The organism is Ralstonia sp. PBBBR1, assembly GCF_002256165.1.
Lineage (GTDB): Bacteria > Pseudomonadota > Gammaproteobacteria > Burkholderiales > Burkholderiaceae > Ralstonia > Ralstonia thomasii.
This window is the reverse complement of sequence record NZ_NKIL01000002.1, coordinates 396812-512154: the sequence shown is the minus strand read 5'-3', so window position 1 is coordinate 512154 and position 115343 is coordinate 396812. Positions and strand designations below refer to the sequence as shown.

Genomic DNA, 115343 nt, shown 5'->3' with positions numbered 1-115343 from the left:
TTCATGTGCCAGCGGAACGATTTCTCGTCAGCCGGCAGGCGCACGATATTGGCCGCGTTGGCGTTGTCCGGAGACAGCTTGCGCTCGACCGGCGCGTCGGACTGCTGCAGTTGGGCGAGCAGATCCGGGCTGATGGTCAGGAGGTCGCAGCCAGCCAGTTCGACGATCTGCGAGATATTGCGGAAGCTCGCGCCCATCACTTCGGTCGGGTAGTCGAACTTCTTGTAGTAGTTGTAGATGCGCAGAACGGACTGCACGCCGGGGTCGTTCGGGCCGCCTTGGGCGATCGGGTCCCAGTTGGCGCCGGCATCCTTTTTGTACCAGTCGTAGATGCGGCCGACGAAGGGCGAGATGAGCTGCACGCCCGCTTCCGCGCACGCCACGGCCTGGGCCAGCGAGAACAGCAGCGTCATGTTGCAGCGGATGCCTTCGGCACGAAGCTGATCTGCTGCGCGGATGCCTTCCCACGTCGACGCAATCTTGATCAGCACGCGCTCGCGCGCCACGCCGCGCGCTTCGTACAGCGCAATCAGATGCTTCGCCTTGGCGACTGTCGCCTCGGTGTCAAACGACAGGCGAGCATCGACTTCGGTGGACACTCGGCCCGGGATGATCGACAGGATCTCGCAGCCGAATGCCACGAGCACGGCATCGATGATGTCTTCCACGCTGTCGCTGCGAGCGTCGCGCACGGCCTGTTCGAGCAGCGGGCGGTATTCGGCTTTCTGCACAGCCTTGAGGATCAGCGACGGATTGGTCGTTGCATCGTGCGGCGCGTAGGCGCGCATGGCCTGGAAATCGCCCGTGTCGGCGACGACGGTGGTGAACTGCTTGAGTTGATCGAGCTGAGTCATGAAGCGAGTCCGAAGTACGTTCCTGCGTTGCGCTGGAGGTGGAAGGATGAATCGATTGTACTCCGCAGGTCTCGCTCCGCCAGACGGCCGAGAGCTGTCGTGTTGATCCGGTACACTAGCGGGCTTTCCGATCCGACCGAGTGTTTGCGATGACGCAGGATGAACTGAAGGCGCTGGTGGCACAAGCCGCCGCAGACTACGTATTGGCCAACGTGCCCGAGGGCGCCGTGCTGGGTGTCGGCACCGGCTCGACGGCCAACCTGTTCATCGACGCGATGGCGCCGCACAAGGCACGCTTCGCCGGCGCGGTGTCCAGCTCCGAGGCTTCGACGCGCCGCCTACAGGGCCACGGCTTTACGGTGCTCGATCTGAACGAAGTCGACGCCATCCCCGTCTACGTGGACGGCGCTGACGAGATCGACGCCTCGGGCGCCATGATCAAGGGCGGCGGCGGTGCGCTCACGCGCGAAAAGATCGTTGCCTCGGTCGCCAGCGTGTTTGTCTGCATCGCCGATGGAAGCAAGCTTGTCGAGACGATGGGTGCCTTCCCGCTGCCGGTGGAAGTGGTGCCCATGGCACGTGCGGCCGTGGCGCGCCAACTGGCTGCGCTGGGCGGTCAGCCGCGCCTGCGCATGACCAAGGAAGGCCAGATCTACAAGACCGATAACGGCAACGTGATCATCGATGTGGTGGGCCTGCGCATTGCCGATCCGAAGGGCCTGGAATCGGTGGTCAACGAGATTCCGGGCGTGGTGACGGTCGGCCTGTTTGCCAAGCGCGGCGCCAATGTGCTGCTGCTGGGGACCGAAGCGGGCGTGCAGCGTCGCGATTTCTGATCGCTGTTTGCGCATTGTCGAAAAGCTGCTCATGCAAATGGGCAGTTTTTTTTGCGCCCGTTGCGGCACGTTCAATGGCGTTGCCCAAACAAAAAGCCGTTCAGTTTGCGCTGAACGGCTTTGTTGTTGATGGCGGCAGATCAGGCCGAGGGCGGCGGCACGTAGCCGGCGGCTTCATCTGCACCATCGCCAAAGAAGTACTTCTCGGTCTGCTTGAGCAGGTACTGGCGTGCGCGCGAATCGGCCATGTTCAGGCGGTTTTCGTTGATCAGCATGGTCTGGTGCTTGAGCCAGCCGGCCCATGCTTCCTTCGAGACGCTTTGCCAGAGTTTCTTGCCCAGTTCGCCGGGCAGGGGCGGGAAGTCGAGACCTTCGGCTTCCTTGTTGAGCTTGACGCAGTGGACCATGCGGGCCATGGGGGTTCCTCTTGTGTGGCGGAAGCGCCGCTCAAGCGCGACGCAGGTGCCGCTATTGTAAAGGTCGCGCGCCGCCGGGCTTGGATTCCACGACGCACGCCAAGGGTTTAGAGCTTCTTCATCAGCACCATCGAGCGCCGCTGCCAGTTGTACAGCTTGCGGCGGTCTTCCGGCAGATCGTCCACGCTGGCACGTACGAAGCCGCGCTTGAGGAACCAGTGTTCCGTCCGCGTGGTGAGCACAAACAGGCGCTTGAGGCCCAGCGCTCGGGCGCGCACTTCGGTGTGCTTGAGCAGGCGTTCGCCGTCGCCGGTGCCTTGGCTGTCGGGGGAGACGATCAGGCAAGCCATTTCGGCCATGCCGTCCTTCGGGTACGGATACAGCGCCACGCAGCCAAAGATGATGCCGTCGTGCTCGATGACCGAGAAGTTGGCGATGTCGCGCTCCAGCAGCCGGCGTTCGCGCGGCACCAGCGTGCCGTCAGCTTCGAGCGGTTCGATGAGCGAGACGATGCCGCCCACGTCATCCAGCGTGGCATCGCGCAGGTATTCCAGATCGGTGTGCGACACCATGGTGCCCACGCCGTCGTGCAGGAACAGCTCCAGCAGGATGCTGCCGTCCAGCGCGAACGGAATGACATGTGCACGGCGCACGCCACCACGCATCGCCTTGACGATGTGCTGCAGGTAGTACGCCGTGTCGTGCGACAGGCTGCCGTCGCGCAGGCGTTCGATGGCCGTTTCCATCGACAGATCCTGTTGCAGCTTGCCCACGCGGTCCATGATGCCGGGCAGCTCCGTGATGAAGATGAGCTTGTCGGCCTTGAGCGCCGTGGCGGTGTTGGCGGCCACGTCTTCCATCGAAAGGTTGAACGCTTGGCCCGTGGGCGAGAAGCCCAGCGGCGAGAGCAGCACGATCTTGCGGTTGGACAGTGAGTGCTGGATCGATTCCGCGTCGATCTTGCGCACCAGCCCCGTGTGCTGGAAGTCCACGCCGTTGACGATGCCCACCGGCCGCGCCGTTACGAAGTTGCCGGATACGACCGACATGCGCGCGCCTGCCATCGGCGTGTTGGGCAGGCCCTGGCTGAAGGCGGCTTCGATATCCAGGCGCAGTTCGCCGGAGGCTTCCTTGGCGGATTCCAGCGCAGCGCCGTCCGTCACGCGTACGCCATCCACGAACGTGGTTTTCACGTTGCGCAGGGCGAGCTGTTCTTCCACCTGCGGGCGCGAGCCATGCACCAGCACGATGCGCATGCCCATGGCGTGCAACAGGGCGACATCGTTGACGAGCGCGCCCAGCATGCCGGCCTGGACCAATTCGCCGCCAAAGCCGATCACGAAGGTTTTGTCGCGGAAGGAATGGATGTACGGCGCCACCTCGCGCAGCCAGTCCACGAACTGCTGCTGTTCGGGCGTGGGCGGGATCGGAGCGATATCGACGGGGGCGGGCGTGTGCGCCACCAGGGAAACGCCGGGGGCAGGGGCGGAGGAACGAGCGGTCACGGGCGGAGGAGGAAAAGCGGCACGGGGCGCGGGCCGGCGCGGGAAAGATGCGCGGATTATAATCCCGCCCGATGTCAGATTCCCACGCCCAGCCGCCCCGGCCACGCCCGCCGGCGCCCTCTCAGAAACCGCCGAAAGACACGCCGCCGCCCGAGCGCAAGCCCGGCGGCAATGCGCGTCCGCAGCGCCGCCAAAAGCCCACGCCAGAAGAACTCGCCGCGGCGCTCGAGGCGCGCCGCGCACGTGCGAACCGCGTCCCGCCGATCACGTTTCCCGAAGCGCTGCCTGTGTCGGCCAGGCGCGACGAGATCGCCCAGGCCATTGCCGCGAACCAGGTGGTGATCGTCTCGGGCGAGACCGGCTCGGGCAAGACCACGCAGTTGCCGAAGATCTGCTTGTCGATCGGGCGAGGCATCGGCGCGGGCGGTACCGGGCTGATCGGTCATACGCAGCCGCGCCGGATTGCCGCGACGTCTACCGCCAAGCGCATCGCGCAGGAAATCGGCACGCCGGTGGGCGAGCACGTGGGCTTCCAGGTGCGCTTCAATGATACGCTGTCGGCGGGCGCGTCGGTCAAGCTGATGACCGACGGCATCTTGCTGGCCGAGACGCAGAACGATTCGTTGCTGCGCGCCTACGACACGATCATCATTGACGAGGCGCACGAACGCAGCCTCAACATCGACTTCCTGATCGGCTATCTCAAGCAGCTTCTGCCGCGCCGCCCGGATCTGAAGCTGATCATCACCTCCGCAACCATCGACGCACAGCGGTTTGCCGAGCACTTTGCCGGCCCAAAGGGGCCGGCGCCGGTCATCGAAGTCAGCGGGCGGTTGTATCCGGTCGAGGTGCGCTACCGCCCGATCCAGCGCGACGAGAAAGACAAGGAGCGCGATCTTTACGAAGCGCTCGTCGATGCGGTCGATGAACTCGCCCGCGAAGGCCCGGGCGACGTGCTCATCTTCCTGCCCGGCGAGCGCGAGATTCGCGAGGCGGCCGAGGCGCTGCGCAAGCACCATCCGGCGCATACCGAGATCCTGCCGCTCTTTGCGCGCTTGTCCGTGCAGGAGCAGGAACGTGTGTTCCGGCCGTCCAACGCACGCCGCATCGTGCTGGCGACCAACGTGGCCGAGACCTCGCTCACGGTGCCGGGTATTCGCTACGTGGTCGATACGGGGCTGGCGCGCGTCAAGCGCTATTCCTATCGCAACAAGGTCGAGCAACTGCAGATCGAGCCGGTGTCGCAGGCTGCGGCCAACCAGCGTGCCGGTCGTTGCGGCCGGGTGGCCGATGGCGTCTGCATTCGCCTGTATGACGAGGCGGATTTCATTGCGCGGCCGCGTTTCACCGATCCGGAAATTTTGCGGTCGTCGCTGGCGGCAGTCATCCTGCGCATGAAGGCACTGCGGCTGACGGACGTCGAGCAGTTCCCCTTCATCGAGCCGCCGCTGGGCCGTGCGATTGCCGATGGCTATCAGCTCTTGCAAGAACTCGGTGCCGTCGACGATGAGAATGCGCTGACCCCGCTGGGCAAGCAGGTCGCTCGCTTGCCGCTGGACCCACGCGTGGCGCGGATGATTCTGGCCGGCCGCGACCACCAGTGCCTGCGTGAGATGCTGATCATCGCAAGCGCCTTGTCCGTGCAAGACCCACGGGAGCGCCCGCAAGAACTGCAGCAGCAGGCGGATCAAGCGCACCGCCAGTTTGCCGACGAGAAATCGGAGTTTCTCGGCTGGGTGAAGCTCTGGAAGTGGTTTGAAGAGGCCGTCGCGCACAAGAAGTCGAACAAGCAGCTGCAGGAGCAGTGCCGTTCGCACTTCCTGTCGCATGTGCGGCTGCGGGAATGGCGCGACGTGCATTCGCAGTTGCACACCACGGTGGCGGAGCAGGGCTGGAAGCTCAACGAATCCGATCCGACGTATGAACAGTTGCATCTGGCGCTGCTGACGGGCCTCCTTGGCAACATCGGTGTGCGCATCGAGGAGGCGGATGGGAAAGGCCGTGAATACCTCGGCGCGCGCGGCATCAAGTTCTTCCTGTGGCCGGGGTCGGTCATTGCGCGCAAGGCGGGCAAGTGGGTCGTAGGCGGCGAACTGATCGAGACCAGCCGCCTGTTCGGTCGCACGCTGGCACGCATCGAGCCGGAATGGGTAGAGAAGGTCGGCGCGCATCTGCTGAAGGTGTCGTGGAGCGATCCGCATTGGGAAAAGAAGGCCGGCCAGGTGATGGCCTTCGAGCGCGGCACGCTGTACGGCCTGCCGATCTATCAACAGCGCCGCGTGCACTTTGGGCCGATGCAGCCGAAGGAAGCGCGCGAGATGTTCATCCGCCGCGCGCTGGTCGATGGCGAGTTCGAGACGCGCCTGCCGTTCTTCACGCACAACCAGCGCCTGGTGCGCGAGATCGAAAACCTCGAACACAAGTCACGCCGGCAAGACGTGCTGGTGGACGACGAGTTGATCTACGCGTTCTACGACAGCCAGATTCCGGCGGACATCTACAACACCGTGTCGTTCGAGCGCTGGTATGCCGAGGCCGCCAGCGCGGGCGGCAAAAGCGGCCAGAAGCTGCTGTACCTGAATCGCGATGACCTCATGCGGCATGAGGCGGCCGGCATCACGACCGACCTGTTCCCGAAGGTGCTGCCGATTGCCGGTATCGACATGGGCCTGACGTACCACTTCGAGCCCGGCAGCCCGCGCGATGGCGTGACCCTCACCGTGCCGCTGTATGCGCTTAACCAGGTCCCTGCGCAGCGCACCGAATGGCTGGTCCCGGGCATGCTCAAGGAGAAGGTGCATCTGCTGCTGAAGAGTCTGCCGCAGAAGCTGCGCCGCCATTGCGTGCCGTTGCCGGACTACGCCGCCGGCTTCGTGTCGCGCGTGCGGCTGGGGGATGGCGATCTGCTCGACCGCTTGATCGCCGACGTGCGCGAGCAGACCGGCATCGCGCTCAAGCGCGCCGACTTTAAGCTCGAGACGCTGCCCGCGCATCACTTCATGAACTTCAAGGTGATCGACGAGCACGGCCGGCAGCTCGACATGGGCCGCAATCTGGCCCAGTTGCGCGCGGAACTGGGCGGACGCGCGCAGCAGACCTTTCAGTCGATCGCCGCGCAGGATGCTGCCGTGGCTGGCACCCCGAGCGAGGGCACCAAGGCAGGCCAAGCCGGCAAGAGTGGCAAGGCGGAAGCCCCGGCCAACGCCGCGCTGTACTCGGGGCTGACCACCTGGAATTTCGGCGAGTTGCCGGAACTGCTGGAAGTCCGCAAAGGCAGCCAGACGCTGTTCGGCTATCCGGCACTCGTCGATGCCGGCGATCACTGCGACGTGGAAGTTTTCGACGACCCGGCGCAAGCCACGCGCATCCATCGCCTGGGCTTGCGCCGGTTGTTTGCGATCCAGCTGCGCGAGCCGTTGAAGTACCTGGAAAAGAACATCCCGGGCCTGTCGCAGATGGCGATCAAGTTCATGAACCTGGGCACGCAGGACGATCTGCGTGACCAGATCCTGGATGCCACGCTGGAGCGTGCCTGCCTGCAAGACCCGCTGCCCATCGATGACGCCAGTTTCGGTGCCCGCAAGGACGAAAGCCGCGCGCGCCTGACGTTGCTGGCGCAGGAAATTGCACGGCTGGTCGGCGCCATCCTGGCCGAATATGCGCAACTGCCGCGCAAGCTGCAGATCGCCAAGCCGTTTGCTGCAGCCACCGCCGACATCGACGCACAGCTCAAGACGCTGATGCACAAGCGTTTTATCGAGGCGACGCCGTATGCGCAGTTGACGCACTTTCCGCGTTATCTGAAGGGCATCGCGCTGCGCATCGATAAACTCAAGGCGGACCCGGCCCGCGATACGCAACGCATGCAGGAGATGGCGCCGCTCATCCAGCAATACCAACGCGCGGAAAAGGCGCTGCGCGTGCAAGGGCAGGGCGGCAACGACCCGCGCATGGAGGAATTCCGCTGGATGCTTGAGGAGCTGCGTATCGCTCTGTTTGCACAGGAATTACGCACGCCGGTGCCGATGTCGGTCAAGCGGCTGCAGAAGGTGTGGGAATCGATGCAGCGATAGCTGCACGATGCTTTCTTGCTGGCGGGGAAAGTTCCCCTTTTCTTTTTTTGATTTGTGTCAGCGGCGGCATAAATCCCAGCGTTAAAATGGTTAGCTAAGTTGCTGAATCTTCTCGTTATGTCTGCCTTGCGCGCCTCGTTTGCCTCCCGTTGGTTCTCCACGCTAGTCCTGTCGGCCGCTACTCTGATGGCCGCGCATGCGGCGCGTGCTGAAGTCGTCACCGTGCTCAATTCGGGCGACGCAAGCGTCTCTTTGATCGACAAGGACACCCGCAAGGTGCTCGAGACGTTCCCGATCGGCAAAGAGCCGCATCACCTGATCGCCACGCCCGACGAAAAGTCGTTGATCGTCGCGAACGCCGTCGGCAACGATCTGGTGTTCCTCGACCCTGTCACGGGCAAGATCCAGCAGCGCGTGCCGCACATTGACGATCCGTATCAGATTGGCTTTTCGCCTGACCAGAAGTGGTTTCTGACCACGGGCAACCGTCTAGACCGCATCGATATTTATCGCTGGGACGGCCACGCCCTGACCATCGCCAAACAGATTCCGGCGGCCAAGACGCCCAGCCACATTGCGTTTACCGCCGACAGCAAGATCGCGTTCGTCACCGTGCAGGATTCCAACGAGGTGATGGCCATCGACCTGCCCACGCAGAACGTGATGTGGCGCATGACCATTGGCTCCGCGCCGGCCGGCGTGTGGGTGACGACTGACCAGAAATACCTGTTGGTGGGCATGACCGGCGCCGATTACGTCGAAGTGATCGACTGGCACAACCGCACCAGCGTCAAGCGCATCCCGACTGGCAAGGGCGCGCACAACTTCCGCGCGCTGGGCGACAAGCGCCACCTGTTCCTCTCGAACCGCGTGTCAGGCACCATCAGCATCATCGATCAGCAAACGCTGACCAAGGTGGGCGACATCACAGGCCTGCCGCCCGGCCCCGACGACATGGAACTGACCGCCGACGGCAAGCAACTCTGGGTGACCTGCCGCTGGGCCAAGCGCGTGGCGATCGTCGACGTTGCAAGCCGCAAGGTCGTGGAAGAGATCAAGGTCGGGCGCTCGCCGCACGGCATTTACTTCCGCACGCGCGCTCCACTGAATTGAGCGTCACGACCATGAAGCCCGGCCTGTCGATGTTGCGCACGGCCGCTGCTGCCACAGCGGCGCTGGGCCTGTGCGCGTTGGCCGCGGCTGCACCCGGTGGTGTGAACGCCGGTGCATGCAAAGGCACCGTTTACCTCACTTTCGACACCGGCAGCATGAGCCAGGCGCAGTTGATTGCCGATACGCTGCGTCGCCATCGCATCCACGCCACGTTCTTTCTCGCCAACGAAAAGACCATCCACGGCGACAGCACGCTGGATGACGGCTGGGCCCCGTATTGGAAATCGCTAGCCGCCGACGGCCACGCCTTCGGTACGCACACCTTCGATCACGTCTACTACAAGGGCGAGGCAGGTGCGGGCAAGGTCCGCTTCCGCCCGCAGTTTGGCGAGGAGGGTGGCCGCAATGTCGTGTGGAGTGAGCCCGAATTCTGTGCGGAGCTCAAACGCAGCGCCGAGCGCTTCAAGGCCATGACCGGTCAGCCGATGGACCCGCTGTGGCGTGCGCCGGGTGGTCACCTTTCGGCGACGACAGAGGCTTGGGCGAAGCAATGCGGGTTCGCCCACGTGGCCTGGGCGCCCGCCGGTTTCCTGGGCGACGAGTTGCCGTCCGAGCGTTATCCGAACGACGCGTTGCTGCAGAAGGCGCTGTCCAGCCTGCGCGATGGCGACATCGCCATGGCGCACCTGGGCATCTGGTCGCGTAGGGATCCGTGGGCGCCGGCTGACCTTGAGCCGCTGATCACCGGCCTGGAACGCAAGGGTTTCTGCTTCGCCACGCTGCGCGATCATCCGCAGTACCAAGCCTGGTTGGGTGCCCACCCGGCTCACACTGCGGCCCGCTGACATGTTTGACTGGATCGCCGACACCTTCACGCAAGCGCAGGATGTGCTCTTCCAGCACGTCGTGATGCCGATCACCTATGCCATCGGCCTAGGTGGTTACGTTGAAGATGCCTACCCCGGCACGGAATGGCTGCTGATGGGGCTGGTGCAGATCGCGGTGCTGCTGCTGATCTTCCGCCCGCTGGAGCGCTGGCGCCCGGTAGAACCGGTGCAAGATCGCAAGGCCGTGCGTGCCGACATCTTCTACACGCTGTTCCACCGTCTGGGTTTCTTTCCGCTGTTGCTGTTCTTCACGCTGCACCCGCTGATCGACGCTCTCGACGGCAGGTTGCGCTTCTGGGGCTGGGCGCATCTGAACGTGGAAGATTGGTGGCCGGGCGTGACGTCGGTTGCCATCGTCAGCTTTCTGATCTATCTGGTGTTGTTCGACTTGCTCGACTACTGGTATCACCGTCTGTCGCACAAATTCCATTGGTGGTGGAACCTGCATTCGCTGCATCACAGTCAGCAGCAGATGACGCTGTGGTCTGATGACCGCAACCACATCCTCGACGATGTGCTGCGTGGTGCGGTGTTTGCCACTGCGGCGCTGGTTGTTGGGGTGGAACCCTCGCAGTACGTGCTGCTGGTGGCCATTTCGCAGTTGCTGCAAAGCTTGCAGCACGCCAACGTGCGGCTGCATTTCGGCTGGCTGGGCGATCGGCTGCTGATCTCGCCGCGCTTCCATCGGCTGCATCACGCCATTGGACTGGGGCATGAGGTGCCGGGCAAGCCTGGTGTGCTCGGCGGCTGCAATTTTGGCGTGCTGTTCCCATGGTGGGACATGCTGTTCGGCACCGCCATCTTCTCGCCCGAGTACCACGCTACCGGTATCCGCGATCAACTTCCCTCCCCGCAAGGGCGCTCGCGCGACTACGGGCGCGGCGTGCTGCGTCAGCAGTGGCTTGGCCTCAAGCGCCTGTTCGGCCGCGCGTAAAGCCCGGGCGGGACGGCGCGCGCGTGATTTCTGCACGCTATGCTAGGCTGTTCGCTCTCTGATTCCCCCATTTCTGCATGAACGACCTGATTCGCTCATTTGGCCGCGCGCTGCTTTCGCAACTGCATCCGCGCATGCTGTTCCTGACGGTACTGCCTTTCGCCGTGGCCGTGGTGGTCTGGGGCGGGGTACTGTATTTCGGCTGGGACGCCATGAACGGCATGGCCCGCAACGCCGTGGAAGGCTGGGCCTTCATGGGCTGGATCAAGAGCGGCCTGAACGCGATTGGTATGGCGGGGTTGTGGTCCGCGATCGCGCCGCTGTTGGTGATCACTTTGCTCGTGCCGGTGATTGTCGTGTCGATCCTCGTGCTGGTGAGCGTGGCGTCGGTGCCGGTGGTCATGCGCTATCTTGATCGCAGCTATCCGCAGCTTGAGCGTCGCAAGGGTGGCTCGGTGCTGGGCAGCCTGACGCATGCGCTGCTATGCACGTTGGTGGTCATTCTCGTGGCCATCGTCACGCTGCCGTTGTGGCTTATTCCTCCGTTTTTCGCGCTGATTCCGCCGCTGCTGTGGGGTTGGCTCACGTACCGCTTGATGACGTACGATGCGCTGGCTGATCACGCGACTGCAGAAGAGCGCCGCGCGATCATGCAGCGCTACCGGGTACCGCTGCTAGGCATCGGCGTCGCCGTTGGCATGCTGGGCTCGGCGCCGACGCTGCTGTGGGTGTCGTCGGTGGTGACGATTGTGCTGTTCCCGATCATCGCCATCGCCGTGATCTGGCTGTATGTGCTGATCTTTATTTTCTCGGCGCTGTGGTTTGGCCACTTCTGCTTGCGTGCGCTCACGCGTCTGCGTGCTGAAGCGCCGCCTGCGCGCATGGTCGAGGCCAGCGTGATAGAAGTTACTACCATTGAACTGCCTCGCGAATAATCAGAAACCATCGGAACTGACATGGCTTTCGGCATGATCATCATCGGCGACGAGATCCTCTCCGGCCGCCGCGAAGACAAACACCTGCGCAAGCTGATCGAAGTGCTCGGCGAGCGCGGCCTGACATTGGAGTGGGCCGAGTACGTCGGCGACCAGCCCGCGCGCATTACAAACGTACTCAAGCGTACGTTCGCCAGCGAGGACGTGGTGTTCTGCACTGGCGGCATTGGCGCCACGCCCGATGATCACACGCGCCAATGCGCGGCCGCTGCGCTGGGCGTACCGTTGGAGCTGCATCCGGAAGCGCGCGAGCAGATCACGCTGCGCATCGCCGAGTCGGCCAACGGTGACCCGGTCAAGGCGGATGTCTCAACGCCCGAAAACCAGCACCGCTTCAAGATGGGTGAGTTTCCCCAGGGCGCGCGCATCATCCCGAATAGCTATAACCGCATCCCCGGGTTCTCGGTGGCGCATCACCATTTCATGCCGGGTTTTCCGGTGATGGCATGGCCGATGATGGAGTGGGTGCTCGACACCTATTACGCTGATCAATTCCACCGCGCGCCGCGCGAGGAGCGCTCGTTCCTGGTGTTTGGCCTGCCGGAGTCGCGGCTTACACCGCTGATGGAGCGCATCGAAGCGGAGTTCGATGGCGTGAAGGTCTTCAGTCTGCCCAGCGTGGGGGATGCAGCGCGCGGTGAGCGCTATGCCCGCTCGCACATCGACCTGGGCGTCAAGGGCTCACCGGAAGCCGTGGCGCGCGCCTATGCGATGCTGCGAGAGGGTGCGGTGGCGCTGGGTGGTGAGATTTTCGAGGCGGACGCCAGCGCGGCGTCCTGACGCTCACCGGCGCGCCTCAGGCACCGTGCCAGGGCAGGCCTCGGAAACACCAGCCCTCCACGGTCTTGCGGTGGCCTTCGGTGTCTTTTGCACCCTCAAAACCTTCCAGCACATCCATTGCTGCCGCGTAACCGGCCTGTGCGGCGGCCGTTGCTGCATGCTTGGAGCGCGCTGCGCTGCGGCACAGGAACAGCACTGGCGCATCTTTTGGCACGGCAGCCTCGAGCGCGCTCAGGAAGTTGGCGTTGCGCGCGCCGCCCGGATACTGATTCCACTCCACGTGGACAAACTGGCCCGGCGAAATGTCGGGCGTGCCAACCCAGTCGAGTTCAGCGCGCGTGCGCACGTCCACCAGCCGCGCCTGCGGGTCGGCGGCCAACAACGCGGCAGCCTCTTGCGGCGACAGCGCGCCGAAGTACGGCAGTTGGTCTGCCTCACGGCGGGCGGCGGCAGCCTCTAGGAGGGACTCGCGGGTAAGCGTGGTGGCAGTCATGGTGATCAGGGGCGGGTGAAAGAGGAAGCAGCCATTCTAGCGCCGCCGTCACATAGCGCGGGTAAAAATCCCCGCGATGGTGCGTGCTCGATCTACTTGCACAAAAGAGGTGCTTATAGCATTTTCATGCACCGTTTATGTGCGTTGGCTATGCTGCTTGAACAGCCTTAGCCCTATCAGCGGGAATTCGGCGGGAGGCGGTTCGGCCGGATTGCAGGGCGTGCGCACCGTGTCAGGCATGGGCTGGCGCAGTGCTGCACTGTTTGCGGGAGAGCTTGCCTGTTGTTGGGCCGGAATTGGCATAGTTTCTGCTAAGATTCCCGCGGTCTTTTTCAGGGGCGTCCGTCCGTGTCGGACGACCTTGCTGGAAAGAAGATGTTTCGGAGTGAGGGCGGGTTGCGGCCGATTGCGCAGCGATCCGTCACACAACCGGCTCACAATACTTGCGTTATTGCGCTACCAGGAGAATGGCATGTCCCAAAGCATTGCAGACGTGATGAAGCTCGTGAAGGAAAACGACGTCAAATTCGTCGATTTCCGCTTCACCGATACCAAGGGTAAGGAGCAGCACGTCTCGGTCCCCGTTTCGCATTTCGACGAAGACAAGTTCGAAAGCGGTCACGCATTCGACGGCTCGTCGATCGCCGGCTGGAAAGGCATCGAAGCGTCGGACATGCTGCTGGTGCCGGATGCAAATACCGCGCACATCGACCCGTTTTACGAAGAGCCGACCCTGGTCCTGACCTGCGACGTGGTCGAGCCGTCGGACGGCAAGGGCTACGACCGCGACCCGCGCTCGATCGCCAAGCGCGCTGAAGCCTACCTGAAGAGCACCGGCCTGGGCGACACCGCCTACTTTGGTCCGGAACCCGAATTCTTCATCTTCGACGGCGTGACCTGGAACATCGACATGCAGGGTTGCTTCGTGAAGATCAATTCCGAAGAAGCTCCGTGGTCGTCGGGCAAGGAGTTCGAACACGGCAACTCGGGCCACCGTCCGGGCAAGAAGGGCGGCTACTTCCCGGTTGCCCCGATCGACACGTTCCAAGACATGCGCTCGGAAATGTGCCTGATTCTGGAATCGCTGGGTATTCCCGTTGAAGTGCACCACCACGAAGTGGCAGGCCAAGGTCAGAACGAAATCGGCACGAAGTTCAGCACGCTGGTGCAACGCGCCGACTGGACCCAGCTGCAAAAGTACGTGATCCAGAACGTCGCGCACACCTATGGCAAGACGGCGACGTTCATGCCGAAGCCGGTCGTGGGCGACAACGGTTCGGGCATGCATGTTCACCAATCGGTGTGGAAAGATGGCCAGAACTTGTTCGCAGGCAATGGTTACGCTGGCCTGTCGGAATTCGCGCTGTATTACATCGGCGGCATCATCAAGCACGCCCGCGCGCTGAATGCCCTCACCAACCCGGGTACGAACTCGTACAAGCGTCTGGTGCCGGGCTTCGAGGCTCCGGTCAAGCTGGCTTACTCGGCACGTAACCGTTCGGCTTCGATCCGCATTCCGTACGTTGCGAACCCGAAGGGCCGTCGTATCGAGACCCGCTTCCCGGATCCGCTGATGAACCCGTACCTGGGCTTCTCGGCGCTGCTGATGGCCGGTCTGGATGGCGTGCAGAACAAGATCCACCCGGGCGAAGCTGCCGACAAGAACCTGTACGACCTGCCGCCGGAAGAAGACGCAAAGATCCCGACCGTGTGCTCGAGCCTGGATCAGGCCCTCGAGTACCTGGACAAGGACCGCGAATTCCTGACCCGCGGTGGTGTGTTCTCCAACGCCATGCTCGACGCCTACATCGAGTTGAAGATGGAAGAAGTCACGCGCTTCCGCATGACGACGCACCCGCTCGAGTTCGAGATGTACTACTCGCTGTAATGTGCGAGCGCTCCGACCGATGTGTCGGGGCGAAGAGACGGTTGTGAGAGGAGGGGCGGCGCAGGTCGCCCTTCCTTTTTATGAAGCGGAGTTTTGTGGCTAGAATGAGCGTCCGCCGGACTCCGGCGCCCGATCGACGTATCCGCCAGGTTCCATTCATGTTCCGTCCTTCCCCACGCATCGCATCCGGGCTGCTTGCCGCCGCTGCGGCGGTGTTTGCCACGCTGTCCGTGCAGGCTCCCGCGTACGCCGATGACGTCTATCTGTGCACCGGTCCGAACGGCGTGCCGGAGTACCGCAACAGCGGCAACGTGAAGGGCTGCAAGAAGTTGACGCTGCCCGATGTGGTGACCGTGCCCGGCACGCGAAGCCCGCGCAGTGCGGGTGCTGCACCCGCACCGGCGCAAAACAATGCAGGCGGTGGCTTCCCCCGCGTGGACAACGCCACGCAGAAGGCGCGTGACGGCGAACGCCGCCAGGTGCTGGAAGCCGAGCTGGCAGACGAGGAGCGCAAGCTCCAGGCGTTGAAGACCGAATACAACAACGGTCAGCCCGAGCGCCAGGGCAACGAACGTAACTATCAAAAGTATCTGGACCGCACCGCGCAGTTGAAGGGCGACATCGAGCGCAGCCAGGCCAATGTCGATTCCATCCGCCGGGAGCTGGGCAATCTCAAGGACTAGATGAACCATGCGTCGACTGATCCGCAAAGCGGCACGCCGCGATGAACAGGAACAGACGACGCCATCCGCGCCGTCACCCTCCGCCGCCGGTGTGGAGGTCTCCGTAGGCGAGCCCATCGACGGGCCGCCGCCGATTCCGTTTTCACATGGTGCACCGCCATCATTCCCTGGGCTCGACGCGGTGCCCAATCCCATCCTCTTCGTCCGCCATCCAGCGCTGACGGTCTTCTACGCCAACCCCGCCGCGGAAGCCGCGTTGGCCGTGTCTCGCCGCCAGCTGGTGGAGATGTCGCTGTACGAGCTGTTTGCCGACCCGTCGGAGCTGGGCGAGATGATCGCCACCGTGGCGGCTCGCCAGTTCGATGCCAAGCGGCGCGACGTGTCACTTGAGCGCGTCGGCCATGAGCCGCTGCACGCGCACGCCGTCGTGGGCGCGCTCGACTTTGTGCCCGGATCGGTGCTGCTTGAGCTGCTGCCCAACGAGCAGAAGATCCGTAGCGAGCGCGAGGAGCGTCTGCTCGACCTGACTTCCGCCAACAAAGAGCTGATCCGCAACCTTGCGCACGAGATCAAGAATCCGTTGGGCGGTATTCGCGGCGCGGCGCAGTTGCTGGAGTTCGAACTGCCGGAGCGCTCGCTGCGCGAGTACACGCAGGTCATCATCAAGGAATCCGACCGGCTGCAGACGCTGGTCGACCGCCTGCTGGAACCGCACCGGCATCCACATATCGTTGGCGATGTGAACATCCACGAGGTGCTGGAGCGTGTGCGCTCGGTGGTGCTGGCGGAGTTTCCGCAGGGCTTGCGGATCGTGCGTGACTACGACGCGAGCCTGCCGGAGTTTCGCGGCGACAAGGAGCAGCTCATCCAGGCCGTGCTCAACATCGTTCACAACGCAGCGCATGCGCTGGGCCCTCGCATTGCGCAGGGCGATGGCGAGATCATTCTGCGCACACGCGTCGCACGCAAAGTTACGATTGCAAAACGTCTTTACAAGCTGGCATTGGACTTGCATGTAGTGGACAACGGTCCTGGTATCCCGGACGACATCCGCGAGCGAATCTTCTTCCCGCTGGTGTCCGGCAGGGAGGGGGGAAGTGGGCTGGGCCTGACACTCGCGCAGACGTTCGTGCAGCAGCACGATGGTCTGATCGAATGCGAGAGCAGGCCAGGCCAGACGGATTTCCGCATTCTCGTGCCGCTGCACTGAAGCGCCTCAGCTTCAATAACGCAGCGCGAGGCGGCCCAGGCGAGACGAAGTCAAGCAGACGAACCAACACATGAAGCCAATCTGGATAGTCGACGACGATCAATCCATCCGCTGGGTCCTTGAGAAGGCGCTGGCGCGTGAGAGCCTGCTCTCGCGCAGCTTTACCAACGTGCGCGATGCGCTCAACGCGCTCGACGAAGAAACACCGCAAGTTCTGATCTCGGACGTCCGTATGCCGGGCGGCTCGGGGCTGGATCTGCTGCAGGCCATCAAGGCCAAACACCCCGGACTGCCGGTCATCATCATGACCGCATATTCGGACCTGGACAGCGCCGTGGCGGCGTTCCAGGGCGGCGCGTTTGAATACCTGGCCAAGCCGTTCGACGTGGATCGTGCGGTCGAACTGATCCGCCGCGCGCTGGAAGAGAGCCTGCGCGAGGAGGAAATCGACGATCGCCTGAGCGATGCGCCTGAGATTCTCGGGCAGGCGCCGGCCATGCAGGACGTGTTCCGCGCGATCGGGCGGCTGTCGCAGTCCAACGTGACAGTGCTGATCACCGGCGAATCCGGCACGGGTAAGGAGCTGGTGGCACGGGCGCTGCATAAGCACAGCCCGCGTGCGAGCGGCCCCTTTATCGCACTGAACACCGCGGCGATTCCGAAAGACTTGCTGGAATCCGAGCTGTTTGGCCATGAGCGCGGCGCCTTTACTGGCGCGCAGACCATGCGCCGCGGCCGCTTTGAGCAAGCCGAGGGCGGCACGCTGTTCCTCGATGAAATCGGCGACATGCCGTTCGATCTGCAGACGCGCTTACTGCGCGTGCTGTCGGACGGCCACTTCTATCGCGTGGGCGGCCACAACCCGCTCAAGGCCAACGTGCGCGTCATCGCGGCCACGCACCAGAATCTTGAAACCCGCGTCAAGGACGGTCTGTTCCGCGAGGACTTGTTTCACCGCCTGAACGTGATCCGTCTGCGCTTGCCGGCGCTGCGCGAACGCCCGGAAGACATCACGCTGCTGGCGCGCCATTTCTTGCAGAAGAGTGCCAAGGAGCTGGGCGTGGAGCCCAAGCGCATGTCGGACGATGCGCTGGCGCATATCGCCACGCTGCCGTTCCCCGGCAACGTGCGGCAACTGGAAAACCTCTGCAACTGGCTCACTGTGATGGCGCCGGCGCAGACCATTGAAAGCAAGGATCTGCCCGCCGACCTGGTGCGAGGCAACGCGCAGATGCTACCGGTCATGGGCGAGGCCGCGGCTCGCCCAGCCTTCATCGGCGAGCCGTCGCATGGTGGCGAACCGTATGGTGTTACGCCGTCGGTCGATACGTTGCTCTCAAGCTCTGCAGCGGGGGCATCCATCGCAGCAGGTTGGGAGCGCGCGCTCGCGGGCGAGGCCAAGGCCATGCTCGAAGCGGGCCAGCCCGACGTCATGGACGCACTTACGCGACGCTTCGAGAAGGCGATTCTTGAGGCTGCGCTGGGTGTCACGCGCGGGCGCCGTGTTGAAGCGGCAACGCGTCTGGGCATCGGCCGCAACACCATCACGCGCAAATTGCAGGAGCTTGGCTTCGACTGACGTGCCGTCAGCGGGGCCAGTCCACTGGATATCGTCGAGCTTGGCGATTGGGATTGGGCGGATTTCCGATAAGGGAATCCGCCCTTTTTTTGGCGGCCGAGAATGCGTGCTGCGCTTAGTGCAGCTTGTGCTTGAGCTGCGACAGCTCTTCATGCGCGCGCATCACGGCAGATTCCACGGAATGGTCCACCTTGCCGCTGGCGTTCTGGCAGGCCATTTTTGCGCGGTCGGAACAGGCTTCGAGCTTGTCGATGGCTTCTACGAAAGTCAGCTGGTCTTCAGCGCCTTCCAGGCGCGAGTGGCATTGGCGGGCTTGGTCGTCCAGTTGCTGGATCGATTGCTTCAGCGCGTCAGGCACGTCCTTGTGCGAGGCGCAGGTCCGGGCCAGTTCGGCGATGGTGCTTTCCGCATGTTCAAAACGCTGGCGCAGTTTCTCTGGTTGCATGGGGGGCTCCTGTCGGTTGCGTTAAAAAGGCGTTGGCGCCGCATGCACCGTTATGAGGCCGTCACATGGTGCAAAGCGGTGCAACGCCCAATTTCGGCGCAAGCGGCATGCCGCGTGCGGCAAGCGACGCTGGGTCTCCAGCGCGTGTTGCGGTGCAGGAATGCCGTGTCAGTCGCGCGGCGCGGGGAGGGCTAGGGAACGCGCTTCCAGGATGCGCTCGGCGACTTCGGCAAAACCGCCGCCGCCTTCGGCCTCGGTGAGGTACGCGGGGGGCACGGGCAGCGTATCGATCACGTCCAGCACATTGGCCACACCCACCGAGAGCGGGAAGAACTCGAACATTGCCGCATCGTTGGCGGAGTCTCCCACGAACACCCAGCGTTCGCGCTCGGCATGCAGGTCGAGACCGAATGCGCGGCGCGCGAGCGACACGCTGGCGCTCAGCTTGTCGTGCTTGCCGAACCAGCCGTTGACGTGAATCGAACTGACGGTGGCGTGCATCCCGTGCGTACGCATGATGTCGACGATGTGCCGCACGGCGTGCTGCGGCAGCGGCGGGACTTGTTCGGCATGGTCGACGGCCAGATCCGCCGCGTGCCAGGCTTGATCCGTCGCCAGCGCTGAACCCGGCACGGCACGCCGGATCTCTGCACCCACTTCACGGATGCGCTCGAGGTTGCGTGCGCGCGTTTGCGCGTCGTCCACGAAATCGGTGGCCAGATGCCCGCGCGAATCGACGCGCATGGCAAACGCGCCGTTCTCGCCGATCACCGCATCGACGGGCCACAACCGCGCAATGACTTCGCACCAGGCAATCGACCGGCCGGTGACGGGCACGACCTTGATGCCGGCGCGATGCAAGCGCTCCAGCGCCGAGTACGTGTGCGCGGGCAGCTTGCCCTTCGTCGTGAGGGTTCCATCCACGTCGGTGAAGATGCCGGTGATATTGCGCAGTGCATCATCCGAGAGCTGATGCAGGGCCAGCGGAACACGCCGGTCGGCAACGAGGGGCGCGGTTCCAGGCGAGTCTGGAGCGGCAGGAGTGGTGGGTGGAGCGAGCATGCTGCGAGTGCAATAGAGAGTGTTTTCAGCCCATTCTAACGGCCGTTGCAAGCCAAACCTTGGAGGGATTTCCCGATTTCTTTGTGACAGAAAGCCAAGTAACATCCCGCTGTCATAAAAATGACCGACCGTGCATATACAGTCGGCGCGCCGTGGACGGTGCGAGGGAGCCCGCCGGGTCGAAACAAGGAGAAATGATGTCGATCAAGAAGATTGCGGGTGCGGCGGCAGTACTGGCCGCGTGTACGTTTGCGCAGGGCGCGTACGCAGTGACGGAAATCCAATGGTGGCATTCGATGGAAGGCGCCTTGAACGACAAGGTGAACGAGATCGCCACCAAGTTCAATGCCAGCCAGTCCGATTACAAGATCGTGCCGGTCTACAAGGGCCAATACGATGAATCGCTGGCTGCGGGCATTGCGGCGTTCCGCGCCGGCAATGCACCGGCCATCCTGCAAGTGTTCGAGGTTGGTACCGCAACGATGATGAACGCCAAGGGCGCCATTGTGCCGGTGGCCAAGATCATGAAGGACGCCGGCGAGAAGTTCGACCCGAAGGCCTATGTGCCGGCCGTGGCGGGCTACTACACGTCGAACAAGGGCGAGATGCTGTCGTTCCCGTTCAACAGTTCGACGACGATCATGTATTACAACAAGGACGCCTTCAAGAAGGCTGGCCTTGACCCGAACAAGCCGCCCGCAACGTGGCAGGAAGTGGCTGTCGATGCGGCCAAGCTGAAGTCAGCTGGTGTGCCCTGCGGTTACACGACCGACTGGCAGTCATGGGTGCATCTGGAGAGCTTCTCGGCGTGGCACAACGTGTCGTTCGCGACCGAGAACAACGGCTTTGGTGGCGCCAAGGCCCGCTTGAACTTCAACGGTCCGGTGCAGATCAAGCACATCGAGAACCTGCTCGACATGCAGAAGAAGGGCTACTTCACCTACGCCGGCCGCAAGGACGAGCCGAAGGCGAAGTTCATCGCGGGTGAGTGCGCCATGCACACGGGTTCGTCGGCAGCGCTGGCGAACATCCGCAAGAACGCCAAGTTCAACTTCAGCCCGGCACCGCTGCCGTATGAAGCCGGCGTGCCGGGTGCCCCGCAGAACACGATCATCGGCGGCGCTTCGCTGTGGGTGATGGGCGGCCACAAGGCTGAAGAGTACAAGGGCGTGGCGAAGTTCTTCACGTTCCTGTCGCGTCCGGAAATGCAGGCCGACTGGCACCAGTCGACGGGTTATCTGCCCGTGACGCTGGAAGCGTATGAGCTGACAAAGAAGTCCGGCTTCTATGAGAAGAACCCGGGCGCCGACGTGGCCGTCAAGCAGATGATCGTCAAGACGACCGACAAGTCGCGCGGCATTCGTCTGGGCAACTTCCCGCAGATCCGTCAGGTGATCGACGAAGAGCTGGAATCCGTCTGGGCGGGCAAGAAGACGCCGAAGGAAGCGCTGGACACGGCAGTGTCACGCGGCAACGAGCTGCTCGTCCGCTTCGAGAAGACCGTCAAGGAATAAGCGCCGATTCGGCGCTCGTCTAAACCGCCGGCCTCGTGCGCTCGCACCGGCCGGCGGTGCGTTTTTGGAATGTCGCATGGAAAAACGCGTCGTTTTCCGATCGCGCTGGCTGCCGTATGTGCTGGTCGCCCCGCAGATCGTCGTCACTCTGGTGTTCTTCTTCTGGCCCGCGGGGCAGGCGCTGTATCAGTCGCTGCTGCGCCAGGATGCCTTCGGCATCAACCTCGAATTCGTGGGGCTGGAGAACTTTCACGACCTGTTTGCCGATCCGACCTATCTCGGTTCGTTCAAGACCACGGCCGTATTCGCCATTGGCGTCGCGCTGGTCGGTCTCGGCACCTCGCTGGCGCTCGCGTACTTTGCTGATCGCGCGTTGCGTGGCGCCACGTTCTACAAGACCCTGCTGATCTGGCCGTATGCGATTGCACCGGCTGTGGCGGGTGTGCTGTGGAGCTTCCTCTTCAACCCGTCACTGGGCATCGTGTCGTTCATGATCCGCAGGATGGGCGTGGACTGGAACTTCGTGCTCAACGGCGGGCAGGCACTGACGCTGGTGGTCATCATCGCGGCGTGGAAGCAGATCAGCTACAACTTCCTCTTCTTCCTCGCGGGGCTGCAGAGCATTCCGAAGTCGCTGATCGAAGCGGCCGCCATTGACGGTGCCGGGCCGTGGAGGCGCTTCTGGTCGATCGTCTTTCCGCTGCTGTCGCCCACCACGTTCTTCCTGATGGTGGTGAACGTTGTGTATGCGTTCTTCGACACCTTCGCCATCATCGATTCGGTCACGCAGGGCGGCCCGTTCAAGGCGACGGAGACGCTGGTGTTCAAGGTCTACCAAGACGGCGTGCGCGGTCTGGATATCGGTGGATCGGCTGCACAGTCGGTGATCCTCATGGGCCTGGTGATCGTGCTGACGATCGTCCAGTTCCGTTACGTTGAACGCAAAGTCCAATACTGAAAGGAGGGCAGACGCACCATGATTGAACGCCGTCCGTTCCTGGACTTCCTCACCCACGTCGTGCTGATTCTCGGTGTGATCGTCGTGGCGTTTCCGGTGTACGTCGTATTCGTCGCGTCGTCGTTGACGGCCGAAGACGTGCTGCAGGCGCCCATGACGCTGATCCCCGGTCCGCATCTCATCGAAAACTACCGCACGGTGCTCACGTCGGGCATGGGCAACTCGGCCACGCCGGTCGGCACCATGCTCATGAACAGCCTGATCATGGCGTTGGGCATCTCGCTCGGGAAGATCGCGATCTCGATCATCTCGGCGTTTGCGATCGTCTATTTCAAGTTCCCGCTGCGCAAGACGTTCTTCTGGCTCATCTTCGTCACGCTGATGCTTCCGGTGGAAGTGCGGATCCTGCCCACGTACAAGGTGGTGTCGGATCTCGGCATGCTGAACAGCTACGCGGGCCTGACGATCCCGATCATCGCGTCGGCCACCGCCACGTTCCTGTTCCGGCAGTTCTTCCTGACGATTCCCGATGAATTGGCGGAAGCTGCGCGCATCGATGGCGCCGGCCCGCTCAAGTTCTTCTGGGATGTGGTGCTGCCGCTTTCGCGTACCAGCATCGCGGCACTGTTCGTGATCCAGTTCATCTACGGCTGGAACCAGTACCTGTGGCCGCTCCTGATCACGACGGAAAAGAGCATGACCCCCATCGTGCTGGGCGTGACGCAAATGATCTCCCGCTCCGGCGATTCCGCCACCGACTGGAACCTGCTGATGGCCACCGTGATGCTGGCCATGTTGCCGCCCGCGGCAATCGTGATCGGCATGCAGCGGTGGTTCGTGAAGGGCCTCGTCGAAACCGAAAAGTAAAAGAAGCAAGATGGCAAAACTTTCGCTACGCAACGTCCAGAAGCACTATGCCAACCTCCAGGTCGTGCACGGCATCGACATGGAAATCGGCGACGGGGAGTTCATCGTCATCGTCGGGCCCTCGGGCTGCGGCAAATCCACGCTGCTGCGCATGGTGGCGGGCCTGGAGCCCATCACCGGCGGCGAGGTATGGATTGGCGACCGCGTCGTCAACGAACTCGAGCCGGCCGAGCGCGATATCGCGATGGTGTTCCAGAACTACGCGCTGTATCCGCACATGAGCGTGTTCGACAACATGGCCTACGGGCTGAAGATCCGCGGCTTGCCCAAGAGCGATATCCAGGCGCGCGTGGAGCAGGCGGCGGGCATTCTTGAACTCGGCAAGCTCTTGGATCGAAAGCCGCGCCAGCTCTCGGGCGGCCAACGCCAGCGTGTGGCCATGGGCCGCGCGATCGTGCGTGAGCCGGCAGTGTTCCTGTTCGACGAGCCGCTCTCCAACCTGGACGCCAAGCTGCGCGTGCAGATGCGCCTGGAGCTGAAAGATCTGCATCGCCGCTTGCGCACGACGAGTCTGTACGTCACGCACGATCAGGTTGAGGCGATGACGCTGGCCGATCGAATGATGGTGCTCAACGGTGGCCGGGTCGAACAGATCGGCACACCGCTGGAGGTGTACTCGCGTCCGGCCAGCACGTTCGTGGCGGGCTTCATCGGCTCTCCGCCGATGAACCTCGTGCCCGTGTCGCGCAATGCGGGTGGTGGCACGCAGATTCGGGTGGACGGAGCGAAGGAGATCGATGCCGCCGCCACGCTCGGCCACTTGCCGATGGGCCTTCATCTGCCCGAGCGCGCGCTCATGGGTTTGCGTCCCGAACATATCGAGCCGTGCTCGGCTGACGAGGCCATCGCCTTCATCGACGTGCGCGTGGTGGAGGCCCTCGGCGCGGATGCATTCGCGTACGGCGCCCTGGCCGGCCATCCGGTCGTGGTCCGCCTTGAGCCGCACGCCAGCGTAAAGGCGGGCGACAAGCTACCCATCACCGCGTCGGCCGAGCATCTGCATTGGTTCGACCCCCAAACCACGCGCCGCATCGAGGCCCTGGCATGACCGGCGCGCGCGCATTGCCGGCGTGGCCGTATCCGCGTGCCATTGCTCACCGTGGGGCAGGGAAGCTGGCGCCGGAGAACACGCTGGCGGCCTTCCGCCACGGCGCCTCGTTCGGCTACCGCATGTTCGAATTCGACGTGAAGCTCTCTGGCGACAGCGCATCGGTCCTGTTGCATGACGCCACGCTGGATCGGACCACGAACGGCGCCGGCCGCCTCGATGCGCTCACGCTCGGGCAGATCGCGCAACTGGATGCGGGCAGCTGGCACAGCCCAGCCTACGCTGGCGAGCCAGTGCCCACGCTGGCCGCCATCGCGCGCTACCTGCGCGCCAACGGATTCCTCGCCAATATCGAGATTAAGCCGGTGCCGGGCGTCGAGTGGCGCACGGGCGCTGCTGTCGCGCTCGACGCCCGCACGTTGTGGGCCGGCGCCGAGGTGCCGCCGCTGCTGTCGTCGTTTTCCGAAGATGCGCTGGCTGCGGCGCGCGAAGCTGTGCCGGAATTGCCTCGCGCTTTGCTGCTCGACAAGCTCCCGGCCGATTGGCTCGATCGCCTGCGCGCATTGGATTGTGTTGCGCTCGACGCCAACCATCGCGAACTGACGCCCGAGATCATTGACCAGGCACACGCCGCAGGCTTTCGCGTCTGCTGCTATACCGTCAACGACCTGGATCGCGCGCACCTGCTTTGGAGCGCGGGGCTGGACGGTTTGATCACCGATTGGGTAGATCGTATTTCGCCCGCCTGAATGTGACGGAAGCATGGTTTTGATGTGGCATAACAAGGATCGTTTGTCACGTCAAAGAATCAGAATATTGCTTATAAACATGCTATGCTTCTGCCTCGTGAAGACTTAGGTCCTTCCCGCACAACTTGTCTGTAAAAGCTGTCTCGGTACCCCCTTTCTGCCATGCGCGATCCGGTCCGACCAGGTGATTTCAGGCGATTTAGTTTGCGATCCGCTAACCGGTCAAGCCGTGTCGCGGAAGGTTGATGAACCCGCTGAACTCCGGCAGACCCGGAGAAAAGTGAGCGCCCCATGACAGAGCTGTATAAGCAGTACCTGGACACTTCGTACCTGTCCGGCGGTAACGCCGCCTACGTTGAAGATCAGTACGAAGCGTACCTTCAAGATCCCACGTCCGTTAGCGAGGCACTGCGCGCGTACTTCGATGCGCTGCAGAACGTCCCCGCCGTCGACGGTTCCAACGCCCGGGATATCCCCCACGCCCCCATCGTCACATCGTTCGCAGAGCGCGCCAAGCATGGCCCGATCCGCACGATTGTCGCGTCTGCCGATTCCGATATGGGTCGCAAGCGCGTGGCGGCGACGCAGCTGGTGGCTGCCTACCGCAATGTGGGCCTGCGTTGGGCCGATCTTGACCCGCTCAAGCGTCAGGAGCGCCCCCCGGTTCCGGATCTGGACCCGGCTTTCTACGGTTTCACCGAAGCCGACCAGGACATCGTTTTCAACGCCAGCAATACGTATTTCGGCAAGGAATCGATGAGCCTGCGCGAGCTGGTCAACAACCTGCGCGAAACGTACTGCGGCTCGATCGGCGCTGAGTTCATGTACATCAGCGACCAGGCGCAAAAGCGCTGGTGGCAGGAGCGTCTGGAAACCATCCGCTCCAAGCCGACGTTCTCGGCTGAAAAGAAGAAGCACATCCTGGAACGCCTGACGGCCGCTGAAGGCCTCGAGCGTTTCCTGCATACGAAGTACGTCGGTCAGAAGCGCTTCTCGCTGGAAGGCGGCGAGAGCTTTATCGCGGCGATGGACGAACTGATCCAGCATTCCGGCGCCAAGGGCGTCCAGGAAATCGTGATCGGCATGGCCCACCGCGGCCGTCTGAACGTGCTGGTCAACACGCTGGGCAAGATGCCGGCCGACCTGTTTGCCGAATTCGAAGGCAAGCACGTGGACGACCTGCCGGCCGGTGACGTGAAGTACCACAAGGGCTTCTCGAGCGACGTGACCACCCCTGGCGGCCCCGTCCACCTGTCGCTGGCGTTCAACCCGTCGCACCTGGAAATCGTCAACCCGGTCGTGGAAGGGTCGGTCAAGGCGCGCCAGGAGCGCCGCGACGACAAGCACGGCGCGCAAGTGCTGGCTGTGCAAGTGCACGGTGACGCGGCCTTCGCCGGCCAGGGCGTTGTGATGGAAACGCTGAACCTTGCGCAAACGCGTGGTTACGGCACGGGCGGCACGATCCACATCGTCATCAACAACCAGATCGGTTTCACGACGTCGGACCCGCGCGACTCGCGCTCGACGCTGTACTGTACCGATGTGGTCAAGATGATTGAAGCGCCGGTGCTGCACGTCAACGGCGACGATCCGGAAGCGGTCGTGCTGGCCATGCAACTGGCCGTGGACTTCCGTACGGAGTTCCAGAAGGACATCGCGGTCGACATCATCTGCTTCCGCAAGCTCGGCCACAACGAGCAAGACACGCCGGCAATGACGCAGCCGCTGATGTACAAGAAGATCGGCACGCACCCTGGCACGCGCAAGCTCTACGCAGACAAGCTTGTCACGCAGAACACGCTGAAGGCAGAAGAGCCGGACGCCCTGGTGCAGGAATTCCGCGCCGCCATGGACGCGGGCAAGCACACGGTTGATCCGGTGCTGTCGAACTTCAAGAACAAGTTCGCAGTGGATTGGCTGCCGTTCCTGAACCGCAAGTGGACGGATGCAGCCGATACCGCCGTGCCGATGGCCGAACTCAAGCGTCTGGCCGAGCGCATCACCGCCATCCCCGATCACTTCAAGCTGCACCCGCTGGTTGAGAACGTCGTCAACAACCGCGCCAAGATGGGCAAGGGCGAGCAGGCGCTGGACTGGGGCATGGGCGAGCACCTGGCTTTCGCATCCCTGGTGGCGTCGGGCTACCCCGTGCGCATCACTGGTCAGGACGCTGGTCGCGGTACGTTCACGCACCGCCACGCCGTGCTGCACGATCAGAACCGCGAGCGTTGGGACGCCGGCAGCTACATCCCGCTGCAGAACGTGTCGGAAAGTCAGGCTCCCTTCACGGTGATCGACTCGGTGCTGTCGGAAGAGGCGGTGATGGGCTTCGAGTACGGCTATTCGTCGGCTGAGCCGAACACCCTGGTGATCTGGGAAGCCCAGTTCGGTGACTTCGCCAACGGCGCACAGGTGGTGATCGACCAGTTCATCTCGTCGGGTGAAGTGAAGTGGGGCCGCGCCTCGGGTCTGACGCTGATGCTGCCGCACGGCTACGAAGGCCAAGGTCCGGAGCACAGCTCGGCACGCCTGGAGCGCTACCTGCAGCTCTGCGCAGACCACAACATGCAAGTGGTGCAGCCGACCACGCCGGCGCAGATCTTCCACCTGCTGCGTCGCCAGATGATCCGGATGTTCCGCAAGCCGCTGATCATCCTGACGCCGAAGTCGCTGCTGCGCAGCAAGGACGCTGTGTCGCCGTTGTCCGACCTGGCCAAGGGCCATTTCGAGACGGTGATCGCCGATACGGCCGAAGATCTGAACGCCGCCAAGGTCAAGCGCGTCGTGGCCTGCTCGGGCAAGGTCTACTACGACTTGGTCAACGCCCGTAAGGAACGCGGTCTGACCGACACGGCCATCATCCGCGTGGAACAGCTCTATCCGTTCCCGCACAAGGCGTTCGCAGCCGAGCTGAAGAAGTATCCGAACCTCGCTGAAGTGGTGTGGTGCCAGGACGAGCCGCAGAACCAGGGCGCCTGGTTCTTCGTGCAGCACTACATCCTCGAGAACATGACCGAGGGTCAGAAGCTGGGCTACGCAGGCCGCCCGGCATCGGCATCGCCGGCCGTGGGCTACTACGCCAAACACAACGAGCAGCAAAAGGCGCTGATCGATGCCGCGTTTGGCAAGCTCAAGGGCTTCGTGCTGAACAAGTAAGCGACATCTGCACCAAGGCGGCAGCTTCGGCTGTCGCCTTGACGCATCTTCGCTCCCGAATTCCACCGTCTATCGAATTAGCGCGGCTCCCGAACGAGAGGAGCACGTGCACATGAATCCAAGGAAGCACCGAAATGGCTATCGTTGAAGTCAAGGTCCCGCAGTTTTCCGAGTCCGTTGAAGAAGGCACGCTGATCTCCTGGAAGAAGAAGCCGGGCGAAGCCGTGGCCCAGGATGAAATCCTGATCGAAGTCGAGACCGACAAGGTCGTGCTGGAAGTGCCGGCCCCGTCGGCCGGCGTGCTGGCTGAAGTGCTGGTGGCGGACGGCGCAACCGTGACGTCGGAGCAGCTGCTGGCCAAGATCGACACCGAAGGCAAGGCAGGCGCTGCTGCTCCGGCTCCCGCAGCCGCTGCACCGGCACCGGCACCGGCTGCCGCTCCGGCCGCTGCCGCTGCGGGTGGCGTGGCCATGCCGTCGGCTGCCAAGCTGATGGCTGAGAACAACCTGTCGGCTGGCCAGGTGGCCGGCACGGGCCGCGATGGCCGCATCACCAAGGGCGACGTGCTGGGTGCCGTAGCCGGTGGCGCCAAGCCGGCTGCTGCTGCCGCTCCGCAGGCTGCACGTCCGGCGCTGCAGCAAGTGGCTGCACCGGTGGACTTCGCCGCCCTGGGCGACCGTCCGGAAGAGCGCGTGCCGATGAGCCGCCTGCGTGCCCGTATTGCCGAGCGCCTGGTGCAGTCGCAATCGACCAACGCCATCCTCACCACCTTCAACGAAGTCAACATGAAGCCGGTGATGGACTTGCGCGCCAAGTTCAAGGACCAGTTCGAGAAGACTCACGGCGTGAAGCTGGGCTTCATGTCGTTCTTCGTGAAGGCGGCTGTCCACGCGCTGAAGAAGTACCCCGTGATCAACGCATCGGTTGACGGCAACGACATCGTCTACCACGGCTACTTCGACATCGGTATCGCTGTTGGCTCGCCGCGCGGCCTGGTGGTGCCCATCCTGCGCAATGCCGACCAGATGAGCCTGGCCGATATCGAGAAGAAGATCGCTGAATTCGGCCAGAAGGCCAAGGACGGCAAGCTGACGCTGGACGACCTGACCGGCGGTACGTTCTCGATCTCGAACGGCGGCACGTTCGGCTCGATGCTGTCGACCCCGATCATCAACCCGCCGCAATCGGCCATCCTGGGCGTACACGCCACCAAGGACCGTGCCGTGGTGGAGAACGGCCAGGTCGTGGTTCGCCCGATGAACTACCTGGCCATGTCCTACGACCACCGCATCATCGACGGCCGCGAAGCCGTTCTGGGCCTGGTGGCGATGAAGGAAGCGCTGGAAGACCCGGCCCGCCTGCTGCTGGATCTCTAATCGACCGCGTTGATGACACGAGACGCCGCCCACGCTGTGCGGCGGCGTCCGAATCGAGGATTTCTCCATGAGCAAAGAATTTGACGTGCTGGTGATCGGCGCCGGCCCCGGCGGTTACATCGCCGCCATCCGCGCTGGCCAGCTGGGCCTGAACGTGGCCTGCTGCGAAGACAACCCCTACGACGATCCGAAGGGCGAGCCGCGCCTGGGTGGTACCTGCCTGAACGTCGGCTGCATTCCTTCGAAGGCGCTGCTGGCCTCGTCCGAAGAGTTCGAGAACGTGAACCACCACCTGGCCGACCACGGCATCACGGTGGATGGCGTCAAGGTCGACGTGGCCAAGATGCTCAAGCGCAAGGACGACATCGTCGGCAAGATGACGAAGGGCATCGAGTTCCTGTTCCGCAAGAACAAGGTGACGCTGCTCAAGGGCCATGGCAAGTTCGTCGGCAAGACTGACGCCGGCTATCAGGTCGAAATCGCAGGCAAGGCCGGCACGGAAGTCGTGACCGCCAAGCACGTGATCATCGCCACGGGCTCGAAGGCTCGCCATCTGCCGGGCGTGAAGGTCGACAACGTGACCATTGCCGACAACGAAGGCGCACTGAAGTTTGGCGAAGTGCCGAAGAAGCTGGGCGTGATTGGCGCTGGCGTGATCGGCCTGGAACTGGGCTCGGTGTGGCGCCGTCTGGGTGCCGAAGTGACGATTCTCGAAGCGCTGCCGAGCTTCCTCGGTGCGGCGGACGAATCCGTTGCCAAGGAAGCCAACAAGCTGCTGACCAAGCAGGGCCTGAAGATCAACGTCGGCGTGAAGGTTGGCGAGATCGAATCTTCGGCCAAGGGCGTGAAGGTCAACTACACCGACGCTGCCGGCGCTGCGCAAGTGCTGGAGTGCGACAAGCTGATCGTGTCGATCGGCCGCGTGCCGAACACCGACAACCTGGGCCTGGAAGCGATCGGCTTGGCGGCGGATCAGCGTGGCTTTATCGAAGTGGACGACCACTGCGCGACCAAGCTGCCGAACCTGTGGGCGATCGGCGACGTGGTGCGTGGCCCGATGCTGGCGCACAAGGCAGAAGACGAAGGCGTGGCTGTGGCCGAGCGCATCGTCGGCCAAAAACCGCACATCGACTACAACTGCATTCCGTGGGTCATCTACACGTACCCGGAAATTGCATGGGTGGGCAAGACGGAGCAGCAGCTCAAGGCCGAAGGCCGTGAGACCAAGGCCGGCCAGTTCCCGTTCATGGCGAATGGCCGTGCGCTGGGCATGGGCGCATCCGACGGTTTCGTGAAGGTCATCGCCGATGCGAAGACCGATGAAATCCTGGGCGTGCACATCGTCGCAGCCAACGCCTCGGACCTGGTTGCCGAAGCCGTGGTAGCGATGGAGTTCAAGGCTGCGGCCGAAGACATCGGCCGTATCTGCCATCCGCACCCGTCGATGTCGGAAGTGATGCGCGAAGCTGCGCTGGCTGTCGACAAGCGTCAGCTCAATATGTAAATCGCAAGCCGCAAGGCAAGCACGATGCCCGGTGAATCCACAAGATTGCCGGGCATCGGTCCATTTGGGCCCGCAAATGGTGCCCCAAGCAGATTAAGCAGATGAACGTCCAGGAAACCTACCTACAGGAACTGAAGGCGCGCGGCTATCGACCAGATGAAGCGCAACAACGCGCCGTCGACCGCCTGCAGCGGTGTTACGACGAATGGGTTGCCTACAAGGCCCGTCGTTCGAATGCGCTGCGCAAGATGCTCGTGCGGCCCGATTTGCCGCGTGGCGTCTACATGTGGGGCGGGGTGGGGCGCGGCAAGTCGTTCTTGATGGATGCGTTCTATAGCTGCGTGCCGTTGGTGCGCAAGACGCGACTGCACTTTCACGAGTTCATGCGCGAAGTGCATCGCCAACTGGAAGAGCTGCGCGGTCGCGCCGATCCCCTGGACGAACTGGCCCGCCGCATCGCCAAGCGCTACCGCCTGATCTGCTTTGACGAATTCCACGTCAGCGACGTTGCCGACGCAATGATCCTGCATCGCTTGCTGGATCAGCTGTTTGCCAACGGCGTGCAGTTTGTGATGACGTCCAACTATCGGCCCGACTTGCTGTATCCGGACGGCCTGCATCGCGACCGCGTGCTGCCGGCCATTGCGCTGCTGCAGGAGAAGCTCGACGTCCTCAACGTCGACGCAGGCGTCGACTACCGCAAGCGGGCGATGGAGCAGGTGCAGGCGTACTACACGCCATTGGGCGCCAAGGCCAACTCGGCGTTGCGCGATGCGTTTGCGGCGGTGGCGGGAGTGCCGGACGAGTCGCCGGTGCTGCGCATCGAGCATCGTGAGATTCGCGCGGCACGCAAGGCCGGCGGCGTGGTGTGGTTCGATTTCGCCACGCTGTGCGGTGGTCCGCGCTCGCAAAACGATTACCTGGAAATCGCCTCGCGCTTTCACACCGTCATCCTGGCCGATGTGCCCAAGATGACGCCGCGCATGGCCTCCGAGGCGCGCCGTTTCACGTGGCTGATTGATGTCTTTTATGACCACAAGGTCAAGCTGCTGATGTCGGCGGAGGTGCCGGCAGACGAGCTGTACACCGAAGGCCAGATGGCCAACGAATTCCAGCGTACCGTGTCGCGCATCGTCGAGATGCAGTCGCGCGAATACCTCGAGGCACCTCGCCGCGAGGTGGACACGTCACTGACCTGATTTCGCCTGGTGCCGAGCCCCAGAGGCTTAGTGTGTCGTCGGCGGCGGGTTGCGGTGCGACGGCGGGGCCTGCGAGGGCCGCAGGCTTGCGCCAAAGAAGTCCTGCGGCAGGCGCTCGGTCTTGCGGTTGACGTTGCGGAACGCGCCTTCCACCAGCATGGGGGCGACGTTGCTCACATCGGTTTGCGAGGCCATGGTCACGTCTTCGGTAAAGCCGCGTTCGCACAGCTCGCGGCCCGATACCGAATCAAGCAGCCACGCTTTCATCATGCCGGTCTGCGACGCCTCGCGATAGATCGCGCGGGCCGCGAGCGCTTCCGGCGACAGCGCTTGCGGCAGGAACCCCGCCACCGTTTCCGACAGGTGGTGCACGATCGCACCGGCGGCCAGCCAGTCTTCCAGGGCTGGGCGCAGGCTGCCGTCGGCCCAGCGCTCTCCTGATGCCACCACGGCCACGCGTCGGCCCAGCCGCGAGGCCGCTTCAGCTACCGCACGCGCGTTGCGCAGGCAGCCAGCAAACGTCGGCGTCGATCCGGTGGCGAGTGCCAGCGTTGCCCCATTAGGCGAGGGCAGGACGAGGCTGCTGCCCATTGGCAATTCACGCAGCGACGCTGGCGAGAGCGTATAGCCCGCCTGGCTTCGGTTGTAGCCCGCCAGCATGGCACCTGCGCGGCGCGCGAAGGTTTCAGCGCTGGCGTCGCGCCATGGGTACGGATAGATCCGTGCCCCGCGCGCCACGGCCACGTCCACACAGGTGCAGAAGGACAGCACGTCCACGACGATGACGGCGTCGCAATGTGGCGCCAGCGCGGATGCTCCGTGCTCGCCCCATTCACAGTGGATGTTGTACAGGCTGAATTCGGTTGCCATGTCGCGCCCTCCTGTTTGCCTGGTTCAGCTATCCACTATAGGCGGCGATAATTTTTATGGGAAGGTAGGGTGGTTGGAGTGCCTTGAGAATCGCATTTTTCGCTGATTGTTATTGCGCCGTGCTTGATGCGCATCAAGGGCGTGCCGGGGGAAGCTGGCTAGCATCGTCCTCATAATGACGTCGACATTCGCCCCCATCCATCCAACCGCGCCGGTTGACGGCAAAGGCTCGCCTATTGGCCCGAGCAGGGCAGGCGCGTCGCACATCACCTGCTATCACTGCGCGTCGCCTCTGGAGGGCGCCACCGCTCTCCATGCCGACATCGGCGGCAAGTCCCGGGAATTTTGCTGTGCCGGCTGCCAGGCTGTCGCGCAAACGCTGCACGCCGCGGGCATGGGCCACGTCTATGACGGCCCGATCGCCTTCGCCAAGCCCATCGAAGGGGACCGCCGCACAGAAGCCGAAGCGGTTTGGGCGACCTACGATCTGCCGATCATGCGTGAGCGCTTCGTGCGCACACGCGCTGACGGTGCGGAAGAACTTTCCCTCGCCATCAGCGGCATGCGTTGCGCCGCATGCGTCTGGCTGATCGAGCGCGCGCTCTCGCGAGTGACAGGGGTGCGCGAGGTCACCGTCAATTACGCCACGGAACGTGCACGCATCGTCGGAGAAGCAGGGGTGATGCGGTTGTCCGCGGTGTTTGCCGCCATTGCCGACGTCGGATATGAAGCGTGGCCCGACCGGCCATCCGCCCGCCGCACTGCCGAGGCGCGTGAACGCCGCAGCCTGCTGATCCGGTTGGGGTTGGCAATGCTCGGCATGATGCAAGTCATGATGTACGCGTGGCCGGTGTACCTGCATGGCGGCGACATCCCCGTGAACCAGACCCGCCTGATGCAGTGGGCCAGCCTGGTGCTGACGGTGCCAGTGGTGTTGATTTCTGCGCGGCCCATTTTCATCAACGCGTGGCGGCAAGTGAGGCACGCGCACGTCGGCATGGACGCGCCCGTGGCGCTGGGGATCGGTGCCGCCTTCATTGCCAGCGTATTCGCCACGTTGCGCGGCCATGGCGAAACGTATTTCGATTCGGTGACGATGTTCGTCGCTTTCCTGTTGGCCGCGCGTTATCTCGAACTGCGTGCGCGGCAGAGCGCAGCTTCGGGCGCCGAGGCATTGGTCCGTCAGTTGCCGGCTACCTGCCGGCGCTTCAACGCCGTAAGCGGCGCCCTCGAAACGATCCCCGTTGCTACCTTGCAGCAAGGCGACTGCGTGGAAGTGCGCGCCGGCGAGGTCCTACCCGCAGACGGAACCATTGAACACGGCACCACCGAGATCGACGAATCGCTTCTCTCGGGTGAAAGCGTGCCGCGTCCGCGCGACGTGGGCGCGACCGTGCTGGCAGGCAGCTACAACGTGGTCAGCGCCATTCGCGTGCGTGTGAACCGCGTGGGCACCCAGACGCGCCTTGCCGCCATCGTCGATCTGCTTGAACGCGCCTTGACCGACAAGCCCCGCATGACTGAACTCGCCGATCGTGTCGCCGGGCGCTTTGTGGCAGTGCTGCTCGGCTGGGCGCTGCTCACCGCGATCGCGTGGTGGTGGATCGATCCGACACGCGTGTTTGCGGTCACTGTGGCGGTGCTGGTGGTGAGCTGCCCATGCGCGCTGTCGCTCGCCACGCCGTCTGCGCTGGCGGCGGCCAGCGGTGCGCTGGCACGGCGGGGTGTGCTGGTCACGCGGGGCCACGCCATCGAGAGCCTGGCAGCCGTGACGGATGTGCTGCTCGACAAGACCGGAACGCTCACCGAGGGGCGTTTGCGCTTGCTGAGCATCGAGACCTTCGCCGATGTGGATGCCGAGCACTGTCTTGCATTGGCATGCGCGATGGAGCAATCCGAGAACCATCCGATCGCCCAGTCGTTACGCGCCGGCACCTCGAATGCAATGCCGCTGCCCACGTTGGGGCGCGTGACAAACGTGCCGGGGCAGGGCGTGTATGCCATGGCGGAGAACCGCTTGATGCGTCTGGGCACGCAGTCGTTTGCGGCCACGCACTACGCAAACCAGCCGGTTGCCACCATCCGTTACGGCGCGGAAGCACCAATGGAGGAGGTGCCGCCGGCGGCCGCATGCACGTCGGTCTGGCTCGGCCGCGATGGCCAACCGCTCGCGCGCTTCACGCTGGCCGATACGCCACGCGCCGACGCGCCTGCATGCCTGGGCGCGTTGCGTGCACAAGGATTGCGCTTGCATCTCGTTTCCGGCGATGCGCCTGAAACCGTGCACTGGTGGGCCAACCGCCTGGGCATCGACCACGCCGTGGGCGGGTCCAGCCCCGAAGACAAGCGCGCCTACGTGCATAAGCTGCAGGCAGACGGCGCCCGCGTGCTGGCCGTCGGCGATGGCATCAACGATGCGCCGTTGCTCGCACAGGCGCAGGTCTCCATCGCCATTGGATCAGGTGCGCCGTTGGCTCAGGCCGGTGCCGATGCCATCCTGACCGAACCGCGTCTGATTGCCATCAGCGAGGCCGTGTCGATTGGCCGCCGCACGTTGCGCGTGGTGCGCCAGAACCTCGGCTGGGCCTTTGCCTACAACGCGATCAGCATTCCGATGGCCACGCTCGGGTGGCTCTCGCCGCTGGCCGCTGGCATCGGCATGTCGGTGTCATCGCTGCTGGTGGCGCTCAATGCGTGGCGCCTGTCGCGCGCGGTCTAGGAGGGCTGCCATGGAAACCCTGTTCCTGCTGATTCCGTTGTCGCTGATGCTCGTCGTGGCGATCGTCGGTGCGCTTTGGTGGGCCGTCGGCTCAGGGCAGTACGACGATCTGAGAGCGCCTGCTGAATCGATTCTGCTGGACCCCGATACCCCTGCACGCGACGCAGTGTCGCGGGACGGAACTGCCTGACCACATTGCCGGGGTTGCCTTGATGCACGTCAAGACTCTTTGGCGGCCCGGTTCTTAACATGACCACATCACACCAATTATCGTGGGGAGCAAGCATGGAATCGTCCAGCGCGTTGCAGCACACCCAGACCTTCAACTATCGCGTGGTACGCCAGTTCTCGATCATGACGATCGTCTGGGGCATCGTCGGTATGGCGGTCGGTGCGCTGATCGCGGCCCAGTTGATCTGGCCGCAACTGAATTTCGGGGTGCCCTGGCTGTCCTACGGCCGGCTGCGTCCTCTGCACACGAATGCCGTCATCTTTGCGTTTGGCGGCAGCGCGCTGTTTGCAACGTCCTACTACATCGTGCAGCGTACCTGCCAGGTGCGCCTGCTTTCCGACAAGCTTGCCGCCTTCACGTTCTGGGGCTGGCAGGCAGTGATCGTGGCTGCCGCCATCACCCTGCCGCTGGGCTACACAAGCTCGAAGGAATACGCTGAGCTGGAATGGCCGATCGACATCCTGATCACCGTGGTGTGGGTGGTCTACGCGATCGTCTTCTTCGGCACCATCATCAAGCGCAAGACCCGGCACATCTACGTGGCCAACTGGTTCTTCGGCGCTTACATCATCACGATCGCGCTGCTGCATATCGTCAACAACGCTGAGTTGCCCGTGTCGATGTGGAAGTCATACTCGGCTTATGCCGGCGTGCAGGATGCGATGGTGCAATGGTGGTATGGCCACAATGCAGTGGGCTTCTTCCTGACCACCAGCTTCCTGGGCATGATGTATTACTTCGTGCCGAAGCAGGCCGAGCGCCCGATCTATTCGTATCGCCTGTCGATCGTGCACTTCTGGGCGCTGAACTTCACCTACATGTGGGCGGGTCCGCACCACCTGCAGTACACGGCGCTGCCCGACTGGGCCCAGTCGCTCGGCATGGTGTTTTCGCTGATCCTGCTGGCGCCGTCGTGGGGCGGCATGATCAACGGGATCATGACCCTGTCGGGTGCCTGGCACAAGCTGCGCACCGATCCGATCCTGAAGTTCCTGGTCGTGGCGCTGTCGTTCTATGGCATGGCGACGTTCGAGGGCTCGATGATGTCCATCAAGACCGTGAATGCGCTGTCGCACTACACCGACTGGACAATCGGCCACGTGCACTCCGGCGCCCTGGGCTGGGTGGCGATGATCACTATCGGTTCGATGTACTACATGATCCCGCGCCTGTTCGGCCAGCAGAAGATGTACAGCACGCGACTGATCGAGGTGCACTTCTGGGTGGCGACCATCGGCGTTGTCCTCTATATCGCCGCCATGTGGGTCGCCGGCGTGATGCAGGGCCTGATGTGGCGCGCCACCGAGGCTGACGGCACGCTGACCTACAGCTTTGTCGAGGCGGTCAAGGCAACGTACCCGTTCTACCTGATTCGCTTGGCTGGTGGCCTGTGCTTCCTGGGCGGCATGCTGCTGATGGCATTCAACGTGTTCAAGACCATCCAGGGCAGCAAGGCGATCGATGCACAGATTCCTCAATCGGCCCAGACCCCGATGGTCGCGGCTCAGTGAGGAGGGGAACATGAGCAACCAATCCAACAAGTTTTTCTCGCACGAGACGCTGGAAAAGAACATCGGCTTGCTGATTGTGATGACGCTCGTCGTCGTCAGCATTGCGGGCCTGGTGCAGATTTTGCCGCTCTTCTTCCAGCATTCGACCACTGAACCGGTCAAGGGCGTCGCCCCGTATTCGCCGCTGCGGCTGGCGGGGCGCGACATCTACATTCGCGAAGGCTGTGTCGGCTGCCACTCGCAGCAAGTGCGTACGCTGCGCGCCGAGACCGAGCGCTATGGCCACTACTCGCTGGCCGGCGAGTCGGTGTTCGATCACCCGTTCCTGTGGGGTTCCAAGCGTACGGGCCCGGATCTGGCGCGCGTGGGACAACGCTACTCCGATGACTGGCATCGCATCCACTTGCGCGATCCGCGTGAGGTGGTGCCCGAGTCGAACATGCCGTCGTATGCGTGGCTCTCGAAGACGCCGCTGGACAACAGCGACATCGAAAAGAAGATGCACGTCCTGCGTCAGCTGGGTGTGCCTTACACGGATGCCCAGATCGCTGGTGCGCGCGAGCAACTCGCAGGCAAAACGGAAGAAGACGCCGTGGTCGCTTATCTGCAAGGCCTTGGCGTTGAGTTGCGTAACGTCCGGGACGTGGCTGTCGCTCCGCCTGCTCCGCCTGCTCCGCCTGCTGCGCCTGCCACTGTTGCTGCCAAGGAGTAAGCCATGGCCATGCTGAGTGCAATTGCGACTGCCGTCTTTCTCGTGCTGTTCGTCTGCATTACCTGGTGGGCATTCTCCGCGCATCGCCGCGCTGCAAATACGGAATCGGCCATGCTGCCGTTCCTGCTGCCCGATGAGGCCGAGGTCGCCGGTGCGCGCGCAGACGCGTCGCGCCCGCATCAATAAGGACACAGAATCATGAGCGACTTCATTTCGGAGTTCTGGGGGTATTACATCGCTGCGATCGCCCTTGTCGGCATCGTGTGGTGTGTCTGGTTGCTGTTTTCGCAGCGGCGCATTCAGATTGCGCCCGGTCATAGCGCGGGCGAGGACACCGGCCATGTGTGGGACGGCGACCTGCGCGAACTGAACAACCCGCTGCCACGCTGGTGGATGTGGATGTTCCTGCTGTCGTGCATCTTTGCGTTGGGGTACCTGATCCTCTACCCCGGGTTGGGTTCATACGGTGGCGTGCTCGGTTTCTCGACACGCGGCGAATTGGCCTCGCAGCGTGCTGCGGCCGATGCACAGGTTCGCCCGGTCTATGAACGCTATGCCGGCATGGATATCAAGCAAATCGCCGCAGATCCTCAGGCCCATGAGATCGGCCAGCGCCTGTTCCTGAACAACTGCGCGCAGTGCCACGGCTCTGACGCGGGCGGCTCAAAGGGCTTCCCGAACCTGACCGACAACGACTGGCTGTACGGCGGCGAGCCTGAGACGATCCTGACCACGATCACCAAGGGGCGTCACGGAGTCATGCCATCGCTGGTAGCGGTGGTGGACGGCAATCAGGCTGTCAACGTGGCCAACTACGTGCGCTCGCTGTCGGGCCTGGCTTACGACCCGATCAAGGCAGCGCGCGGTGAACCGACGTTCAAGTCGGTTTGCGCGGCCTGCCACATGGCAACCGGCAAGGGCAATCAGGCGCTCGGCGCCCCCAACCTGACCGACCGCGTCTGGCTGTACGGCAGTTCGGAAGCGACCATCGTCGAGACCATCCTCAAAGGCCGTGACAACACGATGCCGGCACACGAGAACCTGCTCTCGCCGGAGAAAATCCGCATGCTGGCGGCCTATGTCTGGGGTCTGTCGAACAGCAACACGAGTCACGCGCAATGAGCGACAAAGAACCAGCCTGGCGCCCGATGACGCCCGCCACTGCGGCGGCGGGCGCCGAGGACGCACCGACCGAGCAGATGCTCTATGAGGTCCGGCGCAAGATCTATCCGCGCGCCGTAACAGGCGCCTTTGCGCGTTGGCGCGTCTGGCTGGTGTTGGCCACGCAAGCCATCTTTTATGGCTTGCCGTGGTTTCAGTGGAATGGTCGCCAAGCAGTGCTGTTCGACCTGGGCGCTCGCAAGTTCTACCTCTTTGGCCTCGTGTTGTGGCCGCAGGATGTCATCTATCTGGCAGTGCTGCTGGTGCTATCGGCGCTGGCGCTGTTCCTGTTCACGGCGGTGGCGGGCCGGCTCTTTTGCGGCTATGCCTGCCCGCAGACGGTCTACACCGAAATCTTCATGTGGATCGAGCGCCATGTCGAAGGCGACCGCTTTGCCCGCATCCGGCTCGACGGTGAGCGTTGGAGCCTGCGCAAGCTGCGTCTCAAGGTCACCAAGCATTCGGCCTGGGTGCTGATCGCGTTGTGGACGGGCTTCACCTTCGTGGGCTTCTTCACGCCGATCCGCGATCTGGGCATGGAGACCTGGACGCTGTCGCTCGGCCCTTGGCAGACTTTCTGGATGCTCTTCTACGCATTCGCGACATGGGGCAACGCTGGTTTCATGCGCGAGCAGGTGTGCCGCTACATGTGTCCCTACGCTCGTTTCCAGAGCGTGATGGTCGATCCCGATACCTACGTCGTGACTTATGACACCCTGCGCGGCGAGCCGCGCGGCAGTCGTTCGCGCAACGCCGATTTCGAAGCGCAAGGTCTGGGTTCCTGCGTCGACTGCAGCATCTGTGTACAGGTGTGCCCGACCGGCATCGACATCCGCCAAGGGCTGCAATACGAATGCATTGGTTGCGGCGCCTGCATTGATGCCTGCGATCAGGTCATGGACAAGATGCGCTACCCGCGCGGTCTGATCCGCTATACGTCCGAACGCGCAATGCGCGATCGGCTCAGCCCGAAGGACGCCCGGCGACATCTGCTGCGTCCGCGCGTGCTGATCTATACCGGGATCATGCTTGTGCTCATCACCGGCTTCATCGTGGCATTGGCCATGCGTCAGCCGCTCAAGGTTGACGTGATTCGTGATCGTGGTGCACTGGCGCGTGAAGTGGACGGGGGCAAGATCGAGAACGTTTACCGCCTGCAGTTGATGAACGCGTCCGAGCTCCCCATGCGCGTGACCATCACAGCAGAGGGCATGCCGGAACTGGATGTGCAGGGCGGTCGTGGCGAGTCGACCACACTGGAGCTGCCACCGGCGGCCAACCGACTGCTGCCAGTGCGCGTACGCCGGCCGGCCGATGATGCCGCCCCCGGCTCGCACAAAATCCGTTTCGTCATCCACGCAGACAGCGGTAGCGCCAGCCTCGTACTGCGCGAACCGTCGAGCTTCATCGTGCCGCGCTGATGCGGCATCCCCAACAGGAGGCAACGATGCACGCAACGCAATCTTCCGCGCAGGCCCGTCCCTGGTGGCGCGAGCCTTGGCCGTGGCTCCTGATGGCTGGGCCGTTTGTTGCCATGATCGGCTGCGGCGTCACCATCTGGCTGGCGATGACGCATCCCGACGCCGTTATTCACGACAACGTCGTGCGCCACGGTTTGGTCGTTGAAAAGACGGCCGTCGCGCCGGCACATGGTATTCACGCGGAGGCCCGATGAAGCGTCGACTGCTGATGTGGATTCTGTGGCCGGCATTTCTGTCGGCCGCGTTGGCTGAACTGGTGGTCTTTGCAGTGGTGGACCCCGCCGACCTGCGTTTCTTCGGCGAACAGATCACCGTGTCGGCCCAGGCGGTCTACACGGTATCGTTCTTTGTGTTCTGGTTGCTGTGCGGATTGTCGAGCGCGCTGACGCTCTACGTGTCCCCGGGCATCGGCAAACTGGAAGCGCATGAACACCCGCTCGTGTGAGCGGGCGCCATGGAAGGAGCCTCAAGCGGCTTGACCGCTCATGACCTGGCGCAGGCCGGCCAGGTCGATTAGTTTGACGTGGCGTTGGCGGATCTGGATGAGACCCGCTTCGGCAAAGCGCGAGAACAGGCGGCTGACGGTTTCGAGCTTGAGGCCCAGATAGCTGCCGAGTTCTTCGCGGCTCATGCGCAGCACAAATTCGGTTGACGAATAACCCCGCTGGGCTGAACGCTTCGAGAGGTTGAGCAGGAACGCTGCCAGACGCTCCTCCGCACGCATGGAACCGAGCGTGAGCAGCATCAGATGATCCTGCGAGATCTCCTTGCTCATGATGCGCAGGAACTGATGCTGCAGCGAAGGCAGCCGACGCGAAAGGTGTTGCAACTCGTCGTAGCGCACCACGCAGACTTCGGTATCTTCGAGCGCGGTGGCATCCGACACATGGCGCATATCGCCAATGCCATCGAGCCCGACGATTTCGCCTGGCAGGTGAAACCCCGTGATCTGGTGCCGGCCGTCTTCGAGCGTCAGATGGGTTTTGAGCGTACCGAAACGAATGCCGTAAACCGCTTCCAGCGGCTCCCCGAGCGAATAGAGCGATTGCCCCTTCTTAATGCGGATGCGCTCGCCGACCAAATCGTCCATCTTGCGCACGTCGTCCGAGTTCATTCCCACCGGCAGGCAGATTTGCCCGAGTACACAGGTGGAGCAACGCGAGGCTTGGTCGGTAAGTGCGATTCGAGTGAGCACGGGCGGGGGCGAGTTTCGGGAAAGTGAAATGAGTAATTCTTGTGGTGCAGCTCAGCTTATTATAACGGCGACCTTCTTGTCCTCGGACATTTCCGATGCGGCAAAACGCGTCAATTACGCTTAGTTCGCAACAGTAAAACAAAAACCTTGGTCCATATCAAAAGAGCGTCAGAAAGATGAGTGCTGCAGCGCTTCTGAGCGTTTTCCTCATCGCATTGCTCGGCGGTGTGCATTGTCTGGCGATGTGCAGCGGGATCGCACTTGCAGCCGAACGTGGAACTGTGGCGGTACGGGTCGTGTCGCGTCGCCGACTATGGTTCGAGCAGGTCGTCATGCATGCCGGCCGGCTGACCACCTACGCGCTGCTTGGCGCAATCATGGGTGCGATGGGCGCGACCTTCTGGCGCCAGCAATGGCTGCCGATTCAACGCGGCTTGTTTGCCTTCGCCAGTGTATTGCTACTCACCTATGGGATTTTGCTGCTCGTGCGCTCCGCCGGAGATGCGTGGCGCAGTGTGTGGCTTGAGCGCTTGCTCGGCCGCGTCGCTGGCCGCCTGTCTCGGGGGGCTGCCACACTGGGCGGCACGCTGCAACGTCAGCCGCCGTTGCTACGCCGCTATATCACGGGTATGGCCTGGGGACTGGTGCCGTGCGGCATGGTCTACGGCGCATTGGCTGTGGCGTTGCTGGCAGGCAACGCTGCCTCCGGGGCTGTGGTCATGCTCGCCTTTGGTGCGGGTACGCTGCCCAACCTGTTGATGATGTCTGGCTTCGCTGGGTGGCTGCGCGGCTTGTCGCGCCGCCGGTGGGTGCGTGGCGCGGCCGGCATCGCCATTGCGGGGTTCGGGATATGGGGGCTGGTGCACGCGATCTGGCTGCCAGAGATGCTCAACGCACACGGATTCTGTCTGGTGCTGTAGGCGTTTAAAGCACGCGTAAATCGCCATCCGGCCTTGGATGGGAGGCTAGATCATCTTCCCGGTTGCGGCGCCGCTGGAAATTGCCCTACAATCGATAGCAATTCGATTCGCCACCCGCGTAAATCAACAATCCCAAGCGCGGCGCCAAGCGATGCCTTCCAGCGGTAGTGTCACCCTGGACAGTCGATTCGGGCGGACTGCCGTTCTTCTTGGTAGTCGTCCGGTGCAGTATCCGTCCACATGGCGGCGGAAGAAATTGCCCTTGTGGTGCCTGACCGGCACCGGATCAACTCGCTCCTCCGGCCCTTACTTTGCGGGCATAGCCACTGCGTTTCGGTGCAGGGCCCAATTGAATCAATTGGCCTTCGCGCGCCGGGCCCGGGCGGGCAATAGCAATCAGAAATGCCGCGAGCGTCGCGGCGGGACGACAAACCTCAAGCGTGACGGCGACTGGCCGCGCGCGAGCAATGACGAGCCGCTCAACCCGATGAATACCCAAGAGGCGAAGATCGTCCTCGAAACCGCGCTGATCTGCGCGCAGGACCCGTTGCGAGTCAATGACTTGCGCAAGCTGTTCGACGAAGATGTTTCCGCAGACACCATTCGTGTGCTGCTCGAAGAGCTGCGCCAGGACTGGCTGAATCGCGGTGTCGAACTGGTTGCACTGGCCTCCGGCTGGCGCCTGCAGAGCCGCCCCGAGATGCGTGTGTATCTCGACCGCCTGCACCCGGAAAAACCACCCAAGTACTCGCGCGCGGTGATGGAGACACTTGCGATCATCGCTTACCGCCAGCCGGTCACGCGCGGCGATATCGAAGACATTCGCGGTGTTACGGTCAACACGCAGGTCATCAAGCAGATTGAAGACCGCGGCTGGATCGAAGTCATCGGTCATCGCGACGTGCCTGGTCGCCCTGCGCTGTATGCGACGACCAAGCAGTTTCTCGATGACCTTGGCTTGCGCTCGCTGGACGAGCTGCCGCCGCTCGAGGATGCCCGCGCCCAGGCGCAGGCGAGCCTGCTGGAGCAGGGCGCCATTGAGTTCGAGGGCGGCGCAATTGCGGTGGAAGAGCTGACAGCGTTGGTCAACGACGCGCCGGAGGGCGCGGAAAGCGCAGCGGCTTCGGTGGAGGAACCGGCCGGATCGCCGGTTGCCGAGGCTTCCGTTGTGGTCGCCGGTGAAACGCCGGCGCAGCCTGAGATCGCGCCGCGCGAGGAACCGGCCCTGGAAACCGAGGCGCAAGCGGTGAGTGCGACCGAGGTTGCGTCAGGGCCTGAACACAAAACACCGGTCGAGTTGCCAGCAGCTCCCGCCAATGAACATTCGTAACGCCATGCCCGCCGTGCAGTCGGCGGATGGCTTGAACCCCTAGATTTGAAAGACGTTGTGAGCACCCAGCCAGATTCCATGGATACACGTATGCCGGCCGACGCCGACGCTCAGCCGCCGCGACAAGACGGCGGTGATGGGACTGAGGCCACCCCTCGCCGCAAGGGTTTGCGCCGAGGCTTGCGCAACCTCGTGGCTTCGCGCCGCCAGCAGCAGGATGGTCGCCCTGAGGGCGAAGCCGCAGATGCGGGTGGTGCAGACGCCGGCCAGCCTGCGCAACCGCGCAAGACCCGCGCGCCACGGGCGCGCAAGCCGAAAGAGGCGGCTGGTGAGCCGGTGGTAGTTGCTGCAGAAGGTGCTGCGACGGCCGAACAGGCGCCAGCAGAAAACCAGGGCGAGAGACGTGGCCCGCGCGGCCGTTTCGGCAAGAACCGCCGCCGTCAAGGCGAAGGTCAGCCGCTGGAGCGCGCCGAGCGCAACGACCGTGTGGAAGGTGCTGGCGGTAAGAACACCGGGGGTCGTGGCAAGTCGCAGAACCGCAACGGCAAACCGCAAGGCAAGGCAGGCGGCGCGAACCAGAATCGCGGGGGCAAGGGGCTGAAGGGAGGCAAGGGCTCTGAAGACGTCTTCCAATACGTGATTTCCGGGGCGTACGACTCCGAGGCTGACACCGGCGGTGCATCGCAGCCTCCCAAGGCGCGCGAACTGACCTCCGAAGACGACGCTCCCAAACTGCACAAAATCCTGGCTGATGCCGGGCTTGGCTCTCGCCGCGACATGGAAGACCTGATCCTGCAAGGGCGCGTCTCCGTGAATGGCCTGCCGGCTCATATCGGTCAACGCATTCTCGCGACCGACCAGGTGCGCGTGAACGGCAAGCTGATCCAGCGCAAGTTGCCGAACAAGCCGCCGCGCGTGCTGCTGTATCACAAGCCGTCGGGTGAAATCGTCAGCCAGTCCGATCCGGAAGGTCGTCCGACGGTGTTCGACGCGTTGCCGCGCATGAAGACCGGCAAGTGGGTCGCCGTCGGCCGCCTCGACTTCAATACCGAGGGCCTGCTGATTTTCACGACCTCCGGCGATATCGCCAACCGGTTCATGCACCCGCGCTATGGTGTTGAGCGTGAATACGCGGTGCGTACGCTGGGCGAGCTGGCCGAAACTGACCGTCAGAAGCTGTTGCACGGTATCTCGCTCCAGGACGGCGAAGCCAACTTCCTGCGCTGCGTCGATGGCGGCGGCGAAGGTGTCAACCACTGGTACCACGTCGCCCTGACCGAGGGGCGGAACCGCGAAGTGCGGCGCATGTTTGAGGCGGTCAACCTGACCGTGTCGCGGCTGATCCGGACGCGCTATGGCAGCTTCGTACTGCCGCGCGGCCTTAAGCGGGGCCGTTGGCAGGAGGTGTCGGCCGAGGATGTGCGTACGCTGATGGGCACGCTGGGCATGAAGGTGCCGACGGCGAGTTCTGGCGGTGGGCAAGACCGCCAGGGCAATCGTCGCCGTGGTCCGGCGCCGGTGCTGATGGGGCCGATGTCCTCTGGTTTTGCGGGGGAAGCCAACTTCCAGTCACGTGGTATGGGCGTTGAAAACGGTAATCGCGCGCAACCCGCGCAGCGCCGTCCGTCCAGCCCGCGTCAGCCGGATCCGATGCAGACGTCCATGGGCTACATCAATGTGGGAGGCCCGACCACGCTCACAGCGCGAACTCGTATGGGCGATCGTGCGAACGGCCGTGGCGGTGCGGGGGCGGGTGGTGGCGTGCGTGATGGCAATCGCGCACCCGGCAACAAGCGCCCCGGAAAGAGCGCTGGCGGCATGCCGAACGGCAACAAGGCGCCACGCGGTGGTGGCAAACGCGGCGGTAAGCGTTAAAAATGCGGGCGTTGTGTGCGGCATTCGTCGCAACGCCCCATTTTGTGGCGGCTTCGGGGCAATTTTTGCCTTTTGCCTCGAAGCGTATTACAATGTGAGTCTAATCAAAAGTCATCCTGCAGAAGATGGGCGAATGATATGGGCGTTGCGCCCATTTTTTTTTGCTTCAGCAGGTTGGCCATACCGGGAAATTCTTCAGGAAAAACGTGCATCTGACTGATCTGATTGAGAAAACCCTCACCGCCATGGGGTACGAGCTGGTGGAAGTGGAGCGCGCGCCTGCCGGGCTGCTGCGCGTGTATATCGATCAGGCAGAGAACGGCGTCGTCATTGAAGATTGCGAAAAAGTGAGTCATCAACTCACGCGCGTGTTCGAAGTTGAAAACGTCAACTACGAACGGCTGGAAGTGTCGTCGCCTGGGCTGGACCGCCCGCTACGCACGCTGGCCGACTTCACGCGCTTCGCCGGCCTTGAGGCCAAGGTGACGCTGCGCTTGCCGGTGGATGGACAGAAGAATTTCACGGGAATCATTCAGGCTCCGACGGGCGAGCCAGGCCAGGAACGGATCGGCCTTGAGTTTGAGGGCAAGGAAGGCCCTGCGCTGCTGGGATTCACGCTGTCGGAACTCGACCGCGCCCGGCTGGTGCCCGTGCTGGACTTCAAAGGAAATCGAAACAAAGGGAACAAGCAATGAGCCGCGAAGTTCTGTTGCTCGTCGATGCGCTTGCGCGCGAAAAAAACGTCGACAAGGATGTGGTGTTCGGGGCGCTGGAGGCCGCATTGGCTTCGGCGACCAAGAAGCGCTTTGAAGAAGACGTGGATGTGCGCGTGGCGATCGACCGTGAGTCGGGCGAACACGAAACCTTCCGTCGCTGGCTCGTCGTTCCCGACGATGCAGGCCTGCAGGAGCCGGACAAGCAGATTCTGCTGTTTGAAGCCAAGGAGCAGGACGCTGACATCGAGGTCGACGATTTCGTCGAAGAGCAGATCGAATCGGTCGAGTTTGGCCGCATCGGCGCGCAGGCTGCCAAGCAGGTGATCCTGCAGCGCATCCGCGATGCCGAGCGCGAGCAGATCCTGAACGACTACCTGGATCGTGGCGAGAAGGTCATGACCGGCACGATCAAGCGCGCCGACAAGAAGGGCCTGATCGTAGAAACCGGTCGCGTCGAGGCGCTGCTGGCCCGCGACCAGATGATCCCGAAGGAAAATCTGCGCACGGGCGACCGTGTCCGCGCGTACATCCTGAATGTCGACCGTACCGCACGTGGCCCGCAGATCGAGCTTTCGCGCACCTGCCCCGAGTTCCTGATCAAGCTCTTCGAAAACGAAGTGCCGGAAATGGAACAGGGCCTGCTGGAGATCAAGGCCGCCGCGCGCGATCCGGGCGTGCGTGCGAAAATCGCGGTCGTTGCACATGACAAGCGCATCGACCCGATTGGCACTTGCGTCGGCGTGCGCGGCACCCGTGTGACCGCCGTGCGTAACGAAGTTGGTGGCGAAGCTGTAGACATCGTGCTGTGGTCGGAAGACCCGGCGCAGTTTGTGATTGGTGCGCTGGCGCCGGCACAAGTGCAGTCCATCGTCGTGGACGAGGAAAAGCACAGCATGGACGTGGTGGTCGACGAGGAAAATCTCGCCGTGGCCATCGGCCGTAGCGGCCAGAACGTTCGCCTGGCGTCGGAATTGACCGGCTGGCAGATCAACATCATGACGCCGGCAGAGTCTGCGCAAAAGCAGGCGGAAGAAAGCTCCGTCGTTCGCCAGTTGTTCATGGCGAAGCTGGACGTGGACGAAGAGGTTGCCGACATCCTGATCGAGGAGGGCTTCAGCTCGCTCGAGGAAGTGGCCTACGTGCCGCTGCAGGAAATGCTGGAAATCGAAGCGTTCGACGAAGACACCGTCAATGAGCTGCGTAACCGCGCTCGAGACGTGTTGTTGACGATGGAGCTGGCGAAGGAAGAAAGGGTCGAGAAGGTGTCGCAAGACCTGCGCGACCTCGAGGGGCTGACCCCGGAGCTGATCGGCAAGCTGGCCGAGGGGAACATCCAGACGCGCGACGACTTGGCCGAGCTGGCCGTGGACGAATTGGTCGAGATGACCGGCGTCGACGAAGAACAAGCCAAGGCGCTGATCATGAAGGCGCGTGAACACTGGTTTTCGTGAGTCGCATAAACGTTGATCGTTTATCGCAATCCTCACTGAAACCAAGCATCGAAAGGGTTTGAATGGCAAGCACAACAGTTGCCCAGCTCGCTGGCGAATTGAACCGTAGTGCATCAGCACTGCTGGAACAATTGCAGGCCGCGGGCGTGCAAAAGGCGACGCCGGAAGACGTCATCACCGAATCGGACAAGACCCGTTTGCTCGACTATCTCAAGCGAGCACACGGCAGCGCCGAGGATGGCGCGCGCAAGAAGATCACGATCACCAAGCGCGAAACCAGCGAAATCCGCCAGGCGGATGCCACGGGTAAGACGCGTACCGTGCAAGTGGAAGTCAAGAAGAAGCGCGTGCTGGTCAAGCGTGATGAGCCGAACGCGGCACTGGCTGAATCGGAAGCGGCTGAGGCTGCGCCGGTGGTCGATGCCGAGGAAGTCGCGCGTCGCGAGGAAGAACATCGTCGCCAGGCCGAATTGCTGGCCCATCAGGAAGCCGAGCTCAAGGCGCGCCAGGAGGCGATGGAGCGCGAGGAAGCTGAGAGGCGCGCCCGTCAGGAGGCCGCCGAGGCCGAGCAGAAGCGTCAGGCTGAACTCGCTGCCAAGAAGGCGGAAGAGGAGGCCGTTGCTGCCCGCGCTGCTGCTGAAGCGTCGGACGAAGCCCCGCGCCGCAAGGCCGAGGAAGACGCCGCGCGTCTGGCAACCGAGCGCGAAGCGGCGCAGAAGGCTGCCGACGAGGCGCGCGTCGCTGCCGACAAGATCAAGGCTGAGGAAGACGCCGCGCGTAAGCGCCGCGAAGCTGCCGAAGCAGAAGCCCGCGCGATCCGCGAGATGATGAGCGCCCCGGCTCGCGTGCTGAAGACGCCCGCCGAGCGCAAGGCTGAAGAGGTCAAGAAGGCCGAGCAATCGGGCACGCTGCACAAGCCGGTCAAGCCGGCTGGCGAAGCACGTCCGGCAGCAGCCAAGAAGCCGGCAGCTCCGGCACCGGCTGCTGCACCGGCACCGGGCTCGCCGGCTGGTGACAAGAAGGGCGGCCGTGGCAAGTCAGGCTGGCAGGACGACAACCGTGGTGGCAAGCGTGGTGGTCTGAAGACTCGCGGCGATACCGGCGGTGGCGCAGACGGCTGGCGCTCCGGCTCCAAGGGCGGCCGCAACCGTCATGGCGACGATAACCGCAATGCCTTCCAGGCACCGACCGAGCCGGTCGTGCGTGAAGTGCACGTGCCGGAAACGATCTCCGTTGCCGATCTGGCACACAAGATGTCGGTCAAGGCCGCCGAAGTCATCAAGCAGATGATGAAGCTCGGCCAGATGGTTACGATCAACCAGGTGCTGGACCAAGAGACCGCGATGATCGTGGTCGAAGAAATGGGTCACCAGGCGGTCGCAGCCAAGCTGGACGATCCGGAAGCGATGCTGGTTGGGGACGTGCAGGAGCAAACCAACGCGGAAGCCGAAACCCGTCCGCCGGTCGTGACCGTGATGGGCCACGTCGACCACGGCAAGACCTCGCTGCTGGACTACATCCGTCGCGCCAAGGTTGCGGCGGGCGAAGCCGGCGGCATTACGCAGCATATCGGCGCGTATCACGTCGAGACCGATCGCGGCGTTATTACGTTCCTGGACACCCCGGGTCACGAGGCCTTTACGGCCATGCGTGCACGCGGCGCCAAGGCGACCGACATCGTGATTCTGGTAGTGGCGGCCGACGATGGCGTCATGCCGCAGACGAAGGAAGCCATCGCGCACGCGAAGGCCGCCGGCGTGCCCATCGTGGTGGCGATCACCAAGGTCGACAAGCCCGAAGCCAACCCCGACCGCGTCAAGCAGGAGCTGGTGGCTGAGAGCGTGATTCCGGAAGAGTACGGCGGCGATGTGCCGTTCGTGCCGGTGTCCGCCAAGACTGGCGAAGGTATCGACAGCCTGCTGGAAAACGTGCTGCTGCAAGCCGAAGTGCTGGAACTGAAGGCGCCGGTCAACGCGCCGGCCAAGGGTCTGGTGGTGGAAGCGCAGTTGGACAAGGGCAAGGGTCCGATCGCTACGGTGCTGGTGCAGAGCGGTACGCTCAAGCGCGGCGACGTGGTGCTCGCGGGCACGGCCTATGGCCGCGTGCGCGCCATGCTGGACGAAAACGGCAAGCCGGCCAAGGATGCTGGTCCGTCGATCCCGGTGGAAATCCAGGGTCTGTCGGAAGTGCCGGGTGCCGGTGAAGAAGTGCTGGTGCTGCCGGACGAGCGCAAGGCACGCGAAATCGCGCTGTTCCGCCAAGGCAAGTTCCGCGATGTGAAGCTGGCACGCCAGCAGGCTGCCAAGCTGGAAAACATGCTGGAACAGATGAGCGAAGGCGACGTGAAGTCGCTGCCGCTGATTATCAAGGCCGACGTGCAGGGCTCGCAGGAAGCGCTGGTGCATTCGCTCAAGAAGCTGTCGACAGACGAAGTGCGTGTGCAGATTGTGCACGCCGCAGTGGGCGGTATCACCGAGTCGGACGTCAACCTGGCAACCGCGTCGAAGGCCGTCATCATCGGCTTCAACACGCGGGCCGATGCCGGTGCGCGCAAGCTGGCAGAGAACCACGGCATCGACATCCGCTACTACAACATCATCTATGACGCTGTGGATGAGGTGAAGGCGGCGATGTCGGGCATGCTGTCGCCTGAAAAGCGCGAAGAGACGACAGGTCTTGTCGAGGTGCGCCAGGTCTTCCACGTGCCGAAGGTTGGCGCAGTCGCCGGCTGTATGGTGCTGGACGGTTTCGTCAAGCGCAATTCGCTGGTGCGGGTGCTGCGTGCGAACGTGGTCATCTTCTCGGGCGAACTCGATTCGCTCAAGCGCTTCAAGGACGACGTGAAGGAAGTGAAGCAAGGCTTCGAGTGCGGCCTGTCGATCAAGAACTTCAACGACGTTCAGGAAGGCGATCAGCTCGAGGTCTACGAGATCACTGAGGTGGCGCGTACGCTGTAATACGTTGGCCGGGCGCTGCGGTGTCCGGCTCGACTTTGCGACGGTGGCCCGGGCGCGTCCCGCGCCACCGTTTTGTCTTTTTGGGCCAGCCGGCGCGTGCTGTCGGCGCCCATGTGAGGAATACTCTATGCCGAAGAAATCGGGATCGGCCGCTGGCCGCAACGTGCGCATCGCCGATCAGATCCAGCGCGATCTGGCCGAGTTGATCCAGCGCGAAATCAAGAACCCGGCAATGGGCCTGGTGACGCTGCAATCCGTGACGCTCACGCCAGACTACGCGCACGCCAAGATCTACTTCACGGTGCTGGGTGCCGAGCCGGAAGTCGCCGGCGCCATCCTGAACGAGAAGGCGGGCTACCTGCATTCGCTGTTGTTCAAGCGCCTGCACATCCATACGGTGCCGACACTGCATTTCCACTTCGACGGTTCGGTCGAGCGCGGTATCGAGATGTCGCGCCTGATCGATGAGGCCAACGCCACGCGTGCCAAAGACGATTGAGATGGCTGAGCACCAAGTGCCCAGGCCCCAAAAGCCGCCGCGTCGTGATGTGCATGGCGTGCTGCTCCTAGACAAGCCGATCGGCTGGTCGAGCAACGATGCGCTGATCCGCGCCAAACGCCTGCTGTGGGCCAAGAAGGCGGGGCATACCGGCACGCTCGATCCGCTTGCTACGGGACTGTTGCCCCTGTGTTTTGGCGAGGCGACCAAGTTTTCGCAGGATCTGCTCGATGCGGACAAGACGTACGAAACCGTCGTGCGCCTCGGGATCAGGACGAGTACCGCAGACGCGGAAGGCGAGGTGCTGAGCGAGCGCCCGGTATCGGTCACGCCCGAGCAACTGCAGGCAGCCATCGCGCGCTTCGTCGGCGAGATCGACCAGGTGCCGCCGATGCACTCGGCGCTGAAGAAGGACGGCAAGCCGCTGTACGAGTACGCCCGTGCGGGGCAAACGGTGGAACGTGCTGCGCGTCGGGTAACGATCTACGCGATTGATGTGCTGGCAACCGACCTGCAATCGGCTGAACCGACGGTCACGTTGCGCGTGTCATGCAGTAAAGGAACATACATCCGCACGTTGGGTGAAGACATTGGCGAAGCGCTGGGCTGCGGTGGGCATCTGGTTGCGCTGCGTCGCACCCAGGTGGGCAACCTCACGCTGGACGGCGCCGTGACACTCGAAGCGTTGGACGCTGCTGCTGAAGATGCACGTGGTGCATTGCTGGCGCCGGTCGATGCGCTGTTGCAGACGCTGCCGCGCGTGGAGCTGGATGCGCAAGAGAGCCGTCGCTTCCTGCATGGCCAGCGCTTGCCGTTGCAATTGGCGTTGCCGAATGCAGACCAGGTGCGCGTCTACGGCGTGCGTGACGCGATCGCGGCGGATGCCACTGCGTCGCTGCTCGGAGTGGCTGCCTGGCAAGGCGGTGTGCTCCGGCCGGAGCGGCTCGTGCATCTTTAAGCCGATCGGCTGACCAAAAAAGCCACGCAGCTACGCGTGGCTTTTTTTTGTTCGCGCGATCTTGGATCAGTGCGCGCCGGCTGCAGCTTCTGCGCCGGCGGCCGACTTCGCCGGCTTGGTCAGCCAGATGAAGACGATCAGCACGATAAACAGTACGGCCGAAATCCAGAAGATATCGTTGGCGCCCAGCATTGCGGCCTGCTGCGAGATCACACGTTCGATCACGCCATGGGCCTGCAGGTTGGGCATGCCCAATTGCGTGTACTGGTTGATCGACGACGCATAGGCCGGGTTGTACGGATTCACGTGTTCAACCAGTTGCGCATGGTGCAGGGCGGAGCGGTTGTCCCACACCGTGGTCGAGATCGATGCACCGATACCGCCGAACATGATCCGCACAAAGTTCGATAGCCCGGAGGCGGCCGGAATCCGCTCGGGCGACAGACCCGACAGGATGATCGACGTGAGCGGGATGAAGAACATCGCCATGGCCGCGCCCTGGATCAGCGTCGGGATCATCAGCGTCCACGTATCTACCTGTACGGTAAAGCGCGAGCGCATCCAGAACACCAGCGCGAAGGTCATAAACGCCGTTGTCGCGACCCAGCGTGCATCCATCTTCGGCAGGTTCTTGCCGATCACGGGCGAGAGAATGATGGCGAAGATGCCCACCGGTGCCATGATCAGGCCCGCATCGGTGGCGGTGTAGCCGACGATGGTCTGCAGCCATAGCGGCAGGATCACGAGGTTGCCGAAGAACAGGCCGTACGCCACGGAGATGGCGACGACACCCGCGCTGAAGTTGCGGCCCTTGAACAGCGTCAGATCGACCACGGGGTGATCTTCGGTCAGCTCCCATATGAGGAAGAACGCGAAGCCCACGATGGCGACGACCGTCAGCACCACGACTTCGGTCGAGTTGAACCAGTCGAGTTCCTTGCCGCGATCGAGCATCAACTGAAGCGAGCCGACCCACAGGATCAACAGCGCCAGGCCGATCTTGTCGATGGGCAGCGAACGTGTCGGCGATTCACGGTCCTTGTAGATGACCCACGTCGCATAGGCAGCCAGGATGCCCACCGGGATGTTGATGTAGAAGATCCAGGGCCAGCTCATGTTGTCGGAGATCCAGCCGCCGAAGATCGGGCCCATGATTGGCGCGACCAGCGTCGTCATACCCCACAGCGCCAACGCCATTGAGCTTTTGGCGGGCGGATAGGTCGACAGCAGCAACGATTGCGACAGCGGAATCATTGGGCCCGCCACAGCGCCCTGGATGATCCGGGCGGCGATCAGCATGCCCATATTGGGCGCCAGCCCGCACGCCCAAGACGACAACACGAACAGCAGGATCGACGTGACGAACAAGCGCACTTGCCCGAAACGCTGCGTCAACCACCCCGTGAGCGGCACCGAGATGGCGTTGGCCACCGCAAACGAGGTGATGACCCACGTGCCCTGGTTCGGGGCCACGCCCAGGTCGCCCGAAATGGCCGGGATCGACACGTTGGCGATGGACGAGTCCAGCACGTTCATGAAGGTGGCCAGCGACAACGCGACGGTACCGATCGCCAGCTTGGCGCCGGTCAGTGGCTGTAGCGGCTTGGGCGCGGCGGTTGCCATGCGTCAGACCTTGGGTGCGGGTTGCGAAGTGCGCGGAGCCGATGCGGCCGGCACGTTGGCGGCGGCCGGTGCCGTGGCGCCGCCTCGGCCGGCGTTGGCGGCGATGATGCTGGCGATGACCTGATCTGCGTCCTTGCCGGCCTGATCGTAGACGGTGGTTTGCAACGGCGATGCAGCCGGTGCGGTGGCCAGGCTCTGGCCGCCTTCATCATGGATGTCGACCTTGGCTTCCATCGACAGACCCACGCGTAGCGGATGGTCCTTCAATTCCTTTGGATCGAGCGACACGCGCACCGGCAGGCGCTGCACGACCTTGATCCAGTTGCCGGTGGCGTTCTGTGCCGGCAACAGCGAGAACGCCGAGCCCGTACCCGCCGAGAAACCGACCACCTTGCCGTGGTACGTCACGCTGCTGCCATACACGTCGGCCACCAGTTCAACCGGCTGGCCCACGCGCATGTGGCGCACCTGGACTTCCTTGAAGTTGGCGTCCACCCAGAGCTGATCCAGCGGCACGATGGCCATCAGCGGCGTGCCAGGAGCGACGCGCTGGCCGACCTGCACCGAACGCTTGGCCACATAGCCCGTGACCGATGCCGGCAGGCTAGTACGCGCATAGGCCAGGTAAGCCTCGCGGACCTTGGCGGCAGCCTGCAGCACGTTCGGATGACGCTCCAGCGTGGTCTGTTCCGTCAGCACACGGTTGCCTTGCAGCTGTTCCTTGGCGGCTTCCAGCGCGGACTGCGCAGCCTGCACGGCGGTTTGTGCGTGCGAGATTTCTTCCTGCGACACGGCGCCCGTACCGGCGATCTGCTTGCGGCGGGCCAAGTCATCCTTGGCCTTGGCGAGATCGCTTTCACGCATGGCCATCGTGGCGGTGAACGCGCTGGTGTTCGAGTACAGCGTGCGCACCTGGCGCACCGTTTGTGCGAGCGCGGCTTCGGCCTGCTCCAGCGCGACGCGTGCATCGGCCCGGTCCAGTTCGATCACGGGCTGGCCAGAGGTGACGAGTTGCGTGTCATCGGCGCGAATGGCGACCACGGTACCAGCCACTTGCGGTGTCACCTGGACCACGTTGCCTTGCACGTATGCATCGTCGGTCGACTCGAACCAGCGGCCGTACAGGCCCCAGTAGAGGCCGTAGCCGACGCCGGCAACCACCAGTGCGGCGGCCAGCGTGGTCAGCATGCGCTTGCGCTTGCCGTTGCCGGTAGGCGTTGCCGCGGGGGCTGCGGGCGCGGGAGCAGCGGACGGTGCGGCTTGGGGCTTGTTGTCACTCATGATGTTGGCTCGAAAGAATGCGTTGGAACGGTCGGTTCAGTTCAATTCAGTACAGGTCAGCCATGCGAGGCGGCGGCCTCAGGCTTGGCGCCCGGCAGGTCTTCTGCCGTATAGCCGCCGCCGAGGGCCTTGATGAGGGCCATCTGTGCGTCGAGTCGGCGTGCCTGCAGGTCGGTCGCGAGCTTGCGTTGCTGCAGCACGGTCGTCTCGGCGTTCAGCACGACCAGTTGCGTGCCGAGGCCGGCGCTGTAGCGTGTGCGGGCCAGGCTGTAGGCACGCTCAGCTTCGCTTAGGGCCGTGCGCTGGATCGTGATCTGCGAATCGATGCTGTGCAGCGTGGTGATCTGGTCAGCGGTATCGTGCAGGGCTTCGGTCAGCGTCTGGTTGTAGCTGGCGACGGCGGCGTCATAGTTGGCGTACTTGCCCCGCAGGTTGGCGCGCAGCTTGCCGCCCTCGAAGATCGGCAGCTTGAGCGCCGGACCGATGCCGAGCTGACGCGATGCGCCGAGCAGCAGGTTTTCCGGCGCGATCGAAGCCAGCCCCAGGAATGCAGTCAGGCTGATATCCGGCAGGAACTGTGCCTTGGCCACGTCGATGTCCTTCGACGCTGCTTCCACTCGCCAGCGTGCAGCCACGAGATCCGGGCGGCGGCCGATCAGATCGATGGTCAGATTGTTCGGCAGCTTGGGCGTGGCTTGTGCGAGCAGCGTCGGGCGCGCAATCGTCAAGCCGCGGTCCGGGCCCTTGCCCAGTAGCGCAGCCAGCTGGTTGCGTGCCAGCGTGATCTGCTCGTCAACCTGCTCCAGTTCCGTCTGCGCGGCAGCCACGTTGGCGCGCGCCTGCGTGGTCTCGACTTGCGTATCCAGGCCGGCACGCAAGCGTTGTCCGGCAAGGTTGGTCAAATCCTTGCGCTGCGCGATGGACCGTTCGGCCACGTCGCGCTGCGCATAGAGTGCAGCCAGCTTGGCGTAGGTGCGTGCCACCGTGGTCGACAGCATCAGTCGCGAAGCCTGGCTTTCCGCTTCGATCGACTTGTCGTCGGACAGCGCCGCTTCCAATGCGGAGCGATTCTTGCCCCAGAAATCCAGGTCGTAGCTCACGCCTAGCTGGATCTTCGATTCTGTGAACCAGCGGCCGGCCAGCGGCGTGCCTTCAAACATGTCGTATTCCGATAGACGCTGGCGCGTCATGTCGGCATCGAGCCCGACGCTCGGATACAGATTGCCGCGCACGACATCGGCCATCGCACGCGAAGCTCGGACGCGGGCAAAGGCGACTTGCAGGTTCGGGTTGTCCTTGATGGCCTCATCCACCAGCGCGCGCAATTGCGGATCGTTGAACTGATCGACCCAGTTCTGCGAAGGCCACTGGCCGCCTTCTGAGGGCAACGATTGCGCGCTCGCCAGCTGCCCCGGTGTTGTCAGCGTCTGCGTGCTATGCGAATTGCCGAGGTTCGCGCAACCAGCCAGCACGGCCAGCGTCACGGCGGAAAGCGCCACGCCCAGGCGTGCCGGCCATTGCGCGCGCGTGTTGCCAGCGCGGCTTAGGGGCGAAGGTGCCTGAGGGGCGGAGTTCAAGGCGTTCATGTTGTTCGTTGTATCAAGCGGTCGGGGAGAGCAAGAAGCGTTTGGTGCTGCGTGTCCATTTCGGACAAGGTGGCGTCAGTGTCAGTGATCGGCGGGGCGCATGCGGTGGCCCTCCGTGGCGGCACCGTTGTCGAGAATGCGCTTGAGAAGTCCGCGCAGCGTATCGACGTCGCCCGGCGTGAAGCCGGCAAAGAAACGATTCAGCACGTGCGTATAGATGGCCGGCATGCGGTCGGCCAAGTCCCGGCCGGCTTCGGTCACCTCCAGATGCACGACGCGGCGGTCGGATTCGCTGCGCACGCGCTCGATCAAGCCGCGCTTTTCCATGCGGCTGAGCATGCGTGTAAGCGAACCGATGTCGGTGTTCAGTTCGCGGCCGAGGTCGGTCGCGGTCTGGCATCGGCCGTTAGCGAGCAGCACCAGGCAACTGGCCTGGGAATGGGTGACGTCCATCGCGGCAACTTCCTGCTCGATGGCCATGGACAGCGCTGTCTTGGCGCGCCCGACGAGGTAGCCAACGCTTTCGCACATGCGGTAGTCCTCCACCCGGAAGAGCGTTCCGGCAGCAACTTCGGTGGCGGGTCTTGTCTGTTCGGACATCTTATGTATGCACAATCATTGTCCGGACAAATATACGAATTGACGCAGCAAACAGCAAGGTACTGAATGTGTGATTCCATTTTTAGAAATAATGAGTGATCTTATATTCACCCGATCCACGTTCCTTCACCGATTCATCAACGAGTGTCATGTATTGCGCATCGCAGCATGCTAGAATGTCAGGTTATTCCGCGAGCTGAATTTGGGTGCTGTCCCGGGCTCGTGTCACGTCTTTTCGAGTTCACATTCCATGCGCGCGCTTCGCAACATCGCCATCATTGCCCACGTTGACCACGGCAAAACCACACTGGTCGACCAGCTCCTTCGCCAAGCCGGCACGTTCCGCGAGAACGAACAGATCGCCGAGCGCGTGATGGATTCGAACGACATCGAAAAAGAGCGCGGCATCACGATCCTGGCCAAGAACTGCGCGGTCGAATACAACGGCACGCACATCAACATCGTCGACACGCCGGGGCACGCGGACTTCGGTGGTGAAGTGGAGCGTGTGCTCTCGATGGTCGATGGTGTGCTGCTGCTGGTGGATGCCGTGGAAGGCCCGATGCCGCAAACGCGTTTTGTGACGCGCAAGGCGCTGGCCCTGGGCCTGAAGCCGATCGTCGTGATCAACAAGGTGGACCGCCCGGGCGCGCGTCCGGAGTGGGTGATCAACCAGACCTTCGACCTGTTCGACAAGCTGGGCGCCAACGATGACCAGCTCGATTTCCCGGTGGTGTATGCCTCGGGCCTGAACGGCTACGCCGGCCTGACCGACGACGTGCGCGAAGGCGACATGAAGCCGCTGTTCGAGACCATTCTCGACAAGGTGCCGCAGCGTAACGACGACCCGAACGGTCCGTTCCAACTGCAGATCATCTCGCTGGACTACTCGAGCTACGTCGGCAAGATCGGCGTTGGCCGCATTACGCGCGGCCGCGTGCGTCCGCTGCAGGACGTGGTGGTCAAGTTCGGCCCGGAAGGCAACCCGATCAAGGGTCGTATCAACCAGGTGCTGAAGTTCCGTGGCCTGGAGCGCGAACTGGTGCAGGAAGCTGAAGCCGGCGACATCGTGCTGATCAACGGTATTGAAGAACTGGGCATCGGCTGCACCGTGTGCGCGCCCGACGCCCAGGAAGCCCTGCCGATGCTGAAGGTGGACGAGCCGACGCTGACGATGAACTTCTGCGTCAACACCTCGCCGCTGGCAGGACGTGAAGGCAAGTTCGTGACGAGCCGCCAGCTGCGCGACCGTCTGGACCGCGAGCTGAAGTCCAACGTGGCTCTGCGCGTGAAGGACACCGGCGACGACACGATCTTCGAAGTGTCGGGCCGTGGCGAACTGCACCTGACGATTCTGGTGGAAAACATGCGTCGTGAAGGCTACGAGCTGGCCGTGTCGCGCCCGCGCGTGGTGTTCAAGGAAATCGACGGTGTGAAGTGCGAGCCGTTCGAGCGCCTGACCGTGGACGTGGAAGACGGCCACCAGGGCGGCGTGATGGAAGAGCTGGGCCGCCGCAAGGGCGAACTGCTCGACATGGCGTCGGATGGCAAGGGCCGCACGCGTCTGGAATACCGCATTCCGGCCCGTGGCCTGATCGGCTTCCAGGGCGAATTCCTGACGCTCACGCGCGGCACGGGCCTAATCAGCCACATCTTCGACGACTACTCCCCGGTCAAGGAAGGTGATCTGGGCGAGCGTCACAACGGCGTGTTGATCTCGCAGGACGACGGCGCTGCCGTGGCCTACGCGCTGTGGAAGCTGCAGGATCGCGGCCGCATGTTCGTGTCGCCTGGCGACGCGCTGTACGAAGGCATGATCATCGGCATCCACAGCCGCGACAATGACCTGGTCGTGAACCCCATCAAGGGCAAGCAGCTGACCAACGTGCGCGCGTCGGGTACCGACGAAGCCGTGCGCCTGGTGCCGCCGATCCAGATGTCGCTGGAGTACGCGGTGGAATTCATCGCCGACGACGAGCTGGTGGAAGTCACGCCGAAGAGCATCCGCCTGCGCAAGCGCCACCTGAAGGAGCACGAGCGCAAGCGCGCATCGCGTGAAGAAGCGGTCTGATCGCCAGTCGATCTGCCAGGAAGAACGCCCCGAGGTTTCGGGGCGTTTTTTTTGCTCGGCGATGCCGCTAGTGCTATGCCTGAACGCTTGTGCCGGATCTTCGATCAGGTCTTGCGCATCTTCCAATCCGATGTGCAGGCGCACGATCGGGCTGGGCCAGCTGCAGACTGATCCGTGCAAGTGCGCGTGCCCGCCACATTACTGAACGTTGCTAGGCTCTCGAACCCGCCCCACGAGGTGCCAATACCGAACAGCGCCAGCGCATCTACGAAGCGCGCAGCGGCGACATGGTGCGTGGGTCTCAACGGTAGAGCGTCATGACTGCGCGCCACCCGCACCGACGCGAAAGGCGCCGAGTTCCTGCGCGTCGAGCTGAGCGAGCAGGCCGGTTTCCCAGGCCAGGTATTGCCTTGCCGCAGCCTTATTATCGTCATGCCGATCATGCACGAAGAAGAGATAGTCGATGCAATCGGCGTCAGGCGGTGCGCTGTCGGAACCTTCGGTGGCGTAGCCGGCGGCAGTCCACGCGGTGATGCCACCGGCCAGCAACTTGAGACGCGATGCGGCTTGCGGCGCGTGTGCTGCCCAATCTGCCGCGGCGAGCTGAGCGATGCGCGGGTCGTCGGCGATCAGGACGGTATCGCGGTCGTCGGCCAGGGCCGGCAAGCGTGGACGAATGGCCCATGTCGCGCCAGGCACATGGGCGCGGCGGAAGCTCATGCTGGGGCGCAGGTCGATCACATGTGCCGTGCCGGCCGCGAGCACAGTGGCGAGTGCTTGCGCGCTAACCTCGGGCAACGGTTGCGGCAACGCTGTTGTGGCCACCGGCAGGCTCGCGCGGCTGTCCAGGCCGTCGCGCAGCACATAGGCATCGTGACCAAGTTGCCGCAGCCAGCTGGCAACGATTGGCGCGCGGACGCCGTCGGCATCGAACAGCACGAGCCGCGCGTGGCGCACGCCGACGTACTGATCAGTTGCCTGGATCAACTGACCGCCCGGCGCATGCTGCGCGCCTTGTAGGCTGCCAGAGGCGAATTCCTCAGGTGTGCGGACATCGCACAGGTAGAGGCTGTGTTCGCCTTGTGCGACCCAGCGTGCGAGCGTTGCCGCATCCACCTCGGGAACGGCAGAGCGCGCGGCAAGTTGCTGACTGGCCTCGCGCATGTCCTTGACGTTAGCGGGCGCAATGACATCGGGATAGCGGCGGGTGCTGCCGTGTTCCAGTGGAAGGTCTTCCAGATACCAGCCTTGCGTGCCGTTCTCCAGCGCCATCACGGGGTTCGGGATGCCGAGGTTGATCAGCGTCTGCGCACCGATGATGCTGCGCGTGCGGCCCGCGCAGTTGACGACGATTGGCGTGGTTGCATCGGGGACAAGCTCGCGGATGCGCAGCCCCAGTTCGCCGTTCGGGCAGCAGATCGACGACGGGATCGTCATCTTCAGATATTCGCTGACGGGGCGGCCATCGACGATGACGACGTCGTCGCCGCGTTCACGCATGGCCGCAAGTTCACGCGCGGTGACGCGCGGCGTGTGGTACGCCCTCTCGACGAGTTCTCCGAAAGTTTTGGACGGCACGTTAACGCCGGCAAACAGCGTAAAGCCTGCCTGCGCCCACGCTTGTGCGCCGCCTTGCAGTACGTGCACGTTGGTGTAGCCCATGGTGTTCAGGCGATCGGCCGCGCGATCGGCAACGCCATCGTTGTCGTCATAAACGACCATGCGAACCGCGCGGCGTGGCGCAAGGCGCGGGGCATCGATCTCAAGTCGGCTGTACGGCAGCGGGATGGCGTAGAAGGGATGGGCTTCGCCATACTGGCCGTGCTCGCGCACGTCGAACAGCGCGATCTCGGCGCCGTCGTGCAGCCACGCTTTCAGGGCCTGGGCGGTAACGAACGATGTCATATCGACGCGAAACGAATCAAAAAGGGTTAGTGACGCCCCTCCGCGCACGCAGCGCGGATTGCAGGCAACGCGATTCGGGTTGAGGCTGAAACCGATTCAGTGTCGGAGCGCGATTTCTCTGCGGCTGGGGTGTCTGCCTGAACAGAGTGTTTGTTCAGTTTTATTTGTGTGTCTGACAGGTTATCGGCCAGAATTACGCAGAACAATTTAATTTTTAGCGGGAATCAATTAGAAAATCTGAAGTATCGGGATCGGGATGCGAAATCTGGACATCGATCTGCTGCGCACCTTCGTGGCGATCGCACAGTACGAAACATTTGCCGCGGCAGCGGCGCGGGTGGGACGCACGCAGTCTGCGGTTACGCAGCAGATGCAGCGGTTGGAGGAGGAAATGGGCTGCGCGCTGTTCGAAAAGCGCGGCCGCCACAAGATGATGACGCCCGATGGCGTGCGGCTCGTCGCCTATGCGCACAAGATCCTGGCGCTCAACGACCAGGCCGTGCAGGTGATCCAAACTGGTGGGCCGATCGAGAAAATCCGCATCGGCTCACCGCACGATGTGGCCGATTCGATCCTGCCGAATCTGCTGCGGCGGTTGTCCAAGCTGTCGCCGGAATTGCAGATGGAAATCAACGTGGGCCGCAGCCCGTTCCTGATGGACGCGTTGCGCGACAAGACGCTCGATCTGGCGATCTCGACACGCTATGACGATGCCTTTCCCGGCATCAAGCTGCGCACGTCGCCGATGGTGTGGATCTGCGCGGAAGACTTCATCTTCAATCCCGCCGCGCCGGTGCCACTGGTCATGGCCGACGAGCTGAGCCTGTTCCGCCAATTGTCGATCGAATGCCTGGATGCCCACCACATTCCGTGGCGCACGAGCTATCTGTCGCCCACGCTGACGGGCATCAAGGCCGCGATCAGCGCGGGGCTCGGCGTGACCGCGCGCACGACCGAATTGCTCGATGCCAACATGCGTGTGCTGACCGAGGCCGATGGTCTGCCGCGTCTGCCCGAGGTAGCGTTCTACCTGTACGTGCAGCCGACGTGCACGAGTGCCGTGCTGCGCGATCTGTTCGATTCCACCGATCGCGTCGCCACGCGCTTCGGGCCGCCGTTCATGTGAGCGGCATCGCCTCGGCCGTGACCGCCGCGCGCGGGCTGCGCCACTCGGGCGGTTTCCACAAGTAGCGAATGTCCCGATCGCGGAACACATCAGCCCGCATGTCGCGCCATTCGTGGAAGGTGAGGGTGATCGGGTTGTGCGTGTGAACCTGCCGCGTGATGCCGAAAACGGGGGCGTCCTCCTCCGGCACGAAGCTGCCGAACATGCGATCCCAGATGGTCAGCACGCCGGCGTAGTTGCGGTCGATGTACTGCGGGTTCTTGGCGTGGTGCACGCGATGCACCGACGGCGTATTCACGTATTGCCCCAGCCAGCGCCAGAAGCCGGCGTAGCGCGAATCCAGCGCCCCCAGGCGTGTATGGACGAAAAACTGGAACGCGAGATTCAAGCCCACGGCGAGGATCACCCAGTCCGGCGTAAAGCCGATCCATGCAAGCGGAATCCAGAACAGCCACATGCCGGAAATCGGATAGGTCAGGCTCTGGCGGAATGCCGTGGAAAAATTCATGCCTTCGGACGAGTGGTGCGTCACATGCGAGGCCCACATCCAGCGCACGCGATGGCTGGCGCGGTGGAAGAAGTAGTACAGAAAATCCTGCAACAGCAGGAGCAGCACGAATGACCACCACGTCTCGGGCACTGTGCGCAGGCCGTGGCTGTACGTCCACGAATACACCGTCTTGATCATCAGCCACAGGAAGAACGCATCCGACGCCTGGTGCATGAGCGCGAGGCAGGCGTTTGAAACGGTGTCTTTGAAGCTGTAGACGGACGGGTCGCGCTTGCGCCAGTACCACGCCTCGGCGCCGATGGTCAGCAGGAAGACCGGCGCGAAGGCCAGAAGGATCAGGCCGGGGTCGAAACTCGACGCGCCCGGGGCGGCGTTGGCAGGGGTCATTGGATTGTTGTGATGTGTGTCGTCTCCAACTGGCAGGTATACGCCCAACACCCGCGCTGCGAAAGGGGGCAGGCTAGAGCCCTTCCTCGCTTCAATACGCTGTCGTGTACAGTGCGAGCCGTTATTCCCACAACAACATTCGAGACATGCAATCCACCGCTTCCCCCGCGCCCCAGGCTGAAGTTCAACCCAACGTGATCGCCGAAGTACGCGGCGGCATCGGCTGGCTGACGCTGAACCGGCCGCAGGCGCTCAACGCGCTGTCGCTGGAGATGATTCGCGCCATGTCGCATGCGCTGCTGGCGTGGCAGCACGATCCGGAAGTCCACGCTGTCATCCTGCGTGGCGAGGGCGGCAAAGCCCTGTGCGCGGGCGGCGATATCCGTTTCTTCCACCGCGCGGCCACGGCAGGCGACCCGCAGCTCATCACCTTTTTCACCGAGGAGTACCGCCTCAACCACCTCATCTTCAGCTATGCCAAGCCCTACATCGCGCTGATGGACGGCGTCGTCATGGGCGGTGGCATGGGCATCTCGCAAGGCGCATCGCTGCGCGTGGTGACCGAACGCACGAAGATGGCCATGCCCGAAACCAACATCGGCCTGTTTCCGGACGTGGGCGGCGGGTGGTTCCTGGCGCGCGTGCCGGGTCATGTGGGCGAATACCTGGGCGTGACCGGCCAGACGATCGAAGCGGCGGATGCGTTGTCGGTCGGCCTTGCCGATTGCCATGTCACCACCGCGGCGCTGGCGTCCATCTTCCAGCGCCTGCGCGACGGCAACTGGGGCAGCGCCGAGCAGATCACCGCCTGCTTTACCGAAGCCGCATCGGCGCCCGATGATGCCGAGGCCATCATCGCGCCTCACCGCGAGACCATTGATGCCTGCTTCAGCCAAAGCAGCGTGCAAGGCATCTTCGCGGATCTGGCCGGCAGCACGGATACCGAATGGGCCGCTCAGACCGCCGCGCACATGGCCAAGCGCTCGCCGTTGATGATGGCGGTGACGCTTGAGTTGATCCGCCGCGGCCGCCACACCACGTTGGCCGATGAGCTGCGCCGCGAACTGGACATGATGACGCACGTGTTTGCCGAAGGCGATGGCATCGAAGGCATTCGCGCCCTCGCGGTCGACAAGGATCATGCGCCCAAGTGGAAGCACGCCAGCATCGACGCCGTGCGTGACGACGAAGTGGCCGCCTTCTTTGTTTCGCCTTGGCGCCATGAGCAGCATCCGCTGCTGGGGCTGTTGGACTAGAACCGGTAAATTGCGCGCCTGGATTTTGAACCGTTGACTTGCTGTGACCGGTGAACGCCCCTCGCCGAACCCTCGCCGCTTGTCGCTTGCGCCCATGAGGATCAGCCTTGTGATCACACATGACGAACTGATTTTCTGCGTGCGGCAGAAGTACCCCAATCTTGTTCACGGCGTCGATTTCTGGGTTGGCCAGAACATATGCCGCGACACCGGCAAGCAGCTCGAAGCAGCACGGCTGCACGTGCTGGGCCAGCGCGCCAGCGAGGAGCGCGATCGTCGGCTCATGGCAGCCGACGCCATGTTCTACAAGGCCATGGATTCCGGCGACGCGAGCAAAGCGCCGCAGGTCGGCCAGTACCGCCAAGCGCTGCGCGAAGTGCCCGAGCAACCCGGTTTTCCCGCCAATTTCACTGGGCCGGACACCCCGGGTGCGCTGTTAGATTAGGCGCCATCGAACGACCAAAGCACCAAGACCCAGACCACCGACACATGACGCAAGCCCCATAGGAAACGGATTCACTGCTCCCTACCGTAGCAAGAGTCATCGGCGCGCATGTCACGCACATGCGTGCATGACGACCCATTCAACGCTCATCAACCGTGGAGCCATCATGACAAAAGTCATCGTCAATCTGGTAGGGGAAAAAGAGAATCTGAAAACGCCGGCCGTCACAATCGACAAGGCGCGGTGGGGGCACAACGGATATACGGAGTTCGGCAAGGAGCAGGAAGTCCCTGCCAAAACATACACCGCGACGATCTACAGCGATGGGAAGGTCTATCGGACCAAAGAGGTCACTGTGCCGGCAAATGGCCCTGTGACGTTAAACATCAGCGTCGACTAGCACTGAAGACAGCGCCTGGACGCCCCCAGCGCCACACCCCGCAGCAAGCAAGCCCCGCCACCGCGCGGGGCGTTTTTTTTCTTCTTCCCGTCGAGGAGCCGCATGGCATCTTCATTCTTCCACGGCATCACCACCACGATCATCGATAGCGGTCCACGGCCAATTGCCGTGCCCTCGTCGTCCATCATCGACCTGATAGACACCTACACCCCCGGTGCGGATCTCGTGCAGCCCGATGTGCCGGTGCAGATCACCAACCCGCGCGAGGCCGCGCAGGCCTTCGGCCAGAACAGCGCCATCACCCGCGCCATCAATGCCATCTACGCCCGCACCTCCGCTGTCATCGTCGCGACCGGCGTGACGGAGTCGAAAGACACCAACGCGCTCACGTCCGGCATCATCGGTGGCGTCACGGCGGGCGGCGTGCGCACCGGCCTGCAGTCGATGCTCGATGCGAAATCGTGTTTCAACGTGCAGCCACGCTTGCTGATCGCACCGGGGTTCTCCGCGCGCCAGCCGGTCGCGACGGCCATGGATGGGCTTGCCGACAAGCTGCGCGCCGTCAGCATCATCGACGGCCCGGGCGTGCGCACGTGGGACACCACCGCCAATGCAGAAGTAGATGCACTGCATCCGCTTTCGCTGCAGGCCTGTTTGCGTACACCGATGCGCAATACGGCTACTGGGCGTCGCCGTCCAACAAGGAAGTCGTCGGCATCACCGGCTCCGGCCGGCCCATCGAGTATCTCGACAACGATCCGACCTGCCGCGCGAACCCGCTCAACTAGGCCCGCATCGCCACCATCATTCGCGATGGTGGCTACCGCCTGTGGGGCAATCGCACGTTGTCGACCGATTCGAAACGGTCGTTCGTCACGCGCGTGCGTACGCTCGACCTCCTTATGGATGCAGCGCAGGCCGGTCACAAATGGGCCGTCGACCGTGGCATTACGAAGACCTACGTGCACACGTCACCGAAGGCCTGCACGTATTCATGCGCAACGAGCGCAACGCGGGCGCGCTGATCGACTTCGAGGTCTACGCAGACCCGGTGCTCAACACCGCCAGCCGGATCGAGCAGGGCAGCGCCGTGTGGAACGTGCGCTTTACCGACGTCTTCCCGGCAGAAAACCCGATCTTCCGCTTCGAGGTCACCAACGAGTGGCTGACCCACATCATCAGACAAGGCAAAGCCAATGAACTTCGCAATCGTCCGACTCCTGACAGTGGCAGCGGTGGCTGCAGCAGCTGTGTGTGGCTGGCTGGCCAACCGGTACGAGACGACCATCGCGCAGATCCAGCGCGACCACGCCAGCGAGCGCCAGGCTGCCGTCGATACCGTCGTGACCGCGCTGCAGGCAGCAATCGGCAAGCACCGGCAGCTTACCGACCAGCTCGACGCGCTCGACCGTACCCATTTCTCGGAGATGCAACGTGCCACCGCTGAAAACACGCGTCTGCAGCGCGCTCTTGCTGCTGGTGATAAACGGATGTCAGTGCGCGCCCGTTGCCAGCCCGACGCCGGTGCCGGCGCAGGTGAAGATCAGCCCAGCACCGGCCTGGGCGATGGAGCCGCCGGCCGATGTGAGCTATCTGGAGAGGATGCGGCAGATCTTGTCGATCTCTTCGCCGGGGCAGAGCGGGATGCGGAGAAACTGAGGTATTTGCAGGGGAGGGAGCGGGCGCTTGAGGTGGCTGGTGTTTGCGTCCAACCATAAAGGGGGCGTCAGCAAGTTGCGGTGGCGATTGGCGGCAATCGGCCATGAGCCGACAACCGATTCAATACTGTCGCCCGTGCCTGACACCCCTCCTCGAGCTGCTAGGTATGGCCGCGAGTCAGTGATACGTTTCCGACAATGATCCGATACTGACCGGTGTTCCCTCGAAGATGGCGATGGAGATGGATCTGCTGCGAAAACAAGGCAACAAATTTTCTTCATGACCCTTAAGCACACTGATCATCGGCAGCCTCAAATGCACAAGTGGTTTCCACTCATCGCGCTGCTGCTCTTGGTGCTCGCTAGTCCGGTGTGGGCCGACTATACCGTTGATTTCGTGCGCATTTCATGCGTCCCGGATGCGCAATTCTTAGACGTCGAGTATCGAGGGATACACAACCCGGCGATCACCGCGTTGACTGAACACGGCACGGTTCGTCCCGACGTGTTGGCTCGCCATGGATTTTTTTCGCCAAGCAAACTCTCCTACGAATGCTCATTGCCCGACTCGAAGTACACGATCATCGCTACTCAAACTGGCTGGAGTGAACGGGGAATGTGTGGGGCTGCACCAGAGATCTTCCTGAGTCTCCAGAGAAACGGTGAGCCGTTGCTTGAGCGCGTGGTATTTGGGTCAAGTTGCTTCGGTAATCCGTCAATCACGCGCATCACGATCGAGGATGGAAAGCAGGGTTGGTATTCTCGCGAAGCCGAGGTATGCATTGCGCGTGGTACCAATGAAACGGCTGATAAATGTGTATGGTTCTTTGAAGACTACGGCGACTTCAAGAAATTTCCCATACGGCAAGGCGACATTCAACGTCTGCTGCAGTAAGCACAATACCGGCTAAGCTTTCGCTCTCGAGAAGTTCGATTGGCTGGTTTGGGTCGGTAGTTGCTTCTGGCGCCGGCTAGCCCACGCACCAAGCGGAGGGCCGAGACCGGCCAATAACGGCCAGCCCCAAGGGCCCGCACCGCCGCCCGCAACCCGCCCAGCGATGCGAGCCCCATCCCGCCCCCTACACCCCCGCCTCAATCAAATCCGAGATCTGCACCGACGCCCGCGCAAAGTCAGTCAGCGCGCGGGCGCGCTTGTACCGATAGCTGCCGGCGGAGATGACGACGGGTCTTTGGCGTCATCGTGCTGCAGGACGATGAGCATGCCGGTGTGGCGGTCTGCCTGGTAGATGTGTTTGTTGAGCAGTTGCAGCGCGCGCTCGACGTCGGCGGGTACGCGAGCGGCGGCGGGCGCGGCGTCGATGCGTTGTGGTGCTGTGAACTGGCCGCTTAGATCCAACAAACTAGAAGTTGCTCAGCGCCCTCCATGGTGCCGGCACATTCCCGAGGTCTTACGCCTATTGCTTCGCACCGTCAGGCCAGCTTCTGTAAGCCGTCTCCCGTCAGTAAGTAGGCAGGCGCAACCTCCGAAGCTCGAGTACTGGCTAGGCCGACTATTGCATGGCCGGCAGTCTCGGGCGTGACGAGTGCTCCGAAGGAGCGCTGAAACGTCTGGAGGAATTCATCGACGTCGACCCGGGCATGCTCGGCGTAAGCGCGAACCGCAGGTGCACCAACGCCAGTTGTTGGCGCGAAACGCGGCATCACTGTCGAGATTGCAATGTCCAATCCGGCTCGCAATGCCTCATCCTGCGCATACTGTGCGATGAAGCGCTGAGTTGCCTTGGCGCCGGCGTAGCCCCCGCTTAGCGGTGAGCCGGAGATCGCTGCGCCGCTGCTGATCACGACTACGCGCGCTCCTGGCTTTAGCGGCTTCGACAGGACTGCCTGCAACCAATGGAAAGCCATTTTCACATCGGTGTCCCAGTTGAGAGAGAACGTCTCCCAAGACTGCTCCCGGATTGTCCTCATAACTGGAGTGGCACCGGCGGCTAGGACCAGGATATCGGGATCATGCTTTGTCAGCAGCGTGGCGGCAGTTGTATCAGTGCGGGCATCAGCAATCTCAGCATGTGTAGCGCCATCTTCCAGCTCACCTGCAGGCACTGGGGTGCGGGACACAACCACTACCTTGCTACCCGCGTCGGCAAACGCTTTGGCGATGCCTTTGCCCAAGCCGCGGCTTGCTCCAACAATCATCGCGACCTTTCCGTGCAAACCGCTGCTCGTCGCAGTTGCAGGCACAGGCGTATTTGGTGAGTTCATGGAGTCCTCTTTGACCAGAAGTATTAAGGCGTCACGCGTCGATCAGACCTTGAGCGCGCATTGCTGCAGCGACTGCAGGACGCGCGGCGACACGCCCTTGGAAGCTTTGCAGGTGGCCGAACTGGGAAATATCCAACTGAATGAGCTTCGTCCAACGCGTCAAGGTAAAGAGATACGCGTCTGCGACGCTGAATTGGTGGCCGAGAAGAAACTGCGTGCGTGAAAGCTGAGTGTCGAGTACTGCATAGTGGCGCCGGAGGCTGGACTGTCGCTCTTCGCGGGTCTGAGCCGGCGTCTCGCGGCGAAATAGTGGGCTGTAGCCGCGGTGAATGTCGGTGCCCAGGTAATGCAGCATCTCGTGCAGGCGGGAGCGTTCGAACGTGCCGTTGGGAGGCGCCAATCCGACTGCGGGCGCCTGGTCGGCTAGAAATTGCAGGATCGCAGCGTTCTCCGTTAGAACCTGGCCATCAGACAGTTCAAGAGCCGGAACGAAGCCCTTTGGATTGATAGTCAGATAGTCGATACCGGTATCGGTTTTAAGCGTGGGAATGTCGACAGAGACAGCCGTGATCGGGATACCAGCTTCGGCAGCGACGATGTGCGGTGCGAGAGCGCAGCTTTGGGGCGCGTAGTAGAGCTTCATGATTGATCCATGAGTGGATGGGGCAATCGCCCCTGTCATCTACTCTGGGGCTTACTGATATGACTGGGCATGCGATCGATATTCATCGGTGCGCCAGCAAAATTTCGCTCATCGTCAGGGCGACCGATGAGAAGGGCGGGGCAGATCAGTCTTGTTCAGCAGGGGATCCCAATATCGGTCCCCACTGGCCCCTCGACTGACCACCCGGAGATACAAATATGCTGTTGCTGACTGGCGCTACAGGGCGCACCGGCTCATATATTGCAAAGGAGTTTATCGAGCACGGTGTCCCTGTGCGGCTCCTTGTGCGAGACAAACAGAAGGCGGATTGGTACCGGGGTATCCCCACAATCGAAGTTGTAGAAGGGGTCATGTCCGTGCCCCTAACGCTTGGCAATGCGCTGCGCGGGGTCACTCGAGCGCTGATGATTTCGTCGCCAGGATTTGACATGTTCCGTACGCAAGTGACTTTCATCGACGCCTGTAGAGCGGCTGGTGTTCATCACCTGATCAAGCTATCCGGACTGAACGCAGGACGAGAAACGACGTTTGTGTTCAGCAACATGCACAAGCGGATCGAAGAGCACCTGCGAGGTAGTGGCATGGCGTGGACGAGCCTGAGACCCACGGGTTTCATGCAGGAGTACATTTTTGAAGCACCGAGCATCGTTAACGATGGCTCGCTGTATCTGGCGCTCGACAACGTCAAGCTGAGTCCGGTTGATTTGATGGACGTTGGAAAAGTTGGATTCCAGTTGCTTCGTGATGGCGGCTACCATGGGGAGGTGCTGCCCATGACGGGCCCCGACCTTTTGAGCATGGCTGACGTCGCCCAGCATTTGTCGACAGCAACGGGTCGCAAGGTACGGTATGTGCCCATCAGTCCGCTCGAGCGTTGGCGCGCCCTGGTTGCGGCTGGTATTCCTACGGAGGTGGCCGACGCGCTGGACAAGCAAGTCCACGAGCGGCTCCAGGGCGGGTCTGAGTCGACCATTGAACTATCGACGCACAAGCGCTTCAACGTGTTGCCGACGACTTTTAGCCAATTTGCCGAACGGCATGCCATGGACTTTGGCGCAGGCCAGTAAAGCGGGAACAAAGCATGAAGCCTCAGGACAGCAGGCTGGGAGTTGACCCCGGCAGCGATGAATCAGGTGGCAGGGATATCAATGAACTTCTCGGCGCGGCGCGACGGGAAATCAAGGTGCACTGTTACCGCATGCTGGGGTCACTGCATGAGGCTGATGACGCCGTTCAGGATGCGTTCGTTCGTGCATGGCGAAGCTACGGCACGTTCGATGGCCGCGGTTCGTTTCGAGCGTGGCTCTATCGGATCGCGACAAACGTCTGTCTTGATGCGCTCAGCAAACGGAAAAATCTAGCGCGCCGCCTCCCAGATCAGCTCGACGGCCCCACCACCGCCATGCCGGACGGACAACCTGCGCCTGATGTTGCTTGGCTGGAGCCTTACCCCCAATCGGAACTGGACGCCGTCACCGACCCAGGCCCAACTCCTGAGGCGCGCATCAGCATGAGGGAAGCTACGGGCCTGGCGTTCATGGCGGCTATCCAGCAACTCGCCCCACGACAACGGGCTGCGCTTTTGCTGTGTGATGTACTGGGGTGGTCGGTAGCGGAGACGGCAGGTTTGCTGGGAGGGTCTGTCGCCTCAATCAATAGCGCTTTGCAACGCGCCCGCTCGAAGTTGGCCACTGGTTACAGTTCCGGAGAGACCACCAACGTAAGCGAGACAACGCCAAGCGAAAGGAGTCTTCTTCGCGGCTACGTACAAGCGTGGGAAGAGCGCGATGCCGATCGGTTGGCCACACTGCTCAAGCACGACGCGATCTATACGATGCCACCGCTCGCGCAGTGGTATGCCGGACGAGAATCGATACGAGCCTTCTTCGCATGGGCGTGGCCGGCATATTCGGACATACGGATGAAAGAAATCCGCGCAAATGGCGAACCTGGATTTGCTGCGTATTTCCGTTCGCGCTCCTCACCAATGGCGCCGCTGGCAGCGCACTCACTGCATGTCGTTTCGGTTGATGCAGACGGAATCTCACGGATGACCCTCTTTGTGGGCGGGAATGTGACGCGCCTTTTTGATGCGTTCGGCTTGCCCACGACTATCACTGACGCTGCTTCTCCGACTCTTTCTTGATCTCAAGGGATCTCCCGGAGGAGCCGCATGACGGTTTCGTTGTCGCGGTGCTCTTCGGCCTGCGATTTGGCCAATCAAGCCGCGATTGACAGCCGGTTGCGCCCGGCGCGTTTCGCATCGTAAAGAGCCGAGTCAGCACGTGCGATGAGCTCATCGATCGCCTCGTCTGGGGCCAGCGTCGCGAGCCCGAGCGAGAGGGTCAGCGCGGGGACTTCCCCATCTTCATGGGCGTTGACGCGATCGAGAATGCGCTTGGCAAGGTCGACGGTATCCGTCTGTGAGCATTCGTCGAGCACGATCATGAATTCTTCGCCACCCCAGCGAATGACAGCGTCGCGGCTGCGGACCGCTTGCCGGAGCATGTCGGCCACCTCGGCCAGTACGCGGTCTCCGGTGGGATGACCGAACTCGTCATTGATTCTCTTGAAGTGGTCGATGTCGCACATGACGAGGGTAAGGGGGCGCTGCAGCGTCCTGGCGGTCCTGTACCGCTCCGCAAGGAGTTGCTCGCCATGGTGACGATTGTGCAGACCGGTGAGCTTGTCTTTGGTGGCTGCACGTAACAGTGCCTGTTCCCGCTCTACGCGTTTGGTAATGTCTTTGCTCACACTAACGTAGTGGCTTATACGCCCTTTCTCTCCGAATATCGGCGAGATGCTTTGTTCTGCATGGTAGAGCGAGCCGTCACGGCGCCGATTGATGAAGGTGGCGCGAAAATTTTGTCCGCTGGCAAGCGAGCGGCGCATAGCCGCATAAAAAGCCTCGTCATGTTTGCCTGACTTGAACATGGCGGGCGTGCTGCCTTGGATTTCGTCGACCGTGTAGCCCGTGGACTTGGCGAAGGCAGCATTCGCGAAGATGATCCGAGCTTTTGCATCCGTAAGCATGACCGGGTCACTTGTTGCATCAAGCGCGCGTGCGAGCAGTCTGTTTGTCTGCTCTGCCTGTTCGTAGTCGGAAATATCCTGTTGCACCGAGACAAAATTGGTGACCAACCCGCTGTCGTCGCGAACTGGTGAAATGCTCCAGCGGACGGTGTAGCTTGAGCCGTCCTTTCGATAGTTCGTTGCGGTGCCCTCGAAGAGTCGCGCCTCTTTCAGGCAGATGCGAAGTTCATCAATCAATGCCGGATCGGTGTCCGGACCTTGAAGAATCCTAAGGGAGTGGCCGCGTAGCTCGTCCAGAGAATAGCCCGTCATGGCTGTGAACGCTGGATTGGCAAATTGCACTCGGCAACCGACAGCGATGTCGGCATCGGTGATCACGATGGCATTCCATGCCTGCGTGATGGCCGCCTCGAATAGTTTTAGCAGTGGTGTGCTCATAGGTTACCGGGCTCGGTTGTCCAATCGAACGGGGTTGATGGGAATCAGCCGTCCGCCAGCTCGGACGGATCGGCCCGAAGCTGGATAGCCGGTGTGCCCGCGGCCGGTCTGGCTAAAGTCCGTATGACGCTCAGCGAGTGTTTGATATCGGTGGCATTGCTCTGAACGCAGGCTTTGCGAACAGATAGCCTTGCATGAGCGTGATACCCGCGGCAGCCAGGAAGTCGCGTTCCGGCGCCGTTTCAACGCCTTCGGCAATGACCCGGATCCCGAGGTCGTTGCAGATGCTGAGCACGCCGCAAACAATGCGTTGACGCACCAGATCTGAATCGATTCCTCGGATAAGTGCCATATCCAACTTGATCAGGTCCGGCTGGAAATCGGCGAGTAGGGTGAGCCCCGAGTGGCCGGCACCGAAATCATCAATCGCGGTTTGGAAGCCGAACGACTGATACGCCCGAAAGATTTCGAGGAGGTGGGGGCGGTCGATGATGTCTTCGCCTTCGATGGTTTCGAAGATGATCCGATTGATGGGAAAGCCGAATTTTTCGGCCGCCTCAAACGTCGTGCGGATACATGCGGCAGGCTGATACACCGCGTTCGGCATGAAATTGATGGATAGGAAGGTGTCCATCCCGATCCCGGCCGCCTGCTCAATTGCGGTGGTGCGGCACCGTTGGTCAAACCGGTAACGGCTTGCTTCGTCCACTTGCGTCAGCACCGATGCGGCAGGCTCTCCGTTGGGTCCGCGTACGAGCGCTTCGTGTGCGTAGGCGTCGCCCGTGCGCAGATCAACGATCGGCTGAAATGCGAAGGCCATCTCGATAGAGGTGCCATTATCGGAGTTGCATCCGGAGCAGCGCTTGTTGGGTGCCGATGGTTGGCTTGCGTTATGGATCTGAATCATCTTGGCAAAACGAGTAAAGGATTTTGGGCAACGGCTTCACGCCTGGTCGGGGCGTGGTCGTTGAACACTGCACGCTCCTGCCAAGCAGACTTGTGCGACGTTGACTTCACTCGAAGTGCAGTACAGCGCCAGTAGGGGATCGACGCGAGCTAACTTCGCTCACGTGACAGGGAAGGGGAAGTTGGATGATAGATCAATTGCCCATCCCGCGCAGTGCACTCTTAGTCGGCAAAGAGGGGGGCGGGGGATGACCGATCACCGCTGCCGGCGGATCCAGCTCGCCAATGCCGGTAGTACGCACAGGCCAGCCAGCCACAGCGGCAAACGTGTAAGTCCGAAGATCGCCGCTCGGTAGCTCGGGAGTGAGGCGTACCACTCTGCTGGTTCGGGCTGGGCAGACAGCGCGTACGTCAAAAAATGAGCGGTGACGGCGACAAGCCAAGCGCCAACAACTACCCGCGTGCGAGCCATAGCTTGACCGCGTTATTTACTTCGGTGGCGATCTCAGGTGCCGCCAACCGGTCCTTGTAAATTGTTTGGTGCGCCTGAGCGGCTGGACAGACTCGCAGATGTACCGATCGATGACCTCCGAGAGCAGCGGATCTTCCTGCTTGGCGGTCTTCAGGGCGCCTGGCTGGTCGAGCTCCTTTTCGCGCTTCACGAGCCAGGCCCGCGCCGCCGGCGCACGGTCGAACGTCTTGGCCTCCGTATATACGACCACGCCGCCTTCCTTCCGGCGGATTTGGGCCGTGTACCCTTATACTCCCGTCCCTGCGTTTTCGCTCGCTGATCGTGCCCATTTTTGCCTCGGTGCTACACGCTAAATTTCGGTGCCACGCCGTAGCATTGGGCCGAAAAAATGAGCGGAAACCGCCACAAATCTCATGAAATCGCGCAGAAAACAGTAGGGTGTAAGCGCTTGAATTCAAACCGTATTCCAATGAAATCAACGCCTAGGCGGCTGAGCGTGGCCCCGATGATGGATTGGACTGACAGACATTGCCGGTTCTTCCATCGCCAGATCTCGCGCCACACGTGGCTCTACACCGAAATGGTGACCACGGGCGCGCTGCTGCACGGCGACGTCCCGCGCCACCTCGATTTTGACGAGTTCGAGCATCCCGTGGCGCTCCAGCTCGGCGGCAGTGAACCGGACGATCTGGCCCAGGCCGCGCGCCTCGGCCAGCAATGGGGCTACAAAGAAATCAACCTCAACTGCGGCTGCCCGTCGGAGCGCGTGCAGCGCGGTGCGTTCGGCGCCTGCCTGATGGCTGAGCCCAAGCTCGTCGCGCAGGGTGTCACGGCGATGCGCGATGCGGTGTCGATTCCGGTCACGGTCAAGCACCGCATCGGCATTGATGCAATCGAGACCTACGATTTCGTGCGCGATTTCGTCGGCACCATCGCCGAGGCGGGTTGCGAGACGTTCATCGTGCACGCGCGCAATGCCATCCTGAAAGGCCTGAGCCCAAAGGAAAACCGTGAGATTCCGCCGCTGCGCTACGAAGTCGTCTACCAACTCAAGCGCGATTTCCCGCATCTGGAGATTCTGCTCAACGGTGGGGTGCAGACGCTCGAGCAGATCGACGCGCACCTGGCGCACGTTGATGGCGTCATGATCGGCCGTGAGGCGTATCACCATCCGCATCTGATGGCAGCGTTCGATGCGCGCTACTACGGCGCAGGCACCGAGGCCCCCACGCGCGCCGAGGTGGAAGACGCGATGATCGGCTACGTCGGCCGCTGGGTAGAGCGGGGCGGCTACGCAGGTGCGGCGGTGCGGCACATGCTGGGGCTGTATCGCGGTGTGGCGGGCGCGCGGGGCTGGCGGCGCGTGCTGTCGGGCTCCAAGGCGCTGGGCCGCGTCAAGACGCTGGCCGACGCCCATGCACTGTTCGACGAGGCGCGTGCCCACCTGCGGCGTGGCGAAGAATCGAATGAGGAGGCGGTAGCGGTTTGATGCGGGAAAGGGGCGTTGCCCCGATCGCTGAATGCAAAAAAGCCCGCGAATGCGGGCTTTTTCTTGAAACTTGGGGTGACTGATGGGATTCGAACCCACGACAACCAGAATCACAATCTGGGACTCTACCAACTGAGCTACAGCCACCGTTGTTGCCTGACCGGCGTGTCGCCGTTCAAGGAAACAGCGATTATACAAACATTCTTTCGCCTTGCCTAGAGGGTTTCGCAACGGAGTTCAACGACTCTCCGCCACGATGGTCCCCTGGTGGTACATGACCTTCCAGCCATCCAGCGTCCGCCGCCACAACGTCGCCCGCCGCGTCGTCCGGTTCGACTGCACCAGCGTGTACGTCAGCAGGTAGTTGTCCGGCGCAATCTCTTGGCAGCGGAAATCGCGCGTTTGCCAGAAATCCTCGCCGATGTGGCCGTGCCGGGCATCGAGAACGCCAAGCACATAGCTGCGGCTGTAGCGCTGACCCGAGGCACCGGTTTCCCAGAAGTCTTCCGTGGTCATGCGCTCGAAGTCTTCGCGGCGCGTGCCGAACTCGGGGCGATGGAAGATGGGTTCGCGCCGGCGCAGTTCTTCCAGCACGCTCAACAGACCGGGGGCGGTGTCCAGAGACGGTTCCATGCGGCAAGCCTCCTGGGAAAGCTCCAAGCATACCGCCCAGCGGGCGTGCCTTAGCGTTTTCGCGCTGCACAATGCGTGGCTTGCGCTTCGCCCCTATGATGGCGCCTTCGCCTTTTTCGGAAACCACTTCGATGCAACGCACTGCCCGTATTGGCCTGTCTTCGCTGACGATCGCACTGTCGCTGGCTTGCGGCACCGGCGCCTTTGCCGCCACGATTCAGAAACCGCAACTCGACGCGCTGCTCGCCGCCGAACAATCCAAGGCATCGGCCGATCTGAACAGCTTTCTTGCGGCAGCCGCGAAGGCCGATCCGCAAGTCGCGGGCAGTGTCGCCGCGTACCAGAAGAAGGCTCCGGTGGCCGGCGATGACCTCGTCAACATCGGGCGCCTGCTGGGTCTGTACAACCGCCTGCACAACCAGCAGGCCGTGATTGGTTCGATCGAAAAGATGGTCGCGCTGCCCACGGTGCGCGACGACAAGATTCCGCAGTACGAAAACCCCGCCATCGTCGCGTTTGGCAAGCTGATCGAGGGCATGGCGCGCGATTTCGGCTTGAAATACCGCAACATCGACAACCGCGTCTTTGAAGTTACGCTGCCCGGCACCGGCTCGGACGAGTTCGGCATCCTGACGCACGCCGACGTCGTACCCGCCAAGGCCGAGGAGTGGGTGCTCGGCGACGGCACCAAGCTCGATCCGTTCAAGGTCACGCGCGTCGGCAATCTGCTGTACGGCCGTGGCACGATTGACGACAAGGGCTCGATTGCCGCCGCGATGTACGCCATGAAAACGGTCAAGGACAGTGGCGTGCCGCTCGCGCGCACCATCCGCCTGATGATCGAAACCACCGAAGAAACCGGTGGCGATGGCATGAAGTACTACCGTGAGCACACGCAATTGCCTGCGTACAACATCGTGCTCGACAGCAAGTACCCGGCCGTGGTTGCAGAGAAAGGCACGGGCGCATTGAAGGTGTTCTTCCCTGCGCAAGCTGGCGATGCTTCGCATACGGCCATCGTTTCGATGACGGGCGCGGCGTCGGCAAGCTCCATCCCACAAACGGCCACCGCCACGCTCAAGGGCGGTGATCTGGGCCTGGCCGCCGCCGCGCTCGAAGCCAAGCGCGATGGGTTCGTGAACAGCTTGGCAGGGCAGGGCAAGTTCTCGATCGACATCGCGCGCACGGGCGACAGCATCGTCGTGAAGGTGACTGGCGCCTCCGCACACGGCTCGCGTCCGGAAGAGGGCGTCAACCCGCTGCCGCGCCTCGCGCTGTTCCTGCGTGCAGCCGATCTCGGCTTGGCAGACAACGCCTACGCTCATGCCGCGCGCTACCTCACCGACCTTTACGGCACCGACTACCTCGGCACTACCATGGGCGTCGCCTACAAGGACGACTTCATGGGGCCGCTCACCATTTCGCCTACGGTGATCGGCGACAAGAATGGCCGCGTGGAGGTGATCGCCAACGTGCGCATGCCGCGCGGCAAAACGCCTGATGCGCTGCGCGGTGAAATCGCCGGCAAGATCAACGCATGGGCCAAGGCCAACCATGTCGCCCTCGAGATCAACCACGATCAAGGCAACTGGATGGCGCGCGATCCGAAGGGCGCGTGGCTGTCGACGCTGCTCAACATTTATGGTGACACCACTGGCCTCGACGCCAAGCCCGTGCCGACGGCCGGCAGCACGACGGCCAAGCTGATGCCGAACGCCATCAATTTCGGCCCGGCCATGCCGGGCAAGAAGTACACGGCGCACAACGCCAACGAGTACAAGGAAGTGCAGGACCTCGACCTCGATATGCAGATGTTCACCGAGATGTTGGTGCGCATCGGCAACCTGCAGTCAATGTAATAACCGACGCACGATCGCCATGAACATCATCCGCGCCAAGTCGTTCACCGCCGAGCGTGCCTGGGGCGCGCTCGATATTGCCAATATGAGTGGCATTACCACGCGCCTGCATTGGACGGACCAGCCTTACCGCTGGCATGTGAACGACGGTGAGGAGGTGTTCGTGGTGCTCGACGGTACGGTCGACATGCATTACCGCGAAGCCGGCGAGGAGAAAGTCGCGACGCTGGAACCCGGCGATATCTTCTTCGCCGGTATCGGCTGCGAGCATGTGGCGCACCCGCGGGGCGAGGCGCGAATCCTCGTCGTCGAGAAAGCGGGGAGCGTTTAGCGGCTCGCCTGTCGGTCGCGGCGCAAAAAAAAGCCCGCAATGTGCGGGCTTCGAATTCAGCGATCTCATTGCCCCTGAGGGCATTAGCAATACTACTGTCACGTACGCCAAACAACATCGGGGTAAACGTCCGTTTCACCGACGGAACATCGTTAAATGTGCCGTTGCAGCAACTTACGAGCAGAAAAAAACAGCCCGCTCAAACGGCGGGCCGAAAATCAGTTGAAGAAAGCCCTGTCCTCAGGGCACGGCAAGTGTATGAAATCAGTTGCGGCGGCAGCATTGGGGTATGCCCTGATCGGCCGCTGCAGCGCGCTTCACAGCCCTCATCGGCCTTCTCTTTCCCTCAGCAGCTTTCGGCGCCAGCAGTGCGCGAGGCCGCTGGAATCGCATCCAGCATGCGGCAGATGGCGGCCATGCTGCCGACCATCGTACGGCGCTGCTCCCCTTGATAGATGCGCACGCCCTGGGTTTGGCGGAAGGGGACCGGCTGTACCGGGCGGCGGCGGGAAGACATCGATCCGAGTCGCATGGCAGACCTCGTGAGTTCGGGTGGAAAAGCGAGTGGCAAGACTCCGCCCCGGCGAGCCGCTGGCTCACCTTCAAGTGGAATCAAACAGCGAAGGTTTGGCGCTGAGATGCGCCGGAGACTTACGGAGCAGCAGGCCGGATCAGACCGACGACCAAGCCCTCCAGGTGAAACTCATCGCGATCCAGATCAACGTGGATCGGTTCGAAATCGGGGTTCTCGGCAATCAGCTCGACATGCCGGCCCTTGCGCTGGAAGCGCTTGACCGTGACGTCGTCGCCCAGTCGAGCCACGACGATCTTGCCGTTGGTGGCTTCACTGGCGCGCTGCACGGCGAGCAGATCGCCATCGAGAATGCCGGCGTCGCGCATGCTCATACCACGCACCTTCAGCAGAAAATCGGGCTGCGCAGAAAACAGCGATGGATCAACCTGATACTGGCGATCAATGTGCTCCGCAGCCAGGATCGGACTACCGGCGGCCACGCGGCCCACCAGCGGCAGTGTCAACTGCATCAATCCCATCGACGGCAGCGAGAACTGATGCTGCGCCGTGTCGCCCGCCGCCCGCAGCCGAATGCCACGCGAGGCGCCCGGCGTCAGTTCAATCACGCCCTTGCGTGCCAGCGCGCGCAGGTGTTCCTCAGCCGCATTGGGCGACGAGAAGCCAAACTCCGCGGCAATCTCGGCGCGCGTCGGCGGAAAGCCCGTGCGCTGGATCGTCTGGCGGATGAGGTCATAAATCTGCTGCTGGCGGGGGGTGAGGGTGGCCATCGGCGTACTGTATATTTGAACAGGTGCTGTGATTTTATACAGTGACGCAGGAAGCGCAAGTGATTTTGTTGTGACCTGTTGCGCAGGCGCCCAGTCCTTATGACCGGCGTCAAAACCCATGCGACTGGTTAGAAGCTTATGCGCAATCCATGCAGGCGCGGCCGCGGCGAATCGCATAAAATCAAGGCCTTGACCGATTTTTGCATCGCCACATAACCCGATTGAGCTTCATTGGGTTGGCCCGAATGTCACCATGTCCGCCTTTAATCAAGAGACCGTTCTGAGCGTCCATCACTGGAATGACTCGCTGTTCAGCTTCAAGACCACCCGCGACCAGGCGCTGCGCTTCCATAACGGCCACTTCGTCATGATCGGGCTGGAGGTCGAAGGCAAGCCGCTGATGCGCGCCTACAGCATCGCGAGCCCGAACTACGAAGAGCACCTCGAGTTCTTCAGCATCAAGGTGCAGAACGGCCCCCTGACGTCGCGACTGCAGCATCTGAAGGTGGGCGACAAGCTGCTGGTGAGCAAGAAGCCGGTCGGCACGCTCGTACTGGATGACCTGCTACCCGGTAAGAACCTGTATTTGTTCGGCACCGGCACCGGCCTCGCGCCGTTCATGAGCATCATCCAGGACCCGGACACCTATGAGCGCTTCGAGAAGGTCGTGCTGCTGCACGGCGTGCGCCAAGTGAGCGAGTTGGCTTATGCCGACTTCATCACCCGGGAATTGCCGAACAACGAGTTCTTCGGCGATCAGGTGCGCGAAAAGCTGATCTATTACCCCACGGTTACGCGTGAGCCGTTCCGCAACATGGGCCGCCTGACGGACCTCGTCGACAGCGGCAAGCTGTCTGTCGATATCGGCTTGCCCCCGATGGATCCGGCAGTCGACCGCGCCATGATCTGTGGCAGCCCGGCCATGCTGGAAGACACCTGCAAGCTGCTCGACGCCCGCGGTTTCAAGATCTCGCCGCGCATGGGCGAAGCGGGTGACTACGTGATCGAGCGCGCCTTCGTCGAGAAATAATCGATACGGCTTCTGTTGCAAACGCCGGCCTGGGTGCCGGCGTTTTGTTTTTGCCGGCGCCCCGGGCAATCCCGCGTCGGCAAAGGCGATGCGGGCGGATACAATGCGCGCCTTGCCCACCACGCATGTCTGCAACGATGTCCTTGCCTACCATCGCCATCCTCGCCACCGGCGGCACGATCGCCGGCTCTGCTGACGACGCTGGCTCCGCCGCACGCTATCGCGCTGGCGCCGTCCCCATCGATCAACTGCTCGCGGCCAGCAAGCTTGGTTTGGAGCGCCTCGCCAACGTGCGCGCTGAACAGGTCGCACAGATCGATAGCAAGGATCTGACCTTCGACGTATGGGAAAAGCTGGTGGCGCGTATCCGTCACTGGATCGACGTCGAGCGTGTGGATGGCGTGGTCATCACGCACGGCACTGACACGCTGGAAGAGACCGCGATGCTACTGCACCTGACGCAGCAGACCGATACACCGATCGTCCTGACTGCGGCGATGCGGCCGTCGACGTCGCTGTCGGCGGATGGCCCGCTGAATCTGCTGAATGCGGTGCGGCTGGCGGCCAGTCCGTCTGCGCGCGGGCGAGGCGTGCTGGTGGCGCTCAACCAGCGCGTGCATGCCGCCCGCGATGTCCAGAAGGGTCACACTTACGCGGTTGAGGCGTTTGTTTCGCCGGACACCGGCGCGCTGGGTTTCGTGCTCGACACGCAGGTGCAGTTTCAGCGGGTAGGGCAACGTGTGGCCGCAGCCGACGTGCTGCCGATGCCGCCTGCGGGCCAGTGGCCCTGGGTTGAGGTTGTGGCGAGCTATGCCCAGCCCGATGCTCGCGTGGTGGATGCGCTGGTTGCCGCGGGCGTGAAGGGGCTGGTGATTGCCGCAACCGGTGCGGGTTCCATCCATGCCAATCTTGAAGCGGCGCTGAACCGGGCGAGTCAGCAGGGGGTTTTCGTACTGCGCTCCACGCGTACCGGTGCTGGCGTGGTGCCTGCGCTGCCTAGTGCGGACCGCTGGGCGTCGAGCGGTACGCTCAACCCATATAAGGCGCGTGTGCTTCTGACGTTGCTTTTAGCCTCTGGTCGCGCCCAGGCAGAAGTTGCCTCGCTTCAGCAAGTCATTGATCGATATTGAAAAAGTCGCAAAAGCCTGCGTATAATGGCAGGCTAACCAACCTTGCTGCACCGGAGTGTGACGCCCGGGCGGCTTAATCCACAAGGAGCGTCAATGCGTCATTACGAAATCGTATTCATCGTCCATCCGGACCAGAGCGAGCAAGTGCCCGCGATGATCGAGCGCTACAAGAGCACGGTCACCTCGCAAGGCGGCCAAGTGCACCGCGTCGAGGACTGGGGCCGTCGTCAACTGGCCTACATGATCCAGAAGCTCGCGAAGGCTCACTACGTGTGCCTGAACATCGAGTGCGGCAAGGAAACCCTGGCTGAGCTTGAGCACGCCTTCAAGTTCAACGACGCCGTGCTGCGTCACCTCATCGTTCAGACCAAGAAGGCTGAAACGGCGCCGTCGCCGATGATGAAGGAAGTCGCACGCGAAGAGGCCAAGAAGGCCGCCGCTCAGACCGAACAGGCCGCCTGATGCCGCGCGGTGCTGCGCAAGCCTGATCGCGCATCACCAGCATGAACGAAACCCTCGGGGACAACGCCATCAACCGCCTGCAGCTCGTCGCCACTCTGGTCGAGCGCGAGGTGATGCGATACACCCCAGCCGGCGTGCCGATCGTCAATTGTCTGCTGGCATACAGCGGGCAGGCGGTCGAAGCGCAGACAGTGCGGCAGATCGAGTTTTCGATGGAGGCACTGGCAGCCGGCAAGATGGCTTCCGTTCTGGATCGCATCGCTCCGGGCACCGTCCTGGATTGCGTGGGATTCCTGGCTCGCAAGCACCGCAGCAGTAAGGCACTGGTCTTTCACATCTCCGGATGTAACGTATTCGTAAAGGATTGAATCATGGCATTCATGAACAAGAAGCAGCGCGACGCGAAGAACAAGAAGCGCTTCCAGCAGCAAAACCCGTTGTTCAAGCGCAAGAAGTTCTGCCGCTTCACCGTGGCTGGCGTTGAGCAGATCGACTACAAGGATCTGGACACGCTCAAGGACTTCATCGGCGAGAACGGCAAGATCACGCCGGCCCGCCTGACCGGCACGCGCGCGATCTATCAGCGCCAGCTGGACACGGCCATCAAGCGCGCACGTTTCCTCGCGCTGATGCCGTACACCGATCAGCACAAGCACTAATCAGCGGGATAAGGAGAACTGACAATGCAAATTATTCTGCTCGAGAAGGTCGTCAACCTGGGTAACCTGGGCGACGTGGTGCGCGTGAAGGACGGTTACGCTCGTAACTTCCTGATCCCGAACAAGCAAGCTCGCCGCGCTACGGATTCCGCCATCAAGGAATTCGAAGCCCGTCGTGCTGAGCTGGAAAAGCTGGCTGCTGAAAAGCTGGCAGCTGCACAAGCCGAAGGCGAGAAGCTGAACGGCCTGACGCTGCAACTGTCGCAAAAGGCTGGTGTGGATGGCCGTCTGTTCGGCTCCGTCACCAATCACGACATCGCCGACGCACTGGTTGCACAAGGCTTCAAGGTCGAGAAGGCGCAAGTGCGTATGCCGAATGGCCCGCTGAAGACCGTTGGCGATCACCCGGTCGTCGTGTCGCTGCACACCGATGTGGCAGTCGACGTGACGGTGTTGGTGCAGGGCGACGCAGTCTAAGCACGCAAGCTGCACCTCGCGGCGCCTGGGCAGCCGGCCGGCGCGAGTCAAGAAGGCAGGGACGAAAGTCTCTGCCTTTTTTGTTGTCCTTTGTGTCAGGGGTTCAAATTGAAGACTGAGCAGCGCCGTTATAATCCCGCCATGAACGCGCCCTCCGATCCCCAGCTCGATTCCCTCAAGGTGCCCCCGCATTCCATCGAGGCCGAACAGTCGGTGCTCGGCGGGTTGCTGTTGGATAACGCCGCCTGGGATCGCATTGCCGATTTCATCAACGAGCACGATTTCTACCGCTACGACCACCGGCTGATCTTCCACAATATCGGCAAGTTGATCTCGCAGGCCAAGCCGGCTGACGTGATCACGGTATACGAGCAACTGCAGGCCGCTGGCAAGGCGGAAGAGGTGGGTGGCCTGGCGTACCTGAACGCGCTGGCCCAAAACACGCCGAGCGCCGCCAATATCCGTCGTTATGCGGAGATCGTTCGCGACCGCGGCGTGCTGCGCCAACTCGTGACGATCGCCGACGAGATTTCCGCTGGTGCCTTCAACCCGCAGGGGCGCGACGTGCGCCAACTGCTGGACGAGGCCGAATCCAAGGTGTTCGCGATTGCCGAAGAGGGCTCGCGCGGGCAGAAGGGCTTCCTGGAAATCCAGCCGCTGCTGACGCAGGTGGTCGAGCGCATTGATGAGCTGTACCACCGCGATAACCAGAGCGACATTACCGGTGTGCCGACGGGTTTCGTTGACCTCGATCGCATGACCAGCGGTATGCAGGGCGGCGACCTGATCATCGTGGCCGGTCGCCCATCGATGGGTAAGACGGCATTCTCCCTGAACATCGGCGAACACGTGGCGGTGGAGCAGGGCCTGCCGGTGGCTGTGTTCTCAATGGAAATGGCGGGTACGCAGCTCGCCATGCGTATGCTGGGTTCGGTCGGTCGATTGGATCAGCACCGCCTGCGCACCGGCCGACTGCTCGACGAGGATTGGCCGCGCCTGACGCATGCCATCCAGAAGATGAACGACGCGCAGCTCTTCATCGACGAAACCCCTGCGTTGAACCCGATGGAGTTGCGTGCACGTTCGCGCCGGCTTGCACGCCAGTGTGGACAGCTCGGCCTGATCGTCATCGACTACCTGCAGCTGATGTCGGGCTCGGGCAGCGGTGAGAACCGTGCGACCGAAATTTCGGAAATCTCGCGATCGCTCAAGGGTCTGGCGAAGGAACTCAACTGCCCCGTGATCGCATTGTCGCAGTTGAACCGAAGCTTGGAGCAGCGCCCGAACAAGCGTCCTGTGATGTCGGACTTGCGCGAATCCGGTGCTATCGAACAGGACGCCGACGTGATCCTGTTCATCTATCGCGATCAGGTCTACAACCCCGATTCTCCGGACAAGGGTACGGCCGAAATCATCATTGGTAAGCAGCGTAACGGCCCGATTGGGACCGTTCGCCTTACGTTCCTGGGTGAATACACGAAGTTCGACAACTTCACCGGGGGCAATGCCTTCTTTGACAACGACACGTAACGTGTAATTCGTGTCGGCCTGCCACAACGTGCCACGCATGTCGCGAGGCTGGTTCCGGTAAAATATTGCGTTTTAATGACAGCGCCGGCGGTGATCCCGTCCGGCGTTGTTTTTACGACTCCTGCTTTTTTCCGTTCCCAAGGATCATCATGTTCGGTCGCTTCATGCCCACCGAAGGCAAGTTTTTTGAGTACTTCAACCAGCACGCCGAGTGCGCCGTCAAGGCGGCCCACGCGCTGAAGGAGCTGGTCAACGATTTGCCCAATGCCGAAATGCATGCACGCAACGTGCAGAATTTTGAAAAGAAGGCCGATCGCATCACGCATGACACGATCGAACTGCTGCACAAGACTTTCATCACCCCGCTTGATCGCGACGAGATCCACAAGTTGATCACGACGATGGACGACATCCTCGACCTGATGGAAGACGTGTCGCTCACCATCTCGTTGTACGACGTGACCAACGTGACGGACGAGGCGCGCCAGCTCGCGACCATCTGCGTGGCTTGCTGCGAGGAAGTCCGCAAGGCCGTGGCGCTGCTCAGCGACATGAACAACGGCCGCCAGATCCTCACCATTGCCCACGAAATCGACCGTCTTGAGTCGGATGCCGATCGCGTGATGCGCGCTGCCATGGCCAAGCTGTTTCGCACCGAGAACGACATCAAGCTGCTGATCAAGCTCAAGGCGATCTACGAACAACTGGAGAGCATCACCGACCGTTGCGAGGATGTCGCCAACATCATCGAAGGCATCGTGCTCGAAAACGCCTGACGAGACGACGCCTCATGCATACGCTTCAGATCAGTCTCTGGGTGGTCGTTCTGCTGGTGGCGCTGGCCATTGTGTTCGACTTCATGAATGGCTTTCACGACGCGGCCAACTCCATTGCGACGGTGGTGTCGACCGGCGTGCTCAAGCCGCAGCAGGCAGTGGCCATGGCCGCTGCCTGCAACGTGATCGCCATTTTCATCTTCCACCTCAAGGTGGCAACCACGGTGGGACGGGACACGATTGATCCGTCCATCGTCGATCATTACGTCATCTTCGGGGCGTTGGTCGGCGCCATCGCGTGGAACATCATCACGTGGTACTACGGCATTCCGTCCAGCTCGTCGCACGCGCTCATCGGTGGCTTGGTAGGCGCGGCTGTGGCCAAGTCCGGCACGGGCTCGCTGGTGGCCAGTGGCTTGCTCAAGACCGTGGCGTTCATCCTGATTTCGCCGTTGCTGGGTTTTATCCTCGGCTCGCTCTTGATGGTGGCGGTGTCCTGGCTGTTCTTCCGAACGCCGCCATCCAAGGTGGACCGATGGTTCCGGCGCTTGCAACTGCTCTCCGCTTCGCTGTACAGCCTGGGCCATGGCGGCAACGATGCGCAGAAGACCATCGGCATCATCTGGATGCTGCTGATTGCGGGCGGCTACGCGTCGGCCACGGCAACCGAACCGCCGATCTGGGTCATCGTCTGCTGCTATGTGGCGATCGGCTTGGGTACGCTGCTGGGTGGCTGGCGGATCGTGCGCACGATGGGTCAGAAGATCACCAAGCTCAAGCCGGTCGGCGGTTTCTGCGCGGAAACCGGTGGCGCCATGACGCTGTTCTTCGCTTCGGCGTTGGGCGTGCCAGTGTCGACGACGCACACCATTACAGGCGCCATTGTCGGTGTGGGCGCGGCGCAGAAAGCTTCTGCCGTGCGCTGGGGGGTGGCAGGCAACATCGTCTGGGCGTGGGTGTTGACGATTCCCGCGTCGGCGTTCATGGCGGCCATCGCCTGGTGGATCGGTCGACACGTGCTGTAAGCAAAGCCGGCCGCGGATTCACTTCGCAAAAACGAAACGCCCACCAAACCGGTGGGCGTTTTGCATTGGGGCGAGCGATGCGCTACTGCGTGGCAAAGCGCGCGATGGGGTCGTCATCCGCAGGCGGCGTCGCAGCCGCCGGCACGCGTGTCGACATCAGGCTGTCGGCCTGAGCATCGCGTGTGCGGGCGAGGGTACCGAGCGGATCATCGTCGATTGGGCTGGCAGGGCTGACGGGCGCCGGCGTGATGGGGGCGATGGTCGGCGCCGGTGCATCGGGCAGGTTGCTCACGGCCACGACACGGCGTGCGCCCCCGTAGCGGCTGGCCCAATAAGACTTGGTCATGTCTTCAAGGCGCACCGTGCCGCCTGTGGCCGGTGCGTGGACAAACCGGTTCTGCCCGACATAGATGCCCACGTGCGAGTTCGGCTGGCCGGTCGTGTTGAAGAAGACGAGGTCGCCCGATGCAACATCGCGGCGATCCAGTGAGGTGCCGCGGCGGCCCATTTCGGCGGCGGTACGCGGCAGGTTGACAGACGCAGCGCGTTGCACGACGTAGCGCACGAGCCCGCTGCAATCGAAGCCGCTGTCGGGTGTATTGCCGCCGTAGCGGTAGGGCGTGCCGACCAGCGCCATGGCTTCGATGGAGATTTCTTCCAGACCGGCGCTCGGATCCTGGATCGGGGCGCCGCGCGTGCGCAGGCCAGTATCGCGCGAGGCGGTGGAGCGGGTCGGGGTCGAGGAGCATGCGGACAGCAGGCACACCAGCGCCAGCAGGGCGGCGCCTGCCAGTCGCATGTTGCCGTGGGGAAAGCTGTGCCGCGTGAGCATTGGCCATCAGGAGAGTCCGGATAGCGAGCATGCTATGCGCGCCGCGTCAGAAAGCCAAACTGCGTGTTGGCGAGGCGCAACGCCAAGCAGGGCGCGGGTCTGCGAATTTTGCCCTGATGGCGTCGCGCTTTGCGGGCAGGTTTACCAGCGTAGTTGGACGTTGCGCGTGCTGCCCGTCTGCACCGTCGCCCGCTTGGTGGTGCCTTGGTATGTGGCGATGACGTTGTAGCTGGCCGGCGGTGCCTTGATCAGACAGCGCGGGCCGTCGGCGCGGAAGCTTGCGACCTCCTTGCCGTGTCGCGTGAGCTGGACGTCGACGTCGGCCAGATACTCGCCGCGCGCGCCTTGCGTAAACAGCAGAGAGAGGTTGTAGTTGCGGGCTTCACTGTTCAGCGCCTGCTGCTCGTCCTGCGCAACGCCGCCGCAGACGTAGCTGATCTGGCCGGCGGTCTTTGGCGTGAGGTTGTCGGCGAGCGCAATGGACGCGCCGGCGGACAGCATCATCGCCAGCGCGGCCGACGTCAGGGTCAAGCGCGATCGGGTCTGCAGGTTTTGCTGCATGGGCATCATTGGCCTCCATCAGGGAAGAAAAGAGAGGTGCCGAACATGCAGCAAAAAAAAGGCCACGCAATCGCGAGGCCCGATGGCACAACGGTTTGCGGCTGATGACGTTGCCGCGATGTGATTTCTAAAGCACGTCTGAGGCGTGATCTGCGAGTCGCGAACGCTCACCGCGCGCCAGCGTGATATGCCCGCTGTGGCTCCATCCCTTGAAGCGATCCACCACGTAAGTCAGGCCCGACGAGCCTTCCGTCAGATAGGGCGTGTCGATCTGCGCGATGTTCCCCAGGCAGACGATCTTGGTGCCGGGGCCCGCGCGCGTGACCAGCGTCTTCATCTGCTTGGGCGTCAGGTTTTGCGCCTCGTCGATGATCAGGAACTTGTTGACGAAGGTGCGGCCGCGCATGAAGTTCATGCTCTTGACCTTGATGCGCGAGCGGATCAACTCCTGCGTGGCGGCACGGCCCCACTCGCCGGCATTGTCGTCGGACTTTTGCAGGACCTCGAGGTTGTCGTCGAAGGCGCCCATCCACGGCTGCATCTTTTCTTCTTCCGTGCCGGGCAGGAAGCCGATGTCTTCACCCACAGGCACCGTGGCGCGCGTGATGATGATCTCGTTGTAGAGCTTCTGATCCAGCACCTGCTCCAGGCCTGCCGCCAGTGCCAGCAGCGTCTTGCCCGTGCCAGCCTGGCCAAGCAGCGAAACGAAGTCGACTTCCGGATGCATCAGCAGGTTCAGCGCGAAGTTCTGCTCACGGTTGCGCGCGGTCACGCCCCAGACGTTGTTCTTCTGGTGCGTGTAGTCCTTGAGCGTCTGCAGCACGGCGGTTTTGCCGTTCAGCTCCTTGACTTGCGCATACAGCGGCAGACTGCCGTCATTCGGTTCAAGGAAGACAAACTGGTTGACCAGGAACGATGGCACCAGCGGGCCGGACAAGCGGTAGAACGTCGTACCCGTCTTGGGGTCCTGCCAGCTCTCGATGTTTTTGCCGTGCTTCTGCCAGAAGTCCGCCGGCAGGGCCATGATGCCGCTGTAGAGCAGGTCGGTGTCTTCCAGCACGCGGTCGTTGAAGTAGTCCTCCGCCGGCAGGCCGAGGGCGCGCGCCTTGATCCGCATGTTGATGTCCTTGGACACCAGCACGACGGATCGATCCGGACGCTGCTGCTGCAACGCGGCCACCACGCCGAGGATCTGATTGTCTGCCTTGCCCTGCGGCAGCCCATCGGGCAGCTTGATGTCGTTCAGGCGCGTCTGGAAGAACAGGCGCCCCTGCGCATCGCGGTTGCCGAGCTTGGCGAGCGGCAGGCCGTCGTCCATGACGCCATCGGTGCCCGCCACAAGCTGGTCGAGCGTGCGACTGACCGTACGGGCATTGCGCGCGACTTCGCTCATGCCCTTCTTGTGGTTGTCCAGCTCTTCCAACGTCATCATCGGCAGATAGACGTCGTGCTCTTCAAAACGGAAGAGCGATGTCGGATCGTGCATCAGCACGTTGGTGTCGAGCACGAACAGCTTGGTCGGGCCTTCATCGCGGCGAGCGCGGCGGCGGGCAGCGGTTTCGGTCGATTTGCCGGCTGCGCTCACCTTGTCAACCGCCTTGGCGACGATGCCGGCGTGTTCGCGTGGGCCCTCTTTCGCCATGGGGGAAGCTTCGCCCGAGCGGGCGCGGGCCGGGCTGGCTGCATTGCGTTTAGGTTGCGCACGGCCGGTTTCTGATAACGCCTCGCGCTCGAGCGCTGGCACCGGTTTTCGAGGTTCCTGACCCGCCTTCGGCTTTCCGGCTTTGCCGAAAGGCTTGAATTCAGCCGGGTCAAGCAATTGGGCTGGCTGGGTGGGCATGGTCGGCAGCGGCATGCTTCGATTACCTCTCTGGGTGGAACAACGACGAAACACCGCCCGCGCACGTGGCGAGGCGGTGCTGGCGGAAAACGCGGGAAAACGGATGGGCGCGTCGCGACGTTTGACGCGCAGACGACGGCCACAAAAAAGCCGCCATGACCTGCGAGAGGTGAGGCGGCCTGGATGAACGCCACGACAAGCTGCACGATTCGGACGTTCTGCCCAGCCTGCTTGCCGGGAAAAACGCAGAAGCGATATCAGGCCAACTTGGCCGCCGGTACCGTCGTGGGCTATCGGAATGGCATCCGGATTTCGTACTCATCGGTTCCGACTGTATCGGAAGCTTTTGTGATTTGCAATCTGTCACATGTGACGTGTGGTGCGGCGCAAACTGATCACGACGGACGATGCGAAATCGACGGAAAAGCAAACGCCAGAAGCCGTACGGGCGCTTTTCCGACGGGTGGCTACCTTGCTGTTACAGCGCGCGTACCGCCGTCAGAACATCATCCACATGGTTGGGCACTTTCACGCCACGCCATTCCTTGCGCAGCACGCCCTTGTTGTCGATCAGGAATGTGCTGCGCTCGATGCCGCGCACGTCCTTGCCGTACATCTTCTTCATCTTGATCGTGTCAAAGATGTTGCAGACGGCTTCGTCGGCGTCGGAAATCAGCTCGAACGGCATCTCCAGTTTCGCCTTGAAGTTTTCGTGCGATTTCAGGCTGTCGCGCGAGATGCCGAACACCACGGCGCCGGCGGCTTCAAAGGCGTCGTACTGGTCACGGAAGTTCATCGCCTCGGTGGTGCAGCCGGGGGTGTTGTCCTTCGGATAGAAATACAGCACGACGATCTTGCCGCGCTGTGACGCCGGCGAGAACGTGATGCCACTGGTGGCCGGTGCGGAGAAATCGGGAAGAGGCTGGTCGAGCGTGACAGGCATGGTGTGTTCCGGAAAACCGCGGGGAAGAGACGGAAAGCTCGTGGACGGGCAATGCTCAGGCGCTGCGCCTGCCGCCCGACTGGAGATCGTGAGGATCAGGCCGGTTGAACGATCAGGCTGCCGCTGCGGCCGGCAACTTCGCCCCACGTGACGGGCTGCACGGGCAGGGTACTGCGATCGAGCGTTGCGTAGTAATCGCCCATCGACCCAAGCCGATGGCCTTGCGCGCGCCAGCCTCGCAGCAACTCGCTGAAGATCGGGGCGAGTTTCTGCCCTTCAAGTTCCGCATGCAAGGTAAATACCTGGTCGCGGTCGGACTCGGTCATCTTCAGGATGTGCCGGGCGACGTTGTCGAGGGTGATGTCTTTCACGCCAATCAGTTCGTCCAGCGTAGGCAGCGTGGTCGGCAATTGCACGTGGTTCAGCGCTTTGCCGTCAACGCTCGGGATGTACGGATGCGTGCCCCGGCCGTCGGAGGCGTAGGCCATGCCCCAGTTGTCGATCTGGCGGAAGGCGTGGTCGTTCATCTGCCAGCCCGCAGCGCCGTGCGTCACGGGAGGCTTGCCGAATACCTGGGTGAAACGCGCGTGAGCCGCGGTCATTTGGCGCGCGGTCCAGCCGGCATCGCGCTGGCGCACGTTGTCCTGCCAGAGAACGTGGTCCCACGTGTGGATGCCAGTCTCGAAACCTGCTTCGCCGATGGCGCGCATTTCGGCAGCGGCTTTGCGGCCGATGTCTGGTCCGGGCAGCAGCACGCCGTACATCAGCGTACGAAAGCCGTAATGCTCGACGACTGACGTGCGGGAGACTTTTTTCAGGAAACCGGGGCGGAAGGCCCGGCGAAGCGCCCAGCCGGTGTGATCCGGGCCGAGACTGAAGAGGAAGGTTGCGCCAGCTTCGTGCTCGCGCAGCATGCGCGCGAGGTTGGGCACGCCTTCGCGGGTGCCGCGCAGGGTGTCGACGTCAATCTTGAGGACGATGAGGGCCATGAACCTGCGCGGAAGGTGCGACTGAGATGCGGCTTTTACTTGTTGCCGTTGCCGTCTTCGACCAGGCTGCGGGCTTCAGCCACGTGCGTGCGATACGCTTCGAAGATGTTCGCCAGCGCGTCCTTCATCACGGTGGTCGGCTTCCAGCCGAGGTCTTCCATGGTGTTGGCGATCTTCGGCACGCGGTTCTGCACGTCCTGGTAGCCGGTGCCGTAGTAGGCGCCGGAGGTCGTTTCCACCAGTTGGACCTGCTTGGCGGTGTCCTTGTACTCGTCGATCTTGGCGGCTTGTTCCAGCATCATGTTGGCCAGCTCGCGCACCGAGTAGTTGTTTGACGGGTTGCCAATGTTATAGATCTTGCCCGAGGCCACGCCGTCCTTGTTGGCGATGATGCGTACCAGTGCGTCGATGCCGTCATCGATATACGTGAAGGCGCGTTTCTGGCTGCCGCCGTCGACGAGCTTGATGTTCTCGCCGCGCACGATGTGACCGAGGAATTGCGTCACAACGCGCGACGAACCTTCCTTCGGGGTGTAGATCGAGTCGAGGCCCGGGCCGATCCAGTTGAACGGACGGAACAGCGTGAAGTTCAGGCCTTCCATGCCGTAACCCCAGATCACGCGGTCCATCAACTGCTTGGAGCAGGCGTAGATCCAGCGCGGCTTGTTGATCGGGCCGTAGACCAGCGGCGAGGCTTCTGGATCGAATTCCGAATCGCTGCACATGCCGTAGACCTCGGAGGTCGACGGGAAGACCAGGTGCTTGCCGTACTTGGCAGCCGAGCGAACGATCGGCAGGTTGGCTTCAAAGTCCAGTTCAAACACGCGCAGCGGGTCTTTGACGTAGGTCGACGGCGTGGCGATTGCCACCAGCGGCAGGATCACGTCGCACTTCTTCACGTGATACTCGACCCACTCCTTGTTGATGGTGATGTCGCCCTCGAAGAAATGCATGCGGGGGTGGTTGACCAGGTCGCCCAGACGCTCGGTCTGCATGTCCATGCCATAGACCTCCCAATCGGTGGTCTCCAGGATGCGCTTGGACAGGTGGTGGCCGATGAAGCCGTTGACGCCGAGGATCAATACTTTTTTCATGAAGGCAAACTCAAGATCAGGAGAGGGCGAGCTGGCTGGCGAGCTGCTGCGCAGTCACGACAGACGTTCCGCTGGCAGCTTGGGGCTCGACGCGCCAGAGCTCGTGAATGGCAATGGCTCCCCCATCGCCGCACACGCCGAACATCGCATTATCCACGACGTGCAGGCCCGGCGGCAAATTCGTAAAGGTTTGATGCGCCACACGGGCTCGAGCGACAACGTAGCGCTCGCTGCTGGCGTCCGTAAAGGCGCCAGGGTAGGGCGGCGCCACGGCACGGATCAGGTTGTAGACCTGCTGGGCCGGTTTGGACCAGTCGATCCGGCCGTCTTCGGGTTTGCGGCCGCCGAAATAGCTGCCGTTGGCCAACACGTTCGGGTGCCGCGGAATGTGCCCGGCAATCATCGCGGGAAGCGCACGCCACAGGGTTTGCTCGGCCGCCACCGTGGCCTTCTCGAACACTTCGTGCGAGGTGTCGTCCGGCAGGATCGGCACGATGGTCTGGTCGACGATGTAACCGGCATCGGGCTTTTCGACCATCTCGTGCAGGGTGGCGCCGGTCTCGGTCTCGCCGTGCAGAACCGCCCAGTTGATGGGCACGCGGCCACGGTACTTGGGCAGCAGCGAACCGTGCATGTTGAACGCGCCGAATTTGGCAAGGCTCAACAGGCGCATCGGGATCATGTGGCGGTAATAGAATGAAAAGATAAAGTCCGGCGCGATGGCGGCGATCCGGGCGTGCAGGTCTTCACCGTTTGCATTGTCTGGCGTGATGTAGGGGATACCCAGTTCTTGTGCGGTCGCGCGCACGCTGCCGAACCAGATGTTCTCGGTGGCATTGTCTTCATGCGTGACAACGAGTTCGACCTGGATGCCGCGGGCGGCCAGCACGCGCAGGCAGCGTACCCCGACGTTGTGATACGCAAAAACGACGGCGCGCCGCTTGATGTCGGAACTCATGCAACACCTCGCTGCGAGCCCGTCTTCAGATCGGCAGCGCCTGCTTCATGCAAATGTGAGGTTTCCTCCAGCACGCCCTGCACCAGATAGCGCGGGCGCTCACGCACCTGTTGATAGATGCGGCCGATGTATTCGCCCAGCAAGCCGATACCAAACAGCAGTACGCCCATCAGGAAGAACGTGATGGCGAACAGCGTGAACACGCCCTGGACTTCAGCGCCCAGGACGAACCGCCGTACCACCAGCAGGATGAACAGGACCGCCGAGGCGAACGACAGCAGCATCCCGATCGCCGAGAACCATTGCAGCGGTACCACCGAGAAGCCCGTCACCAGGTCGAAATTCAAGCGTACGAGCTTGTACAGCGAGTACTTCGACTCGCCCGCGAAGCGCTCTTCGTGGTCGACTTCGATTTCGGTGGGGTTCTTGCTGAAGGTGTAGGCCAGCGCCGGGATGAAGGTGTTGACTTCGCGGCAGCGGTTGATGGTGTCGACGATGGTGCGGTTGTAGGCGCGCAGCATGCAGCCCTGGTCGGTCATCTTGATGTGCGTGATGCGCTCGCGAAGCGAGTTCATCGCACGCGACGCGGTGCGGCGGAACCAGCTGTCCTGGCGCACGCGCCGGATGGTGCCGACGTAGTCGTAGCCTTCGTCGAGCTTTTCGACCAGGCGGCCGATTTCTTCCGGTGGGTTCTGCAGGTCGGCATCGAGCGTGACGACGCGTTCGCCGCGCGCATGTTCGAAGCCGGCCAGGATGGCCATGTGCTGGCCGTAGTTGCCGTTGAATAGCACGACACGTGTGCTGTCCGGACGCGCGCGGAACTGTTCGGCCAGCATGGCGGCGGAGCGGTCGCGGCTGCCGTCGTTGACGAACACGACTTCGTACGAAATGCCGAGTGCATCGAGTGCGGGATACAAGCGCGCAAACAGCGCGGCGAGCCCGTCTTCTTCGTTGTAAACAGGAATGACGACCGAGAGAGCGGGTGTCTTCATTATTGGATTATTGGTACTGGGCGCAAAGTTGGCGGACCGCGCTGACCACGCGATCCACATCGGAATCTTCCATGCCGGCAAACATCGGCAGCGTAACGATGGCACGGCCAATGCGTTCGGCCACCGGGAACATGCCCGGCTTCCAGCCGAGTTCGCGATAGAGCTTGAACAGGTGGATCGGCGGATAGTGCACGCCCGCGCCGATGCCCAGCGCCTTCAGGCCAGCCATGAACCCGGCGCGATCGACCTTCAGTCGGTCCAGCGGCAGCACGATCTGGAACATGTGCCAGTTGGTATTCGTAAAGTTCTCCACCGGCAGCTCGACGCCGAACGACTCGATGTCGGCTGCGCGCATGCCGGCAAAGTAGCGGCGGGCTAGCGCAGCGCGGCGTGCAGTGACGGCTTCCAACTGAGCGAACTGGCCCAGGCCGATGGCGGCATTCACGTCCGTCAGGTTGAACTTGCCGCCCACCAGATCGACTTCCATGCCGTCAAAGCCGGTGCGCACGACGCCTTGCAGGCGATACTTTTCGGCCAGCACGGCTTCTTCGGGCGTGTTGAGCACCAGCGCACCGCCTTCGATGGTGGTGATGTTCTTGTTGGCCTGGAAGCTGAAGCTGACCAGGTCGCCGATCTGTCCGATGCGCTTGTCGCCCCAGCGCGAACCAATGGCCTGTGCAGCGTCTTCCACCACGCGCAGCTTATGGCGGCGCGCGATGTCGTACAGACGATCCATATCCACGGGCAGCCCAGACAGATACACCGGAATGATCGCCTTGGTACGCGGCGTGATGGCGGCCTCGACCTTGTCCAAGTCGATGTTGCGCGTCACGGGGTCGATGTCGACGAAGACGGGCTTGGCACCGACCGTCAGCACCACGTTGGACGTGGCGACCCACGAGATCGGCGTGGTAATTACCTCGTCGCCGGGGCCGATGCCCGCGATGCGCAGCGCGACTTCCATCGTGGCCGTGCCATTGGCGAATGTGCGCACGATGCGGCCGCCGAAGTATTCCGACAGCGCGGCTTCGAATGCGGCAACCTTGGGGCCCGAGGTGATCCAGCCCGAGCGCAGCACATCGGCCACGGCGGCGATGGTCGCCTCGTCAATGGTCGGGCGTACAAAGGGCAGGAACGGCAGCTCGGCAGTGGCGGTGGTTTGCGTCATGACTTGAGTAGGGTTGGGTGCTGGGCGCGCGCAGATCGGCTCACGAGCGAGCCAGCACAAGCACGCCGACGAGGATGATTGCGATGCCGATCAGGCGCTGCACCGACAGCACTTCGCCAAACAGATACCACGCCAGGAAGGCGTTGACTACGTAGCCCAGCGAGAGCATCGGATACGCGATGGTCACATCCACGCGCGACAGCCCGAGAATCCACACCACCACCGAGATGACGTAGCACGACAGGCCGCCAATGATGGGCCACTGCGTTGCAAGCTTGATGCCGATCGGCAGGATGTTGTCGGCCGAAAACGCAAAGCGGCCGATATTGTTGACGCCCGCCTTGAGTAGCAGTTGAGCGCAGGCATTGAGCATGACGCCTGTCAGGATCAGCCCGAAAGTGACCAGATTCATGTGTTCTTTTGATGTTTTGCAGACTGCGGCGGTTTCCCCGTGCGGATGTTCTCAATCCCGCCGTCGGGGCGCATGTTACGACAATTCCGCTTGCGCGCCCCTTTCGAGAATCCGTGGCGGTAAAACCTAGTTGCGCCGGACAATCACGCGGCGGGCATCGCGGGCGATCACGATCATCGGTACGCTCTGGGCTGTCAGCCGGTCATAGGTGCCCGGTCCCATCATGGCGACAGCCTGGCCGCCGGCTTTCCAGCGGGCCACGAACGCTTCGGTGGTCGGAACCCATTTGGCCGGCTCCTGTTCGACGCCAAAGGCCAATTCGTCGGGTTCCTGCACCATGATGGTGGCCCTGCCGAGGTAAAACGGCATTGTATGGTCCAGACGCTCCACCGCATAGAACGGAACGTCTGGCTTGAGCCACGCCTTGACGGCCGGCACGAGATCGATACCCGACATGGAGCGCCCAAATGCCTCGTGACCGAGCATCGCCGCTGTAAAGGTAAGGAACCAAGCGCACGCAAATGCAGCCACGCTTTCAAAGCGCCTGTCCGCCAGGCGAAGCGCGAGCCACGTCAACCCGGCTCCCGCCACGAACGCCACAACCAGGAACATCGCAAACCTAGAAAACACTGCGTTCGGGTACATCTCCGACGACATGGTTGCCACGTAACCGCTGGCCGCAAGGCCAACCAGTGCCAGCGCCAGGAAGGCCTTGAGTTGCCAGCGCCATGCGGGCTCGCTGGTGTGCTCGAGCACCAAGGCCGCCAGAATCGCCAGCGCGGGAATGATCGGGAAGATGTAACCCGGCAGCTTCGAGTCCGAAATGCTGAAAAACGCGAAGATCAGGACGGCCCACAGGCCGAGCACCAGCGTCGGGCGGAAGCCGTTACTCGCGGTTTCGGCGCGCGCCATGGTCAGGCGCGCGGCGCCGGGCAATTGTGCCAGCCAAGGCAGGAAACCGGCGACCAGCAGAGGAACGAAATACCAGAGCGGCGCGTTGCGGTTGTGCACGGTCGACGTGAAGCGCTGGAAGTGCTCGTGCACGAAGAAGAACCAGGCGAATTCGGGGTTGCGCATCGAGATCAACACAAACCACGGCGCGCCCACGGCAAAGAAGACGATCAGTCCGGTCAGAAGATGCAATCGTTTCCACAGGGCCCAGTCGCGCGCGATCAGCGTGTAGACCACGAGCACAAAGCCTGGCAGCACCACGCCGATCAGGCCCTTGCTCAGCACCGCGAGCGCCATCGACGCCCAGCAGGCCCACATCCAGCCGCGTTGTTGAGCGCGTGTGGCATCCGGATGCTGGGCGAGCAGCAGCGCACCCAGCGCCATCGTCATGCAGCCGGCCACGCCCATGTCGAGCGAATTGAAGTGCGAACCGACGTTCCACAGGGGCGCGCTCACGAGCACCAGCCCGCTGATGATCGCCGTCCGCTTGCCCCACCAGCGCGCCGCCGCCAGCATCGTGAACACAATACCGACGATGCCGGAAAGCGCGGTGAACAGGCGCGCCTGCCAGTCGCCGATGCCGAACAGCGTATAGGCGAGTGCGGTGCCCCACATCTGCAGCGGCGGCTTTTCGAAATACTTCAGGGCGTTGTAGCGGATGGTTACCCAGTCGCCGGAGACGAACATCTCGCGCGCGATTTCGGCGTAGCGGCCTTCGTCGGTGGGAATCAGGTGCCGATAGCCCAGCGTACCGAGCCAGACAGCGAGCAACGCAGCAGCCAGCAGCCACAGGGAGGCATTGCGCCAGGGTAGGGAGGGCGCTTGAGCGGTGCGGTCGATCGGCATGCGGTCAGGCACGCTCGATCAGCAGGGCGGCGGCCACCTTGCGGCCTTCCAGCATCAGGATGTTGTACGTGCGACCGGCCGCCTGCAGGTCCATGGCGTCTACGCCGATGCGCTTTTCGGTGAGCGGCACCGTCAGCCGCGGGTGCGGGAAGCGCAGCTTGTTGCCAGTTCCGAAGATCACCACTTCGGCGCCCAGTTCGAGCAGGCGGGCGAAATGCTCGGACGTCAGGTCTTCAAATCGCGACACATCCCACGGCACCACGGCGCCTTCAGGCATTACCAGCACGGAGTGCTCGTAGCGCATCTTGTTGATTTCGATATAGCCGTCGCCATAGCCGGTAACGGTATTGAGAATGGTCGACGAATCGGATGAATGGAGCTTCAAGGCGGGAATCCTATCGGGCGCGATGACCGCGGCACACAAGGCAGCATGCGGACAAAGGCGCTAGGTTTCAGACTTCCGGGCCGCTTTCGCTGCGTTGCAAAAATGCGCGCCTAAGTCTGTCATAATGGGCTAAATTATATCTTTTTCTCTCCTTCGCCCGCCGCGCCATAAGCGATGTCCGGCAAGGAACAAGCGCAGCGGCGCCTGCCGCTGTGTGGCGTTACCGTCGCCGCTTTGCTGCGCCACAGAATGCCCCGTAGTTCAAGCCCGTTCAACGTCGCCAATCGCCGCCTTGCCCGTGAAAACGATCCAGAAATCCGCCAAGCTCAACAACGTCTGCTATGACATTCGCGGCCCAGTGCTCGAGAAGGCCAAGCAGATGGAAGAAGACGGCCACAAGATCATCAAGCTGAATATCGGCAACCTTGCCCCATTCGGTTTCGATGCCCCGGAAGAGATCCAGCTGGATATGATCCGTAACCTGCCCAATTCGGCCGGCTATTCGGATTCCAAGGGCATCTTCGCGGCGCGCAAGGCGGTGATGCACTACACGCAGGAACAGGGCATCAAGAACGTCACGCTGGACGACATCTATCTGGGCAATGGCGCGTCCGAGCTGATTTCGCTGGCCACCAACGCGCTGCTCGATGCCGGCGACGAGCTGCTGCTGCCGGCTCCCGACTACCCGCTGTGGACCGCCGTAACCAGCCTCTCGGGCGGCACGCCGGTGCACTACACGTGCGACGAAGCCAACGGCTGGATGCCGGACCTGGACGACATCCGCGCCAAGATCACGCCCAACACCAAGGGCATCGTCGTCATCAACCCGAACAACCCGACCGGCGCATTGTATTCAGACGAGCTGCTGCTGGGCATCGTCGCCATTGCGCGGGAGCACGGCCTGGTGATCTTCGCCGATGAGGTGTACGACAAGGTTCTGTTCGACGACAACAAGCACACCGCGATCGGTTCGCTGTCGGAAGACGTGCTGACGGTGACGTTCAACAGCCTCTCGAAGAGCTACCGCTCGTGCGGTTACCGCGCAGGCTGGATGGTCGTGTCCGGCGACAAGCGCCCCGCCAAGGACTACATCGAGGGCCTGAACATGCTGTCGTCCATGCGCCTGTGCGCCAACGTGCCGGGGCAGTGGGCCATTCAGACTGCGTTGGGCGGCTATCAAAGCATTAAAGACCTGGTAGCACCGGGCGGCCGCATGCGCCGTCAGCGCGACCTGGCGCACGAACTGATCACGGCGATCCCGGGCGTGACCTGCGTGAAGCCCAAGGCTGCGCTGTATATGTTCCCGCGCCTGGACCCGGCGGTGTACCCGATCGAAGACGATCAGACCTTCATCCGCCAACTGCTGGAAGAAGAACGTGTGCTGCTGGTGCAGGGCACAGGCTTCAACTGGCACTCGCCGGATCACTTCCGCATCGTCTTCCTGCCCCACGAAGACGACCTTCGCGAAGCGATCGGCCGAATTTCGCGCTTCCTGGAGCGGTACCGTCAGCGTCACGGTACTGGCATCCGGGCCGCATAACATCGGTCTTCCGCCAGATCAGTAATTGCGGGGCAGACCGAGGTGTCTGCCCTGTGTTTTTTTGCCTTTCGCTTTTTCGTTTCTTTACGACACGTCTCATGAATCCCATCAAGATCGGCCTGCTCGGGCTCGGTACCGTCGGTGGCGGTACCCTCAAGGTTCTGCAACGGAACCAGGAAGAAATCCGCCGTCGCGCGGGTCGCGGCATTGAAGTCGCCATGATTGCCGTGCGCAATCTCGACCGGGCCCGTGCCATCGTGCAGGAAGCCGGTGCGACCGTGCCGGTGGTGAACGACCCGTTTGCGATTGTGGATTCGCCCGAGATCGATATCGTCGTGGAGCTGATCGGCGGCTATGACCTGACGCGCGAGCTGGTGCTGCGCGCCATCGCCAACGGCAAGCACGTTGTCACCGCCAACAAGGCGCTGCTGGCCGTGCATGGCAACGAAATCTTCAAGGCCGCGCAGGACAAGGGCGTGATGGTGGCATTCGAAGCCGCCGTGGCCGGTGGCATCCCCATCATCAAGGCGCTGCGCGAAGGTCTGACGGCCAACCGCATCGAGTGGATCGCGGGCATCATCAACGGCACCACGAATTTCATCCTGTCCGAGATGCGTGACAAGGGTCTGGATTTCGATACGGTGCTCAAGGAAGCCCAGCGCCTGGGCTACGCTGAAGCCGATCCGACGTTCGACATCGAAGGTTTTGACGCCGCGCACAAGCTCACGCTCATGAGCGCCATCGCCTTTGGCGTGCCGGTGCAGTTCGAGCGCGCATATGTGGAAGGCATCACCAAGCTGGAAGCCGTCGACATCCGCTACGCCGAAGAACTGGGCTACCGCATCAAGCTGCTGGGCATCACGCGCCGTGTCGAGGCGGGCATCGAGCTGCGCGTGCATCCGACGCTGGTGCCGACCAAGCGCCTGATCGCCAACGTCGAAGGCGCGATGAATGCCGTGGTCGTCAACGGCGATGCCGTGGGCCCGACGCTGTACTACGGCAAGGGTGCCGGTGCTGAGCCGACCGCTTCGGCCGTGGTCGCCGATCTGGTGGACGTGACGCGCCTGCATACGGCTGACCCCGAGCACCGCGTGCCGCATCTGGCGTTCCAGCCGGACGCGCTGTCCGACACGCCGGTACTGCCGATCGACGAAGTGCGTTCGAGTTACTACCTGCGCATGCGCGTGGCGGATGAAACCGGCGTGCTGGCCGACATCACGCGCATCCTGGCCGAGGGCGGCATCTCCATCGACGCGATGCTGCAGAAGGAATCGCGCGAAGGCGAGCCGCAGACCGACATCATCATGCTGTCGCATGTGACGGTGGAAAAACGCGTGAACGCCGCCATCGCCGCCATCGAAGCGTTGCCGACCGTGCTGTCGAAGGTCACGCGCATCCGCATGGAAGAACTGAACTAAGCGCAGGACATGAGCATGCAATACCGATCGACCCGCGGCCACGCAGAGCCGCAAAGCTTCTCCCGCATCCTGCTGGGCGGCCTGGCGCCGGACGGTGGCCTGTACCTGCCTGAGCAATACCCGCAAGTCAGCGTTGATGAACTGACCCGCTGGCGCGACCTGCCGTACGCCGACCTCGCGTTCGAAATCCTGCGCAAGTTCGCCACCGACATTCCCGAGGATGACCTGCGCGCACTCACCCGCCGCACCTACACGCCTGAGGTCTACAGCAACGCGCGCGCCGGCGACAATACCGCCGACATCACGCCGCTGCACAAGCTGGGCGAGGAGGGCGGCACGTCGCTGTCGCTGCTGTGCCTGTCCAACGGCCCGACGCTGGCCTTCAAGGACATGGCGATGCAGCTGCTGGGCAACCTGTTCGAATACGCGCTCGACCGTGAACACGCCGAGCTGAACATCCTCGGCGCCACCTCCGGCGATACGGGCAGCGCAGCCGAATACGCGATGCGCGGCAAGCGCGGCGTGCGCGTGTTCATGCTGAGCCCGCACCGCAAGATGAGCGCGTTCCAGACCGCGCAGATGTTCAGCCTGCAAGACAAGAACATCTTCAATATCGCCATCGAAGGCGTGTTCGACGACGCGCAGGACATCGTCAAGGCGGTGTCGAACGATCTCGAATACAAGGCACGCCAGAAGATCGGCACGGTCAACTCGATCAACTGGGCGCGCGTCGTCGCCCAGGTCGTCTACTACTTCAAGGGCTACCTGCTGGCTGCCCCCAAGATTGGCGATAAGGTCTCGTTCTGCGTGCCGTCGGGCAATTTCGGCAATGTTTGCGCGGGCCACATCGCACGCATGATGGGTTTGCCGATCGACAAGCTGGTTGTGGCCACCAACGAGAACGACGTGCTCGACGAATTCTTCCGCACCGGCACGTACCGCGTGCGTTCGGCTGCCCAGACGTACCACACGTCCAGCCCCAGCATGGACATCAGCAAGGCGTCGAACTTCGAGCGCTTCGTGTTCGACCTGTTGGATCGTGATCCGGCGCGCCTCGCGCAACTCTTCCGCGACGTGGACGAAAAGGGCGGCTTTTCGATGACGGGCAAGCCGGAGTTCGACCGCATCGCCGAGTTCGGCTTTGTCTCGGGCCGCAGCTCGCACGAAGACCGCGTCGATACGATCCGCGATGTGTTTGCCACCTACGGCACCATGATCGACACCCACACTGCCGATGGCGTGAAAGTGGCGCGCGAGAACCTGACGCCGGGCGTGCCGATGGTGGTGCTGGAAACGGCGCTGCCGGCCAAATTTGGCGACACCATTCGCGAAGCGCTGGACCGCGAGCCGGAACGTCCGGCTGGCTACGCCGATATCGAATCGCTGCCGCAGCGCTTCGAAGTCATGCCGGCAGACGCTGACCGCATCAAGGTCTATATCGCCCAGCACACCGGTCTTTAAAGCGATGAAAGCAGTGCCGGATGACGTGGCCGGAGCAGCGTTCGCGCGCTGCCTGCACGACATCCGCGCCTGCCGCGAGTGCAAGGGCGCATTGGCGCACGAGCCTCGCCCGGTGGTCGTGGCGGACCGCCGCGCCCGTGTCCTGATCATCGGACAGGCGCCCGGCCGCATCGTCCACGAAACCGGTATTCCCTGGAACGACCGTTCTGGGGACCGCCTGCGCCAGTGGCTGCAGATCTCATACGACGATTTTTATGCCGACCGGCGCATCGCCGTGGTGCCGATGGGTTTTTGCTTCCCGGGCACCGGTGCGAATGGCGACTTGCCGCCCCGCCCGGAATGTGCACCCAGATGGCACCGGCCCCTGCTGACGGCGATGCCCGACGTGAAACTCGCGCTGCTGGTGGGCACGTATGCCCAGCGCAACTACCTCGACGTGCCGCGCGACTGGTCGCTGACCGACGTGGTGCGCAACGGCCCCGTGCAGGACGCCGACGGGCGTGTGCTGTTCCCACTGCCGCATCCGAGCCCGCGCAATCTGGCCTGGTTCAAACACAATCCGTGGTTTGATGCGCACATCGTGCCGGCACTGCGGGCCGCGCTGGCCGACGCATTCGCTTGATACGCCTGGGCTGATGCATGGCATCGGCCTGGAACCGATACAATCGAAACCTCCCTTTCGATTCCGCTTTCCGATTCCCGCATGTCCGCCAACGATGCTCCCGCCGTCAAACCGTCCTTGTTGACGCTCGATGCGGCGCTGTCGCAACTGCTTGCCGCAGTGCGCGCTTTGCACGAGACCGAAACCGTGTCGACGTTGCACGCCAACGGGCGCGTGCTCGCGCAGGCCGTGCGCAGCAGCTTGAACGTGCCGCCTGCCGACAACACGCAGATGGACGGTTACGCCGTGCGCGCCGCCGACATCACCGCGCCGGGTGCCCGCCTGAAGGTGGCGCAGCGCATTCCCGCGGGCCACGTCGGCCAACGGCTGAATCCGGGCGAGGCGGCGCGTATCTTTACCGGCGCGCTGATCCCGCCAGGCGCCGACGCGGTCGTCATGCAGGAGCAATGCAAGGCTGACCCCGAAACGGGCACCGTGGTCATCGACCACGTGCCAGAAGCCGGCGAATGGATCCGCCGCGCCGGCGAGGACATCGCCGACGGCGCCGAGATCCTGCCGCGCGGCACGCGCCTTGGCCCGCAGCAACTTGGCCTGGCGGCTTCGGTCGGCTGCGCCAACCTGCACGTGGTACGCCGTCCGCGTGTGGCCGTGTTCTTTACCGGCGACGAACTTGCCATGCCCGGCGAGCCGCTCAAGCCCGGCGCCATCTACAACTCCAATCGCTTCACGCTGCGCGCGCTGCTGGAAAACCTCGGCTGCGACATCACCGATTTCGGCATCGTGCCCGACACGCTGCAGGCCACGCGCGACACGCTGCGCGAAGCGGCCGAGGAGCACGACCTCATCATCACCTCCGGGGGCGTGTCGGTGGGCGAAGAAGACCACATCAAGCCCGCCGTGGAAGCTGAAGGGCGCCTGAACCTATGGCAGATCGCCATCAAGCCGGGCAAGCCGCTGGCCTTTGGCGAGGTGCGCCGCCCCGAAGGCATGGTGGGCGGCCCCACCGCATTTTTCATTGGGCTGCCGGGCAACCCGGTGTCGAGCTTCGTCACCTTCCTGCTGTTCGTGCGGCCGTTCATCCTGCGCCTGCAGGGCGTGGCCGATGTGGCCACGAAACGCATCCCGATGCGCGCCGACTTTGCGCTGCCCAAGGGCGATCGCCGCAACGAGTTCCTGCGTGCGCGCATCAACGCCAACGGTGGGCTGGACCTGTTCCCGAATCAAAGCTCGGGCGTGCTGACCTCCACCGTGTGGGGTGATGGCCTGATCGACAACCCGCCCAACCAGCCGATCGCGCAGGGCGATGTTGTCAGCTTCCTGCCGTTTGCAGCCCTGGTGTAAGGAGCGATGGCCATGCAGATCGAGCTTCGTTTCTTTGCCAGCGTGCGTGAACAGCTGGGAACCTCGCAGGAGCGGGTGGTTGTGCCGGAAGCGGTGCGCACCGTGGGCGATGTGCGCCGCTGGCTCGCGCAGCGGGGTCCGGTCTGGGGCGAAACGCTGGCCGAAGGCCGTGCGCTGCGCATGGCGGTGGACCACCAGATCGTACCGGCCGATACCGCCGTGCACGACGGCTGCGAAGTCGCCTTCTTCCCGCCCGTGACCGGCGGCTGAGCGCAGGAGACCGACCATGTCCGTCCGCGTGCAGGAAGCCGACTTTGACCTCGGCGCCGAGATTGCAGCGCTCCGTGCCGGCCGCCCGAACATTGGCGCGGTGGCCAGCTTCATCGGCACGGTGCGAGATATCAACGACGGCACAGGTGTGTCGGAGATGGAGCTGGAGCACTATCCCGGCATGACCGAAAAGGCGCTCGCCGATATTGTGAGCGCGGCCATGCAGCGCTGGGAGCTGATCGACGCGCTTGTCATCCACCGCGTTGGCAAGCTCAAGCCGCAAGACCAGATCGTGCTGGTGGCGGTCGCGTCCAAGCACCGCGGCGAGTCCTTTGCCGCGTGCGAATTCATCATGGATTACCTCAAGAGCGAGGCGCCGTTCTGGAAGAAGGAACAGACGCCCGAAGGCGCGCGCTGGGTTGATGCGCGTGTCACCGACGACAAGGCGCTCGCCCGCTGGGGCATTGCCACCTCCAACGGCGCGGCGAGCACGGCCAATCAGCCCGGCGCATCGGCGCAACCCAACGACTACGAATAACAAGGACGCGACCGCATGAGCGGAATGGGCTTTCTGGCAGTTGGGGTGGGTGCTGCGCTGGGAGCCTGGTTGCGCTGGGCGCTCGCCATCTTGTTGAACGCCGTCAATCCGGCCTTGCCGTATGGCACGCTGGCAGCCAATCTGGTGGGGGGCTACCTGATCGGCGTTGCGGTGGGTTTTTTCGATACGCATGCTGGGCTGCCACCGGAATGGCGTTTGCTGGTCATCACCGGTTTTCTGGGCGGGCTCACCACCTTCTCGACGTTTTCCGGCGAGGTTGTCGCCAACATCCTGGCCGGCGACCACGTGATGGGCGTGCTGCACATCGTGGCGCATCTGGGCGGCTCGCTGTTTCTCACCATGCTGGGTTTCTGGACGGTGCGCACGTTCAGTTGATGGCAAGGCCGATCGCGCGAGTTGAGTTGTAAATGAGAAGTTTGATTCACATACTGGTAGTGCCTGCGGTGGCGTAGGGACGTGCAGTATCGAGGGCCGCCGTGGGTTGCTTTGTGTTGTTCCATCCATAACGAGAAGGAGACGCAATGAAACCAACCCGAACGGCGCGCCTGCGAAGGCACGTCTCGCCAAGCAACCTCATCGCTCTCGGAGCCGTGCTGCTGGCCGGCTGCGGCGTGTTGAGCGCCTGCGGCGGCAGCAATGACGGCAACAACGTGCCGGGCAATACCAAGCCCGCCTTTGCCGGCAAGGTGACTATCAACCGGTACGACGGCATATCAGACGACCTGCTGACCGCCGGCCTGGGCGCAAGCGGCCTGGCTTCGGCCACTGCGCCCGCCATCGCCAACCCAGCGGCGCCCACCGCCGCCGAACTGCGCCGCCTGGCCATCTATGCCAACTACCGCGCGCTGGTCGACACGGCAGGCAAGGGCGGCTACGGCACGCTCTACGGCCCGAACCTCGATGCCAGCGGCAACGTCACGCAGGGCTCCGGCATGATCGCCGGCACCGAATACGTGACGTACTCCGACGACGGCACTGGCCAGCAGAATGTCGTGCTGCTCGTGCAGATTCCCGACAGCTTCGACGTCAACAACCCCTGCATCATCACCGCCACCTCGTCGGGCTCGCGCGGCATCTATGGCGCGATTTCCACCGGCGAGTGGGGCCTCAAGCGCAAGTGCGCCGTTGCTTATACCGACAAGGGCACCGGCGCCGGGCCGCACGACCTGGCTACGGACACCGTCGCCCTGCAGGACGGCACGCGCACCACGCGCAGCGCAGCCGGGTCGAACGCGCACTTTGCTGCGCCGCTCACCAGCAGCCAGTTGGCTGCCTTCAATGCGGCCACGCCGAACCGGCTGGCGTTCAAGCATGCGCATTCGCAGCGCAACCCAGAGAAGGATTGGGGCTTGTTCACGCTGCAGGCCGTGCAGTTCGCGTTCTGGGCGATCAACGACAAGATCGCTGGGACGAGCGGTGCGCTGGTCGGCAGCGCACTGCCGGTCCGTCCGGACAACACCATCGTCATCGCGTCGAGCATCTCCAACGGCGGCGGGGCGGCCATCGCGGCGGCAGAGCAGGACACCGGCGGGTGGATCGACGGGGTGGCCGTCGGCGAGCCCGGCCTGAACCTGCCGCCCAACACCGGTGTGCAGGTCGTGCGCGGCGGCACCACGCTGCCGACGACTGGCAAACCGCTGTTCGACTACGTGAGCTATGCCAATGTATTCCGGCTGTGCGCGGCGTCGTCTGCGAGCGTTGCCACCGCACCCGCGCAGGCGTTCTTTACGAGCCTCACGACGTTCCCGGCAGGCGTGCAGGCCAATCGCTGCGCCGCGCTCAAGGCGGCTGGGCTGCTGACGTCCACCACGGCGGCTGCCCAGGCCGACGAAGCGCTGCAGAAGATGCGCACCTACGGCTGGGAACCGGAGTCGGACCTGGTGCATGCGTCGATGTCGTTCTACGAGATCGACCCATCGGTGTCGACCACATTTGGCAACGCGCTTTCTCGCGCCAGCGTGACCGACAACCTGTGCGGGCTGAGTTTCGCGGCAACCGACGCGTCGTTCCATCCGACGGCGGTGAACGCCACGGCGCTCGCGCAGATGGCGGCGGTTGGCAACGGCATTCCGCCCACCTCCGGCGTGCAACTCGTCAACAACAACGCCCAGGGCGGCCCGACGCGCAGCAACCAATCGGTCGACTCCACCGGCACGCAGGCCGCCAACCTCGATGGCGCGCTGTGCCTGCGCAACCTGTTGACGGGCGCCGATGCCGCTTCGCAATCGCTGCAGACCGGCATCAGCCAGACGCTGCGCACCGGCAACCTGCAGGGCAAGCCGGCGTTGATCGTGCAGGGCCGCAACGACGCGCTGCTGCCGGTCAACCATGGTTCGCGGCCGTACCTGGGGCTGAACGCCAGGGTGGAGGGCGGCTCGAGCAAGCTGTCGTATATCGAGGTGATGAACGCGCAGCATTTCGATGGCTTCATCGACCTCGTGCCTGGTTACGACACGCTCTTCGTGCCGCTGGTGCTGTATGAGCAGCGCGCGCTGGACGCCATGTACGCCAACCTGAAGAATGGCACGCCGCTGCCGCCTTCACAGGTGGTGCGCACCACTGCGCGCGGTGGTACGCCCGGTGCTGCACCGGCCATCAACGCGGCCAACGTGCCGAACTTCACGAGCACACCGGCCGCGGGCGACCGCATCTCGGTGACTGTGTCGGGCGGCGTTGCGACGGTATCGGTGCCCAACTGATGCGATAGCCAGGACGGTATTGACGCACTTGGGACGGCGGCGTGGCCTGCAGGCGCGCCGCCGTTTGTTCTGGCGCAAATCTGCGTCAAAACTCGCGTTTCCATGCTTGAAATGCCACCGAAGCTCCCTATCTTTCGGAGCAGTGAAACATTTTCCGCAAGGGGTTTTTAATGCGTTTGGACAAATTGACCACCCGCTTCCAGGAAGCGCTGGCCGACGCGCAGAGCCTGGCGCTGGGCAACGACAATCCGTACATCGAACCCGTCCACCTGTTGCTGGCCATGCTGCGCCAGCCGGATGGGGCCACCAAGAACCTGCTGGCCCGTGCGGGCGTCAATACCGGCGCCCTCGACACGGCGCTGGACCGTGCCATCAAGCATCTGCCGCAGGTGCAGGGTGGCGAACAGGTGCAGGTCGGCCGTGATCTGGGCAACCTGCTGCAGCAAACCGAGAAGGAAGGCATCAAGCGCGGCGACCAGTTCATCGCCAGCGAGCTGTTCCTGCTGGCCGCCGCTGACGACAAGGGCGAGGCCGGCCGCATTGCGCGCGAGCACGGCCTGTCGCGCAAGCCGCTCGAAGCCGCCATCGACGCCGTGCGCGGCGGCCAGACCGTCGGCAGCGCCGAGGCCGAAAGCCAGCGCGAAGCGCTCAAGAAGTACACCATCGACCTGACCGAAATGGCCCGGATCGGCAAGCTGGACCCCGTCATCGGCCGCGATGATGAGATCCGCCGTGCCATCCAGATCCTGCAGCGCCGCACCAAGAACAACCCGGTGCTGATCGGCGAGCCGGGCGTGGGCAAGACGGCCATCGTCGAAGGCCTGGCGCAGCGCATCATCAACGGCGAGGTGCCTGAAAGCCTGAAGAACAAGCGCGTGCTGGTGCTTGACATGGCAGGCCTGCTGGCCGGTGCCAAGTACCGCGGCGAGTTCGAGGAACGCCTGAAGGCGGTGCTCAACGACATCGCCAAGGAAGAGGGCCAGACCATTCTCTTCATCGACGAAATCCACACCATGGTGGGCGCGGGCAAGGCCGAAGGCGCGATGGATGCCGGCAACATGCTCAAGCCGGCGCTTGCGCGCGGCGAGCTGCATTGCATCGGCGCGACCACGCTGGATGAATACCGCAAGTACATCGAGAAAGACGCCGCGCTGGAGCGCCGCTTCCAGAAGGTGCTCGTGGGCGAGCCGAGCGTGGAGGCCACCATCGCCATCCTGCGCGGCCTGCAGGAGAAGTACGAACTGCACCACGGCGTGGAGATCACCGACCCGGCGATCGTGGCCGCGGCTGAACTCAGCCACCGCTACATCACCGACCGCTTCCTGCCGGACAAGGCCATCGACCTGATCGACGAAGCTGCGGCGCGCATCAAGATGGAAATCGACTCGAAACCCGAGGCGATGGACAAGCTCGACCGCCGCCTGATCCAGCTCAAGATCGAGCGCGAAGCCGTCAAGAAGGAAACCGACGAAGCCTCGCAGAAGCGCCTGGAGCTGATCGAGCAGGAGATCGAGCGCCTGCAGAAGGAATACGCCGATCTGGACGAAATCTGGAAGGCCGAGAAGGGTGCCGCGCAAGGTGCGGCTGCGCTCAAGGAAGAGATCGAGAAGATCAAGCTGGAGATCACCAAGCTGCAGCGCGAAGGCAAGCTGGAGAAGGTGGCCGAACTGCAATACGGCAAGCTGCCCGAGCTGGAAGGCAAGCTGAAGGCCGCCACCGCCGCCGAGTCTGCCGGCCAGAAGCAGCCGAACAAGCTGCTGCGCACGCAGGTGGGTGCCGAAGAGATTGCCGAAGTCGTCAGCCGCGCCACGGGCATCCCCGTGGCAAAGATGATGACCGGCGAGCGCGAGAAGCTGCTGAAGATGGAAGACCGCCTGCACGAGCGCGTGGTCGGCCAGGACGAGGCCGTGCGTTTGGTGTCGGATGCCATCCGCCGTTCACGCGCCGGCATTGCGGACGAGAACAAGCCCTATGGCTCGTTCCTGTTCCTGGGTCCGACGGGCGTCGGCAAGACCGAGCTGTGCAAGGCGCTGGCCGGCTTCCTGTTCGATTCGGAAGAGCACCTCATCCGCATCGACATGAGCGAGTTCATGGAGAAGCATTCCGTGAGCCGCCTGATTGGCGCGCCGCCGGGCTATGTCGGCTACGAGGAAGGTGGTTACCTGACCGAAGCCGTGCGTCGCAAGCCGTACAGCGTGGTGCTGCTCGATGAAGTGGAGAAGGCGCACCCGGACGTCTTCAACGTGCTGCTGCAAGTGCTGGACGATGGTCGCCTGACCGACGGCCAGGGCCGCACGGTGGACTTCAAGAACACGGTGATCGTGATGACGTCGAACCTCGGCTCGCAGCTCATCCAGCAGATGGCGACCGAACCGGCGGACGTGATCAAGGGTGCCGTGTGGCAGGAAGTGAAGACGCATTTCCGCCCCGAGTTCCTGAACCGGATCGACGAGGTGGTGGTGTTCCACGCGCTGGACCAACGCAACATCGAATCGATCGCGCGGATCCAGCTCAAGCGCTTGTCGGCACGCCTGGCGCACATGGACCTGGCGCTGGAAATCAGCGACGAAGCGGTGGCCAAGCTGGCCTCTGCGGGTTACGACCCGGTGTTTGGGGCACGGCCGTTGAAGCGGGCGATCCAGCAGCAGATTGAGAATCCGGTGGCGCGGATGATCCTGGAGGGCAAGTTCGCGCCTAAGGATGTGGTGCCGGTGGATTATCGGGACGGGCAGTTCTCGTTTGAGAGGGTTGTGCATTAAGGCTGTTGCTGGGCTTCAAAGAACCGCTCTGGTTTTTCCAGAGCGGTTTTTTTTTGTTCTGTTTTTTTGTTGGTGGTGCATCTCTTGTTTCACCCCCTGCCGGGCCCGGAGGGTACGAGACAAGGGATGGACCATCATAGTTTTCCTTCAGCCACGAGCCTCACCGACCTATATGCAAAAAACGATGAACATTCCCTGAAACCGTTCGTTCCCCGTACAAGACCCGCTCGGTAGTCTTGCTCCTATTCCAAATCCATCAGAGATCAGAAACGGAGCTGCAAGATGATTCGCAAGTTTGTTTTCAACACGCTTGTACGTGCTACAGCGGCTGCCATCGTGGCGGGGGGAACCGTGGGTGCGCATGCGGCGACGACACTGCTGAATGTGTCGTACGACCCGACGCGCGAGTTGTATAAGGAAATCAACACCGAATTCGCCAAGAAGTGGAAGGCCGAAACGGGTGAGGACATCACCCTGCGCGCTTCGCATGGCGGTTCGGGCAAGCAGGCGCGCTCCGTGATCGACGGGCTGGATGCCGATGTGGTGACGCTGGCGCTCGGCTATGACATCGACGCGATCGCCGAGAAAGGCCTGACCGGCAAGGACTGGCAGAAGCGCCTGCCGCACAACGCCTCGCCGTACACGTCGACCATCGTTTTCCTGGTGCGCAAGGGCAACCCGAAGGGCATCAAGGACTGGAATGACCTGGTCAAGCCGGGCATCGCCGTCATCACGCCCAACCCGAAGACCTCCGGTGGCGCACGCTGGAATTACCTGGCCGCCTGGGCCTATGCGCTGAAGCAGCCGGGCGGTTCGGATGCCACCGCCAAGGACTTTGTGCAGAAGCTCTACAAGAACGTGCCGGTGCTCGATTCGGGCGCGCGCGGTGCGACCACCACCTTTACCGAGCGTGGTATCGGCGATGTGCTGATCGCGTGGGAAGACGAGGCGCTGCTGGCGGCGCGCGTGGAAGGCAAGGACAAGTTTGACGTGGTGGTGCCGTCGATTTCCATCCTGGCCGAGCCGCCGGTGGCGGTGGTCGACAAGGTGGCCGACAAGAAGGGCACGCGCAAGGCCGCGGAGGCGTATCTCAAGTTCCTCTACACGCCGCAAGGGCAGGAGATCGGTGCGAAGAACTTCTATCGCCCGACCGATCCGGCCGTGGCCAAGAAGCACGAGAGCGAATTCCCGAAGGTGAAGCTCGTGACCATCGACGACACGTTCGGCGGCTGGCAGAAGGCGCAGAAGACGCACTTTGCCGACGGCGGGCAGTTTGACCAGCTCTATCAACCGGGCAAGTAAGCCCCACACGACGTAACGACATCGGGTGATCCGCATCATGCAAATCCTGACGATTTCCGGCAGCCCTTCGGCGCAATCGCGATCTGCGCGCCTGCTGGGCCACGTGCGTGCGCAGCTCGAACGCGCCGGCGAGCAGGCGGACCACCTGGACCTGCGCAGCCTTCCAGCCGACGCGCTGCTCGGCGCGCAGGTGTCCGACCCCGCCATCGCCGATGCGGTGGCGCGGGTGGAAGCGGCGGGCGTGGTGATTCTTGCCACGCCGGTCTACAAGGCGGCCTACAGCGGGCTGCTCAAGACGTTTCTCGATCTGCTGCCGCAGAGCGGGCTGCGCGACAAGGTCGTGCTGCCGATTGCCACTGGCGGCAGCCTGGCCCATACGCTGGCGATCGATTACGCGCTGCGCCCCGTGCTGACGGCGCTGGCGGCGCGCTCGATCCTGCCCGGCATCTTTGCAGTCGACTCGCAGATCGTCGTGGCGGATGACGGCGTGACCGTCGACCCATCGCTGCAGCAGCGCCTGGATGACGGCGTGGAGCGCGTGCATCAGGCACTGGCGCTGGCACGGCATCCGGCCGTGGCGCAGGTCATCGTTTCGAGCCGCAGCGCGGTGCGTGCCACGTTCCAGGCCGCCGACGAAGAACGAATGCGATGTCTGGCGTGATGCGCTGAACGCGCCGCCGTATACACACGCTCTCTGGATTTTTCCGTTGTTGTCACGCCGCGCGGCCGCTGCGCGCGGATCGTGCCGTCCATACACCCCGCATCGACCGGACTTGCCATGAAAACCCACTCGCCCCTGCGCAGGACTTTGACCATTGCCGCCACGCTGCTCGCCACGCTCGGCGCGCCCGCCGCATTTGCCAACAGCGATGCGCCGCCCCCGACCGCTGCCAAGCAACTGCGCATCGGCTATCAGAAATACGGCACGCTGACGGTGCTCAAGGCACGCGGCACGTTGGAAAAGCGCCTTGCTACCCAGGGCATCGAAGTGAAGTGGACCGAGTTTCCGGCTGGCCCGCAGTTGCTGGAAGGCCTGAACGTGGGCGCCATCGATTTCGGCACCACGGGTGAAGCACCGACAATCTTCGCGCTGGCTGCCGGGGCGCACCTCGTCTATGTCGGCAACCAGCCGCCCGCGCCAGCCGGCGAGGCGATCATCGTGCCGAAGACTTCGCCGCTCAAGAGCGTGGCCGATCTCAAGGGCAAGCGCGTCGCCTTCAACAAGGGCTCCAACGTGCATTACCTGCTGGTGAAGCTGCTGGAAAAGGCCAACGTGCCTTACAGCGATATCCAGCCCGTTTACCTGACGCCCGCCGATGCGCGTGCCGCCTTCGAGCGCGGC

105 protein-coding genes, 1 tRNA gene and 1 pseudogene (2 of these 107 running past the window's edge) are annotated in these 115343 nt (G+C 62.8%); 72 read left to right on the top strand and 35 right to left on the bottom strand.

Annotation, left to right across the window (positions count from 1 at the left end):
* On the bottom strand, positions 1-854 hold the 5' portion of the coding sequence (gene tal, locus CFE42_RS02425; RefSeq protein WP_004626336.1) for a transaldolase. The gene continues 106 nt to the left of window position 1, outside the view; 854 of the gene's 960 nt are visible here — the first part of the coding sequence; its start codon is at positions 852-854; the stop codon falls past the left edge of the window.
* Between the two features lie 149 nt (positions 855-1003).
* Between tal and rpiA the strand changes: the two genes are divergently transcribed.
* A complete protein-coding gene (gene rpiA / locus CFE42_RS02420; RefSeq protein WP_004626337.1) occupies positions 1004-1690 on the top strand; it encodes a ribose-5-phosphate isomerase RpiA in 687 nt (228 codons plus the stop codon).
* Between the two features lie 140 nt (positions 1691-1830).
* Here the strand turns inward: rpiA and CFE42_RS02415 are convergent, their stop codons facing one another.
* Both CFE42_RS02415 and argA read right to left on the bottom strand, forming a co-directional pair.
* Positions 1831-2106: an oxidative damage protection protein gene (locus tag CFE42_RS02415; RefSeq protein ID WP_004626344.1), complete on the bottom strand. Its 276-nt coding sequence runs from the start codon at positions 2104-2106 to the stop codon at positions 1831-1833.
* Between the two features lie 107 nt (positions 2107-2213).
* Entirely contained in the window at positions 2214-3569 is a 1356-nt protein-coding gene (gene argA, locus CFE42_RS02410) for an amino-acid N-acetyltransferase (RefSeq protein ID WP_137911056.1), read from the bottom strand.
* A 113-nt stretch (positions 3570-3682) separates the two neighbouring features.
* Here argA and hrpA point away from each other — a divergent pair, with 113 nt between their 5' ends.
* The 6 genes from hrpA to CFE42_RS02380 all read left to right on the top strand — a co-directional run bounded on the left by hrpA (position 3683) and on the right by CFE42_RS02380 (position 12393).
* Entirely contained in the window at positions 3683-7684 is a 4002-nt protein-coding gene (gene hrpA, locus CFE42_RS02405) for an ATP-dependent RNA helicase HrpA (protein WP_004626347.1), read from the top strand.
* Between the two features lie 117 nt (positions 7685-7801).
* Entirely contained in the window at positions 7802-8797 is a 996-nt protein-coding gene (locus CFE42_RS02400; protein ID WP_004626349.1) for a YncE family protein, read from the top strand.
* A gap of 11 nt (positions 8798-8808) precedes the next feature.
* Positions 8809-9642, top strand: coding sequence for a polysaccharide deacetylase family protein (locus CFE42_RS02395; protein WP_004626351.1), 834 nt, complete (start codon positions 8809-8811; stop codon positions 9640-9642).
* A 1-nt stretch (position 9643) separates the two neighbouring features.
* Complete coding sequence (locus CFE42_RS02390) at positions 9644-10618, top strand: sterol desaturase family protein (protein ID WP_004626353.1); 975 nt, start codon at positions 9644-9646, stop codon at positions 10616-10618.
* A gap of 77 nt (positions 10619-10695) precedes the next feature.
* Complete coding sequence (locus CFE42_RS02385; RefSeq protein WP_004626355.1) at positions 10696-11553, top strand: EI24 domain-containing protein; 858 nt, start codon at positions 10696-10698, stop codon at positions 11551-11553.
* 21 nt (positions 11554-11574) lie between these two features.
* The gene (locus tag CFE42_RS02380; RefSeq protein ID WP_004626357.1) at positions 11575-12393 is read left to right on the top strand and encodes a competence/damage-inducible protein A; all 819 of its coding nucleotides are present in this window, start codon (positions 11575-11577) and stop codon (positions 12391-12393) included.
* Positions 12394-12409: 16 nt separating this feature from the next.
* On the opposite strand, the gene CFE42_RS02375 is transcribed toward CFE42_RS02380, so the two are convergent.
* Positions 12410-12886, bottom strand: coding sequence for a rhodanese-like domain-containing protein (locus tag CFE42_RS02375; RefSeq protein ID WP_004626360.1), 477 nt, complete (start codon positions 12884-12886; stop codon positions 12410-12412).
* Positions 12887-13358: 472 nt separating this feature from the next.
* Here CFE42_RS02375 and CFE42_RS02370 point away from each other — a divergent pair, with 472 nt between their 5' ends.
* The 4 genes from CFE42_RS02370 (at position 13359) to ntrC (ending at position 18246) form a co-directional block, all read left to right on the top strand.
* The gene (locus CFE42_RS02370) at positions 13359-14774 is read left to right on the top strand and encodes a 3-hydroxylaminophenol mutase (RefSeq protein ID WP_004626362.1); all 1416 of its coding nucleotides are present in this window, start codon (positions 13359-13361) and stop codon (positions 14772-14774) included.
* A gap of 158 nt (positions 14775-14932) precedes the next feature.
* The gene (locus CFE42_RS02365; protein WP_004626365.1) at positions 14933-15457 is read left to right on the top strand and encodes a hypothetical protein; all 525 of its coding nucleotides are present in this window, start codon (positions 14933-14935) and stop codon (positions 15455-15457) included.
* Positions 15458-15464: 7 nt separating this feature from the next.
* Positions 15465-16667, top strand: coding sequence for a nitrogen regulation protein NR(II) (gene glnL, locus CFE42_RS02360; RefSeq protein WP_004626368.1), 1203 nt, complete (start codon positions 15465-15467; stop codon positions 16665-16667).
* Positions 16668-16737: 70 nt separating this feature from the next.
* Positions 16738-18246 (top strand): nitrogen regulation protein NR(I), encoded by a 1509-nt coding sequence (gene ntrC, locus CFE42_RS02355; RefSeq protein ID WP_004626371.1) that lies wholly within the window; start codon positions 16738-16740, stop codon positions 18244-18246.
* 115 nt (positions 18247-18361) lie between these two features.
* Here ntrC and CFE42_RS02350 read toward each other — a convergent pair whose 3' ends face one another.
* Positions 18362-18691: a hypothetical protein gene (locus tag CFE42_RS02350; RefSeq protein ID WP_004626374.1), complete on the bottom strand. Its 330-nt coding sequence runs from the start codon at positions 18689-18691 to the stop codon at positions 18362-18364.
* A 168-nt stretch (positions 18692-18859) separates the two neighbouring features.
* Positions 18860-19753 carry an HAD family hydrolase gene (locus tag CFE42_RS02345; RefSeq protein ID WP_004626375.1) on the bottom strand — a complete coding sequence of 298 codons (894 nt, stop codon included), beginning with the start codon at positions 19751-19753 and terminating at the stop codon, positions 18860-18862.
* A gap of 197 nt (positions 19754-19950) precedes the next feature.
* Here CFE42_RS02345 and ugpB point away from each other — a divergent pair, with 197 nt between their 5' ends.
* The 9 genes from ugpB to zapE all read left to right on the top strand — a co-directional run bounded on the left by ugpB (position 19951) and on the right by zapE (position 32184).
* Positions 19951-21267 (top strand): sn-glycerol-3-phosphate ABC transporter substrate-binding protein UgpB, encoded by a 1317-nt coding sequence (gene ugpB, locus CFE42_RS02340; RefSeq protein ID WP_004626377.1) that lies wholly within the window; start codon positions 19951-19953, stop codon positions 21265-21267.
* Positions 21268-21343: 76 nt separating this feature from the next.
* Positions 21344-22225 carry a sn-glycerol-3-phosphate ABC transporter permease UgpA gene (ugpA, locus tag CFE42_RS02335; RefSeq protein ID WP_004626378.1) on the top strand — a complete coding sequence of 294 codons (882 nt, stop codon included), beginning with the start codon at positions 21344-21346 and terminating at the stop codon, positions 22223-22225.
* An 18-nt stretch (positions 22226-22243) separates the two neighbouring features.
* A complete protein-coding gene (gene ugpE, locus CFE42_RS02330; RefSeq protein WP_004626379.1) occupies positions 22244-23092 on the top strand; it encodes a sn-glycerol-3-phosphate ABC transporter permease UgpE in 849 nt (282 codons plus the stop codon).
* Positions 23093-23102: 10 nt separating this feature from the next.
* Complete coding sequence (locus CFE42_RS02325) at positions 23103-24200, top strand: sn-glycerol-3-phosphate import ATP-binding protein UgpC (RefSeq protein WP_004626380.1); 1098 nt, start codon at positions 23103-23105, stop codon at positions 24198-24200.
* Positions 24197-24949: a glycerophosphodiester phosphodiesterase gene (gene ugpQ, locus CFE42_RS02320; RefSeq protein ID WP_004626381.1), complete on the top strand. Its 753-nt coding sequence runs from the start codon at positions 24197-24199 to the stop codon at positions 24947-24949. Before CFE42_RS02325 ends, ugpQ begins: the two co-directional genes overlap by 4 nt.
* A 291-nt stretch (positions 24950-25240) precedes the next feature.
* Positions 25241-28105, top strand: coding sequence for a 2-oxoglutarate dehydrogenase E1 component (locus tag CFE42_RS02315; protein WP_004626382.1), 2865 nt, complete (start codon positions 25241-25243; stop codon positions 28103-28105).
* Between the two features lie 134 nt (positions 28106-28239).
* Complete coding sequence (odhB, locus tag CFE42_RS02310; protein ID WP_004626383.1) at positions 28240-29481, top strand: 2-oxoglutarate dehydrogenase complex dihydrolipoyllysine-residue succinyltransferase; 1242 nt, start codon at positions 28240-28242, stop codon at positions 29479-29481.
* 67 nt (positions 29482-29548) lie between these two features.
* On the top strand, positions 29549-30985 hold the full coding sequence (gene lpdA / locus CFE42_RS02305; RefSeq protein WP_004626384.1) for a dihydrolipoyl dehydrogenase: 1437 nt from the start codon (positions 29549-29551) through the stop codon (positions 30983-30985).
* Between the two features lie 101 nt (positions 30986-31086).
* A complete protein-coding gene (gene zapE, locus CFE42_RS02300; protein WP_004626385.1) occupies positions 31087-32184 on the top strand; it encodes a cell division protein ZapE in 1098 nt (365 codons plus the stop codon).
* A gap of 27 nt (positions 32185-32211) precedes the next feature.
* Here zapE and CFE42_RS02295 read toward each other — a convergent pair whose 3' ends face one another.
* Positions 32212-33054 (bottom strand): 2-phosphosulfolactate phosphatase, encoded by an 843-nt coding sequence (locus CFE42_RS02295; protein WP_004626386.1) that lies wholly within the window; start codon positions 33052-33054, stop codon positions 32212-32214.
* Between the two features lie 175 nt (positions 33055-33229).
* Between CFE42_RS02295 and CFE42_RS02290 the strand changes: the two genes are divergently transcribed.
* From CFE42_RS02290 to CFE42_RS02250, 9 genes are all read left to right on the top strand, one after another.
* Positions 33230-35773: a heavy metal translocating P-type ATPase gene (locus CFE42_RS02290; protein ID WP_004626387.1), complete on the top strand. Its 2544-nt coding sequence runs from the start codon at positions 33230-33232 to the stop codon at positions 35771-35773.
* A gap of 10 nt (positions 35774-35783) precedes the next feature.
* Positions 35784-35963 (top strand): cbb3-type cytochrome oxidase assembly protein CcoS, encoded by a 180-nt coding sequence (ccoS, locus tag CFE42_RS02285; RefSeq protein WP_004626389.1) that lies wholly within the window; start codon positions 35784-35786, stop codon positions 35961-35963.
* Positions 35964-36058: 95 nt separating this feature from the next.
* On the top strand, positions 36059-37516 hold the full coding sequence (gene ccoN, locus CFE42_RS02280; RefSeq protein WP_004626391.1) for a cytochrome-c oxidase, cbb3-type subunit I: 1458 nt from the start codon (positions 36059-36061) through the stop codon (positions 37514-37516).
* Positions 37517-37526: 10 nt separating this feature from the next.
* The gene (ccoO, locus tag CFE42_RS02275; protein ID WP_004626393.1) at positions 37527-38228 is read left to right on the top strand and encodes a cytochrome-c oxidase, cbb3-type subunit II; all 702 of its coding nucleotides are present in this window, start codon (positions 37527-37529) and stop codon (positions 38226-38228) included.
* 3 nt (positions 38229-38231) lie between these two features.
* On the top strand, positions 38232-38414 hold the full coding sequence (locus CFE42_RS02270) for a cbb3-type cytochrome oxidase subunit 3 (RefSeq protein WP_004626396.1): 183 nt from the start codon (positions 38232-38234) through the stop codon (positions 38412-38414).
* 12 nt (positions 38415-38426) lie between these two features.
* A complete protein-coding gene (gene ccoP / locus CFE42_RS02265) occupies positions 38427-39350 on the top strand; it encodes a cytochrome-c oxidase, cbb3-type subunit III (RefSeq protein WP_004626397.1) in 924 nt (307 codons plus the stop codon).
* The gene (gene ccoG, locus CFE42_RS02260; RefSeq protein ID WP_004626400.1) at positions 39347-40810 is read left to right on the top strand and encodes a cytochrome c oxidase accessory protein CcoG; all 1464 of its coding nucleotides are present in this window, start codon (positions 39347-39349) and stop codon (positions 40808-40810) included. Before ccoP ends, ccoG begins: the two co-directional genes overlap by 4 nt.
* A gap of 26 nt (positions 40811-40836) precedes the next feature.
* Positions 40837-41064: a FixH family protein gene (locus CFE42_RS02255; RefSeq protein WP_004626403.1), complete on the top strand. Its 228-nt coding sequence runs from the start codon at positions 40837-40839 to the stop codon at positions 41062-41064.
* Entirely contained in the window at positions 41061-41315 is a 255-nt protein-coding gene (locus CFE42_RS02250; RefSeq protein ID WP_004626404.1) for a hypothetical protein, read from the top strand. Before CFE42_RS02255 ends, CFE42_RS02250 begins: the two co-directional genes overlap by 4 nt.
* A gap of 21 nt (positions 41316-41336) precedes the next feature.
* Here CFE42_RS02250 and fnr read toward each other — a convergent pair whose 3' ends face one another.
* Positions 41337-42065: a fumarate/nitrate reduction transcriptional regulator Fnr gene (gene fnr, locus CFE42_RS02245; protein WP_080633364.1), complete on the bottom strand. Its 729-nt coding sequence runs from the start codon at positions 42063-42065 to the stop codon at positions 41337-41339.
* Between the two features lie 176 nt (positions 42066-42241).
* On the opposite strand from fnr, the gene CFE42_RS02240 reads away from it, so the two are divergent.
* The 8 genes from CFE42_RS02240 to truB all read left to right on the top strand — a co-directional run bounded on the left by CFE42_RS02240 (position 42242) and on the right by truB (position 52771).
* A complete protein-coding gene (locus CFE42_RS02240) occupies positions 42242-42985 on the top strand; it encodes a sulfite exporter TauE/SafE family protein (RefSeq protein ID WP_004626410.1) in 744 nt (247 codons plus the stop codon).
* A 487-nt stretch (positions 42986-43472) separates the two neighbouring features.
* Positions 43473-44315, top strand: coding sequence for an SMC-Scp complex subunit ScpB (gene scpB, locus CFE42_RS02235; RefSeq protein ID WP_012435349.1), 843 nt, complete (start codon positions 43473-43475; stop codon positions 44313-44315).
* Between the two features lie 90 nt (positions 44316-44405).
* The gene (locus CFE42_RS02230; RefSeq protein WP_004626414.1) at positions 44406-46190 is read left to right on the top strand and encodes a pseudouridine synthase; all 1785 of its coding nucleotides are present in this window, start codon (positions 44406-44408) and stop codon (positions 46188-46190) included.
* Positions 46191-46396: 206 nt separating this feature from the next.
* On the top strand, positions 46397-46885 hold the full coding sequence (gene rimP, locus CFE42_RS02225) for a ribosome maturation factor RimP (RefSeq protein WP_004626417.1): 489 nt from the start codon (positions 46397-46399) through the stop codon (positions 46883-46885).
* Positions 46882-48357, top strand: coding sequence for a transcription termination factor NusA (gene nusA / locus CFE42_RS02220; protein WP_004626418.1), 1476 nt, complete (start codon positions 46882-46884; stop codon positions 48355-48357). Before rimP ends, nusA begins: the two co-directional genes overlap by 4 nt.
* A gap of 62 nt (positions 48358-48419) precedes the next feature.
* Positions 48420-51314, top strand: coding sequence for a translation initiation factor IF-2 (gene infB / locus CFE42_RS02215; protein ID WP_004626420.1), 2895 nt, complete (start codon positions 48420-48422; stop codon positions 51312-51314).
* 127 nt (positions 51315-51441) lie between these two features.
* Entirely contained in the window at positions 51442-51813 is a 372-nt protein-coding gene (gene rbfA / locus CFE42_RS02210; RefSeq protein ID WP_004626422.1) for a 30S ribosome-binding factor RbfA, read from the top strand.
* Between the two features lies 1 nt (position 51814).
* Complete coding sequence (truB, locus tag CFE42_RS02205) at positions 51815-52771, top strand: tRNA pseudouridine(55) synthase TruB (protein WP_012435352.1); 957 nt, start codon at positions 51815-51817, stop codon at positions 52769-52771.
* Positions 52772-52837: 66 nt separating this feature from the next.
* Here truB and CFE42_RS02200 read toward each other — a convergent pair whose 3' ends face one another.
* The 4 genes from CFE42_RS02200 to CFE42_RS02185 all read right to left on the bottom strand — a co-directional run bounded on the left by CFE42_RS02200 (position 52838) and on the right by CFE42_RS02185 (position 57861).
* Positions 52838-54394: a DHA2 family efflux MFS transporter permease subunit gene (locus CFE42_RS02200; RefSeq protein WP_004626426.1), complete on the bottom strand. Its 1557-nt coding sequence runs from the start codon at positions 54392-54394 to the stop codon at positions 52838-52840.
* Positions 54395-54397: 3 nt separating this feature from the next.
* Positions 54398-55675 (bottom strand): HlyD family secretion protein, encoded by a 1278-nt coding sequence (locus CFE42_RS02195; protein WP_004626428.1) that lies wholly within the window; start codon positions 55673-55675, stop codon positions 54398-54400.
* A gap of 56 nt (positions 55676-55731) precedes the next feature.
* Positions 55732-57261 (bottom strand): AdeC/AdeK/OprM family multidrug efflux complex outer membrane factor, encoded by a 1530-nt coding sequence (locus CFE42_RS02190; protein ID WP_004626430.1) that lies wholly within the window; start codon positions 57259-57261, stop codon positions 55732-55734.
* Between the two features lie 81 nt (positions 57262-57342).
* A complete protein-coding gene (locus CFE42_RS02185) occupies positions 57343-57861 on the bottom strand; it encodes a MarR family transcriptional regulator (protein ID WP_012435355.1) in 519 nt (172 codons plus the stop codon).
* A 250-nt stretch (positions 57862-58111) separates the two neighbouring features.
* Here CFE42_RS02185 and typA point away from each other — a divergent pair, with 250 nt between their 5' ends.
* A complete protein-coding gene (gene typA, locus CFE42_RS02180) occupies positions 58112-59932 on the top strand; it encodes a translational GTPase TypA (protein ID WP_004626434.1) in 1821 nt (606 codons plus the stop codon).
* A gap of 315 nt (positions 59933-60247) precedes the next feature.
* On the opposite strand, the gene CFE42_RS02175 is transcribed toward typA, so the two are convergent.
* Positions 60248-61837, bottom strand: a complete 1590-nt coding sequence (locus CFE42_RS02175; protein WP_004626435.1) for a rhodanese-like domain-containing protein — start codon at positions 61835-61837, stop codon at positions 60248-60250.
* 256 nt (positions 61838-62093) lie between these two features.
* Here CFE42_RS02175 and CFE42_RS02170 point away from each other — a divergent pair, with 256 nt between their 5' ends.
* Positions 62094-62963, top strand: a complete 870-nt coding sequence (locus tag CFE42_RS02170; RefSeq protein ID WP_004626437.1) for a LysR substrate-binding domain-containing protein — start codon at positions 62094-62096, stop codon at positions 62961-62963.
* On the opposite strand, the gene CFE42_RS02165 is transcribed toward CFE42_RS02170, so the two are convergent.
* Positions 62956-63861, bottom strand: coding sequence for a sterol desaturase family protein (locus CFE42_RS02165; protein ID WP_004626439.1), 906 nt, complete (start codon positions 63859-63861; stop codon positions 62956-62958). The genes CFE42_RS02170 and CFE42_RS02165 overlap by 8 nt on opposite strands.
* Before the next feature lie 146 nt (positions 63862-64007).
* Here CFE42_RS02165 and CFE42_RS02160 point away from each other — a divergent pair, with 146 nt between their 5' ends.
* From CFE42_RS02160 to CFE42_RS02135, 6 genes and pseudogenes are all read left to right on the top strand, one after another.
* A complete protein-coding gene (locus tag CFE42_RS02160) occupies positions 64008-65117 on the top strand; it encodes an enoyl-CoA hydratase/isomerase family protein (protein WP_004626440.1) in 1110 nt (369 codons plus the stop codon).
* A 79-nt stretch (positions 65118-65196) separates the two neighbouring features.
* On the top strand, positions 65197-65562 hold the full coding sequence (locus CFE42_RS02155; RefSeq protein WP_296155848.1) for a phage tail assembly chaperone: 366 nt from the start codon (positions 65197-65199) through the stop codon (positions 65560-65562).
* A gap of 166 nt (positions 65563-65728) precedes the next feature.
* Positions 65729-65962 (top strand): hypothetical protein, encoded by a 234-nt coding sequence (locus tag CFE42_RS02150; protein ID WP_004626446.1) that lies wholly within the window; start codon positions 65729-65731, stop codon positions 65960-65962.
* A 102-nt stretch (positions 65963-66064) separates the two neighbouring features.
* Positions 66065-67130 (top strand): annotated as a pseudogene (locus CFE42_RS02145) (phage tail sheath family protein); the annotation flags it as partial.
* 28 nt (positions 67131-67158) lie between these two features.
* The gene (locus CFE42_RS02140) at positions 67159-67680 is read left to right on the top strand and encodes a lysis system i-spanin subunit Rz (RefSeq protein ID WP_004626450.1); all 522 of its coding nucleotides are present in this window, start codon (positions 67159-67161) and stop codon (positions 67678-67680) included.
* A gap of 256 nt (positions 67681-67936) precedes the next feature.
* On the top strand, positions 67937-68515 hold the full coding sequence (locus CFE42_RS02135; RefSeq protein WP_004626452.1) for a hypothetical protein: 579 nt from the start codon (positions 67937-67939) through the stop codon (positions 68513-68515).
* Positions 68516-68755: 240 nt separating this feature from the next.
* Here CFE42_RS02135 and CFE42_RS02130 read toward each other — a convergent pair whose 3' ends face one another.
* From CFE42_RS02130 to gstA, 3 genes are all read right to left on the bottom strand, one after another.
* Positions 68756-68980, bottom strand: a complete 225-nt coding sequence (locus tag CFE42_RS02130) for a hypothetical protein (protein ID WP_235202012.1) — start codon at positions 68978-68980, stop codon at positions 68756-68758.
* Between the two features lie 71 nt (positions 68981-69051).
* Positions 69052-69843, bottom strand: coding sequence for an SDR family oxidoreductase (locus CFE42_RS02125; RefSeq protein WP_004626455.1), 792 nt, complete (start codon positions 69841-69843; stop codon positions 69052-69054).
* Positions 69844-69874: 31 nt separating this feature from the next.
* Positions 69875-70486, bottom strand: a complete 612-nt coding sequence (gstA, locus tag CFE42_RS02120) for a glutathione transferase GstA (protein ID WP_004626457.1) — start codon at positions 70484-70486, stop codon at positions 69875-69877.
* Between the two features lie 218 nt (positions 70487-70704).
* Between gstA and CFE42_RS02115 the strand changes: the two genes are divergently transcribed.
* Both CFE42_RS02115 and CFE42_RS02110 read left to right on the top strand, forming a co-directional pair.
* On the top strand, positions 70705-71574 hold the full coding sequence (locus CFE42_RS02115) for an NAD(P)H-binding protein (protein ID WP_004626459.1): 870 nt from the start codon (positions 70705-70707) through the stop codon (positions 71572-71574).
* A 14-nt stretch (positions 71575-71588) separates the two neighbouring features.
* Entirely contained in the window at positions 71589-72653 is a 1065-nt protein-coding gene (locus tag CFE42_RS02110) for an RNA polymerase subunit sigma-70 (RefSeq protein ID WP_004626462.1), read from the top strand.
* A gap of 74 nt (positions 72654-72727) precedes the next feature.
* On the opposite strand, the gene CFE42_RS02105 is transcribed toward CFE42_RS02110, so the two are convergent.
* The gene (locus CFE42_RS02105) at positions 72728-73978 is read right to left on the bottom strand and encodes a sensor domain-containing diguanylate cyclase (RefSeq protein WP_004626463.1); all 1251 of its coding nucleotides are present in this window, start codon (positions 73976-73978) and stop codon (positions 72728-72730) included.
* 130 nt (positions 73979-74108) lie between these two features.
* A complete protein-coding gene (locus CFE42_RS02100; protein ID WP_004626466.1) occupies positions 74109-74885 on the bottom strand; it encodes an EAL domain-containing protein in 777 nt (258 codons plus the stop codon).
* A gap of 940 nt (positions 74886-75825) precedes the next feature.
* On the opposite strand from CFE42_RS02100, the gene dusA reads away from it, so the two are divergent.
* Positions 75826-76845: a tRNA dihydrouridine(20/20a) synthase DusA gene (gene dusA, locus CFE42_RS02095; RefSeq protein WP_080633366.1), complete on the top strand. Its 1020-nt coding sequence runs from the start codon at positions 75826-75828 to the stop codon at positions 76843-76845.
* Between the two features lie 71 nt (positions 76846-76916).
* Here the strand turns inward: dusA and CFE42_RS02090 are convergent.
* Positions 76917-76992, bottom strand: a tRNA-His gene (locus CFE42_RS02090).
* 90 nt (positions 76993-77082) lie between these two features.
* Complete coding sequence (locus tag CFE42_RS02085; protein ID WP_004626470.1) at positions 77083-77478, bottom strand: hypothetical protein; 396 nt, start codon at positions 77476-77478, stop codon at positions 77083-77085.
* A gap of 131 nt (positions 77479-77609) precedes the next feature.
* On the opposite strand from CFE42_RS02085, the gene CFE42_RS02080 reads away from it, so the two are divergent.
* The gene (locus CFE42_RS02080) at positions 77610-79337 is read left to right on the top strand and encodes a dipeptidase (RefSeq protein ID WP_004626473.1); all 1728 of its coding nucleotides are present in this window, start codon (positions 77610-77612) and stop codon (positions 79335-79337) included.
* A gap of 19 nt (positions 79338-79356) precedes the next feature.
* A complete protein-coding gene (locus tag CFE42_RS02075; protein ID WP_004626475.1) occupies positions 79357-79668 on the top strand; it encodes a cupin domain-containing protein in 312 nt (103 codons plus the stop codon).
* A gap of 346 nt (positions 79669-80014) precedes the next feature.
* Here the strand turns inward: CFE42_RS02075 and CFE42_RS02070 are convergent, their stop codons facing one another.
* Together CFE42_RS02070 and lexA are read right to left on the bottom strand one after the other, a co-directional pair.
* A complete protein-coding gene (locus CFE42_RS02070) occupies positions 80015-80200 on the bottom strand; it encodes a hypothetical protein (protein WP_004626476.1) in 186 nt (61 codons plus the stop codon).
* A gap of 119 nt (positions 80201-80319) precedes the next feature.
* A complete protein-coding gene (lexA, locus tag CFE42_RS02065; RefSeq protein ID WP_004626479.1) occupies positions 80320-80970 on the bottom strand; it encodes a transcriptional repressor LexA in 651 nt (216 codons plus the stop codon).
* A gap of 253 nt (positions 80971-81223) precedes the next feature.
* Here lexA and CFE42_RS02060 point away from each other — a divergent pair, with 253 nt between their 5' ends.
* From CFE42_RS02060 to CFE42_RS02020, 9 genes are all read left to right on the top strand, one after another.
* Positions 81224-82000, top strand: a complete 777-nt coding sequence (locus CFE42_RS02060; protein WP_004626480.1) for a ferredoxin--NADP reductase — start codon at positions 81224-81226, stop codon at positions 81998-82000.
* Positions 82001-82137: 137 nt separating this feature from the next.
* Positions 82138-83130, top strand: coding sequence for an asparaginase (locus CFE42_RS02055; RefSeq protein ID WP_004626483.1), 993 nt, complete (start codon positions 82138-82140; stop codon positions 83128-83130).
* A gap of 93 nt (positions 83131-83223) precedes the next feature.
* Positions 83224-83592, top strand: coding sequence for a 30S ribosomal protein S6 (gene rpsF, locus CFE42_RS02050; RefSeq protein ID WP_003265889.1), 369 nt, complete (start codon positions 83224-83226; stop codon positions 83590-83592).
* Positions 83593-83633: 41 nt separating this feature from the next.
* A complete protein-coding gene (gene priB, locus CFE42_RS02045) occupies positions 83634-83960 on the top strand; it encodes a primosomal replication protein N (protein WP_004626487.1) in 327 nt (108 codons plus the stop codon).
* Between the two features lie 3 nt (positions 83961-83963).
* A complete protein-coding gene (gene rpsR / locus CFE42_RS02040; RefSeq protein ID WP_004626489.1) occupies positions 83964-84251 on the top strand; it encodes a 30S ribosomal protein S18 in 288 nt (95 codons plus the stop codon).
* A gap of 24 nt (positions 84252-84275) precedes the next feature.
* Positions 84276-84728 (top strand): 50S ribosomal protein L9, encoded by a 453-nt coding sequence (rplI, locus tag CFE42_RS02035; RefSeq protein WP_004626491.1) that lies wholly within the window; start codon positions 84276-84278, stop codon positions 84726-84728.
* Between the two features lie 141 nt (positions 84729-84869).
* Positions 84870-86258, top strand: coding sequence for a replicative DNA helicase (locus tag CFE42_RS02030; protein WP_012435397.1), 1389 nt, complete (start codon positions 84870-84872; stop codon positions 86256-86258).
* A 149-nt stretch (positions 86259-86407) separates the two neighbouring features.
* Positions 86408-87034: a DUF47 domain-containing protein gene (locus CFE42_RS02025; RefSeq protein ID WP_004626497.1), complete on the top strand. Its 627-nt coding sequence runs from the start codon at positions 86408-86410 to the stop codon at positions 87032-87034.
* A 14-nt stretch (positions 87035-87048) separates the two neighbouring features.
* Entirely contained in the window at positions 87049-88059 is a 1011-nt protein-coding gene (locus tag CFE42_RS02020) for an inorganic phosphate transporter (protein WP_004626498.1), read from the top strand.
* An 82-nt stretch (positions 88060-88141) separates the two neighbouring features.
* Here the strand turns inward: CFE42_RS02020 and CFE42_RS02015 are convergent, their stop codons facing one another.
* The 12 genes from CFE42_RS02015 to CFE42_RS01960 form a co-directional block, all read right to left on the bottom strand.
* On the bottom strand, positions 88142-88891 hold the full coding sequence (locus tag CFE42_RS02015; protein ID WP_004626500.1) for a C40 family peptidase: 750 nt from the start codon (positions 88889-88891) through the stop codon (positions 88142-88144).
* A gap of 141 nt (positions 88892-89032) precedes the next feature.
* Positions 89033-89458 carry a hypothetical protein gene (locus tag CFE42_RS02010; RefSeq protein ID WP_012435399.1) on the bottom strand — a complete coding sequence of 142 codons (426 nt, stop codon included), beginning with the start codon at positions 89456-89458 and terminating at the stop codon, positions 89033-89035.
* A 121-nt stretch (positions 89459-89579) separates the two neighbouring features.
* A complete protein-coding gene (locus CFE42_RS02005; RefSeq protein WP_004626505.1) occupies positions 89580-91307 on the bottom strand; it encodes a PhoH family protein in 1728 nt (575 codons plus the stop codon).
* A gap of 463 nt (positions 91308-91770) precedes the next feature.
* On the bottom strand, positions 91771-92235 hold the full coding sequence (locus CFE42_RS02000) for a peroxiredoxin (protein ID WP_004626506.1): 465 nt from the start codon (positions 92233-92235) through the stop codon (positions 91771-91773).
* 95 nt (positions 92236-92330) lie between these two features.
* On the bottom strand, positions 92331-93224 hold the full coding sequence (locus CFE42_RS01995) for a 4-deoxy-4-formamido-L-arabinose-phosphoundecaprenol deformylase (RefSeq protein WP_004626508.1): 894 nt from the start codon (positions 93222-93224) through the stop codon (positions 92331-92333).
* A gap of 35 nt (positions 93225-93259) precedes the next feature.
* On the bottom strand, positions 93260-94318 hold the full coding sequence (locus tag CFE42_RS01990; RefSeq protein ID WP_004626510.1) for a bifunctional UDP-4-keto-pentose/UDP-xylose synthase: 1059 nt from the start codon (positions 94316-94318) through the stop codon (positions 93260-93262).
* 16 nt (positions 94319-94334) lie between these two features.
* Positions 94335-95276, bottom strand: a complete 942-nt coding sequence (locus CFE42_RS01985; protein ID WP_004626512.1) for a formyltransferase — start codon at positions 95274-95276, stop codon at positions 94335-94337.
* Positions 95273-96268, bottom strand: coding sequence for a glycosyltransferase (locus tag CFE42_RS01980; protein WP_004626514.1), 996 nt, complete (start codon positions 96266-96268; stop codon positions 95273-95275). Before CFE42_RS01980 ends, CFE42_RS01985 begins: the two co-directional genes overlap by 4 nt.
* A gap of 7 nt (positions 96269-96275) precedes the next feature.
* Complete coding sequence (locus tag CFE42_RS01975) at positions 96276-97436, bottom strand: DegT/DnrJ/EryC1/StrS aminotransferase family protein (RefSeq protein ID WP_004626516.1); 1161 nt, start codon at positions 97434-97436, stop codon at positions 96276-96278.
* Between the two features lie 40 nt (positions 97437-97476).
* On the bottom strand, positions 97477-97848 hold the full coding sequence (locus CFE42_RS01970) for an SMR family transporter (RefSeq protein ID WP_004626520.1): 372 nt from the start codon (positions 97846-97848) through the stop codon (positions 97477-97479).
* A 126-nt stretch (positions 97849-97974) separates the two neighbouring features.
* Positions 97975-99645: a glycosyltransferase family 39 protein gene (locus tag CFE42_RS01965; protein WP_004626522.1), complete on the bottom strand. Its 1671-nt coding sequence runs from the start codon at positions 99643-99645 to the stop codon at positions 97975-97977.
* Positions 99646-99649: 4 nt separating this feature from the next.
* The gene (locus tag CFE42_RS01960; RefSeq protein ID WP_004626524.1) at positions 99650-100030 is read right to left on the bottom strand and encodes an Mth938-like domain-containing protein; all 381 of its coding nucleotides are present in this window, start codon (positions 100028-100030) and stop codon (positions 99650-99652) included.
* A 298-nt stretch (positions 100031-100328) separates the two neighbouring features.
* Between CFE42_RS01960 and CFE42_RS01955 the strand changes: the two genes are divergently transcribed.
* The 13 genes from CFE42_RS01955 to CFE42_RS01895 form a co-directional block, all read left to right on the top strand.
* The gene (locus tag CFE42_RS01955; RefSeq protein WP_004626525.1) at positions 100329-101570 is read left to right on the top strand and encodes a pyridoxal phosphate-dependent aminotransferase; all 1242 of its coding nucleotides are present in this window, start codon (positions 100329-100331) and stop codon (positions 101568-101570) included.
* Positions 101571-101668: 98 nt separating this feature from the next.
* On the top strand, positions 101669-102988 hold the full coding sequence (locus tag CFE42_RS01950; RefSeq protein WP_004626528.1) for a homoserine dehydrogenase: 1320 nt from the start codon (positions 101669-101671) through the stop codon (positions 102986-102988).
* Between the two features lie 15 nt (positions 102989-103003).
* Positions 103004-104449, top strand: a complete 1446-nt coding sequence (gene thrC, locus CFE42_RS01945) for a threonine synthase (protein WP_004626529.1) — start codon at positions 103004-103006, stop codon at positions 104447-104449.
* A 4-nt stretch (positions 104450-104453) separates the two neighbouring features.
* On the top strand, positions 104454-105071 hold the full coding sequence (locus CFE42_RS01940) for a uracil-DNA glycosylase family protein (RefSeq protein WP_004626532.1): 618 nt from the start codon (positions 104454-104456) through the stop codon (positions 105069-105071).
* An 81-nt stretch (positions 105072-105152) separates the two neighbouring features.
* Positions 105153-106412 carry a gephyrin-like molybdotransferase Glp gene (gene glp, locus CFE42_RS01935; RefSeq protein WP_004626533.1) on the top strand — a complete coding sequence of 420 codons (1260 nt, stop codon included), beginning with the start codon at positions 105153-105155 and terminating at the stop codon, positions 106410-106412.
* 12 nt (positions 106413-106424) lie between these two features.
* Positions 106425-106682, top strand: coding sequence for a molybdopterin converting factor subunit 1 (moaD, locus tag CFE42_RS01930; RefSeq protein WP_004626535.1), 258 nt, complete (start codon positions 106425-106427; stop codon positions 106680-106682).
* Between the two features lie 16 nt (positions 106683-106698).
* Entirely contained in the window at positions 106699-107220 is a 522-nt protein-coding gene (locus tag CFE42_RS01925) for a molybdenum cofactor biosynthesis protein MoaE (RefSeq protein WP_004626536.1), read from the top strand.
* A gap of 15 nt (positions 107221-107235) precedes the next feature.
* Positions 107236-107616: a fluoride efflux transporter CrcB gene (crcB, locus tag CFE42_RS01920; protein WP_004626539.1), complete on the top strand. Its 381-nt coding sequence runs from the start codon at positions 107236-107238 to the stop codon at positions 107614-107616.
* A 146-nt stretch (positions 107617-107762) separates the two neighbouring features.
* Entirely contained in the window at positions 107763-109940 is a 2178-nt protein-coding gene (locus CFE42_RS01915; RefSeq protein ID WP_004626541.1) for a 3-hydroxybutyrate oligomer hydrolase family protein, read from the top strand.
* 170 nt (positions 109941-110110) lie between these two features.
* A complete protein-coding gene (gene clpB / locus CFE42_RS01910) occupies positions 110111-112699 on the top strand; it encodes an ATP-dependent chaperone ClpB (protein ID WP_004626542.1) in 2589 nt (862 codons plus the stop codon).
* 282 nt (positions 112700-112981) lie between these two features.
* Positions 112982-114001 carry a sulfate ABC transporter substrate-binding protein gene (locus CFE42_RS01905; protein WP_004626544.1) on the top strand — a complete coding sequence of 340 codons (1020 nt, stop codon included), beginning with the start codon at positions 112982-112984 and terminating at the stop codon, positions 113999-114001.
* A gap of 37 nt (positions 114002-114038) precedes the next feature.
* Positions 114039-114662 (top strand): NADPH-dependent FMN reductase, encoded by a 624-nt coding sequence (ssuE, locus tag CFE42_RS01900; RefSeq protein ID WP_004626546.1) that lies wholly within the window; start codon positions 114039-114041, stop codon positions 114660-114662.
* A gap of 117 nt (positions 114663-114779) precedes the next feature.
* On the top strand, positions 114780-115343 hold the 5' portion of the coding sequence (locus CFE42_RS01895) for a sulfonate ABC transporter substrate-binding protein (protein WP_004626548.1). 429 nt of this gene lie beyond the right edge of the window; 564 of the gene's 993 nt are visible here — the first part of the coding sequence; its start codon is at positions 114780-114782; its stop codon lies off the right edge, out of view.

Excerpts from the sequence above, each read along its gene's own strand:
- gstA (WP_004626457.1), bottom strand. The coding sequence starts at position 70,486 with ATGAAGCTCTACTACGCGCCCCAAAGCTGCGCTCTCGCACCGCACATC.
- CFE42_RS02100 (WP_004626466.1), bottom strand. The coding sequence starts at position 74,885 with ATGATTCAGATCCATAACGCAAGCCAACCATCGGCACCCAACAAGCGC.
- CFE42_RS02380 (WP_004626357.1), top strand. The coding sequence starts at position 11,575 with ATGGCTTTCGGCATGATCATCATCGGCGACGAGATCCTCTCCGGCCGC.
- dusA (WP_080633366.1), top strand. The coding sequence starts at position 75,826 with ATGAAATCAACGCCTAGGCGGCTGAGCGTGGCCCCGATGATGGATTGG.
- CFE42_RS01950 (WP_004626528.1), top strand. The coding sequence starts at position 101,669 with ATGAATCCCATCAAGATCGGCCTGCTCGGGCTCGGTACCGTCGGTGGC.
- CFE42_RS01985 (WP_004626512.1), bottom strand. The coding sequence starts at position 95,276 with ATGAGTTCCGACATCAAGCGGCGCGCCGTCGTTTTTGCGTATCACAAC.
- ugpE (WP_004626379.1), top strand. The coding sequence starts at position 22,244 with ATGATTGAACGCCGTCCGTTCCTGGACTTCCTCACCCACGTCGTGCTG.
- CFE42_RS02295 (WP_004626386.1), bottom strand. The coding sequence starts at position 33,054 with ATGGCAACCGAATTCAGCCTGTACAACATCCACTGTGAATGGGGCGAG.
- CFE42_RS02370 (WP_004626362.1), top strand. The coding sequence starts at position 13,359 with ATGTCCCAAAGCATTGCAGACGTGATGAAGCTCGTGAAGGAAAACGAC.
- odhB (WP_004626383.1), top strand. The coding sequence starts at position 28,240 with ATGGCTATCGTTGAAGTCAAGGTCCCGCAGTTTTCCGAGTCCGTTGAA.
- CFE42_RS02375 (WP_004626360.1), bottom strand. The coding sequence starts at position 12,886 with ATGACTGCCACCACGCTTACCCGCGAGTCCCTCCTAGAGGCTGCCGCC.
- CFE42_RS02230 (WP_004626414.1), top strand. The coding sequence starts at position 44,406 with ATGCCGGCCGACGCCGACGCTCAGCCGCCGCGACAAGACGGCGGTGAT.
- CFE42_RS02240 (WP_004626410.1), top strand. The coding sequence starts at position 42,242 with ATGAGTGCTGCAGCGCTTCTGAGCGTTTTCCTCATCGCATTGCTCGGC.
- CFE42_RS02170 (WP_004626437.1), top strand. The coding sequence starts at position 62,094 with ATGCGAAATCTGGACATCGATCTGCTGCGCACCTTCGTGGCGATCGCA.
- ccoO (WP_004626393.1), top strand. The coding sequence starts at position 37,527 with ATGAGCAACCAATCCAACAAGTTTTTCTCGCACGAGACGCTGGAAAAG.
- ccoG (WP_004626400.1), top strand. The coding sequence starts at position 39,347 with ATGAGCGACAAAGAACCAGCCTGGCGCCCGATGACGCCCGCCACTGCG.
- CFE42_RS02185 (WP_012435355.1), bottom strand. The coding sequence starts at position 57,861 with ATGTCCGAACAGACAAGACCCGCCACCGAAGTTGCTGCCGGAACGCTC.
- CFE42_RS02345 (WP_004626375.1), bottom strand. The coding sequence starts at position 19,753 with ATGCTCGCTCCACCCACCACTCCTGCCGCTCCAGACTCGCCTGGAACC.
- CFE42_RS01980 (WP_004626514.1), bottom strand. The coding sequence starts at position 96,268 with ATGAAGACACCCGCTCTCTCGGTCGTCATTCCTGTTTACAACGAAGAA.
- glp (WP_004626533.1), top strand. The coding sequence starts at position 105,153 with ATGTCCGCCAACGATGCTCCCGCCGTCAAACCGTCCTTGTTGACGCTC.
- CFE42_RS02290 (WP_004626387.1), top strand. The coding sequence starts at position 33,230 with ATGACGTCGACATTCGCCCCCATCCATCCAACCGCGCCGGTTGACGGC.
- CFE42_RS01925 (WP_004626536.1), top strand. The coding sequence starts at position 106,699 with ATGTCCGTCCGCGTGCAGGAAGCCGACTTTGACCTCGGCGCCGAGATT.
- CFE42_RS02070 (WP_004626476.1), bottom strand. The coding sequence starts at position 80,200 with ATGCGACTCGGATCGATGTCTTCCCGCCGCCGCCCGGTACAGCCGGTC.
- CFE42_RS01965 (WP_004626522.1), bottom strand. The coding sequence starts at position 99,645 with ATGCCGATCGACCGCACCGCTCAAGCGCCCTCCCTACCCTGGCGCAAT.
- CFE42_RS02030 (WP_012435397.1), top strand. The coding sequence starts at position 84,870 with ATGAACGCGCCCTCCGATCCCCAGCTCGATTCCCTCAAGGTGCCCCCG.
- CFE42_RS02015 (WP_004626500.1), bottom strand. The coding sequence starts at position 88,891 with ATGCTCACGCGGCACAGCTTTCCCCACGGCAACATGCGACTGGCAGGC.
- CFE42_RS01975 (WP_004626516.1), bottom strand. The coding sequence starts at position 97,436 with ATGACGCAAACCACCGCCACTGCCGAGCTGCCGTTCCTGCCCTTTGTA.
- ntrC (WP_004626371.1), top strand. The coding sequence starts at position 16,738 with ATGAAGCCAATCTGGATAGTCGACGACGATCAATCCATCCGCTGGGTC.
- CFE42_RS02055 (WP_004626483.1), top strand. The coding sequence starts at position 82,138 with ATGTCCTTGCCTACCATCGCCATCCTCGCCACCGGCGGCACGATCGCC.
- CFE42_RS02025 (WP_004626497.1), top strand. The coding sequence starts at position 86,408 with ATGTTCGGTCGCTTCATGCCCACCGAAGGCAAGTTTTTTGAGTACTTC.
- CFE42_RS02110 (WP_004626462.1), top strand. The coding sequence starts at position 71,589 with ATGAAGCCTCAGGACAGCAGGCTGGGAGTTGACCCCGGCAGCGATGAA.
- ccoS (WP_004626389.1), top strand. The coding sequence starts at position 35,784 with ATGGAAACCCTGTTCCTGCTGATTCCGTTGTCGCTGATGCTCGTCGTG.
- CFE42_RS02400 (WP_004626349.1), top strand. The coding sequence starts at position 7,802 with ATGTCTGCCTTGCGCGCCTCGTTTGCCTCCCGTTGGTTCTCCACGCTA.
- CFE42_RS01990 (WP_004626510.1), bottom strand. The coding sequence starts at position 94,318 with ATGAAAAAAGTATTGATCCTCGGCGTCAACGGCTTCATCGGCCACCAC.
- rpsR (WP_004626489.1), top strand. The coding sequence starts at position 83,964 with ATGGCATTCATGAACAAGAAGCAGCGCGACGCGAAGAACAAGAAGCGC.
- CFE42_RS02075 (WP_004626475.1), top strand. The coding sequence starts at position 79,357 with ATGAACATCATCCGCGCCAAGTCGTTCACCGCCGAGCGTGCCTGGGGC.
- CFE42_RS02175 (WP_004626435.1), bottom strand. The coding sequence starts at position 61,837 with ATGACATCGTTCGTTACCGCCCAGGCCCTGAAAGCGTGGCTGCACGAC.
- CFE42_RS02060 (WP_004626480.1), top strand. The coding sequence starts at position 81,224 with ATGTCCGCCTTTAATCAAGAGACCGTTCTGAGCGTCCATCACTGGAAT.
- CFE42_RS02020 (WP_004626498.1), top strand. The coding sequence starts at position 87,049 with ATGCATACGCTTCAGATCAGTCTCTGGGTGGTCGTTCTGCTGGTGGCG.
- CFE42_RS01995 (WP_004626508.1), bottom strand. The coding sequence starts at position 93,224 with ATGGCCCTCATCGTCCTCAAGATTGACGTCGACACCCTGCGCGGCACC.
- glnL (WP_004626368.1), top strand. The coding sequence starts at position 15,465 with ATGCGTCGACTGATCCGCAAAGCGGCACGCCGCGATGAACAGGAACAG.
- CFE42_RS02140 (WP_004626450.1), top strand. The coding sequence starts at position 67,159 with ATGAACTTCGCAATCGTCCGACTCCTGACAGTGGCAGCGGTGGCTGCA.
- ugpA (WP_004626378.1), top strand. The coding sequence starts at position 21,344 with ATGGAAAAACGCGTCGTTTTCCGATCGCGCTGGCTGCCGTATGTGCTG.
- moaD (WP_004626535.1), top strand. The coding sequence starts at position 106,425 with ATGCAGATCGAGCTTCGTTTCTTTGCCAGCGTGCGTGAACAGCTGGGA.
- CFE42_RS02005 (WP_004626505.1), bottom strand. The coding sequence starts at position 91,307 with ATGCCGCTGCCGACCATGCCCACCCAGCCAGCCCAATTGCTTGACCCG.
- CFE42_RS02350 (WP_004626374.1), bottom strand. The coding sequence starts at position 18,691 with ATGCAACCAGAGAAACTGCGCCAGCGTTTTGAACATGCGGAAAGCACC.
- CFE42_RS01970 (WP_004626520.1), bottom strand. The coding sequence starts at position 97,848 with ATGAATCTGGTCACTTTCGGGCTGATCCTGACAGGCGTCATGCTCAAT.
- zapE (WP_004626385.1), top strand. The coding sequence starts at position 31,087 with ATGAACGTCCAGGAAACCTACCTACAGGAACTGAAGGCGCGCGGCTAT.
- CFE42_RS02080 (WP_004626473.1), top strand. The coding sequence starts at position 77,610 with ATGCAACGCACTGCCCGTATTGGCCTGTCTTCGCTGACGATCGCACTG.
- rbfA (WP_004626422.1), top strand. The coding sequence starts at position 51,442 with ATGCCGAAGAAATCGGGATCGGCCGCTGGCCGCAACGTGCGCATCGCC.
- ugpQ (WP_004626381.1), top strand. The coding sequence starts at position 24,197 with ATGACCGGCGCGCGCGCATTGCCGGCGTGGCCGTATCCGCGTGCCATT.
- nusA (WP_004626418.1), top strand. The coding sequence starts at position 46,882 with ATGAGCCGCGAAGTTCTGTTGCTCGTCGATGCGCTTGCGCGCGAAAAA.
- CFE42_RS02365 (WP_004626365.1), top strand. The coding sequence starts at position 14,933 with ATGTTCCGTCCTTCCCCACGCATCGCATCCGGGCTGCTTGCCGCCGCT.
- CFE42_RS02270 (WP_004626396.1), top strand. The coding sequence starts at position 38,232 with ATGGCCATGCTGAGTGCAATTGCGACTGCCGTCTTTCTCGTGCTGTTC.
- ccoN (WP_004626391.1), top strand. The coding sequence starts at position 36,059 with ATGGAATCGTCCAGCGCGTTGCAGCACACCCAGACCTTCAACTATCGC.
- lpdA (WP_004626384.1), top strand. The coding sequence starts at position 29,549 with ATGAGCAAAGAATTTGACGTGCTGGTGATCGGCGCCGGCCCCGGCGGT.
- CFE42_RS02190 (WP_004626430.1), bottom strand. The coding sequence starts at position 57,261 with ATGAACGCCTTGAACTCCGCCCCTCAGGCACCTTCGCCCCTAAGCCGC.
- CFE42_RS02250 (WP_004626404.1), top strand. The coding sequence starts at position 41,061 with ATGAAGCGTCGACTGCTGATGTGGATTCTGTGGCCGGCATTTCTGTCG.
- CFE42_RS02315 (WP_004626382.1), top strand. The coding sequence starts at position 25,241 with ATGACAGAGCTGTATAAGCAGTACCTGGACACTTCGTACCTGTCCGGC.
- typA (WP_004626434.1), top strand. The coding sequence starts at position 58,112 with ATGCGCGCGCTTCGCAACATCGCCATCATTGCCCACGTTGACCACGGC.
- CFE42_RS01915 (WP_004626541.1), top strand. The coding sequence starts at position 107,763 with ATGAAACCAACCCGAACGGCGCGCCTGCGAAGGCACGTCTCGCCAAGC.
- CFE42_RS02415 (WP_004626344.1), bottom strand. The coding sequence starts at position 2,106 with ATGGCCCGCATGGTCCACTGCGTCAAGCTCAACAAGGAAGCCGAAGGT.
- CFE42_RS02135 (WP_004626452.1), top strand. The coding sequence starts at position 67,937 with ATGCACAAGTGGTTTCCACTCATCGCGCTGCTGCTCTTGGTGCTCGCT.
- CFE42_RS02165 (WP_004626439.1), bottom strand. The coding sequence starts at position 63,861 with ATGACCCCTGCCAACGCCGCCCCGGGCGCGTCGAGTTTCGACCCCGGC.
- ssuE (WP_004626546.1), top strand. The coding sequence starts at position 114,039 with ATGCAAATCCTGACGATTTCCGGCAGCCCTTCGGCGCAATCGCGATCT.
- CFE42_RS02160 (WP_004626440.1), top strand. The coding sequence starts at position 64,008 with ATGCAATCCACCGCTTCCCCCGCGCCCCAGGCTGAAGTTCAACCCAAC.
- hrpA (WP_004626347.1), top strand. The coding sequence starts at position 3,683 with ATGTCAGATTCCCACGCCCAGCCGCCCCGGCCACGCCCGCCGGCGCCC.
- CFE42_RS02325 (WP_004626380.1), top strand. The coding sequence starts at position 23,103 with ATGGCAAAACTTTCGCTACGCAACGTCCAGAAGCACTATGCCAACCTC.
- CFE42_RS02390 (WP_004626353.1), top strand. The coding sequence starts at position 9,644 with ATGTTTGACTGGATCGCCGACACCTTCACGCAAGCGCAGGATGTGCTC.
- CFE42_RS02385 (WP_004626355.1), top strand. The coding sequence starts at position 10,696 with ATGAACGACCTGATTCGCTCATTTGGCCGCGCGCTGCTTTCGCAACTG.
- rpsF (WP_003265889.1), top strand. The coding sequence starts at position 83,224 with ATGCGTCATTACGAAATCGTATTCATCGTCCATCCGGACCAGAGCGAG.
- rpiA (WP_004626337.1), top strand. The coding sequence starts at position 1,004 with ATGACGCAGGATGAACTGAAGGCGCTGGTGGCACAAGCCGCCGCAGAC.
- infB (WP_004626420.1), top strand. The coding sequence starts at position 48,420 with ATGGCAAGCACAACAGTTGCCCAGCTCGCTGGCGAATTGAACCGTAGT.
- CFE42_RS02085 (WP_004626470.1), bottom strand. The coding sequence starts at position 77,478 with ATGGAACCGTCTCTGGACACCGCCCCCGGTCTGTTGAGCGTGCTGGAA.
- ccoP (WP_004626397.1), top strand. The coding sequence starts at position 38,427 with ATGAGCGACTTCATTTCGGAGTTCTGGGGGTATTACATCGCTGCGATC.
- CFE42_RS01905 (WP_004626544.1), top strand. The coding sequence starts at position 112,982 with ATGATTCGCAAGTTTGTTTTCAACACGCTTGTACGTGCTACAGCGGCT.
- CFE42_RS01940 (WP_004626532.1), top strand. The coding sequence starts at position 104,454 with ATGAAAGCAGTGCCGGATGACGTGGCCGGAGCAGCGTTCGCGCGCTGC.
- CFE42_RS02000 (WP_004626506.1), bottom strand. The coding sequence starts at position 92,235 with ATGCCTGTCACGCTCGACCAGCCTCTTCCCGATTTCTCCGCACCGGCC.
- ugpB (WP_004626377.1), top strand. The coding sequence starts at position 19,951 with ATGTCGATCAAGAAGATTGCGGGTGCGGCGGCAGTACTGGCCGCGTGT.
- CFE42_RS02255 (WP_004626403.1), top strand. The coding sequence starts at position 40,837 with ATGCACGCAACGCAATCTTCCGCGCAGGCCCGTCCCTGGTGGCGCGAG.
- rplI (WP_004626491.1), top strand. The coding sequence starts at position 84,276 with ATGCAAATTATTCTGCTCGAGAAGGTCGTCAACCTGGGTAACCTGGGC.
- CFE42_RS02195 (WP_004626428.1), bottom strand. The coding sequence starts at position 55,675 with ATGAGTGACAACAAGCCCCAAGCCGCACCGTCCGCTGCTCCCGCGCCC.
- CFE42_RS02200 (WP_004626426.1), bottom strand. The coding sequence starts at position 54,394 with ATGGCAACCGCCGCGCCCAAGCCGCTACAGCCACTGACCGGCGCCAAG.
- CFE42_RS02010 (WP_012435399.1), bottom strand. The coding sequence starts at position 89,458 with ATGCCCATGCAGCAAAACCTGCAGACCCGATCGCGCTTGACCCTGACG.
- lexA (WP_004626479.1), bottom strand. The coding sequence starts at position 80,970 with ATGGCCACCCTCACCCCCCGCCAGCAGCAGATTTATGACCTCATCCGC.
- CFE42_RS02105 (WP_004626463.1), bottom strand. The coding sequence starts at position 73,978 with ATGAGCACACCACTGCTAAAACTATTCGAGGCGGCCATCACGCAGGCA.
- CFE42_RS02115 (WP_004626459.1), top strand. The coding sequence starts at position 70,705 with ATGCTGTTGCTGACTGGCGCTACAGGGCGCACCGGCTCATATATTGCA.
- crcB (WP_004626539.1), top strand. The coding sequence starts at position 107,236 with ATGAGCGGAATGGGCTTTCTGGCAGTTGGGGTGGGTGCTGCGCTGGGA.
- CFE42_RS02125 (WP_004626455.1), bottom strand. The coding sequence starts at position 69,843 with ATGAACTCACCAAATACGCCTGTGCCTGCAACTGCGACGAGCAGCGGT.
- truB (WP_012435352.1), top strand. The coding sequence starts at position 51,815 with ATGGCTGAGCACCAAGTGCCCAGGCCCCAAAAGCCGCCGCGTCGTGAT.
- priB (WP_004626487.1), top strand. The coding sequence starts at position 83,634 with ATGAACGAAACCCTCGGGGACAACGCCATCAACCGCCTGCAGCTCGTC.
- CFE42_RS02150 (WP_004626446.1), top strand. The coding sequence starts at position 65,729 with ATGACAAAAGTCATCGTCAATCTGGTAGGGGAAAAAGAGAATCTGAAA.
- scpB (WP_012435349.1), top strand. The coding sequence starts at position 43,473 with ATGAATACCCAAGAGGCGAAGATCGTCCTCGAAACCGCGCTGATCTGC.
- thrC (WP_004626529.1), top strand. The coding sequence starts at position 103,004 with ATGCAATACCGATCGACCCGCGGCCACGCAGAGCCGCAAAGCTTCTCC.
- CFE42_RS02395 (WP_004626351.1), top strand. The coding sequence starts at position 8,809 with ATGAAGCCCGGCCTGTCGATGTTGCGCACGGCCGCTGCTGCCACAGCG.
- clpB (WP_004626542.1), top strand. The coding sequence starts at position 110,111 with ATGCGTTTGGACAAATTGACCACCCGCTTCCAGGAAGCGCTGGCCGAC.